Origin of the sequence: Actinocorallia longicatena (assembly GCF_039534125.1) — a bacterium.
Taxonomy (GTDB): domain Bacteria; phylum Actinomycetota; class Actinomycetes; order Streptosporangiales; family Streptosporangiaceae; genus Actinocorallia; species Actinocorallia longicatena.
Window position 1 is genome coordinate 114,811 of the sequence record NZ_BAAAUV010000010.1, and the last position, 115,343, is coordinate 230,153.

The window sequence follows — 115,343 nt, forward strand, 5'->3', positions numbered from 1 at the left end:
GGTCTCGGTGATGCCGAACATGTTCACCAGCAGCGGGCCGTCCGCGCCCGGTTCGGAGTACCAGCCCGACAGCCGGGTCGGGTCCAGGGCCTCACCGCCGAAGACGACCATGCGCAGGGAGGAGCCCGCCGCGCCCGCCGCGGACCGGTTCGCGGCCAGCTGGTAGAACGCCGAGGGCGTCTGGTTGAGGATGGTCACGCCGGAGGAGTCCAGCAGCGTCCACAGGTCGGCCGGGGAACGTACGACGTCCCAGGGGACGACCACGACCCGGCCGCCGGTCGTCAGCGCGCCCCAGATCTCCCACACCGAGAAGTCGAACGCGTGCGAGTGGCACCAGGCCCACGCGTCGCCAGGGCCGAACCCGGCCCATCCCTGGGCGCCGGCCAGCAGGGACGTCACGTTCCGGTGCGTCACGCCGACGCCCTTCGGGACTCCCGTCGACCCCGAGGTGTAGATGACATAGGCCAGGTCGTCGGGGTGGGGGCGCCGGATCACGGCGGCGGGCCCCCCGTCCGGATCGGTGACACCGTCCAGCAGGAGTGACGGGATGGCGAGGCCGGGAAGCGCAGCCGCCGTCGGGGAGTCGGTCACGATCAGCACCGGGCGTGCGTCGCCGAGGATGTACTCGATCCGCTTGCTCGGGTACTCGGGATCGATCGGCAGATAGGCGCCACCCGCCTTCAGCACGGCCAGCAGCAAAACCACCAGTTCCGCCGAACGGGGCAGCGCGACGGCCACCACCCGGTCGGGACCGGCACCGCGCTCCACCAGCCGGGCGGCCAGCGCGTTCGCCCGGTCGTCGAGCTCTCCGTAGGTCAGCGACTCCTCGCCCTCCACCAGCGCGATCGCGCCGGGGTCCCGGGACGCGGCGGTTTCGAACAGGTCCGGCACGGTCGCCGCAGCCACCTCGACCGCGGTGTCGTTCCACCGGGTCACGACCAGGTCCCGCTCATCCGCACCCAGCACGTCCAGCCCGTGGATCCGCCGGCCTGCGTCGGCCACGACCTGTTCGAGCACGCGGATGTAGCGCGCGGCCATGCGTTCGACGGTCTCACGGTCGAACAGGTCGAGGGCGTACTCGAAGGAGCCCCTGATCCCCTGCCCGTCCCGCTCCTCGGAGAGGGTCAGGGTGAGGTCGAACTTCACCGTCACGTTGGCCGGGAACTCCGGCGTCCACCGTAGGTCGGTGGAGTCCAGATCGGGCCAGAGGGTGCTCTGCCAGGCGAACATCACCTGGAAGAACGGGTGGTAGGCGGTCGACCGCTCCGGGTTCAGCAGTTCCACCAGCCGTTCGAAGGCCGCGTCCTGGTGGTCGAAGGCCGCCAGCGCCTTCTCCCTGGTCTGCCTCAGGACCTCCGCGAACGAGGGGTCGCCGGTCAGCCGGACCCGCAGCACCCAGGTGTTGACGAAGAAGCCGACCAGTTCCGTCAGCGCCTCGTCGGTGCGCCCCTCGATCGGCGAACCGATGGTCACGTCCTCGCCGCCGCCCTGCCGGCCGAGAAGGACCGCCAGCACCGCCTGGAGCACCATCGGCGCGGTCGCCCGCTCCTTCTGCGCCAGCCGGCGCACCCCGGCGGCCAGGTCCGCGTCGATCACGAACTCGACGGCGGCTCCGCGATGGCTCCGCGACGTCGGCCGCGGCCGGTCGGCGGGCAGGGGCAGCGGCTGCGGGACCCCGGCGAGCTCCGTACGCCAGTACTCCCACTGGGTGCTCAGCACGCTGCCGGGATCGGAGAGGTCGCCGAGCAGCTCACGCTGCCACATCGTGTAGTCCGCGTACTGCACCGGCAGCGGCTCCCAGCCGGGCTCCGCGCCCGCCTTCCGCGCGGCGTAGGCGAGCGACAGGTCCCGCACGAGCGGCGCCATCGACGCGCCGTCCCCTGCGATGTGATGCATCAGCAGCACGAGGACGCATTCGTCCGCCGCGCTCCGGACGATGCCCGCGCGCAGCGGGATCTCCGCCGCCAGGTCGAACCGATGGCTCACCAGCTCGATCACCGCGTCGGACACCATGTCCGGGTCGGCGTCGCGCTCCACGACGTCCAGCGTCAGTGCTCCGGCGGGCAGCACCCGCTGGAACGCCACACCGTCCTCGTCCTCCTCCACCACCGTCCGCAGGCTCTCGTGGCGCGCGGCCACGTCGCGGAGCGCGGCGGTCATCACCGCGGCGTCCACCGTGCCGCGCAGCCTGAAGACGACCGGGATGTTGTAGGTCAGCGACGGGCCCTCGAAACGGAACAGGAACCACAGCCGCCGCTGGGCATAGGACAGCGGCAACCGGCCCGGACGGACGGCGGGCCGCAGCCGCGGACGGCCCGGGGAGCCCGGGGAGCCCGGCCGCAGATGCGGAGCGAGCCGCGCGACGGTCGGTTCCTCGAACACCGTGCGGACCGGGAGGTCCGACCCGAGCGCCTCGCGGATCCGGCCCGCCAGCCGCATGGCCAGAAGCGAATGCCCGCCGAGCGCGAAGAAGTCCTCCTCCACCCCCACCCGTTCCACGCCGAGGACCTCCGCGAACACCTCGGCCAGCAGCTCCTCCTCCGCCGAGGCGGCGCTCCGGGACACCGTGCTCCGCGCCGCCGGCGGCGGAAGGGCGCGGCGGTCGAGCTTTCCGTTGGCCGTCAGCGGCAGTTCCTTCAGCACCGAGAACACCGAGGGGACCATGAACTCCGGCAGGCGGCCGACGGCGAGGCTCCGCAGCTCGGCCGCCAGGTCCGTCCCGGGAGGCGGCTCGCCGTCCAGCGCGACGTATCCGACGAGCTGCCTGTCAGCGCCGTCTCTGCCGTGCGCCACCACGACCGCCTGCGCGACCAGCGGATGCGAGGTCAGCAGGGCCTCGACCTCAGCCGGTTCGATCCGGAACCCCCGGACCTTCACCTGGTCGTCGGCCCGGCCCGCGAAGACCAGCTCTCCTCTGGCGTTCCACCGGACCAGGTCGCCGGTCCGGTACAGGCGCCCGCCCGAGCCGAACGGATCGGCCACGAAACGCGACGCCGACAGTCCCGGCCGTCCCAGATATCCGCGCGCCACGCCCAGACCGCCGAGGTACAGCTCTCCGATGACCCCTGCCGGAACCGGCACCAGCCCGGGACCCAGCACGTACGCGCGCATGTTGCTCATCGGCGTGCCGATCGGCACGGGGGCGGCGTCCTCGGGGAGGGCCGGCACCGGATGAGACGCGGCGAAGGTCGTCGTCTCGGTCGGCCCGTAGCCGTTGACGACCTGCACACCGGGGCAGTGCCGCTGCACGCGGCGGACCGCGGCTCCGACGAGCACGTCACCGCCCGCCCACACCTCGCGCAGCCCGGCGAAGCAGCCGGGGTCCTGCTCCGCCAGGACGGAGAACAGCCCGGCGGTCACCCAGACGGCCGTCAGATCGTGCGCGGCGATCAGCCTGCGCAGCAGCTCCGCGTCGAGCCGCTCGCCCTCCGGCGCGACCGCGACGCACCCGCCGGTCAGCAGCGGGACCCAGATCTCGAAGGTCGAGGCGTCGAAGGTCTGGGGCGACTGCGCCAGGGTCCGGTAGGTGCCGGTGAACCGGCGGTCCCCGGCGAGGCCGACCACATCGGCGTGGGTGACGAGCACGCCCTTCGGGACGCCGGTGGAGCCGGAGGTGTACATCACGTAGGCCAGCCCGCCGGGTGACGGCGCCGGGACCCGCCTCCGGCCGTCGGGCTCGCCGGTCTGCTCAACAGATTGCTCGGCGGTGCCGGGATCGATCACCGGGACGTCCGTGGGCGGCAGATGCGCGGCCCGTTCCGGCGTCGCCAGAATGACGGCCGGTGCCGCGTCGGACAGCATGAGCGCGATGCGTTCCGCGGGGTAGCCGGTGTCGATCGGGAGATACGCCGCACCGGCCTCGAGGATCGCCAGCATGGCGACCAGCAGGTCGATCGACCGCGGAACCGCCAGCGCCACCAGGTGCTCCGGCTCCACTCCCCGGGCGGTCAGGTGCCGCGCCAGATGCCGGGCCCGGGTCCGCAGTTCGGCGTAGGAGACCGTCTCGTCCCCGCTGACCAGGGCGGGAGCGTCGGGTGTGCGGTCGGCCTGCTCGCTGAGGGCCTCGGGCACCGTCAGCGCCGGTACGGGATGCGCGGTGTCGTTCGCTTCGTGCAGGAGCCGGCGCCGCTCGTCCTCGTCCAGCGTGTCGACGAGCCCGATCGGTGCGTACGGGTCGGCGATCAGCATCCGCCACAGGGCGATGAGCTGGTCGATGAACAGCCGTACCTCGTGCTCTCCGTAGTGCGCGCCGTTGGCGTCGAGGCAGATCCGCAGCCCGCCGGAGGGGTTCGCGTCATCCAGGACGGTGATCATCAACTCGTTCACCGTGCCGAAACGGATATCGTCGGCATAGGCGGGAACTCCGCCGAAATTCTGTGTCTCGGTCCACGGGATCATGTTCAGGACCGGCCCGAATGGGCCCTGCATAGAGCCGGAGAGCCCGGCCGCGCTTCGAATGTCGGAACCCTGGCACCGTGAATGCCGGGTGACTTCCCGCATCTCCGCGGACAGCGTCTCGATGACATCCGCGAATGTCGACAGCAGCGGAACCTTCAACCGCACCGGCACGGTGTTCGACATCAGGCCGGGCGAGAACCGGGCCGGGCCCACCCGGTTCGCGGTCGCCACCGAGAAGATGAATTCCGGTAAACCGCACATGCGGGAAAGGAAGACCGCGGCGGCGCCGGAGAGCATGCTCGGCATCGACGCGCCGATCGCCTCCGCGGCCGCCTCCCACTGGCCCAGCTCCGTGCGGCTCACCGTCACGGTCCTGCGCACCAGGCCCGGCGAGGGCGATCCGCCGTCGCCCGGCAGCCTGGCCGAGACGGGCGCGCCGTCCAGGTAGGTCCGCCAGAATTCGAGGTCGGTGGTGAACTCCTCGGACGCCAGATAACGGACGTCCTCGTCGTAGACCACCTCCGGGCCGCTCAGGGCGCTGTCGGGGACGGCCGTGCCGTGACGCAGCGCGGAGTACACCTCCGCGACCCGTTCGACCAGCATGAACACGCCGAAACCGTCGGTCACCAGATGATGCAGAACCAAGATCATGAAGTGGCGGTCGTCGGCGATTCTGATCAGGCCCGCCCGGAACAGCACCTCGCCGTCGAAGGCGAAGGGCCGCTGTGAGATCCGCTGCGCGAGCGCGCGAGCCGCCCCCTCGGGGTCGGGATCATCGCCGACGTCCTCGAAGAAGGGCTCCCAGGCCACCTGCTCGCGGACGGCCTGCCGCAACCCGTCCTCGGCCTCGTGAAAGCCGACTCGCAGCACTCCGGTCTCGCCCAGCACCCGCTGTAATGCGGCGCCCATCGCCGTGTCATCGACCGGACCGTGGATATCCGAGACAACCAGAGAATTGTTGGGAACGTCCGGCATCAGCTTCTGCGCGAGCCATAGTTCTTTCTGCGCCGTAGACACGCCGAACGACCGAGAAGCAATCACGTTATTCCTTCTCCCACAGCAAACGGCGATCACATACCTGCCTTGGGAGCCAGCCTACCCCGCACCACTAAGGCCAACAACAGGTCGGGTTCGGGGTAGCCAGCTGCGGAAATTCCGCACGCGACCGAGAAAGGAATCCCGCCGGGCCGGGCTATTTCAATCCGTCGAGCAGCTGCTGATGGAGATGGTCTGTCAGCGTAGCCGGGGTGGGATTGCTGTAGAACACACGGACCGGAACGTGCAGGCCCGTGGCCGTCATGAGCTGGTTGCGGATCTGCAGCGCGCTGAGCGAGTCGAGCCCGAGCTCGAAGAACGAGTCCTCCGCCTGGATCGCCTCGCGGTCGGCGTGGCCGAGCACGGCCGCCACCCGGTCGCGGATCACGTTGAGGACCAGCAGCCGCTGCTCCGGCCGATCGAGCCCGGTCAAGCGGTGCGCCAGCCCTGGCCCGCCGTCCCCCGCGCCGGTGGCGGTGCGGCGGATCGCGGGTACCAGTCCCGCCAGCAGCGGGGGAAGCTGTCCCGTGCCGGCCTTGGCGCGCAGCGCGGACCTGTCCCACTCCGCCGCGACGACGTGCGTGAAACCATGGCCGACGGCGGCGTCGAACAGCGCGCAGGCCTGGCCGGGCGCCATGCCCACCACGCCGTCGCGGCGCAGGCGCTCCCGCTCGGCGTCGGTGAGATGCGCGACCATGTCGCCGGACTGCGCCCACAGCCCCCACGACACTGACAGAGCGGGCGATCCGCCCGCCCTCCGGTGCGCGGCGAGGCCGTCCAGGAACGTGTTCGCCGCGGCGTAGTTCGCCTGGCCCGGACCACCGAGCGCGCCCGACGCCGAGGAGCACAGCACGAACATCGGCAGATCAAGATCGCGGGTGGCCTCGTGCAGGTACCAGGCCGCGTCGGCCTTGGCGGCCAGCACGGTGTCGAGCCGTTGCGGTGTCAGCGACTCCACCACGCCGTCGTCGAGCACACCGGCCGCGTGGATCACTCCCGTGAGCGGCAGGTCATCGGGCATCTCGGCCACCAGGGCGGTCACCGCCTCCCGGTCCGAGACGTCGCAGGCCACCACGTCGACCAGGGCGTTCAGGTCCGCCAGCTCCTCTTTGATCCGTTCGGCTCCCGGCGCGTCCGGTCCTCGCCTGCTCGCCAGGACCACCCGGGCCGCCTTGTGCTCGGTCACGAGATGGCGGGCCAGCACCGCCCCCACGCCGCCGGTGCCCCCGGTGATCAGGACCGTGCCGCCCGACAGCGGCGTCGTCTTCTCCGGCCCGTCCGGCGAGGGCGGGACGGCCCGGGACAGCCGCGCGGCGTACAGGACACCGGCGCGGCTCACCAGCTGCGGTTCCCGCGCGGCCAGGGCGGCCGCCAGCAGCGGCTCCAGCCCGGATGCCCCGGTTTCAATGTCGATGTCGGTGTCGGTGTCGATGAGGACGATCCGGCCGGGGTGCTCCGACTGCGCCGACCGCACGAGGCCCCAGACCGCCGATCCGGCGAGATCACCGACCTCACCGTCCGGCGACGCCATCGCACCGCGGGTCACGATGGCCAGCACCGTCTTGGGAAACCGCTCGTCGGCCAGCCATTCCTGCACCACCCGCAGGGCCCGATGGGTCGCCTCGTGCGTCCCCCCGACCACGTCGCCTTCGACGGGCCGGGCGGAGAAGACCACCGCGTCCAGGGATCCGGCGGCTTCGTCGCGCTCCGTCCAGCGCCGCCACTCCACCTTCTCCGCGCCCGGTCCCGAGGTCACCGGCGACCATGTCACCTCGTAGAGGCCTTCGGGTGTTCCGGCTGCTCCGGCCGCGGTGAGCTGCCGCATGGAGATCCGCCGTGTCATCAGGGACCGCACCGACAGCACGAGCCGCCCGGTCTCGTCGGCGACCTGTACCGAGACGGTCTCCGGCTCGGCCGTCGGCGCTATCCGGGCACGCAGCACCGGGGCTCCAGCCCCGTGCGACCGCACACCTTCCCAGGAGAACGGCAGCCGGACCTCGGCCGGGTCGCTCGAGAGCAACCCCGCGTGCAGGACGGCGTCCAGCAGCGCCGGGTGAAGGACGAAGCCGGTCTCCCGCTCGACGCCCGCCGGTGCCCGCACCTCGGCGAAGATCTCCTTGCCGCGCCGCCACAGGGCCTTCAGCCCCTGGAAGGCCGGGCCGTATCCGTATCCGCGCGACGCCAGCTCCGCATAGGCGCCGTCGAGGTCGACGGCCCGCGCCCCGGCCGGCGGCCACCGGGTCAGGCCCAGGGCCGCGACGGTGGCGTGCTCGGAGGTCAGCAGGCCTTGCGCGTTCAGCGTCCAGGCCTCGCCCGCGCCGCCGAGCCGTGAATGGACGGTCACCGTACGGCCGTCCGCGAAGTCCTCACCGACCGTCACGCGGAGATCCACCGAGCCATGCGGCGGGACGACCAGCGGTGCCTGGAGCGCCAGTTCCTTCACCACCGGACAGCCGGCCCGGCCACCGGCGTGGACGGCGAGCTCCACGAGGGCGGCACCGGGCAGCAGCACCTGCCCGAACACGGCATGGTCGGCGAGCCAGGGAAGGGTGTGCGCGGACAGCCGTCCGGTCAGCAGTACTCCGCCGGAGTCGGGGAGCTCCACGATCGCGCCGAGCAGGGGGTGCCGTGCGGCCTCCAGTCCGAGCGCGGCCGCACCGCCGGGCGCCGCCGATCCCTTCAGCCAGTACCGCTCGTGCTGGAAGGCGTAGGCGGGCAGTTCCACGGTCCGGCCGCCTGCCGAGGCGAACATCCCCTTCCAGTCGACGGGCACGCCAGCCGCCCAGGCCTGGGCGGCGGAGGTGAGGATCTGCTCCTGTCCTCCGCGGTCCCTGCGCAGGGTGCCGATGGTGGTGACCTCTCCGCCCAGATCGTCGACGGTGTCCGCCACCGCGGCCGCCAGGACGGGGTGCGGGCTGGACTCGATGAACGTCCGGAATCCCTGGTCGTGCAGGGCGCGAACGGACTCCTCGAAGCGCACGGTCCGGCGCAGATTCTCGTACCAGTAGCCGGCGGTCAGCTCCCGGGTGTCCAGCCAGTCGCCGGTCACCGTGGAGAAGAACGGTATGGTGCCCGCTCGCGGTTCCACCGGCGCGAGCCGCTCGGCCAGCAGCTCGCGGACCTGCTCGATGTGGGCCGAGTGGCTGGCGAAGCGGGACTCGATCATCGACGTGCGGACACCGCTCCCGGCGAGATCGGCGAGGAGGGCGTCGAGCTCGTCCCCCACCCCGGCGACCACGGTGGACAGGGGACCGTTGATGCCGGCGATGGACAGACCCGGATACTTGCCGGCGATCCTGCCGCGTAGGTCCTGGGCGGAGAGCCCGGCCCATGCGGTGCCGCCGCTTCCGGTGAGTTCGGACAGGGCCAGGCTGCGCAGGGCGGTGACCCTCATCGCGTCCCGCAGTGACAGTCCGCCGGCGACGTGGGCCGCCGCGATCTCGCCCTGCGAGTGGCCGATCACCGCGCGCGGGGTCACGCCCATCGATCGCCAGAGGGCGGCGAGCGATACCATGACCGAGAAGAGCACGGGCTGGAGCACGTCCACGCGTGCCGCGGAGGGGGCGTCCGGCCGTCCGGCGAGGACGTCGGGCAGGGACCAGTCCACGAACTCCGTGAGGGCTTCGGCGCAGGCGCGCATGGAGCCGGCGAACACCGGTGAGGAGTCCATCAGGTCGCGGCCCATGCCGATCCATTGCGATCCCTGGCCGGGAAACACCAGGGCGAGCTTCGCGGTGGTGGCGGTCCCGGTGGCCGCTCCGGGCGGCAGCCCGCCGGTGGCGAGGGTCCGCAGGTCGGCCACCATCGCGTCGTGGTCGGTTCCGGTGACCGCGGCGCGCAGCCGGAACGCGGCGCGGGTGCCGAGCGTGCGGGCGACGTCGATCGGGCGCGTCCCCGGGTGCCGTTCGAGATGGCCTGCCAGCCGGTCCGCCTGGGCGGCGAGCGCGTTCCGGGTCTTGGCGGCGAGCGTCCAGGTGACCGGCAGGGGGCCGTCGGGGACGGTGAAAGGAGCCGGGCGGTCCTCGTCGGGCAGTTCGAGGATGACGTGGGCGTTGGTGCCGCTGACGCCGAAGGAGGAGACGGCCGCCCTGCGCGGACGGCCCGTCTCCGGCCAGGACCGCTCCTCGGTCAGCAACCGCACAGAACCCGAAGACCAATCCACCTTCTCGGTGGGCGCATCCACGTGCAACGTCCTCGGCATGACCCCGTGACGCATCGCCTGAATCATCTTGATCACACCACCCACACCCGCAGCCGCCTGCGTATGACCGATGTTCGACTTCAACGAGCCGAGCCACAACGGCTCGCCTTCACGGCCGTTCCCATAGGTCGCGAGTAATGCCTGAACCTCGATCGGGTCCCCCAGGACCGTCCCGGTCCCATGGCCCTCGACCACGTCCACATCTCCAGGATTCAGTTCCGCATTCGCCAGCGCTTCCTGAATCACCCGTATCTGCGAGGGGCCGTTCGGAGCCGTCAGGCCGTTCGACGCGCCGTCCTGGTTCACCGCCGACCCCCGCACCACACCCCACACCCGACGACCCCCCGAACGAGCAGCCGACACCCGCTCCAACACCACAACACCCACACCCTCACCCCACACCGTCCCCCCAGCACCCTCACCAAACGACCTGCACACACCATCCACAGCCAACCCCCGCTGACGCGAAAACTCCACAAACGAACCCGGAGACGACATCACCGTCACACCCGCCACCACCGCCACATCACACTCACCCGAACGCAACGACTGCACCGCCCAATGCAACGCCACCAACGACGACGAACACGCCGTATCCACCGACACCGCAGGACCCTCCAAACCCAACACATACGCCACCCGACCCGACACCACCGAACCCAACACACCCGTCATGTGGCCCTCCAGATCACCTCCCCCCACGGCCTCTACGCCCTTGGCCCGAGCGGCCAGCCCGTAGTCCTGGCCGAAGACACCGGCGAACACACCGGTCCGCGAACCCCGCAGACCCAGCGGATCGATTCCGGCGTCCTCCAACGCCTCCCACACCACCTCCAAGAGCAAACGCTGCTGAGGATCCATCGCCACAGCCTCACGCGGCGAAATCCCGAAGAAAGCGGCATCAAAACCCGCCACATCATCAAGAAACCCACCCACCCGGACGTACGATTTCCCCGCCGCATCCGGATCAGGATCGAACAACCCCTCCACATCCCAGCCACGATCTGCCGGGAACCCCGACACCCCCACACCACCCGACGCCACCAAATCCCACAGCTCACCAGGAGAACCCACCCCGCCCGGGAACCGGCAGCCCATGCCGACCACGGCCACCGGTTCCGAGAGCCGTGCCGTCAGGGCGGCGTTCTGCCGGCGCAGGCGCGTGTTCTCGCTGACGGAACGGCGTAGCGCGCCGACGATCTCCTCCCTGGACGCGCTCACGACGAGCTCCCCTCCGTCCTGCGGCGGAGCCTCGGCCGGGTGGACTTCTTCATGCCCTGGAGCCGGGGTTCCAGATCGGCGACCGTCGGCGATTCGAAGATCGTCCGCACGGGTACCTCGATCCCCAGCACCTGTCCGATGCGTCCCACCAGCCAGCTCGCGCGCAGCGAGTGGCCGCCGAGGGCGAAGAAGTCATCGTCGATGCCGACCCGGTCCAGGTTGAGCACCTCGCGGAACAGCCCGGTCAGCAGCTCCTCGGCGGGAGTGCGCGGCTCCCGATGGCGGCGCGGCCCGAGGACCGGTTCGGGCAGTCCGTCACGGTCCAGCCGCCCCTCCGGGGTCTCCGGGAGTCGCTCCAGGAGCGTCACCGTGGCGGGCACCATGTGCTCTGGGAGGCGCTCCGCGAGGTAGGAGCGCATCTGGGCGGCCGTGATCGTCGTGTCGTCTTGCTGGACCACGTACGCGAACAGCCGCGTCTCCTCCTCAGCGTTCCGGGCGGTCACCGCGGCCCCCGCGATGCCGGGGTGCCCGCGCAGCACCGACTCGATCTCGCCGATGTCGACGTGGTAGCCGCGCACCGTCACCCGCGGGTGGGCCGGGCCGGAGTACTCCAGCCGCCCGGAGGCGCTCCACCGCGCCAGGTCGCCGGTCCGGCGCAGGCGACCGCCGGGTGTGCGGCCGACCGGATCCGCGACGAGCCGCGCCGCCGTGACGCCCGGAGGCTCCGCGTCCAAAGGCGCGTCGTCGGCGAGGTACAGCTCACCCACCACCCCGACGGGCACCGGCCGCAGCCCGGCGCCCAGGACGTAAGCCCGTGCCTGCGCCGGAACCCGTGCGGGGCCTTCGTACTCCGCGTCCCGCCCGTCGTTGAACCTTTCCACCACCAGTTCCCGTTCGGCCTGGTCGAGCAGCTCGACGGCGGCCAGCGGCATGTCCGGATCGCTGACGACGGCCTGGAGGATCCGGGCGAGCCGGGCCGCGTAACCGGTGACGGCGGCATCGTCGAACACATCGGTGCGGTACTTCAGGAACATGCGCAGCTCCGGATCCGCGGCGGCGATCACGGTGAGCGGGTAGTTGCTGCCGGCGATCGCCCGGAGCCCGGTCATCCGGATCTCGGCGACGCTTCCGGCGTCCATCAGCCCGGCCTGGTCGACGGGATAGGAGTCGAAGACGACCAGGGTGTCGAAGAGCGAACCCAGCCCGATCGCCCGGGCCGTCTCCGTCAGCCCGACGTGGTGGTGGTCCATCAGCGCGGCCTGTCGCGCCTGGAGATCGGTCAACAGGTCGCGGAGCGTCCGGCCCGGTGCGCACCGCACCCTCACCGGCAAGGTGTTGATGAACAGCCCGACCATGGCGTCGACGTCCTGGACGTCGGCCGGCCTGCCGGAGACCGTCGCCCCGAACACGACGTCTTCCCGTCCGGTCAGCCCGGCGAGGAGGATCGCCCATGAGCCGTACATGAGCGTGCTCATCGTGACGCCGAGTTCCGCGGCGCGCTGCGGCACCGCGCGGGCCTCTTCCTCGGTCAGGGGCACGTCAAGCTGCCCGATGCCCTGCACGCCGGTCTCGGAGATCAGTCGGCGGCCCGCCAGGGTGGTCACCTCGCCGACGCCGTCGAGCTCGCCGGTCCACGCGCGCAGCGACGCCGCCCGGTCCCGGTGCGACAGCCACTCCAGGAAGTCCCGGTAGCCGCGGAGCCTCGGCGGCGCCGCTTCGCCGCCCTCGGCGGAGTAGAAGCGCAGCAGATCCTGCATCAGGAGCGGCAGCGACCATCCGTCGAACAGGACGTGGTGCGCTGTCAGGATCAGCTCGAACCGGGCGTCGCCGAGCGACACCAGCATCAGGCGCACGAGCGGCGGGACGGCGACGTCGAAGGCGGCTTCGCGGTCGTCCGCGAGCAGCCGTGCGACCGCCGCCTCCTGGTCCGCCTCGGCAGACGCGGACAGGTCGACCACCCGCCAGGGCAGTTCGACGCGGTCCTGGACGAGCGCGAGCATGTCCCCCTTGGCGCCGGGGACGAACGCGCTCCGCAGGTTCGAGTGCCGGTCGAGCAGCGACTGCCCTGCGGCCCGCAGCCGTATCGCGTCGATCGGACCGCTGAGGTGGAACACGTACTGCATGTGGTAGGCGTCCAGGCCGGCACCGGCGAGGGCGGCGTGGAACAGCAGGCCGGACTGCATCTCGGTGAGCGGCCAGACGTCCACGAGACCGGGATACCTGGCCTCCAGGGCTTCCAGCTCCGGCTGCTCGATCGACACCATCGGCACGTCAGAGGGTGTCAAGCCGCCCGCACCGGGCTCCGCCACATGCCGTGCCAGACCGTTCAGCGCCCGGATCCACAGATCGGCCAGCTCGCTCACCGTCTCCCCGGCCAGGACGCCGGTGGGGAACGCGAACGTCGCGGTGAGCCGCGGCCCGTCGGGAGTGTCGACGACCAGCGCACCGATGTCGAGGGCGACGGTCACCGGCATGTCGGCGTCCAGGGCGGGGCTCACCTCCGGCATGTCGAACATCGGTGTCCAGCCGGCCCCGCGCAGGCTCTCCGGCAGGAGATCGCCGGAGAAGCGGCCCAGGTAGTTGAAGGCGATCTGCCCTGCCGGCAGCCGTGCCAGCTCCGGCCCGGTCTCCGGGTTCAGATACCGCAGCAGGCCGTAGCCGAGCCCCCTGCCGGGGACGGCGTGCAGCTGCTCCTTGATCGCCTTGATGACGCCGCCCGCGGCCGGTCCGCCGTCCATCGCCTCATCGAGATCCGCGTCGAGAGGGTCGAGCCGCACCGGGAACAGGGTCGCGAACCAGCCGACCGTCTGGGTGAGGTCCGCGCCGGGAATCGCTTCCTCTTCGCGTCCGTGGCCCTCCAGCCGGATCAGCACGGACGTCTCGGAGACGCCCGTGCCGCGCCGCCAGGACGCGACGGCCAGCGCGAGGCCCGCGAGCAGCCCGTCGTTCGCTCCCGCGTGGAACGCCGCGGGCAGGGTCGTGAGCACGGCCTCGGTCGCGGCCGGGGACAGCGTCACCCGCACGTGCTCGACGGAGGAGGTCACGTCGGCCGCCGGGTCGAGCGGGCGGGTTCCCAGCAGCGGATCGGGCCCGTCGGCGATCGCCCGCCACGTGGGCAGTTCGGCGACCCGGGAGGGCGAGGCCGCCTCGTCGGCCAGCGCGTGCGCCCACCGCCGCACCGAGGTGCCCACCGCAGGCAGGGTCTGCGCCCGTCCCAGGCGGACGCGGCTCCACGCGGTGGCGAGGTCGGGCAGGATGATCCGCCAGGAGACGCCGTCCATGACCAGATGGTGGGCGACCACCGCCAGCCGGCCGGGACGCCCGGGGCCGTGGTCGAACCAGACGAGCTGGAGCATCACCCCGGCGGCGGGATCCAGCCGGTCGGCGGCGGCGTCGAGTTCGGCGGCGATCAGCGGGCCGAGGTCTTCCGCCTCTCCGGTGAGCTCCACCCGGTGCAGCAGCGCGCCGGCCGCCACCGCGTCGGGCGCGGCCGCCTCGAGCCCCGTTCCGCGCTCGTCGGTCACGAGCCGGGAGCGCAGCACGTCGTGCCGGTTCAGGACCGCTCCGACGGTGGCGAGCAGGCCGATCCGGTCGATGCCGAACGGCAGCTCCAGCACCATGGTCTGGGTGTATCTGGAGATGGGGCCGCCGCCGTCGACCAGGAACCGTCCGATGGGCAGGAGCGGCATCCAGCCGCGTCCGCCGCCTTCCAGCTCCTCGAGCACGGGGCGCTGTTCCTCGCGGCCGGCGATCTCCGCCAGGTCCGCGACGGTCCGGTGCCGGAACACGTCCTGCGGAGAGAGGACCAGGCCGAGGGTCCGGGCGCGGGCCACGACCTGGATGGACCGGATGCTGTCTCCGCCGATCTCGAAGAAGTCGTCGTCGACCCCGACGCGCTCGGCCCCGAGCACCTCGGCGAAGACGGCGGCCAGCAGCGCCTGACCGCTGTCGGCCGGTGCGCGGAACCGCCGGCTCTCGAACACCGGTGCGGGAAGGGCGTCGCGGTCGAGTTTCCCGTTCGGCGTCAGCGGCAGCCGGTCGAGGACCACGAACGCCGCGGGCACCATGTACGAGGGCAGCCTGGTGGCCGTGAACTGCCGCATGACGCGCGGATCGATCGTGGTCGCGGCGAAGTCGATGTCGGTCCCGCCGTCCCCGGTGGCCCGCGTCCGCGGGGAATCGGCGGATCCGGAGGGCGGGGCCTGGGCGGGCACGATGTACCCGATGAGCTGCTTGCCGGCCTCGGTGTCACGTGCGACGACCACCGCTTGGATCACCGACGGATGCGCCAGCAGCACCGTCTCGACCTCGACGGGCTCGATGCGGACGCCGCGCACCTTGACCTGCGTGTCGGCCCGTCCGACGAACTCCAGGTCGCCGGAGTCGCGCCAGCGGACGAGGTCTCCGGTGCGGTAGAGCCTGCCGCCGGGTTCGTCGGCGAACGGGTCGGCGACGAAGGCGGCGGCGGTCGGCCCCGGCATCCCGAAGTAACCCCGGCCGACCGCGTCGCCTGCGACGTACAGCTCGCCCACCACTCCCTGGGGCACCGGGCGCAGTCCGGACCCGAGCACGTAGGCCCGGACGGTGCCCAGCGGCATGCCGAGCGGAATCGATCCGGGGCCCGAGTCCTCCCGTCCGGTGATCGTGTGCGAGGAGACGTAGAACGTCTCCGACTGCCCGTAGGAGTTGACGACCCGGGTGTCGGGCCACATGCGGCGCACCCGGTCCGCCAGCGCAGTGGACAACGCCTCACCGGCGAAGACGATCGTCTCCACCCGGACCCGGTCGGTGAGCTGGTCGGCCATCTCGGAGAAGACCGAGGGCACGCTGAAGACCACACCGCCCGAGTAGGACTCCCGCTCGGCGAGCACCAGGACGTCGCGCACGATCTCGACGCAACCGCCGCTCGACAGCGTGGCGAACAGCTCGAACGCCGAGACGTCGAAGGACACCGAGGTCGCCGCCAGCACCCGGGTGCCCGCCGTGATCCCCACCCGCGCGGCCAGCTGGCCGACGACCGCGACCACGTTGCCGTGGGTGATCCCCACACCCTTGGGCACACCGGTCGACCCCGAGGTGTAGATCACATACGCCAGGTTCCCCGGGGCGACGACCGGCAGGACGGACGGCGAAGGCGCATCGGCGGACTCCGTGTCGTCGATCCGCAGCCGCGGAACGTCCGAGGAGGGCAGGATCTTCTCGGTCTCCTCCGCGACCAGCAGCAGGCGGGGCCGCGCGTCGGCGAGCACCAGGTCCAGCCGCCTGCTCGGATGCCGGGGGTCGATGGGAAGGTGCACCCCGCCCGCCTTCAGCACCGCGAGCACGCCGACCACCAGCTCGATCGAGCGGGGCAGGGCGACGGCCACCACCACCTCGGGGCCGACCCCCGCCCTCAGCAGCCGGGCCGTCAGCCGGTCCACCCGCGCGCTCAGCTCTCCGTAGGTCAGTTCGCGGCCTTCGTGCAGCACGGCCGCGGCTCCCGGCGCCGCCGACACCTGGGCGTCGAACAGCTCCATCACCGTCGCCGCGCCGTCCGGGGCGTCGGCGAGCGGCACGTCGTTGTACTCCCGCATCACCTGGTCTCGCTCACCGGGGAGCAGGACGTCGACCGCTCCGGCGGTCAGGTCCGGATTCCGCACCACCTGCTCGAGCACCCGGACGAACCGGGCGGCGATCGACACCGCGGTGTCGCGGTCGAACAGGTCGGTCGCGAACTCCAGGTGCCCGGCGAGGGCCCGCTCGCCTGAAGGCGTCTCCACCTCGTTCATCGTCATCATCAGGTCGAACTTGGCCGTCCCGGTGACGGCGATCTCCGTTCCCCAGGTCATGCCGGGGAGCTCCGGGTCGGACCAGCCGATGTTCTGCAGGACGAACATCACCTGGAACAACGGGTGGTAAGCCGTCGAACGGTCGGGGTTCAGCAGTTCGACGAGCCGGTCGAACGGGGCGTCCTGATTCTCGTACGCAGCCAGGGCCTTGTCTCGCACGCGACGCAGCACCTCGCCGAACGCGGGATTGCCGGACAGGTCCACCCGCAGCACCCAGGTGTTGACGAAGAATCCGACCAGTTCGGCCAGCCCGTCGTGGTTGCGTCCCTCGATCGGCGATCCGATCACCACGTCGTCGCCGGCGCCGAGCCGGGACAGGACGATCGCGAACGCCGCCTGCAAAACCATCGACGGTGTGGTCGCCCGCTCCCTGGCCAGCCGTTCCAGCGCGGCCAGCACAGCGGGTTCGAGCTGGAAGTCGACCATGTCGCCCTGGTGACCGGCCTGCGGCGGCCGCGGCCGGTCCAACGGCAGGGTCAGCGGCTGGACGAGATCCGCCAGCTCGGTGCTCCAGTAGTCCAGTTGCCGCGCGAGCAGGCCGGCGGGATCGGACTCCTCACCCAGCGTGCTCTGCTGCCACAGCGTGTAGTCGGCGTACTGCACCGGCAGGGGCGCCCACTGCGGCTCCCGGCCGGCCCGCCGTGCCCGGTAGGCGACCGCCACGTCGTGCGCGAACGGCACGAGGGAGGCGCCGTCACCGGCGATGTGGTGCATGACCATCGCGAGCAGGTAGGTGCCGGGAGCGTCGGTGAGGTGGAACAGGCTCGCGCGCAGCGGGATCTCGGCGGTCAGATCGAAGTGGTGGCGCACCACCCGCTGGGCGGCTTCGGCCGCGTCCGCCGAGGCGACCTCGCTCACCGGCAGGGGGACCCGCACCTCCCCGGCCGGGAGGATCCGCTGGAAAGCCACGCCGTTCTCGTCCTCGGCGAAGATCGTGCGCAGGCTCTCCTGCCGGGCGACGACATCGGAGATCGCTGCGTTCAGCGCGCCGACGTCCAGGTCACCCGACATCCGGACGACCAGCGGGATGTTGTAGGTCGCCGAGGCTCCCTCGTAGCGGTGGAAGAACCACAACCGGCGCTGGGCATAGGAGAGCGGCACTCGGTCCGGACGCTCCACGGCGATCAGGGGCGGCTGGGCGACGGCGTCGGAGAGGTGGTCCACCAGTTCGGCGACCGTCGGCGACTCGAAGATCGCACGGAGGGGCAGGTCGGCGTCGAGGACGGCCCGGACCCGTCCGGCCAGTTTCGTCGCGCGCAGCGAGTCCCCGCCGAGCGCGAAGAAGTCGTCATCGATGCCGACCTGGTCCACCCGGAGCACCTCGGCCATGATCCCGGCGAGGATCTCCTCACGCCTGGTGCGCGGAGCCCGATAGGGCGTCCCCGCGGACTCGGGCGGGGGGAGGGCCTTCCGGTCGAGCTTGCCGTTCGGGGCCAGCGGCAGCCGGTCCAGGACGACGAATGCGGCGGGCACCATGAAGTCCGGCAACCGGGAGGCCGCGAAGCGCCGCAGCTCGTGCGGTTCGAGCGGGGTGACGGCGCCGTCACCATTCCGGGCGAGCACGAGGTAGGCGACGAGCTGCCCACCCGCGGCGGTGCCGCGGGACAGCACCACGGCCTGTGCCACCGCGGGATGCGCCGACAGCGCGCCCTCGATCTCGGCGGGTTCGATGCGGACGCCGCGCACCTTCATCTGGGTGTCGGCACGGCCCACGAACTCGAGGTCGCCGAAACTCTCGGGGAGTTCCTCGAGCACATCACAGGCGACGTCCTCGCGGAGCCGCCAGCGGACGAGGTCTCCGGTGCGATAAAGCCTGCCGCCGGGTTCGTCGGCGAACGGGTCGGCGACGAAGGAGGCGGCGGTGAGCCCCGGCAGGCCCAGATAGCCGCTGCCGATCCCCTCTCCGGCGACGTACAGCTCGCCGACCACGCCCACCGGCACCGGCCGCAGCCCGGGGCCCAGGACATGGGCGCGCACGCAGTCCAGCGGCTCGCCGATGGGTATCGCCCCGGACGCTCCCTCGGAGGCCGCTTCCACCGGGTAGGTCGAGACGTAGAAGGACTCGGACTGGCCGTAGGAGTTCAGGATTCGGGTGCCGGGCCACATCTTCCGGACCCGGTCCACCGTTCCGGCCGTCAGCGCCTCGCCCGCGAACACCACCGTGTCCACCTCGACCCGGTCCGCGAGCTGATCGGCCAGCTCCGCGAACACCGAGGGAACGGCGCAGATCATGCTCCCCGACCACCGCTCGCGCTCGGTCAGCTCCAGCAGGTCGCGCACGATCTCCACGCATCCGCCGCTGGTCAGGGTCGAGAACAGCTCGAAGACCGACACGTCGAAGGCCACCGATGTCGCGGCGAGCACCCTCGATCGCGCCGAGATCCCTGCCCGCCCGGCCAGCTCCCGCACGACCGCGGCGACGTTGCCGTGGGTGATGGCCACGCCCTTGGGAACGCCGGTGGACCCGGACGTGTAGATCACGTAGGCGTGGTTCCCCGGACGCACCCGCGGCCGGATGCCCTCCCGGTCGCCGGCGAGGGCGCCGTCGCCGACGCGCAGCCGGGGGACGCCGTCTGCAGGCAGCACGTCCTCGGTCTCCTCGTCGACGAGGATCAGCGCGGGGTTCGCGTCGGACAGGACGAGGTCCAGGCGCTGACCGGGATATCGCGGGTCGATCGGCAGATAGGCCCCGCCCGCCTTCCACACGGCCAGCAGGCCGACCACGAGCCGGGCCGAGCGCGGCAGCGCCACGCCCACCAGCACGTCCGGGCCCACTCCCGCGTCCATCAGCCGGCGGGCCAGTGCCTCCGCCCGTGCGTTCAGCTCGCGGTAGGTCAGCTCCTCCCCCGCGCACACCACCGCGACGGCCTCCGGCGTCGCCGCGGCCCGCCGTTCGAACAGCGGCACCACCAGGGCTCCGGCCGATGGCCCGCCCTCCACCCGGATCCGCGGGTCCTTCATGACCGCCCGCAGGCAGGCGGAGAACCCCTCGGCCAGCTCCGACTGCTCCGGGCACACCTGGTCGCCGATCACGCGAACGCGCCTGGAAGGCAGCCAGAGGCACAGGTCTCCGTCCGGGTCGAGGCCGAGCCTCCAGGAACCCCCGTGATGACCTCCGGGGGCCACGCCCCGCGAAGCGCGCAGGGCGGCGCTGACCGCCACGGCGAGTTCCGTGAAGCTCTCGCCGATCTCGACCCGCACGGGAACGACGGTTTCCGAGGCTCCTTCGGACAGCCCGAGCATGAATTCCGATCGCCCGAGTTCCCCGTGCAGAAAGGTCACTAAGGCGGCGATCAGGAATTCTTCTCGCGTCACCCCGATGGATTCGGCGACATTGAACGGACGCGGATCAACCACTGCTACCTCCGCCGAGACGGCGATTGAAGGTGCCGGACAACGCCTCGCGAGAACCCATTTCCAGATGGGCATATAACGACCCGTTCAGACTACCGAGGCCGTTCGGCGCCCACAATGCGGACCATCCGCACGCGACCGGCCATTGCGGGTTTCCCTTCTCATTCTCCGTCGACGAACTGGATCAGTTCGTCGACGTCCATCTCCTCGATGCTCGACTCGTCCGGCCCGCCGTCCCTGCCCGCCGTCCCTTCCGTATGGTCCGTCAGGAGATCGACGATGCCGAGCTGCCGCAGCCTGTCGTACGGCAGGTCGTCGAACGCCTTGCGGATCGCGCGCTCGCGATCGTCGGCCGCGGGCGCCGCGATCTCGCCGGTGAGCCGGGTGAGCAGGAAGCCGGTCAGTGCCCTGGGCGCCGGGTAGTCGAAGACGAGGGTCGCCGGAAGGCGCTGCCCGGTACGGGTGTTCAGCCGGTTGCGCAGCTCGACCGCGGCGAGCGAGTCGAAGCCGAGGTCGCTGAAGGACTGCTCGGGGCGGATGTCGTCGGGATTCGCGTGGCCGAGGACCGACGCGACCTCGGTGCGGACCAGCTCGAGCAGCAGCCTGCTCTGTTCGGCGGCGGGCCGCCCGGCCAGCAGGTCGCGCACCCGCTCCGCCCCGCCCGGACTTTTCTTGCCCGCGACGGGTCGCGCGGGCCGGACCAGCGCGCGGAACAGTGCCGGCGGTTCGGGTTGCGCGCGCAGCGCTGCGGGGTCGATCGGGACCGCCACCACCGAGGGCCGGTCTCCCGCCCTGGCGAGGTCGAACAGCCGCAGTCCGAGCTCCGTGGAGAGGGGCGGCAGCCCGGCCCGCCGCATCCGCGCCCGCTCGGCCGCGTTGAGGCGCCCGGCCATGCCGTCCTCCTGTTCCCACAGGCCCCAGGCGATCGAGGTCGCGGGCAGGCCGCGCGCGTGCCGGTACTCGGCGAGCGCGTCCAGGAAGGCGTTGGCGGCGGCGTAGTTGCCCTGGCCCGCGCCGCCGAGGACGGAGGCCGCCGATGAGAAGAGGACGAACTGCGACAGGGCCAGGTCCCGGGTCGCTTCATGCAGGTTCCACGCGCCGTCGACCTTGGGGCGCAGGACGGCGGTGAGCCGGTCGCGGTCGAGTGACTGGATCACCCCGTCGTCGAGGGTTCCCGCCGCGTGGACGACCGCGTCCAGCCGGTGGCCTCCCGCCCGCAGTTCCGCCAGTGCCCGGGCGAGGTCGTCCCGGTCCGCGACATCGCACGGCATGACCGTGACCCTCGCCGATCCCGCCAGTTCCGCGACCAGGTCCTCCGTCTCCTGGGTCATCGTGGTCCGGCGGGCCAGCAGCACGAGGTGTTCCGCCGCGTGCTCGCGCACCAGGTGGCGGGCGATGCCGCGGCCCAGGGCTCCGGTTCCGCCGGTGATCAGCACGGTTCCGCCGGTGCCGGGGTCCGTCGCGGCTTCCGCCCGGCGGGCCTCGACGGGGACGAGGCGCGGAACACGGAGGTCGCCGCCGCGGATGAGGAGCCGCGGTTCGCCGGCCGTCTCCGCCAGGGTGATGGCCCGTGCCACCAGGGCCGTCGAGGCGGTGTCGTCAACGTCGATCAGCACGAACCGGCCCGGGTGCTCCGACTGCGCCGAGCGGGTCAGTCCCCAGGACGGCGCGCCTGCGAGCCGTTCGCCGTCGTCGGCCGCAGCCTGGCTGACCAGCACCAAACGCGCGTCCTCGAGCCGGGGCTCCTCCAGCCACCGCTGGAGCAGCGCCAGCATCCGTCCCGTCCTGGAGTGCACGGACGCGACGAGGTCTTCGTCCGGCGACGCGGCGGTGTCGGTGCCGGGCGGCCGGGTGACGACGTTGTCGGGAATCCAGCCGTCGTCCAGCTCTGCGGCGAGGCTCTCCCAGGTGGGGCAGATCCTCAGCTCACCGGCGGGCAGCCGGCCGAGCAGGCCGTCCCGGTCCGTGCCGAGCACGGCGATCCTCTTCGCTGCCCCCGCCCCGTTGAGGACGGCCGAAGCGGCGCCGTTCCCGGATTCGGTGATCCATTCGACGCGGGTCAGGACGTCCGCCGCCGAGTCGTCGTCGCCCTCGCGGATCTGCTGTTCGTTCACGGGGCGGGTCACGACCGAGGCGACCGTGAGCACCGGCCGTCCGGATCCGTCGGCCGCGGTGAGGGACGCCCGTCCGCCGCCGACGTCGAGACGGACGCGGAGTTCGGCCGCGTCGGTGGCGTGCAGCCTGACTCCGGCGTAGGAGAACGGCAGCTCGGACCCTTCTCGCAGGAGCCAGAGCGGATGCAGAGCGGCGTCGAACAGCGCGGGGTGCAGGCCGAACCTCTCCGTGCCCTGTTCGCTCTCCCGATCCAGATGGACCTCGCCGAAGATCTCGTCTCCGCGACGCCACACCGCTCGCAGCCCGCGGAATCCGGGGCCGTAGTCGAGTCCGGCAGCGGCCATCCGGTCGTACAGTTCCTCGGGTTCCACCGCCACCGCGTTCTTCGGCGGCCAGGCGTTCCAGTCGTAGGCCGGTTCGTCGTCCGGGGGCCGGTGCGGTGCCAGAGTGCCGGTGGCGTGGAGCTTCCAGGCCGCGTCGAGGGGCGCGTCCTCGGCTCGGGAATGGATGCGGATCGGGCGGTGGCCCTGGTCGTCGGCGACTCCCACCGAGGCGCGGATCTGGGCCGCGCCATGGTGAGGCAGCGGCAGCGGTGCGTGCAGCACGAGCTCGTCCAGGAGTTCGCATTCGGCCCAGTCGCCGGCGCAGAGCGCGAGTTCGGCGAAGGCGGTGCTCGGCACCAGGACCCGTCCGAAGACCGTGTGATCGGCCAGCCATGGCTGGGCCCTCAGGGAAAGGCGTCCGGTCAGCACGAGGCCATCGGTGCCGGGGAGTGCCACGACCGCGCCGAACAGCGGATGCGCGGCGCTGCGCTGTCCTGCGCCGGACACGTCCGCGCCGCCGGGATCGTTCTCGAGCCAGAAGCGCCGGTGCTGGAAGGCGTAGGTCGGCAGGTCCGCCCACCTTCCGCCAGCGGTGGCGGCACGCCAGTTCACGGGGGTGCCCGCCGCGAACAGTCCGGCGAGGGCGGTGAGCACGGAGGCGGTCTCGGAGCGGTTCCTGTGCAGGCCGGCCGTGGAGATCACTGTTTCCGGGACCGTCGTCGCGTGGTCGAGGCACTGGTCGATCAGGTTCGTCAGGCCTCCGTCGGGGCCGAGGACCACGAACCGGCGGGCTCCGGCCTCGGCCGCGGAGCGGATCCCGTCGGCGAAGCGCACCGCTTCTCGTGCGTGACGCACCCAGTATCCCGGCGTGCCGAATCCGCCGTCGGCCAGGCGGCCCGTCACGTTCGACAGCACGGGGATCCTCGTTGTGCCGACGGTGGCCTCGCTCGCGGCCTGCTCGAACGCGTCGAGCATGGGTTCCGTGAGGGAGGAGTGGAAGGCGTGCGACACCGCCAGGCGCTCGGTCCTGAATCCGGCCTCGACCGCGCGTTCAGCGACCCGCTCGACTTCCCTCTCACTGCCCGAGACGACCACCGAGACCGGGCCGTTCACCGCGGCGATGTCCACACCTGCCGACAGCAAGGGCGTCACCTCGGCCTCGGATGCCCGAACCGCCACCATCGCCCCGCCCTCGGGCAGGGCCTGCATCAACCCGGCCCTGACCATCACCAGACGCGCCGCGTCCCCCAACGACAGGACCCCTGCGACATGCGCGGCGGCGATCTCTCCCACCGAATGGCCGAGGACGAGGTCCGGGTGCACTCCCCAGGCCCGTACGAGCCGGAACAGCGCCACTTCGATCGCGAAGAGCAGGGGCTGCGCGAACTCGGTACGACGCGACGTCTCCTCGTCGCCTTCCCACAGCACTTTCCTCAGGTCCTGATGGGATCGGTCCGGAGGGGCTGACCGGTCGAGCGCTGCCAGCACCTCGTCGAGGGCTTCCGCGAACTCCGGGAAGGCCGCGTAGAGTTCTCGGCCCATGCCCGGCCACTGCGCGCCCTGGCCGGGGAACACGAAGACCGTCTTCTCCTCCGGCGCGCCTTTCCCGGTGGGGGTGTTCGCTGGGGGGACGTGTCCCGAGACGAGGTTCGCCGATGAGGCGTCCGCTCCGGCGGCGAGTGCCGTGGTTCCCGTGAGCATCTCCTGGCGGTCCCTGCCGATCACGACGGCCCTGTGCTCCAGCACCGGCCTGGACGCCAGGGTGAACCCGACATCCTCGACCGCCAGACCGGGATCACGGCCGACGCGCGCCGCGAGACGCTCGGCCTGCGCCCGCAACGCTTCCGGTGTCCTCGCCGACAGCACCCACACCGCGGTGCCATCGACGACCGGAGGGAGGTCCTCGGCTCCGGTGTCCTCTGGCGCCTGTTCGAGGATGACGTGGGCGTTGGTGCCGGAGATACCGAAGGAGGAGACGGCCGCTCTGCGCGGACGGCCCGTCTCCGGCCAGGACCGCTCCTCGGTCAGCAACCGCACAGAACCCGAAGACCAATCCACCTTCGACGTCGGCGCGTCCACGTGCAACGTCCTCGGCATGACCCCGTGACGCATCGCCTGAATCATCTTGATCACACCACCCACACCCGCGGCGGCCTGCGTATGACCGATGTTCGACTTCAACGAGCCGAGCCACAACGGCTCGCCCCGCCGGTCCGCACCGTATGTGCCCAGCAGTGCCTGGACCTCGATCGGGTCGCCCAGCACCGTCCCGGTCCCATGGCCTTCCACGACATCTACGTCATCCGCGCTCAGGCCACCGGCCGTCAGAGCAGCCTGGATCACCCGCATTTGCGAGGGGCCGTTCGGAGCCGTCAGGCCGTTCGACGCGCCGTCCTGATTCACCGCCGAACCCCGCACCACCCCCAACACCCGACGACCCGCCCCCCTGGCCGCCGACACCCGCTCCAACACCACGACACCCACACCCTCACCCCACACCGTCCCCCCAGCACCCTCACCAAACGACCTGCACACACCATCCACCGCCAACCCCCGCTGACGCGAAAACTCCACAAACGAACCCGGAGACGACATCACCGTCACACCCGCCACCACCGCCACATCACACTCACCCGAACGCAACGACTGCACCGCCCAATGCAACGCCACCAACGACGACGAACACGCCGTATCCACCGACACCGCAGGACCCTCCAAACCCAACACATACGCCACCCGACCCGACACCACCGAACCCAACACACCCGTCAAATAGCCCTCGACGGCCTCGTCACCCTTCGCACGGGCGGCCAATCCGTAGTCCTGGCCGAACACTCCCGCGAACACACCCGTCCGCGATCCCTGCAGACTCAACGGATCGATTCCCGCGTCCTCCAACGCCTCCCACACCACCTCCAGCAACAAACGCTGCTGAGGATCCATCGCCACAGCCTCACGCGGCGAAATCCCAAAAAACGCGGCATCAAAACCCGCCACATCATCAAGAAACCCACCCACCCGGACGTACGACTTCCCCGCCGCATCCGGATCAGGATCGAACAACCCCTCCACATCCCAGCCACGATCTGCCGGGAACCCCGACACCCCCACACCACCCGACGCCACCAAATCCCACAGCTCACCAGGAGAACCCACCCCGCCCGGGAACCGGCAGCCCATCCCCACCACGCCGATCAGAGCGTCGTCCACCGGGGCGCCGGACTTCGTCACCGGAGCCTCACCAGCAGGCTCCGCGGGCTCGGGGAAGAGCAGCCCGTACACATACCCGGCCAACCGCATCGACGTCGGATAATCGAACACCAACGTCGCAGACAGCCTCAACCCCGTCACCAACGCCAACCGATTACGCACCTGCACCGCACCCAACGAATCCAAACCAAGATCATCAAACTTGACACCGGCCCCCACCCCCACACCACCCACATGACCCAGCACCCCCGCGACCTGACGAACCACGAGATCCAGAACATCCCGTCGCCGGTCCGCCTCATCCAAGCCGGCCAGGCGGCGGCGCAGATCATCGGTGGAGTCGCGGGGAGGGGTGAGCCGCGCGGCGGGCACGAGTCCGGCCAGCAGCGGCGGCAGCACGCCTTCCGCGGCCCTGGCCCGCAACGCGGAGGTGTCGAAACGCGCGGCGACGAGCTGGCCGTTCGCGTGCCCGATCGCGGTGTCGAAGAGTGCCAGCCCCTGCTCGACCGGGAGGGCCCGGAGCCCTTCCCTGCCCAGGCGCGCGATGTCGGTCTCGCTCAGCCGCTCGGCCATACCACCCGATCCGGTCCATGCCCCCCAGGCCACGGACACTCCGGCCAGCCCGGCCGCTCTCCGGTGCGCCGCGAGACCGTCGAGGAACGCGTTCGCGGCGGCATAGTTCGCCTGGCCAGGGCCGCCGACCGTCCCGGCGATCGAGGAGAACAGGACGAACATGCTCAGTTCCAGATCCCGTGTCGCCTCGTGCAGGAACCACGCCGCGTCCGCCTTGGCCGCCAGGACTCGATCCAGCCGGGCAGGTGACAGCACCTCCACGACGCCGTCGTCCAGGACACCCGCCGCATGGACCACGCCCACCAGGGGGCCCCGGTCCGAGAGCCCGGAGATCAGTTCCCGCACCGCATCGCGGTCCGAGACATCGCATGACACGAGCTCCACCTCGACGCCGTCCGTGCTCAGCTCTCGCTGGAGTTCCACCGCGCCCGGCGCCTCCGCGCCTCTGCGGCTCACCAGCACCAGCCGTCCGACCCCGTGTCCGGCCACCAGATGACGGGCCACCTCCGCGCCCAGGCCGCCTGTCCCGCCCGTCACCACGACCGTCCCGCCGACGAGCCCCCCGTCGAGGAGGTCGGCGGACGGCGCGGGGCCGGCCGCTCTCACGAGCCGGGCCCCGTACGCCACTCCGGACCGCACCACGACCTGCGGCTCGCCCGCGGCGACCGCGGGACCCACCAGCGTCGCCAGCGCCGCGGCATCGGTGTCGGTGTCGGTGTCGATCAGGACGAAGCGGCCCGGATGCTCCGCCTGCGCTGACCGCACCAGTCCCCACACCGCGGATCCGGCCAGATCCGCGATGTCCTCGTCAGGCAGCGCGACGGCGCCACGGGTGACGATCGCGAGCACGGCCGACGCGTAGCGCTCATCCCTCAGGCACTCCTGGACCATCGCCAGGGCACGGCCGGTCGCGGCACGCACCCCTTCCGGCACCTCTGCGGGGCACGGCTCGAGCTCGGCGACCATCACCGTCGGTTCCGCGCCATCGGCCGTGATCTCGGGCCACCGCCGCCACACCGCCGGGCCCGTCCCGCTGTCCGAGGCCGGGAGCGGCGACCACTTGATCTCGTGGAGTCCGTGGCCTGAGGCCGCGCCGAGCCGGAGCGGCGAGACCGGCCGTGTGACGAACGACCGCACCGACAGCACGGTGCGTCCAGTGGCGTCGGTCACCCGCACCGAGACCGCGTCCGGTCTCCCGGCCGGAGCGATCCTCGCCCTCAGCACCGGCCCCGCCGCCGCGTGCTGCCGGATCCCCTCCCAGGCGAACGGCAGCGCCACGCCCTGGCCGTCGCCGAGGGGACCCTGTCCGCCCGGAATGAGCAGCGCCGCGTGCATGACCGCGTCGAGCAGGGCCGGGTGAACCCCGAACCCCGCGGGTTCCACGCCGTCGGGCGCCGCCGAGATCTCGGCGAACACCTCTTCGTCCCGGCGCCACAGCGCCCGCACGCCCTGGAAGGCGGGGCCGTATCCGTACCCCCGGTCCGCGAGCTCCGCATAGCCGTCGCCGATCTCGACGGCCTCCGCTCCGGCCGGCGGCCACCGCGTCGCCTCGGCCTCGGTATCCGATCCGTCCTCTTCGTCGGTGCTCAGGACGCCCTGAGCGTGGAGCACCCACTCCGTCCGCTCGTCGCCGGCCGGCCGGGCGTGGATCGACACCGCACGCGCACCCGGCTCCGGGTTCTCCCGGTCCGTGGCCGCCACGGCCACCGAAACGTCCACCGCTCCGCCCGCCGGGATGATCAGGGGCGCCTCGAACGTCAGCTCCCGGACACCGCTGCGGCCCACCTGCGCGCCCGCGCGCACCGCGAGCTCGACGAACACCGTCCCGGGGACGGTCACCCGCCCGAAGATCGTGTGATCGGCCAGCCAGGGCTGGGCCCTCTCCGACAGGCGGCCCGTCAGCACCACCTGGTCGGATCCGGGCACGGCGACGACGGCGCCGAGCAGCGGATGCCCGGCAGGTTCGAGTCCCGCGCCGCTCACGTCCGCGAGCTCCGGCCGCGGCTCCGGCCAGTACCGCTCATGCTGGAACGCGTAGGTCGGCAGATCCGCCCACCGGCCTCCGATGGGCGCGAGTGCTTCCTGCCAGTCGACCGGCGTGCCCGCCACGAACTGCTCCGCCAGTGTCTCCCACACGGACGCGTTCTCGGAGAGGTTCCTGCGCAGCCCGGCCGCGACGAACGGCCCAGTGCCGGGGCCGCCGTCCTCGAGGCACTGGGTGATGAAGTTCGTGATGCCGCCGTCGGGGCCGATCACCACGAACCGGTGTGCCCCCTCCGATGCCAGGAGGCCGATGCCGTCGGCGAAGCGCACCGCCTCTCGTGCGTGACGTACCCAGTACTCCGGGGCCGCAGGGCTCTCTTCGGTGACTCCGCCGTCGAGGTTCGAGACCATCGCCGTCTGCGGTTCCGCGAACGACAGGCGTGCCACCTCGTCGGCGAACGCGTCGAGCATGGGTTCCATGAGGGAGGAGTGGAAGGCGTGCGACACCGCCAGGCGCTCGGTCCTGAACCCTGCCTCCGTCGCACGTTCAACGACCTGTACCACCTCCTCCTCACCGCCCGAGAGGACCACCGAGACCGGGCCGTTCACCGCGGCGATGTCCACACCTGCCGACAGCAACGGCACCACCTCGGCCTCCGGCGCCCGAACCGCCACCATCGCCCCACCCGTCGGCAGCGCCTGCATCAACCCGGCCCTGACCATCACCAGACGCGCCGCATCTCCCAACGACAGGACCCCCGCCACATGCGCGGCGGCGATCTCCCCCACCGAATGCCCCAGGACGACATCCGGGTGCACCCCCCAGGCCCGCACCAGCCGGGACAGGGCCACCTCGACCGCGAACAGCAGCGGCTGCGCGAACTCGGTACGACGCAACGTCTCCTCGTCGCTCTCCCACAGCACGGCATGCCAGTACGGAACCGCCGAACCGGCGTCCGCGGGCAGCTTCTGATGGGTGCCGAGCGCTTCGAGCACTTCGTCGAGTTCTCGTGCGAAGACAGGGAACGTCTCATACAGTTCGCGGCCCATCCCGGGCCACTGGGCGCCCTGGCCGGGGAACACGAAGACCGTCTTCTCCCTCTCGGACCGGCCGCGTCCTTGGGCTACCGGTCCTGAGATGACGCCGGGTACGGGTCTGCCCTCGGCCAGCGCGGTGGTTCCCGTGAGCATCTCCTGGCGGTCCCTGCCGATCACGACGGCCCTGTGCTCCAGCACCGGCCTGGACGCCAGGGTGAACCCGACATCCTCGACCGCCAGACCGGGATCACGGCCGACACGCGCCGCAAGACGCTCGGCCTGCGCCCGCAACGCTTCCGGTGTCCTCGCCGACAGCACCCACACCGCGGTGCCATCGACGACCGGAGGAGGATCTTCGGCCCCGGTGTCCTCTGGCGCCTGCTCGAGGATGACATGGGCGTTGGTCCCGGAGATGCCGAAGGAGGAGACGGCCGCTCTGCGCGGACGGCCCGTCTCCGGCCAGGACCGCTCCTCGGTCAGCAACCGGACAGAGCCCGAAGACCAATCCACCTTCGACGTCGGCTCGTCCACGTGCAATGTCCTCGGCATGACCCCGTGACGCATCGCCTGAATCATCTTGATCACACCACCGACACCCGCGGCGGCCTGGGTGTGACCGATGTTCGACTTCAGCGAGCCGAGCCACAACGGCTCGCCCCGCCGGTCCGCACCATAGGAGCCCAGCAGCGCCTGAACCTCGATCGGGTCACCCAGCACCGTGCCCGTGCCATGGCCTTCCACCGCGTCCACGTCGTTCGGATTCAGCCCCGCGTTCGCCAACGCGGCCCTGATCACCCGCACCTGAGAAGGACCATTCGGCGCCGTCAGACCATTCGACGCACCATCCTGATTCACCGCCGAACCCCGCACCACCCCCAACACCCGACGACCCTCCGAACGAGCAGCCGACACACGTTCCAACACCACAACACCCACGCCCTCACCCCACACCGTCCCCCCAGCACCATCACCAAACGACCTGCACACACCATCCACAGCCAAGCCCCGCTGACGCGAAAACTCCACGAACGAACCAGCGGACGACATCACCGTCACACCACCTACCACCGCCAGATCGCATTCGCCCGAACGCAACGACTGCACCGCCCAATGCAACGCCACCAACGACGACGAACACGCCGTATCCACCGACACCGCAGGACCCTCCAAACCCAACACATACGCCACCCGACCCGACACCACCGAACCCAACACACCCGTCAAATAGCCTTCGACACCCAGCCCACGCCCATCCGCCTGATCACCTCCGGCGCGCGCCGCGAGCCCGTAGTCCTGGCCGAAGACCCCCGCGAACACACCCGTCCGCGAACCCCGCAGACCCAGCGGATCGATCCCCGCGTCCTCCAACGCCTCCCACACCACCTCCAACAACAAACGCTGCTGAGGATCCATCGCCACAGCCTCACGCGGCGAAATCCCAAAAAACGCAGCATCAAAACCCGCCACATCATCAAGGAACCCACCCGAACGCACATACGACTTCCCCACCGCATCCGGATCGGGATCGAACAGCCCCTCCACGTCCCAGCCACGATCCAAAGGAAACCCCGACACCCCCACACCACCCGACGCCACCAAATCCCACAGCTCACCGGGAGAACCCACCCCGCCCGGAAACCGGCAGCCCATCCCCACCACACCGATCGGCTCGCCGCCCGCGGCCGCACCCACGGCAGGCAGCGCCTCGGCATCGGATCCGCCGGGCTCGGGCAGAAGCAGTCCGCGCACGAACTCCGCGAGCCGGACCGGTACCGGATAGTCGAAGATCATCGTCACGGGCAGGCGCAGGCCCGTCACCGCCGTCAGCCGGTTGCGCATCTGAACCGCGCCCAGCGAATCCAGCCCGAGGCGTTCGAACGGTTCGCCGGGGTCGACGTCGGGGCCGCTCGCCCGTCCCAGCACCTCCGCCACCGCCTCGCCGATGAGTTCCATCAGCGCCCGATCCTGAGCCGGCCGATCGAGCGTCCGCAGGCGCGCGGCGAGGACCGCGGCGAGGGACTCGTCGGACTCCGTCCACTCCCCGCCCTCCTCGACGAGCTCGCGCACCAGCGGTGCGAAGTCGGCGGGCAGGCGTTCGGCCGACAGCCGTGCCGCCAGGACGGTCGCCTCTGCCATCGCTGTCGCCGCGTCGAAGAGCGAACGGCCTTCCCTGTCGGTCAGCGGCACGACCACCTGCTGTTCCGCCGCGCTCCCGCGCGGGCTCCAGCCCACGAACCGGGAACGGCCTCCCGCGCGACGCCGGTTCGCGGCGACGGCGCTGACGAAGGCGGCCGCCGCGGCCCGTATCGGGACCCCCAAAGCCAGGACATGCGCGGGATCGGCCACGAACACCTGCTCGGGTCCCTGAGGGTGCGCGCACGCGGCGTCGACGGCGGCCGCGGTCCGCATCGTGGCCAGGGGCTCGGCTTCTTCCCCGATGACCACTGCGCCGGGCGCCGATTCGCTCAGCGCGGCGCCGAGACCGGCCGCCGGAGTCCCCGCCAGCGAGATGATCCTCTCCGTCCGGTGGGCGCGCTCGAGATGCTCCCCTATCGGTTCGGCCGACGCTCCCACCAGGGCGACCATCGAACCGAGGCCGGCCGCCGGCATGGCCTGCCCGGCCGGGATCCGGCTCAGCCGGGGGGCCAGGATCTCCCCGCGCCGTACGGCCAGCCATGGCGCGCCGGCCACCGCCGCCGTGGGCAGGGCCTCCCCGGACTCCGGGTGCGTGTCGAGATCGATCAGGATCAGCCGTCCCGGATGGTCCATCTGCAGGGACCGCACCGCCCCGGCGAACGCGGCGTGAGCCGGGTCCTGCTCGCCGCCGGCCGTCGTGGCGGCCCTGGTCACCACCGTCAGCACCGCGTCGCGTGTGGTCAGCCGCTCCTCCAGCCGGGCCACCAGGCCGAGGACCGCGGCATGGACGGCGTCGGCGGACCGGTCCTCGGGGTCGGGGCAGAAAAGGAACTCCGGCTCGACGGCTCCGGCGATCTCCTCCCCGGCATCTCCGCCGCGCCGGGTGACCCATTCGAGGGCGAAGAGCGTGTCGTGCTGGGTGACGGTGGTGGCACGCCAGCGCATCGGCTGGTCGAGCAGACTTCGGCGGGAGATCTTTCCCGAGGTGGTGCGCGGGATTTGCGTGACCTCGAAGAAGTCGCGCGGCACCTTGCCGCCCGGCAGCCGCCTGCGGCACTCCGCGATGATCGGATCGAGGTCCGCTCCCGGCGGCTCCAGGACCGTCAGCGCGATCGGAACCTCGCCCAGGGTCTGATGCGGCACGCCGGTCACGGCGACGTCCCTGACACCCGGCAGCCCGAGCAGCACCTCCTCGATCTCGGTCGGATGGAGGTTGGCGCCGCCGCGAATGATGACGTCGTTGACCCGCCCGGTGATCCGCAGGTGGCCGAACTCGTCCCGGACGCCGATGTCGCCGGTGTGGTACCAGCCGTCGCGCAGCACCTTCGCGGTCGCGCGGGCGTCGTTGTGGTAGCCCGACATGAGGCCCGCGCCGTGCACCCGGATCTCGCCCTCGGTTCCGGCGGGTGCCTCCACTCCGCTGACCGGGTCGACGATCCGCAGGCTCAGCCCCGGCACCGGCAGACCGCACGAGCCCGCCGGAGTTCCGCCGCCGGGCCAGGCCATCGTCATCAGCCCGCTGGTCTCCGTCGCACCGTAACCGTCGAGGAGCGGGACGCCGAAGGCCGTCTCCACCGAACGGCGCAGCGCCTGCGTGGTCACCGAGCCGACCGTGACGCAGCACCGCAAGGAGCCGGTCCGCGGTTCCGCCTGCCCCGCCGCCTGGACGAGGTAGTGGTACATCGTGGGAACGCCGATGAGCAGGGTGATCGGCTCGCGCCGCAAGCAGTCCATCAGCGGCCCCGCCGAGTACCCGTCGACCAGGGAGACGCTCGCCCCTGCGGCGGTCGCCCCGAGCACGCCCAGGCTGTGCCCGAAGGAGTGCGACAGCGGCAGCGGCCACAGCACGTGGTCGCGTTCGGTCAGTCCCATGATCGGGGCATAGCAGGAAGCGGTGATCCACAGTGAGGCGCGCAGGGTGGAGCGCACGCCCTTCGGGTCACCCGTCGTGCCCGAGGTGTAGAGGATCCACGCGACGTCGTCCAGGCCGAGTTCCTCAGGCGGCGGCCCGTCCGGTTCGGTGGTCGCCAGGGCCTCGAACCCGAAGGTGCGGGCCGATCGATCGGCGGCCGCCGGGTCGTCCGCGACGACCAGACGGAGCCCCGCGAACTCCGCCACCACGGCGCGCATCTTCTCCAGATGTGCCGCGTCGGTGATCAGCACGCAGGCTTGGCTGTGCCCGAGGATGTAGCGCAGTTCGTCCTCGGTCGAGCGTGCGTTGACCGGGACCGCGACCCCGCCCGCCCGAACGGCGCCGAGATAGCTCTCGACCATCTCCACCCGGTTGCCGAGCATGATCGCGACTCGTCCGCCGCGTTGCAGGTCGAGGGCGTGGAGATGGCCGGCCAGCCGCCGGGTCCGCAGCTCCAGATCCTGGTAGTCGACGCTTCGGCGTCCGTCGGAGTAGGCCATCCGGCCGGGTTGCCGTGACGCGTGCCCGGCCAGGATGTCCGACAGGGGCCTGATCAGATCCGGACGCAACATGCCGGGGTCTCCCCTTACTCGACCGTGTACCCCTGCTGCGCCCGCACGGAGGCGATCGCTTCGATTTCGACCAGCAGGTCGGAGCGGCAGATATCGACGTTGAGGTAGGCGATGCTCGTTTCCCGGTCGTCGAAGTAGCGGGCGCACCTGCTCGCGACGAGAGGGATGTCGGTCGATCGGCGTACATACACCTTGACCGCGTCGAAACGCAGATCATCGCGCTTGATCCGCACGTCGTGCCGCTCGAGGTTGGCGGCGCTTATCAGCTGGTCGATATTGCTCAGCGCCACGTAGCACTGGGCTTCGACGTCGCCCACGTGCTGGGTCTCGTGACCGATGATGCTCGCCGTTCCCGAGATGAACAGCCGCTGCGATTCCCCGTTGCCGCCGGCCTGCGCGAGATAGGTCGCTCTGGCGAAGGAAGGTGCTTTCGGGCCGTAGCGCACGGGATAGCGGTAGGCGGGGACCTGATGCGGATTCTCGATGTGGGTGGCGCTGCCCATCCTGCCGCTGAGCAGGTAGAAGCTCAGCCCGTCACCGAGGGATCCCGCCCCCGTCGCGGCCGGCATGTCCTTTCCGTGAAAGGCGAAGGCTTCGGCTCTGCCGACGCAGAAGTCCCGGTAGGTCTCCATTCCGGACTCGTTCGGATCATTGATGGATCCGAGGTAGTTCCACATCCGGAAGAGGTCGGGAAAGCCGAGCTGGTCGGTCAGCTCGAAAATGTGCGAGTACGCCCTCTCGGCATCACGTGCATAGCCGCCTGAGGCCGGGATGTAGCCCGCGCAGAATAAACGTTCGTCGTCATGGGCGTACACCAGTTCCTCGTACCGGCCCGTGGTGACGGCCTGTGCCGCCGACCATGTCTCGGTGAATTCGTGCTGGCGGCCGTGCGTCATGTGGATGGGAAGCTCCACCGCTCCCCCGGCCAGCGTGGGACCGGCTCCGTACGTGCCGAAGCGAACATTGGCGAGTACGCCGGCGCCGGCCGCGTCGCGCCCTTCCAGCAAGCTCGCGACCGTGGTATCGGTCATCCTGTCGCTGATGTGAAACACCTCACCCGGAGTTCCTAGAACCTGGCTGTGCAGCACAGACAGATATACCTAAAGTCGGCTTCGGGGAGCCTAGCCCGGCGACTCATCGCTATCAATCAGACGTGCGACCGGCACCATGGTCGTCTGCGGATATTCCGCACCCGACCGCGGCCGCGACGCCTCTCTCCTCCGCCGCTTCCGACACGTCACGGGAAGTTCCCCGGATAGCGGGAAGGCTGCATCGATATATTCGCCGTCCAGCCATATGCTCGAAGAACCGGCCCCCGTAGCCCAATGGCAGAGGCAAGCCCTTTAAAAGGCCATCGTTGTCGGTTCAACTCCGACCGGGGGTACAGATTCGTTCGCGATGTCGTACTAAACCGCCGTTTCACTTGCCCGGTCGCCAGCCAGGCCGGGCAGATGCGTTCACTCTCGCTCCGCTATGGGCCACGCCCGGCGCAGGCAGGCGATGGCGCATTCACCTGGCGCCCATAAATCGCTACCATCTGCAACTGCATGGCCTCCGGTCAGGGATGCACGGCTTCCCGAGGGAGGGACACACAGAACTTCCGTACTGGCCGTACGGTCAATGCCGCCGCCGCGCCCCTACAGATGTCAGCGCCAGTTTACAAGGGCCCCGGAACGACTAATCGCGCTTCCGCGGAGATCCCGATTTCCGCCTAACGGGGCTACTCGAGGAGAGGCCATAGAGGCCGCCTTTGTCCCAGGTTGGCCAAGACCGCGCTATGGACGCGGCCTTGCCCGGCTACGCATTATGGGCGCCATGAAATCACCCGCCGCTGGGGTTCTCCACGGCCACAGCCTTTTAGTGCGAAGCGTCCGGCGGCCCGGCCGGATGCAAGCGCCGAACGGGGGGATGGGGCCGCCCGTGCCGACTTCACCGCGCACGGTATGTCCTCGGTTGACCAGATGATGTCCGTTTCGATCGCGCGAATCCGTCCGGCTGTCGTTCGGCCGGCGCGGAACGGCCGGAACGGTCCCGCACGTCCCGCCGCCCGACGCCTCCTCGACCCGAGGCGCCGGACGGCCGCACCGCCGTGCCCCGGGGGTTTCTGCGCACACTCCATGTCAGGCAAGGCTTCCGACAAGAACGAGGGAAAAGGGAGGTCACATGGATGAGGTGACCGAACCTCAGGACGACCACGAGGTTCACGAGGTTCCGATCGCGACGCTTCTGCCCGCCTATTCTCCGCGATCGGCGACCGACAAAGGGCACGTCCGGACCCTGGCCGAGGCCGAAGGCTCGCTTCCACCGATCATCGTCGACCGCGCCACGCTCCGGGTGGTGGACGGCATGCACCGGCTCCAGGCCGCCCTGTCCCGAGGCGCCGAGACCATTTCCGTGAGGTACTTCGACGGGGACGAGCCCGCGGCGTTCGTTCTCGCCGTCCGCCTCAACAGCGAGCACGGGCTTCCGCTGACGCTGGCCGAACGCAAGGACGCGGCCCTGCGCATCATGAACTACCACCCCGAGTGGTCGGACCGGGCGATCGCCGCCATCGCCGGGCTCTCGGACAAGACCGTCGGGGCGATCCGGCGCCGGGCCGGTTCGAGCATCGCCCAGCTCGACGTCCGGATAGGCCGCGACAACGAGTCCCATCCGCTGAACCCCAAGGAGGGGCGGCTTCGCGCGAGCGAACTGTTCGCCGAGAATCCGACCGCTTCCACCCGCGAGGTCGCGAGGCTGTCCGGCATCTCGGCGACCACCGCCAAGGACGTCCGCAACCGCCTGCTGCACGGCGAGGACCCGGTGCCCCCGCGGCAGCGGATCACCAAGCCGATCCCCGCCGAGGCGGCGCCGATCAAGGTGAAACAGCCGATCCAAAGTCTGCACTCCCACGACCGCAGGCGCGCGATCGACCGTCTCAAGGCCGATCCGTCCCTGCGGTTCTCCGAATCCGGGCGCATGCTCCTGCGGTGGCTGGACGTCATGGCCAACCAGAAGGACCAGTGGGACACGATCGCCAACAACCTCCCCGGGCACTGCGCGCAGATCGTCGCGGAGCTCGCCCGGCAGTGCTCCGACGACTGGCAGCACTTCGCCGCCACGGTCGAGCACCGCATCGACGCCGTCTCTTAGAGGAGTGAAGATGAGCACCAATCCTTTCGACGACGAGAACGGGCGCTTCCACGTGCTGGTCAACGAGGAGGAGCAGTACTCCCTCTGGCCGGCGTTCGCCGAGGTGCCCCATGGCTGGCGCATCGTGTTCGGCGAGGACGGCCGGGCCGAGTGCCTCGCGTACGTCGAGCAGCACTGGACGGACATGCGCCCGAAGAGCCTGCGCGCCGCCATGGCGGCCGATGGGCAGGGCGGGTGAACCCATGACGGATCCCACCGAGGTCGATGTCGTCGTCATCGGCGGCGGGCCGGCCGGCTCCACGCTGGCCACGCTCGTCGCGATGCAGGGGCACCGGGTCCTCGTCCTGGAGAAGGAGCGTTTTCCGCGCTACCAGATCGGAGAATCGCTGCTGCCCTCGACGATCCACGGCGTGTGCAGGCTCACCGGGGTGGCCGACGAACTGGCCGCCGCGGGATTCCCCAAGAAGCGCGGCGGAACGTTCCGGTGGGGGGCGACGCCCGAGCCCTGGACCTTCGCCTTCTCCCACTCGCGTCAGATGGCGGAGCCGGTGTCGTTCGCCTATCAGGTGGAGCGATCGAAGTTCGACGAGATCCTGCTCCGCAACGCCGGCCGGAACGGCGCGCAGGTGCGGGAGGAATGCGCCGTCATCGATGTCGTCGAGGACGGCGAGGGCAGGGTGGCCGGTGTGCGCTACACCGACGCCGAGAACCGAGAGCAGGAGGTACGGGCCGCCTTCGTCGTCGACGCCTCCGGCAACAAGAGCCGCGTCCATCAACGCGTCGGGGGCAAGCGCTGGTACTCGGACTTCTTCCGCAGCATCGCCCTCTTCGGCTACTTCGAAGGCGGTAAGCGGATGCCCGCCCCGAACACCGGCAACATCCTCTGCGTCGCCTTCACCAGCGGCTGGTTCTGGTACATCCCGCTGAGCGACACGCTGACCAGCGTCGGCGCGGTCGTCCGGCGGGAGATGGCTGCGAAGATACAGGGCGATCCCGAGCAGGCCATGGCGGCCCTCATCGAGGAATGTCCGATGATCTCGGAGTACCTGGCCCCCGCGACGCGGGTCACGACCGGACAGTACGGACGGCTGCGCGTCCGCAAGGACTACTCCTACCTGCAGACCAAGTTCTGGCGACCGGGTCTCGTCCTCGTCGGTGACGCCGCCTGCTTCATCGACCCGGTGTTCTCCTCGGGAGTTCATCTCGCCACCTACAGCGCCCTCCTCGCCGCCCGCTCGATCAACAGCATCCTGGGCGGGATCGTCGGCGAGGAGCAGGCTCTGGCGGAGTTCGAGGCGCGGTACCGGCGGGAATACGGGTTGTTCTACGAATTCCTCACCTCGTTCTACGACATGCACCGCGACGACAAGTCCTATTTCTGGCAGGCGAAGAAGGTCACCGGCAACAGCGGGCCCGAGCTGGAGGCCTTCGTCGAGCTGATCGGCGGCGTCTCCTCCGGCGAGGCCGCGCTGCTCGACGCGGACACCGTGGCCAAGCGCCTGCGCACCAACACCGAGGAGCTCACCGCCGCGGTCGACGCGGTCGTCACCGGCGGTGACGAGACCATGGAACCCCTGATGAAGCCCGGTTTCGTACGGGACGCCCTGGCCGAGGGCATGGTCCTGGAGATGCGCGCCATGCTGGGAGACGTCGGCGCTCCCGACCGCCCCCGGGTCGCCGGAGGACTGGTCGCCTCCCCTGACGGCATGTTCTGGATCCCCTCCCCCCAGGAGTGACCCGCGAAGAAGAAGGACCGGACCCGGTGATCGGGTCCGGTCCTTCTTCTTCGCGGTCCGCGGCTATCCGGCGGTCTTCTTGTTGAACAGGGATCGCGACCAGAGGTAGCCCACCAGGGCGATGCCCACGAGCCAGAGGATGGAGATCCATCCGTGGTCGCCGACCGAGGTGTCCATCAGCAGCCCGCGCAGCGTGTCCTCGATGTGGGTCATCGGCTGGTTCGCCGTGAACACCTGCAGCCAGCCCGGCATCGTGCTGGTCGGAACGAAGGCGCCGCTCAGGAAGGGCAGCAGCGAGAGCAGCGACGCCATGCTGGCCGCACCGGACGCGTTCCCGGCCGACAGCCCGATCCCGGCCGCCAGCCAGGCGACCGCGTAGAGCATCAGGAGGACGAGGCCGACCGCGGCGAGCCAGCGCACGGCGTCGGTGGTGGGCCGGAAGCCGATGGCCAGCGCGATCACCACCACCAGGACGATTCCGACGAAGGTCCGCAGCGTGCTGCCGATGACATGCCCGGACAGCACGGAAGCCCTGCTGATGGCCATGGTGCGGAACCGGTCGATGATGCCTTCGCTCATGTCGGCGTTGACCGCGACGGCGATGGCGCTGGCCGAATAGCCGGCACCCATGAGAATGATGCCGGGGACGACGTAGTCGATGTACTTCACTCCGCCGGTGTCCAGAGCGCCGCCGAAACCGTAGTTGAACAGCAGCAGCACGATCAGCGGCAGCAGGATCGTCATGATGAGGGTCGAGGGGTTCCGCGTGGTGTGCTTCAGGACCCTGCCGACCATGGTCTGCAGGTCATCGAGCGCGTAGGTGATGGCACTCATGGCACGTCATTTCCTCGCTGTCGCGTTCTCTGAGATCACTTCGCTCTGCCGGGCGCCCTTGTGACCCGTGAGGGCGAAGAAGACGTCATCGAGGTCGGGGGTGTGGATGGCCAGCTTCTCCACCGTGACGGGCATTCCGCTGAGGCGGTCGAGCAGGGTCCGCAGAAGATCGACGCTGCCGTCGCTGGGCACCTGCAGGGTCAGCTTCTCGGGGTCGGACGTGCTGTCGTCCACGGCTTCCGCCGCGGCCTCGAGCTGGTGCTGGTCGGCGAACTGGAGGCTGATGTGGCCGCCGGGGATGCGGCTCTTGAGCTCGTCGGGTGTTCCCTCCGCGACCAGCTTGCCCTGGTCGAGCAGCGCGATCCGGTCGGCGAGGTGGTCGGCCTCCTCCAGTTGCTGGGTGGTCAGGAAGATCGTCACCCCGTCCGAGGCCAGCTCGCGGATGAGCTCCCACATGGTGCGCCTGCTGCGCGGGTCCAGCCCCGTCGTGGGCTCGTCGAGGAAGATGATCTCCGGCCGTCCGGCCAGGCTCATCGCCAGGTCCAGCCGGCGCTTCATCCCGCCCGAATACGTCATCGTGTACTTGTCGGCGGCGTCCGCCAGGTCGAACCGGTCGAGCAGTTCGCCGGCGCGGGTGCGGGCGTCCTGGCGGGAGAGGCGGTTGAGCCTTCCCATCAGCAGCAGGTTCTCCCGGCCGGTCAGCATCTTGTCGACGGCCGAGAACTGGCCTGTCACCGCGATGGCGGAGCGGACGCCGTCCGCCTCGGCCTTCAGGTCGTGGCCCGCGATGGTGGCCTCACCGTCGTCCGCGGGGATGAGCGTCGAAAGGATCCGGACGGTCGTCGTCTTTCCCGAACCGTTCGGGCCGAGCAGAGAGAAGATCGTGCCGGCTCGGATGTCCAGGTCTATGCCGTCGAGGACCACGTGGTCGCCGAACGACTTGCGCAGCCCGTTCACCACGATCGCCGGCTCCGGTGAGGTGATGGTCACTGTCTCCTCGTTTCCTGGTCTGAGAAAACACGGCCTTGCGAGGGGGTGCCGGCCCGTCAGGTGGAGCCGGCGCCTCCCGGGTCGGACAGCCGTCCTTCGGCGCGCAGCTTGTCGCGGTGGACCCGCCACTCGTCGCGCAGTTCGGGCAGCCGTTCCGACAGGAAGTCCGCCAGGGCCGCCAGCTCTTCCAGGACGGCCCGGCGGATCGATGAGTCGTCGGGCAGCAGCGCCAGACCTTCCCGCATCAAGGCCGCTTGCTCTCGGTGGATCGTGGCGTCGAAGCCCTTGGGCTCGATGCGGGCGGGATCGATGCTGAAATGATCGACGCGCTCGCCCGCCGCCCGGGTGCGGCGGACGAGCTGGTAGGTCTCGAGCAGCTTCACGGCACCGGTGATGGCGCTGCGGCTCGCCAGGAGCACCTCGCTCAGGCCTGCGATCGTCTGCTGCGGCGGATCGCACACGATGAGGTAACCGAGGAGCCTGCCCGCCATGGGCGGGAAGCCGTACTGGCGGGCGTAGAAGCGGCCCGCGTGGTCGGCGAAGATCAGTTCGGCATCTGTTGACACATGACAGAGACTACAGCTCTGACAGAGATGACACAATTTTCTGTCATCAGTGTGAAGTGACCGGGCCGGGGGGCCGGTTCCGGTTCTCAGTCGAGGCCGAGTTCTCCCATCCTGCTCCAGCCGGTGGTGCCGGGGATGGTGGTGCTGACGATCTCGGGGGCTCGCTGGACGAGCGGGCGCATCGTCTCCATGGCCTCGGCGAAGTGGGCGGAGCCGACGTGGGCGGCGGCCGCGTCGTCCTGGAACGCCTCGACGAGGACGTAGGTGTCCGGGTCGTCGAGGGACCGGGACCACTCGAACCACAGGTTGCCGGGTTCGGCGCGGGTGGCCTGGGTGAAGGCCTCCACCCGGGACGGCCACTCCTCCGCGTGCTCCGGCTTCACGGCGAACTTCACGACGATGAAAATCATGCGCCTCAGCCTACGGCTTGGGAGGTCAGGTGGCCGTCGGCCAGGGTCAGGTGACGGGTGAGTCCGATGGCGTCGAGGAAGCGCTCGTCGTGGCTGATGACGATGAAGGCGCCTTCGTAGGCGTTCAGGGCGGACTCGAGCTGGGCGGTGCTCACGAGGTCGAGGTTGTTGGTGGGCTCGTCGAGCAGGAGGAACTGGGGTGCGGGCGTGGTGAACAGGACGCACGCCAGGGTGGCCCGCAGCAGCTCGCCGCCGGAAAGGGCGCTGACCGGGAGGTGGGCTCTGTCGCCGCGGAACAGGAAGCGGGCCAGGAGGTTCATCCGGTCGGCGGGAAGCATCTCTGGGGTGGTGGCGGCCAGGTTCTCCGCGACCGTCAGGGACGGGTCGAGCAGGTCGAGGCGCTGGGAGAGGTAGGCGGTCTTCGCGTTGGGCCGGGACGCGCCGCCGTCTCCGATGACCAGGCGCAGGAGCGTGGTCTTGCCCGTGCCGTTGGCTCCGGTCAGGGCGATGCGCTCGGGGCCGCGCACGGTCAGGCTCACGCCCTCGCCGGCGAACACCGGCCGTCCGTCGTGGTGGGCCTGGAGGCCTTCGGCGTGGAAGACGGTGCGGCCCGCGGGGACCTGGGTGCCGGGCAGCTCCAACGTGATCGCCTGGTCGTCGCGCAGGGCGCGGGAGGCCTCGTCCAGGCGCGTTCTGGCGTCGCCCAGCCGGGTGGCGTGGACGTCGCCCGCCCGTCCGGCGGATTCCTGGGCGTTCCGCTTCATCGTCCCGGCGAAGATCTTGGGAAGCCCGGCGTTCTTGAGGTTGCGGGAGGCGTTGGAGGCGCGGCGGTCGGCCCTTTCCCGTGCCTGCTGCAGCTCCCGCTTCTCCCGTTTGACGTCCTGTTCGGCGGCGCGGATGTTCTTCTCGGCGCTCTCGCGGGCGGCCTCGACCGTCTCCTCGTAATGGGTGTAGTCGCCGCCGTAGGTGCGGAGTCCGCCGTGGTCCAGCTCGGCGATCCGGTCCATCCGGTCCAGGAGCGCGCGGTCGTGGCTGACCAGCAGGAGGCAGCCGTTCCAGGCGTCCAGGGCGGTGTGCAGCCTGCGGCGGGCCTCCCCGTCCAGGTTGTTGGTGGGCTCGTCGAGCAGGAGGACGTCGGGCCGCTTCAGGAGCCGGCCCGCCAGCCCGAGGGAGACGATCTGGCCGCCGCTCAGGGTGTCCAGGCGGCGGTCGAAGGCGAGGTCGCCCAGACCGAGGCGGTCGAGCTGGGCGCGGGTGCGTTCCTCGATGTCCCAGTCGTCGCCGATCGTGGTGAAGTGCTCCTCGCTCGGGTCGCCCGACTCGATGGCGTCCAGGGCGCGGATCACGGGGGCGATCTCCAGCACCTCCGCGACGGTCGGCTCACCGGCGAGCGGCAGCGTCTGGGGCAGGTAGCCCAGGACGCCCTCGACCGTGGCTTTCCCGCCGGAGGGCGTGTACTCGCCCGCGATCAGTTTCAGCAGCGTGCTCTTGCCCGCGCCGTTGGGGGCGACCAGGCCCGTGCGGCCCGCGCCGACGGTGAAGGAGAGCTCCTGGAAGACGGGCGTGCCGTCGGGCCAGGAGAAGGAGAGGTTCGAAGCGGTGATGAAGGACATGACGGGTCCTCGGAAGTGACGCGGGCGCGCGACGGCGGCCCTGCGGTGAACAGGTGAGAGGGGACGTCGGAACGGCCGCGGCGGCAGCGCTCCCGCGCGCCTGCCTGCGGCAGATCAGCTCCGGCTTATACCGGAGACGTCCTCACCGACCATGTCCGTACTCCCTGTCGAGATCACTACCCGCCATTGTATTCGCAGGCGGGCCCGGCCGGGACCGGGGCCCGGGCATCAGGCCCCGCTCCTCAGCCGGCGGAGCTGGGCGCCGAGGCGGGCGGGGTCGGCGCCCTCCGGGAGGAGGTTCCTGAGCTGGTCGGGGTCGGAGCGCAGATCGTAGTACTCGCGGAAGACGACCGCGCCGGTGCCCTCGGTGGGACGCCCCTCGGCGTCGAGGTAGGTGTCCAGGTACTCGGTGTACTGCCGGTCGCGGGAGAGCAGCGAGGTCCAGGTCGGCGGCTGGTGGGCGATCTTCTCGCGGCCGTTCCACCACTCGATCACCAGTTCAGGACGGTCCCAGGTGCTCAGCAGAGAGCGGCCGTCGCAGGGCAGCGGCTCTGCGCCCGCCGCCTCCAGCAGGGTGGGGGCGAGGTCGATGTTGGCCGCCATCCTGCCGTCGGCGCGGCCGCCGCCCAGCCCACCGCGCGGCCACGCCAGCCACAGCGGCACCCGGACGGCCGGAGCATAGGGGACGCTCTTGCGCAGCCAGCCGTGCTGGGACCAGCTGTAGCCGTTGTCGCTGATCACGGCGATCACGGTGTTCTCCAGCTGGCCCGAGGCGCGCAGTCCGGCGACGAGCGCGGCGAACAGGTCGTCGACCGACCGCAGGGCGCGCAGCTGCTTCGCGCGCAGCTCGCGGCCGTCGGTGACGGTGGCTTCGGAGTCGCGGATGTAGGGCGGTTTGTCGGAGCGGTCGGGCTCGGCCGCGTCCGGGCCCGGCGTCCACGGCGGCACCTCCAGATCGGCGTACTTCGGTTCGGGGTGGTAGGGCGCGTGCGGGGCGTAGGGCGCGACGTACAGGAACCACGGCCGGGGGTCGGGCTCGCCCAGGAAGGAGAGCGCCTCGTCGCGGACCACGCTCGTGGTGTACTGGGAGCGCTTGTACCGTCCCCCGTTGACGCTCCACAGGGCGTCCTCGTAGCGCGGCCTGGCCATCATCGCGTAGTGCTCGAAGAACGGCGGGGCGTCCTCGGCCCGCCAGCCGTTGAGGTACTTGCCGACCATGCCGGTGCGGTAGCCGGTCTCGCGCAGCCGGTGCTGGAGGGTGCGCGTGGCGTCCAGGCGGCGGGGGTGCCGATTGTCCCTGACCCCGTGGTGGTGGGCGCGGCGGCCGGTCATGATCGAGGATCGGGCCGGAGCGCACAGCGGTGTGGTGGTGTGCGCGAAGGTGAAGGTGACGCCCTGCTCCGCCATGTGGCGATGGAGCCTGGGCAGCCCCCAGCCGGTGTCCATGGGCTGGTCGTCGGTGACGAGCACGAGCAGGTTCGGCCTCGCCTGCCTGCGCCTTCTCGCCGGTGGCGGCGCGGCGGGCGACGCCGCCGCCGCGGGCAGCGCGCCCAGCGCGGTGAGCGCGGTTCCGGTGAGAACGGTGCGGCGGCTGATCACTCGGGGGCGCTCCTTCGGGCCGGGGGGACGACCTTCCGATCATCACCCTGTGCGATCACCAGTATTCACCAAGTCACGTCCGAGTGCGTACGCGGCGGCCAGGTCGCCGCCGCGATAGGAGACGGTGGCCAGGTCGGCGAGGTGGTGGTCGGCGTTGACCGCCACGGTCCAGGGCAGATGCCGGAAGAGCGGAGCATCCGACATGGAGTCACCGTAAGCGACGACACGATCGAGCGGAAGGCCGTGGCGGGCCCGCAGCTCCTCGGTGACCGCGACCTTGGAGTCGGGGGTGAGGATGCCGTCCGGATCGAGGGGACCGGCGAACGGCGGGGCGGGGAAGCGGGAGGCGACGACCTCGTCGAGACCGAGGTCGAGCAGGTGCCGGGCGAAGAAGTCCGGCGACATGGTGATGACCGCGCTGTGCTCGCCGCGTTCGCGGATGTCGGCACAGACCTCGGCGATCCCGGTCAGCCAGGGCGCCCCGTGGAAGGCCTCGGCGACCAGCTCGGGGGTCAGGTCGTGCCAGAGCGCGTGGACGGCGGCGGCGAAGCCCCTGGTGTCGAGGCGGCCCGCGGAGAACTCGGCCTCCAGCGCGGCGAGCTCGGTGCCGGTTCCGTGCCGTGCGGCGAGCTGGAGGTTGGCGGTGCTGCCGGCCAGGAGAGTGCCGTCCATGTCGAACACGTGCAAGATCACCTGTTCATTGTGACGGACACCGCAACCGTTTTCTCGGCCAATGAGACATCGATCAATGACACATAGGTCACTGACCCGTTATCGTGCGACATGTTTCGAGGTGTTGTGCCGGGAATGTGAGGACGCATGGTGGGCCTGATCGCAGAAGAAGTGACCAAACCGGCCGGAGGCGCGGCTCTGGACCAGGTGTTCATCGCCAGCGGAGCGGCCCTCGTGCTGACCCTGGTGCTGCTCGTCCTCGGCTGGGGGCAGCGCAGCGGGAGGCTGCCGCTCCTCGGCCGGGCCGCCGAGACCGCCCGCAGGATCGGGGGCGACTCGCTGCCGGGTTGGGCCGCCCTGCCCTCCGCGACCGCCCTGGTCTCGCTCGTCACCGCCTTGCTCGGGATGTACTGGGACATCTCCCTGCACATCACCCATGGCCGCGACGAGGGCCCGCTGGCCAACATCGCCCACTATCCGATCCTCATCGGGCTGTTCGGCATCTTCGCCGCCGGGATGATCGGGCTGGTCCTCCCGGTCAAGGAGAAGCCGGGACCGGCACCCATCAAGATCACCCGCACCTGGTACGCGCCCGCCGGAGCGATCCTTGTCACCGGAGCGGGCTTCTACGCGCTGCTCGGCTTCCCCCTCGACGACGTCTGGCACCGCATCTTCGGGCAGGACGTGACCCTCTGGGGGCCGACCCACCTGATGCTCATCGGCGGCGCGGGCCTCTCCCTGGTCGGCCTGATGGTCCTCGAGCGCGAGGGACGGGCCGCCGCCGGGGGCGCCGAGGCGAGCAGGGTCGTGGCGTTCGTGCGCCGCGGCGCGGTCTGCGGCGGGCTCCTGATCGGGCTGTCGGTGTTCCAGGCCGAGTTCGACTTCGGCGTGCCGCAGTTCCGGCTGGTCAACCAGCCCTTCATGATCGCCCTCGCCGCCGGCTGCGCCCTGGTCGCGGCCCGGCTCTGGGTCGGCCGGGGCGGTGCGGTGTTCGCGGCACTGTTCTACTTCCTGATCCGCGGCGGTGTCTCCATCGCGGTCGGCCCCGTCATCGGCGAGCTGACCCCCTCGGTCCCGATGTACCTGGCCGAGGCGCTGTGCGTCGAGGTCGTCGCGCTGCTGCTCATCCACCGTCCGCTCGTGTTCGGGCTGGCCTCGGGCGCGACCATCGGCACCGCCGGATTCGCCGCCGAGTACGCCTGGACCCAGGTCGCCTTCCCCCTCCCCTGGGATCAGGACATCATCATCGAGGGCGTCGCCATGGCCCTCGCGGGCGGCCTCACCGGCGGCGTGCTCGGCGCGATGCTCGCCCTCGGCATCGAGGGACGGATGCCGAAGCCGACCGTCGCCCGGCCGCTGTTCGCCGCCTCCCTGCTGGTCATCGCCGGGGCCGTCGCGAACGGCCTGGTGTTCAGTGTGCCGAAGGACATGTCGGCGACCTTCGCCGTCTCCCCCGACGGCAACGCCACCATCGAGCTGAGCCGCCCCGTCTCCAGCGCCGCGTGGGTGGACGTCACGGGCTGGCAGGGCGGCGGGCTGCACATCGACCGGCTCGAGAAGACCGGCCCCGCGACCTACCGGACGACCGAGCCGATGCCGCTCACGGGAGACTGGAAGACGCTGCTGCGCGTCCATGACGGGCGCACCCTCACGGCCGTCCCGATCTATCTGCCGAAGGACGCGGCGATCGGCGCCGAGGAACTGGCCGCCACCCCGAGCTTCACCCGCCCCTTCCAGGGCGAGAAGCAGATCCTCCAGCGCGAGCTCAAGGAAGACGTTCCCGGCTGGGTCTGGGCGGCCGCCTCCCTCATCGTGCTGGCCTGCACGCTCATCCTGATCCTCGCCCTGGCATGGGGCGTCGGCAGGACCTCCCGGGCCGTCGCCGAGCGGCCCGAGGCGGTACGGTCTCGCGTATGACCCCCGTCCTGGCCCACCATGCCGCCATCGAGGCCATCGCGCTGTTCATCCCGGCCCTGGCCATCATCGGCGTCATCGCGGGGGCGGTCATCCTCGACCGCCGCCGCGCGGCCGACGACGAGGAGGAGGGGGCCGAGCCGGAGACCGGCCAGGCCGCCGACCGGCAGCAGGGCTAGCTAGCGGCCCACCGCGCTGCGGAGGGCCGCCTCGATGACCTCGAGGCCCGCGATCGCGTCGTTCAGGGGGACGGGCGGCGGCGCTCCGGTCTCGAGTGAGGCGGCGACCGCGGCGTAGAAGTCCTGGTAGGCGCCGGGGTCGGTCCGCACGGGACGGGCCCGGCCCGGGACGCCGAGGAAACCGTAGGTCTCCGGCGGCATCTGGCCCCAGCCGGGCTCGGCGGGCGTGCGGCCGGCCCGCAGGGCGTCCTCCTGGCCGTCCATCCCGTGGATCACATAGGACGCCCTGTCCCCCAGGATCCGGAACCGGGGGCCGAGGTCGGCGGCCGTCGCGGACGCCCACAGGTGCGACCGGGTGCCGCCCTCGTGGGTCAGGCCGAGGAACACGTCGTCGGGGACCTTGGCCCCCGCACGCCGGGTGTCGACCTCGGCGTAGACGTGGGTCGGCGGCCCGAACAGGCAGATCGCCTGGTCGATGAGGTGGGTGCCCAGGTCGTAGATGATGCTGCCCGACGGGTCGTCCTCCTTCCACGACTCCTTGACCTCCGGCCGCCACCGCTCGAAGCGCGACTCGAAGCGCAGCACCTCTCCGAGGGAGCCGTCACCGGCCAGGCGCCTGACCGTGCGGAAGTCGCCGTCCCAGCGGCGGTTGAGGTAGGGGAAGACCGGCGGGCCGATCTGGCCGAGCTCCCGGGCGTCGGCGGAGTTCGTCGCGATCGGCTTGTCGATCACCACGGGCAGGCCCGCCTCGAGCGCCTTGCGCGCCAGCGGCACATGGGTGGAGTTGGGCGTGGCGATGACCACCAGGTCACAGCCCTGGGGTTCCCGGAAGACGATCTCGGCGTCGGGTATCACGGCCACGCCCGGGTACCGGCTCCGGACGGCCTCCTGCCGTTCCGGATTGCCCGTCACCACCCCGACCAGGACCATCCCCGGCACAGAAGTGATCAATGGAGCGTGGAAAGCCGATCCCCCGAGCCCGTATCCGACGAGCACCACACGTACGGTCATACACTGATCATGGCAAACGTTAACGCGGCCCAGGTCTACCGGGTACCGGGGAATCATCCGTGGCGCTCCCGAAGACGGCCGGATCGACGCGCTCGCCCCGAACTTCCCTCTAGGGCAGGCGCAGTTCCGCGAAGACCGCGCGGTGGTCGCTGCGCGGCAGGTCGTGGACGGAGTAGCCGAGGATCGCCACGCGGCGGTCGGCGTACACGTGGTCGATGACGATTCCGGGGAGCCTGTGACCCGTCGCCGGCCAGGTCGCGGCCAGCCCCTCGCCCCTGGCCCGTCCCGCGTCGCGGTAGCCCGTGGCCAGCAGCGAGCGCATGGAGACATGGTCGAGGGTGGCGTTGAAGTCGCCCGCCATGACGCGCACCTGGCCGCCGGGCGTGGCCCCGGGCAGGTCACGCTGGCTGTCGGCCCAGCACTCGGCCAGCCACGGGCCCAGCGGGGCGCAGGTGTGGACCGCCACGAACTCGAACGGCGCGGCCCCCGGCATCTGGACGTCGACCCGGATCGAGCCCCCGGGCGACTCCTTCATCGCTCCCAGGGGGAACCGCGAGTACAGCACCGTGTCGCGCGTGCCCTCGAGCCGGTACGGCAGCAGCCTGTCGAGCCCCGCCGCACCCGTTTCCGCGATCTTGTGCTGCGGCAGCTCCTGCACCGACAGCAGGTCGACGCGTAGCTCGGCCGCCAGCTTGACCAGGTCGGCCGCGGGGGTCCTGCCCTTCAGCAGGTTCGCCCCCATCACCCGGATGACCGGCCCGCCGGCCTCCGGATTGCCGTCGGCGAGGGCCCTCGGCATGACCAGCGCCACCAGGACCGCCGCGACGACCAGCGCGGCGAGCGCCGGCGCCCAGCGGCGCGCGGCCAGCGCCAGCACCGGCACGACCAGGGCGGCGGCGGCCACGTAGGGCGTGAACGACACGAGCTGGATCCACCGGAACCCCGGCGACCAGCCCGAAGCCCGCACGGCCGCCCACACCGCGAACGGCACGACCAGCAGCCACAGCAAGGCCGACCCCCAACGCCCCACGCCGATCTCCCCCGCTCGCCCTTCACTCATCCTTCCATGGCAGGAAACGTCATAACCGTGTCATTGCGGACAAGCGCCCCTCCGGAGCAGGCTTCAGGGGTGAGCCACCGTGTCGTCTTCCTCGTCTATCCCGGCGTGCAGAGCCTCGACCTGACCGGGCCGCTGGAGGTCTTCGCCCAGCGGCCCGGCGACTACCGCACCGAGATCGTCAGCCTTGACGGGACGCCCGTCCGCACCACCAGCGGCCTGGTCCTCCAGCCGGACGGTCCCGCCGCCGCCGCGACAGGCCCGATCGGCACCCTGGTGATCGTGGGCGGGCTGGGCGCGGTCGAGGCGTTCCAGGACACCGCCGTGCTCGCCTGGATCAGGGACGCCGCCGCACGGTCGGAACGCGTCTCCTCGGTGTGCAGCGGCGCGTTCCTGCTGGCGGCCGCGGGGATCCTCGACGGCCGCACGGCCACCTCGCACTGGCGCGCCTGCCCCCACCTGGCCCGCATGTTCCCCGCGACGGTCTTCGAGCCCGACCGCATCTTCGTCAGGGACGGCGAGGTCTGGACGTCCGCGGGAGTCACCAGCGGCATCGACATGTCCCTCGCCATGGTTGAAAACGATCATGGTCCCGCCGCGGCGCTCGCGATCGCCCGTGAACTCGTGGTGTTCGTCCAGCGGCCGGGAGGCCAGGCCCAGTTCAGCGCCCAGCTTCGGGCGTCACGGCCGGGGCACGCCGCCCTCGCCGATCTCCAGCACTGGATCCCCGACCACCTGGACACCGATCTCAGCGTCGCCGCCCTCGCGGGCCGGGCCTCGATGAGCCCCCGTCACTTCGCCCGGCTGTTCGCCCGCCAGGTGGGCCGCACCCCGGCCGCCTATGTCGAGTCCGTCCGGGTGGAGACCGCCCGCCGGCTGCTCGAGACCACCGCCCTGCCCGTCGACGCCATCGCCCGCACCTGCGGGTTCGGCACGTCCGAAACGATGCACCGCAGCTTCAAGCGGCTCGTCTCGGTCACTCCCGGCGCCTACCGCCGCCACTTCGCCCATCGCCCGCACTCCACAGAAGGCTGACCATGCGCATCGTCTTCCCGCTCTATCCCGGCTTCACCTCCCTCGACGTCATCGGCCCCTACGAGGTCCTCTCCCGCCTGCCCGAGGCCGAGGCCGTCTTCGCCGCCGTCAGGCCGGGCCCCGTCACCGGCGAGGGCGGCGTCACAGTGACCGCCACCCATGCCCTCGCCGACCTGACCGAGGCGGACATCATCGTGGTCCCGGGCGGCCCCGGCACCCGCGAGGCCGTCTCGGACGCGGCCTATGTCGCCTGGCTGAAGGCGATCGACGCCACCACCACCTGGACGACCTCGGTCTGCGGCGGCTCCCTCCTCCTGGGCGCCGCCGGCCTGCTCACCGGCCTGGAGGCCACCTCGCACTGGACCGCGGCCGACCTCCTGCCGGTCTTCGGCGCGACCTTCACCCTCCAGCGCGTCGTCTTCCAGGGAAAGGTCGTCACCGCGGCGGGAGTCTCCTCCGGCATCGACATGGCGCTCGCCCTGTTCGCCCGCATCGAGGGCGACGACGCCGCGCAGACCGTCCAGCTCCACATCGAGTACGACCCGCAGCCGCCCTTCGACCACGGCTCCCCCGCCAAGGCGACCCCCGACCAGATCCAGCGGGTCCGGAAGCTGGTCATGGGCTGACGCCTTTACAAAGTAAGTCAACCCGTGGGCGGCGGGGAAGCGAAGTCCGCGAAGGCCGGGGCTCCCGGCTCCAGCGGGAGCCGGGCCGCGGTGGCCGTGAAGCTGATCGCGTGGTACCAGCCGCACAACAGGAGCAGGTCGAGGATCTGCTCCGCGCCGAAGGCCGCGGCGAGCGGGGCCCAGAGTTCGTCGGCGATGTCGCCGCGGGCGTGCAGGCCGTCCGCGACCCGGATGAGCAGCGCCTCATCAGGGGACGTCCAGCACGGATCGGCGGCATCGCCGTGGGTGAGCGAGGCGATCTGCTCCGGGGTGAGCTTCACCCGCCCGGCGAACATCGCGACATGGACGCCCCACTCGTACTCGCAGCGGCACAGAGCACAGGTACGGGTGATCACGATCTCGCGCTGCCTCATGCTCAGGCTCAGCTCGCGGCCCAGCTCGTAACGGCCCCAGCCGTGCATCGCCGCGGCCATGGGCAGGTTGCGGGCGAACAGGCGGAACAGGCCGATCGGCGGCTGCCCGGGAGGCATCATGCCGGTCAGCAGCGCGTCGGCCTCGGGGCTGTAGGGCGGTTCCAGGGGAGCAATGCGAGCCATCAGACCCTCCTTGTTTCGAAAATAGAAACATCATGGGCGATGGTAGTGTTTTGAAAAACGAAACACAAGGAGGCGGGACGATGGGAACACCGCTTCCCGGGCGTCCGGTCCGGGGCTCCAGCAGCGGCCGTCCGCTGATGGCGGCGATGGACCTGCTCAGCCGCCGCTGGGCGCTGCGCCTGTGCTGGGAGCTGCGCGACGGCCCGGTCGGCGCCCGGGCACTACTCGCCCGCTGCGAGGGCCTGTCCTCCAGCGTCCTCTACCAGCGCCTCGCCGACCTGACCACCGCCGGCCTGGTCACGTCCGGCCCTCCCGGCTATACCCTCACCGACCTCGGCACCTCCCTCGGCCCAGCTTTGAGCGCCCTCGATGACTGGGCGGTGACCTGGGCCGGCTCCCTCCGGAGCGACGACGAACCGGAGGAACACGGTCCAGCGCCTCTCATCGATCCGTCCCAGCGGTTATCTCCCGGGAAGAACCGTTCTCGACGATGATGGAGCGGTGCTCGCGGAGATCGAAGCCGTCTTCACCGACCGGGAAGAGGCCCTGGAGGCGTTCGACGCCTTTCTCCGCGACGCCTCGCGCGTCCTGCTCTTCTGGGGAGTCGCCGGGCAGGGGAAGTCGGCGCTGCTCCGTGAGCTCTCCGGACGGACCGCGGAACCGGGGCTGGTCGACCTGGAGACCCTCGTCGACTACGAGAGCAGCGACGGCCTCGACCTCGCCGAGGTCCTCATCGACCGGCTCGCGGCCTTTCTCCTCGGCCGGTCGGGAAGGCGTTCCGCGTTCCTGAGGCAACGCTACCGGCGGGACAAGAACCTGGCGCGGGCCCGTTTCACGGCGGTCGCGCCGGTGCACGTCCAGCTGACGGCGGTGGAGTCCGGCACGATCGAACGCAACGAGATCAACGTGGACACCGGCGCTCACCTCCGGTACGGACGAGCTGAGTTCCGCGACGCTCTCATCCGGGCCCTGTGCCGGATCGCCGGGGGAAGAACGGCACTCGAGGGCGTCCTGATGATCGATACCCTGGAGCGGCTGACGTTCCTCGACGGCATCGCCGGAGAGGGCGAGACACCCACGCGGATCAGGCACTGGTTCGTCCAGGAGCTGCTGCCCGCACTCTGCGTCGCAGCCCCGTCGGTGAAGATCGTCCTTGCGGGCAGGGAACGGCTGGAGATCCCCGAAGGGCTGTGCCGCCGGCAGGTGGAACTGACCGAATGGACTCCCGCCGACAGCGCCACCTACCTCACCAGGGTCGGCGTGACGGACGCTCCCACCGTCAAGGGCATCCAGGCGGCATGCGGCGGACTACCCCTGTGGACGAGCCTCGCCGCGGACGCCTGTCGGCTCGGCGAGGGCGGCGACGCCTCCTGGTCCATTCGCGCCGCGGAGGGCAGGGTCGTACACGAATGGCTGCCGCGTGAGTTCCTGCGAAGGCTTCCGCACGCGCAAAGGGAGATCGTGACAGCTGCGACGGTACCTCGCGTCATCACCAAGGAGGTCGTCGGGGTCCTGCTACCGCCCGGGGACCGTGAGCCCGACTGGTACACCAAGCTCTGCGGCCTCTCCTTCGTCCGCCTGGTGACCGACCCGACCGGACGCTCGGAGATCCGCATGCACGACCTGATCCGGTCCGCACTGCTGGCCTATCTCGAAGCCCAGGAACCGGCTCTGCTTGCCGGGCTGCACGCCCGGGCGGCCGCCTACCACGCGGCCGGCGGCACCGTTCTCGACAGCGCCTACCACCGTTTCGCCAGCGGAGACTTCTCCCTGGAGGAACAGTGGAGGCGGGCCCTCGATGACGCGCTGCAACGTCATGACCTGGGCCAAGCCCTGCAGTACACGAGCATCATCCTAGCTCCCGAGCTCCGTACCGGCCTCGCCGAGCGGAGGGCCGGGCTCCTGAACCACGCACGGGTGAGCGCCGCGCAGATCGCCCTTCATCAGGGTGATCCCGTCAAGGCCGAGGAACTGCTCCTCCTCGTCCTGGAAACGTCCGCCGACGACTCTCTGAGGCTTCAGGCCCTCGATTCGCTCGGCGACATCCTGCTGCGCCAGGGCGACGCAGCGGGCGCGGAACAGCGTTACCGTGAGGCTTTGAACCTGGCCCGCAGGATCGATCACGACCTCGGCATCGTCACCGCTCTGAGCTCTCTCGGCGACGTCCAGCTGCGACGCGGGGCGCTGCCCTCCGCACGCGAGCTGTACGCGGAGGCCATGGAACACGTCCTGCGCAAGCGGCTGCGGAAGCGTGAAGGGCTCGCGCGGCGCTCGATGGGCAGGATCCTCCTCGCCGAAGGAGACCGTGTGAGTGCCCGCGAGCACTTCCTCAGCGCCCTTGCGATCTTCCGTGACGATCGCCATGCCCTGAACGAGGGCCGGACGCTCGTCATCCTCGGGAGGATGGACAGCACCGACGGAGACCTCACCGCGGCCCGCGAGCGCTTCACCCGGGCCCTCGTCTGTGCCCGCGAGGCCAAGTCCGGCCTGCACGAGGCGAATGCTCTGCTGGCCAGTGCCGAGGTCGAGCTGAAATACGGGGGCCTCGAGATCGCCGAATCCGCGGTCCGGAAAGCCCTCGAGCTGTTCGTCCAGGTCGGTTCCCAGCTCGGCGCGGCTCGTTCGACGCGCTGCCTCGGCGACATCTCCCTGGCTCGACAAGACGCCACGGAAGCGGCGCGCCGCTATCGCGAAGCGCTCGCGGCCTTCGAGCGGATCAGCGTGGCGACCGGCGCCGCCGCGGCCTCAGCCGGCCTGGCCTTCGCGCTGAGGCGGCTGGGCGAACCCGCGGCCGAGGCGTCCCACGAGGACGCCCGGCGCCGTTTCGCGGCGATGGGCAGGACGGAGGCGAAGTCCTACGCGCGGCTGGAGCGCCTGTGGGGGTGAGGCCGCGGACTCACCCGGTGGCATCGATGTTCCCTCCCTCTATGGCCCCGCCGTTCTCCGCCGCCCTCTCGACGTTCGAGCCCGCCGCCTCGACCCGGGTGCCCGAGATGCGCCCGCCACCACGCACGGCATCACTGACGGACGCTCCGCCCGACGCCTGGATCGAGTTGCCGCTGATGACGCCTCCGTCCGCGATCTGACGCACCGTCGTGGACGGACTCGGCGAACGCTGACCGAACCAGGCCAGCGCGGTCGTCGCGGCGACCAGGACGCCGAGCACTCCGCCGAGCCACCAGTTCCATCCGCTCGTCACGATGTTGGTGATGATCCCGACGGCCGCGGTCAGGACGACACCGGCCGCGGCCGTCAGACCGGCGCGGTTCACGAGATCTCCCGGGGCGCCAGCGGAAGGTCGGACGCTTCCGGTCGAACGGCGTGCCGCACCCGATCGAGCACGACGATCTCCACTCCTTCGGGGGCCGGCGGCAGGGACTCCGTTCCGGCCCGGCCGGAACGCTCAGCGCATGCCCTCCTGACGCGGTCGAAATAGCCGCGTTCGATCCGGGCGGAGCCGGCGACGATGCCCGCTCGCGCCCGCGCGGCCTGTTCCTTCCGCCCGACGTAGGTCCAGACCTTGTCCTCCGGACCGACATCTTCGACATCTTCGCTGATATCGATCCTGTCGTAGTTGCGCTCTCTCGCGTCCATCCGCCGTAGCGTGGCCGGATCCACACGAAGCAGCATTCCGTCGAGCCGCGATCCGGGAGACGGGGAGGCGTCGAGGAAGAGCACCTGGACGCGTGGCCTGACGTGCTCTGCTTCCGGACTCAGGTAGGTGACCTTCCTGGCCGGGTCGGTGTTGTCGGTGCAGACCTCCCAGGTACGGCGCCAGCCGCGCAGCCACCCGGGGGCGAAGTCGGTGCCGGGACGCGGCGTGCGACCCAGCAGGCCCTCCATGACGTCCACCGCCATGAGCGAGCCGTAGGCGAAGACCCATGTCTCTGGCACGCCCCGAGCCTAACCTCCTCGCGCCCTTCGGCGCGGATCTCGCCGGCCGCTCCGAGAGACAGGTGATCGGTTCCCATGAGCCCCAGGTCGTTCGTCCCGCTTCTCGAGGAGGCGGCGGGGCGGGTGGAGGTGAAGGTCGAATGGCTCTCCGACCACTGGATCGGCTGCCTCACACGCGCCGGGTCGGTGCAGTACGTGCACGGAACCCAGTTCCCGCTCAACCTCGCCTCCGCCGCCTTCGCCGCCCACGACAAGGTCTCGACCTCCACGATCCTGTCCGACGGCGGCATTCCGGCGGTGGCGCATCTCCTGGTGCGGTTCCGCTCCCGGAGGGTCGTCGAGCACGTGATCGATCCGCTGCTCCCCGGCCTGAGGTTCCCCGTGGTGGTCAAGCCCCTGTCCGCGTCTGGAGGAAGCGACGTCGTCCTCGCCCGTTCCGTGACCGAACTGCGCGAGGCGCTCGTAAGCCTCGCGCCGCGCCATGCGGCCTTGGCCGTGTCCCCGTTCGAGCGCATCGACGCGGAGTACCGGGTCGTGGTCCTCGACCGGGCTCCGCTGCTGTGCTTCCGGAAGGATCCCGCACCCGGTGAATGGCGCCACAACCTGGGGCGCGGAGCAAGGCCGACTCTGGTGGAGGACGATCTTCTGCGGGCCCGGCTGGAGGAGCTCGCGGTGGGCGCGCTGGACCGGATCGGCGGACGCTTCATGGCCGTCGACATCGTCCGGGTGCCGGAGGGACTGAAGGTGCTCGAGATCAACAGCGGTGTGGCGCTCGGCCGGTTCTCCCGGCAGGGGCCCGAGTATCGCGAACTCGGGCTGGGCGTCTATGAGCGGGCGGTGAGGGTGATGTTCGGGCGAGGGGTCAGGCCGGTTCGTTGAGGACGACGGCGTACATGGCTTTGACGATCTTCTCCTGTTCGGTGCCGACCGATCCGTAGTGGTCGAGGCCGGGGGTGGCGTTGACCTCGAGGATCGCGTAGTCGCCGTCGGGGCTGGACAGGTCGGCGCAGGCGAGGTCGACGCCGGAGAAGTCGAGCCCGAGGCTCGCGGAGACGTCCAGGGCGAGGTCGGTCCAGCGCCGGCTGACCTCGGCGGTCACATCGAGGGCGCTGCCTCCGGCGGAGAGGTTGGAGATGTCGTGCAGGACGACGTGTTCTCCCGCCGCGGGGACCGAACGGAGGGTCCGGCCGGACCGCGCCAGCCTGCGCCCGATGCGGACGTCCGCCAGGTCGATGCGCGTGTCGCGCCCGATGTCCTCGAAGTGGCGTTGCAGCCGGACGAGCAGCTCGCCTATCGATGCCGATCCGTCTCCGACCACGGCGAGCGGATACCGCGAGTAGGCGGAGATCAGCTTTCCGCGCAGAACGACGAGCCGGTGGTCGGGCAGGCCGACGGCCTCCTCGACGACCGCGACCCTGACCCGCTGCTCGGCGTAGCGCGCCATCACCTCGTCGACCTCGCCGGGGCCGTCGCAGCGGAAGACGCCCAGGCCCTTCGACCCGTCGACCGGTTTGACGTACACCGGGAAGCCGATCTCCCCGGCGTACGCGGCCGCCCCCGCCGTCGTTCGGGGGCCGGAGAACCCTCGCGTCCCCAGCCCCGGCATGATCTGCTCGGCCCACCAGGGCAGCAGGAAGGTCTGGCCCCGCGGGCACCGGTAGCCGGAACCGCGGAGGAAGAACTTCGTGTGCGCCTTGTCCTTGACCACCTCGCACGCGGCGCCCGAGTTGAGGCCGACGTCGTTGCCGCGCGTCAGCCGGACCGCGCCGTTGGTGTACCGGACGCGCGTGACGTACCCGTACTCGGGTTCGACCTCGATGCCCGCCACGTTCGGGAGCATCCCCTCCTCCCGCAGCTCCAGCAGCTTCCTCGTGACGTACGGATAGTGCCTTTTGATCACTTCGCGTCTCCAGCCGGGTGTCCGCGCGGCGGCTCGGGTCACCTCGACCCGTCGTCCAGCGTGACCATCCGCGCGCCGTCTGTCAGCGGAACCCGGAAGCCGGTGGCCGTGGTTCTTCCGGCGCTGAGGGGGAAAGGGGACGATCATGGCGGAGGAGCGGAGCGAGAGTACGGTCACGGTGCTGGTGGCGCTGGGGGCCAATCTGGGGATCGCGGTGGCCAAGACCGCCGCCGCCGTGATCACCGGGTCTTCGGCGATGGCCTCCGAGGCCGCCCACTCCTATACCGACACGGGGAACGAGGTGCTGCTGCTGTTCGGGTTGCGGCGGAGCGCCCGGCCCGCGGACCGGCGGCATCCGTTCGGGTACGGGAAGGAGCGGTACTTCTGGTCGCTGCTGGTGGCCGTCGCGATCTTCGGGATGGGGGCGCTGTTCGCCTTCCTCCAGGGGTTCGGGACGCTGTTCGGCGGGGGCGAGAGCGAGTCCGACCCACTGGTCGGCTACGTCGTCCTCGCGGTGGCGTTCGTGCTGGAGGGGGTGAGCTTCCTCCAGGGGACGCGGACCGTCCTGCGGGCCGCGGCGGAGGAGGACCTGCCGCTGGCCGCCTACCTGAGGCGCACCGACGAGCCCACCTCGGTGTCGGTCGTGATGGAGGACGCCGCGGCGCTGATCGGGCTGATCTTCGCCTTTCTCGGGCTGTTCCTGCACCAGATCACCGGGAACGCGTTCTGGGACGGGCTCGCCTCGCTGTTCATCGGGGCGGTCCTGACGGTCGTCGCGTTCCTGCTCGGCCGGATCAACAAGGATCTGCTCATCGGCAACCAGGCCGATCCCCGGCTGGTCAGCGGCATCCGGAAGATCTTCGCCGCGGCGCCCGAGATCGACTGGGTGGTCGACATCGTGACGATGACCGTCGGGGCCGACCAGGTCCTGGCGTGCGCGCGTCTCGACTTCAAGGACGGCCTGACCTCCAGCGAGGTCGAGCGGGTGTGCGTCCGGCTCGACCATGACGTCCGGGGGGCCTATCCCGAGATCGGCGAGGTCTTCATCGAGCCGGTCCCCCGCGACGATCCCGAGCTGCGGGCGAGGGTCGTCGCGCGGTACGGGGAATCCGGCCCCCTGACGAAGTGAGTTCTAGCGTGGCCGGAGGCCCGCGGCGCGGTAGACGTCGTCGATGAGGCTCATCGTAACGATGGCGTCGGCGGGCGGGGTGAGGTTGGCCTTCGTGTCTCCCCCGGCCGCGGCGGCGAAGGCCCGCAGCTGGTGGACGTAGGTGGCCTCGCCGGGCACCCGCTCGGCCCAGCGCTCGCGGTCCACCCGGGCCGACAGCCGGTGGAACAGATGGGGCATCGCGTAGTTGACGACCTTCAGCTCACCGCGCGAGCCGACCACCTTGACGTTGACGCCGAGCACGTTCCACGACCACATCGAGGTGGTGATCCGGCCCGTCGCCCCGGTCGGGAAGGCGAACTCCGCCCGCATCGCCCGGTCGACGCCCGCCGAACGGAGCTTGGCCTCGGCCGCGACGACCTTGGGCAGCCCCGGCCCGAGCAGCCGCAGGCAGTGGATCGCGTAGCAGCCCGCGTCCATGGTCGCCCCGCCGGCCAGCGACAGGTCGTAGCGGATGTCGCCGAACCTCGGCAGCGGGAAGCACAGGCTGGTCTCGACGCTCTCGACGTTCCCGAGGTCGCCGACGACCTCGAGCATCTTCTCGGCGAGCGGGTGGTAACGGTAGTGGAAGGCCTCCATCACCGTGACGCCGCTCGCCTCGGCCGCGTCGGTGACCTGCGCGGCCTCGGCGGCGTTCGCGGTGAAGGGCTTCTCGCACAGGACGTGCCTTCCGGCCTCGATCGCCTTCAGGGTCCATTCGGCGTGCAGCGCGTTCGGCAGGGCGATGTAGACGGCGTCGACCTCGTGCAGCAGCTGCTCGTAACTCCCGTACGCCTTCGGGATCCCGTGTTTCGCCGCGAACGCCTCCGCCCTGGTCAGATCTCGGGCGGCGACGGCCGCGACCTCGACCCCTTCGACGGATCCGGCGGGCTTGACGATGGCTGCGGGGGCGATGCGGGCGGCTCCCAGGACTCCGATGCGCATCCCCCCACCCTATTCGGACGATCTGCGCATCATGAGCGTCGAAGCGGCCGTGGCGGCCGTCGCGGCGGCGATGAACAGCCATCCGTGGTCGGCCGCCGTGAGCGCCTCCCCCGCCGTCGCCGGGCGTCCGAGCACCGCGACCAGGGCCGCGACACCGATCACCGAGCCGATCTGGCGGGCCATGGTCACCACGGCGGAACCGGTCGAGAAGGACTGCGGCGGCAGCACCGAGACGGCGGCGCTGACCAGGGTGGGAAGGGTCAAGCCCACCCCGATGCCGGTGAGCAGCATGCCGGGGAGCATTCCCGTCGGGTAGTCGGGCTCGAGGCCGATCCGCGCGGCCCACCAAAGGTTGCCGGCGGCGAAGAACGCGGCCCCGGCGATCGCCACCGGAGCGGGCCCCCACCGCCGGACGAGCGGAGCGGCGCCGATCGCGAGGGCGGGCACCATCAGCGGGCCCGGAGCGACGGCGAGCCCCGTCCGCAGGGCGGACCAGGCCCAGGCCGTCTGCGCCCACAGCACGATGCCCAGCAGCATCGCCGCGAACGCCACCGAGAAGAGCAGGTTCGCCGCCGTCGCGGCCCCGAACCCGGACGTGCGCAGCAGCCCGAGCGGCACGATCGGGCTCTCCCTGCGGGCGTCCCAGGCGAAGAAGACGGCCAGCAGCACCGCCGAGGCCGCCAGGCTCCCCGGCACTCCGGCGGAGGACCAGCCCCAGTCCTCCGCCTTCACCAGGCCGAGGGCCAGGAGCGCGATCGCCGCGGTCAGCAGCGCGGCGCCCGGCAGGTCGGGCCGTGAGCCGGTGGCGTGGCCTGGCGTCGCGGGCAGGACCCTCCGCCCGGCGAGCAGCGCCGCGACCCCGATCGGGACGTTGACCAGGAACACCCAGCGCCAGTCGAGCGCGGTCAGCAGGCCGCCCGCGACCGGGCCGAGCGCGGCGGCGACCCCGCCCGCGGCCGTCCAAGCCCGGATCATGGTGACGCGCCTGTCGGCCGGGGCCGCGGCCAGCAGCAGCCCGAGCGAGGCGGGCATCAGCAGCGCGGCTCCGGCCGCCTGAAGCACCCGCGCCGCCACCAGCGCCCACACCGAGGGGGCGAGCGCGCACAGCACCGAGGCGGCCGTGAAGACCGCGACCCCCGCCAGGTAGGCGCGGCGCGGGCTGGTCCGGTCGGCGAACCCGCCCGCGGGGACGAGCAGCGCGGCGAACACCACCGCGTAGGCGTTGAGGATCCAGGACAGCGACGCCAGTGACGAACCGGCGAAATGGTCGCCGACCACGGGAAGCGCCACGTTCACGATGAACAGGTCGAGATTCGACATCGCCACGCCCGCGATGACCACGGCGAACACCGGGCCCAGTCGGGGCGGGGCGGCGGGGGGTGCTGAGACGGCCACGTTCATCCCTTCAGTTGGATTATCCAACTCACTGAGCGGCACCGTAGCCCGAGTAAGTTGGAAAAGGCAACCCACAGGCTTATGCTGGGCCCATGACCGGCCGTCCCTGCTCGATCGCCGCCGCCCTCCAGATCATCGGCGAGCGGTGGGCGCTGCTGGCGATCCGCGAGATCACCTTCGGCAACCACAGGTTCGACGAGATCGCCAGGAACACGGGGGCCTCGCGCGACATCCTCACCGCCCGGCTGCGCGCCCTCGAGACGGCGGGCGTCCTGGAACGCCGCGTCTACCAGGAGCGGCCCGTCCGGCACGAATACCACCTGACCGAGGCGGGCCGGGACCTCCGCCAGGTGCTCGGCGCGCTGCGCTCCTGGGGCGACCGCTGGCTGGTGGACGAGCCGCCGGTCGTCGTCGAGCACTCCTGCGGCCATGAGCTGGACGTCCTGCGCTCCTGCCGCCACTGCGGCGACGAGGTCCGTCCGGCCGATGTCCGCCTGGACGTCCGCGCACCCGGCTGGACCCTCAGCGGGCCGGCCGAGACGCCCTGAGCTCGCCCGGGCCACCCGGACGCCGTCGGCCGAGGTTCCCCAAGCCAGAGTGAACGGTGGCCGGTTCCGCCGCGTACCGGGGGCGGACGCATGGAGATCTGCAGATCGAGGAGGTCCGGCGGGTGGGTTCTGGCCATCGGTTCGTCGGGGCGGTCGCCGCCTGCACACTGACGGTCCTGATGCCGGCGGGACCGGCACGGGGACACGGAGCACGGGCACACGGAGCACTGGAGAATCCGCCCAGCCGCGCGGTCGTCTGCGGACCCGAAGGAGGAGCGGCACGGTCGGCGGTGTGCCGCGCGGCCGCCGCGGCCGGAGAACCGGGCGCACCCGCCCGCTTCGACGAGCTCAGGGTCCCGAACGTCAACGGCAGGGACCGCGCCCTGATCCCCGACGGGAAACTGTGCGGCGCGGGCCTCACCTCGTTCGCGGGCCTGGACCTGCCCCGCGCGGACTGGCCCGCGACCCGCCTGCGCAGCGGGGCGCGGATCGCCTTCCGCTACCGCGTCACGATCCCTCACCGGGGCACCTTCCGCCTGTACCTCACCAGGCCCGGCTACGACCCGGCCCGGCGCCTCACCTGGTCAGCCCTGGAGTCCCGGCCGTTCCTGACGGTCACCGACCCGGCCCCGTCCAAGGGCTTCTACCCGCTCGACGGCCGCCTTCCCGCCGGCCGGACGGGGCGCGCCCTGATCTACGCGATCTGGCAGACCTCCGACACCCCCGACACCTACTACTCCTGCTCGGACGTCGATTTCGGCACCCCGCCCCAGGCGAAGGCACCTCCGCAGACCCCCAGAAGGAGGACCAGGGCCACCGCCGGCGCGAAGACCCCGAGCCGGCCCCCGGCCCAGGCGACGGACGCCGAACCCGTGGCCGGAACCTCCACGGCCCCGAACTCGCCCAGCCCCTACATCAGGGCGCTGGGCGGAGCCGCCGCGGCGTTCGGAACCCTCACCGTGATCGTCTACGCGCTCCGCCGCTTCCGGCCGCCGACCCGATAGCAGAACCGGTCCACGACGTCCATGTCACCTGTCAGTCCTCCTGCTCCCATTTCCGGGTGCGGGCGTCCCAGCGGTAGCTTCCCTCCGCCGGGTGGGCCGACAGGAGGTCGGCGAGCCCGCGCCGGGAATCGTCCGGGAGGTCCTCCGGAAGACGGAGCATGATCTCGGCCTCCTCGACGAAGAGCAGCATGACCGGGGAGTCGCCGGGCCGCTCGGCCCGTCTCCTGAGCGCGCCCAGCGCCTTCCACGTGTCCTTTCCCGCCTCGGAGACCATCGCCGTCATGAAGGCGATGGTCGGAGCGGTCACCAGAAGCGTCCAGGGGCTGAGGTCTCCTCGCTTCCGGTCGGACCTGATCTCGGCGACGACGTCCGCCTCGGCGAGAATGGCGGCGAAGGCGTCCAGCGCGTCCGTGTCGCTGCCGCTGTAGTCGACGGTGATGGATTCGAGGGCGGTGGATTCGGTCACGGGAGGTGGTCCTCTCTTCCCATGTAGATGAACGCCGCCCAGTCGGCCGGATGCCGGAAGGGACGGATGTTCCCGGCATCGTGGCCGGGGTGGCGCAGATGCAGGGTGAACCTGCCGGCGGCGTAGATCTCCAGTTGCTCGACGGTCACGTTGCGGAGCCATCGCTGAGCCTGGCCCAGCGCCTTTCCCGGCGGAACCCCGCGGCGCTGCCAGAGGTCGTAGAAACGGACCATCAACGCGGTGGCCGCGTCGTCGCGCACCTTCCACAGGGAACCGATCACCGCACCGGCGCCGGCTTCGATGAGCATTCCGGGAAAGCCGAGCGACTCATCGAGCAGATCGTCGTGCGGGACTCCGCTCTCACACGCGGAGAGCACCACCAGCCGCAGCCCTGACAGATCCTTCGTCACGATGTCCCGCAGCTCCAGCCGCCCGTGGCTGAGGTTCAGATGGCCGTCGAGGGGATCGTCGCGACCGGCTTCGGCATGGCAGGCGAAATGGCACAGATCGTGGCCGGTGAGGAGATCGAGAACGTCGCCGGGCCGCGGCGACCTGAAGACGGAGGCTCCGGAGAGGTACCGGCCGATGGCCCTGACCTCCGCTTCCGCGGTGCGGAGCCCGCCGCTCTCCGGCGGGCCGGAGTCGGCGATGAGCGCGGACGATCCGATGAAGGCGCGGGGACGGCCTTCGCTGCCGGTCAGGACCCGGGCATTCGGGGCGTAGGAGACCTGCGCCGGGATGTTCTCCGGGTCGAGCAGGTGGAGGGGGAAGAGACCGAGGCCGCCCAGCGGGATGAGCGTGACCTTTCCGTGCTCGCCGAGCTCGGCGTGCAGCTCGGTCAGCATGTCTCCCATCAGGCCGAGGGCGCGGCGGAGCCGGGAGTCGCCGGGCGCGCCCCCGATCTCGCGGCTCCTGCGGAAGACGGCGACGGCCTTGTCCACATCGGCCGAGGTGAGCTCGGGGAGCCGGACGAGCCGCGGGGCGTCGCCGTCCGGCTCGACGACCAGCGCCAGCCCTCCCCGCTCGGCCGCCGTGACGTAGACCACCGGATGCGGCAGTCCCGTGACGAGCTCCGGATAACCCGGCGGCAGGAGGAACCCTTCGAGCCCGGGAACGCCGCGGATCCGGTCCACGAGCGCCAGCCAGCGACGTTGGGCGGAGAACAGCCTCCTGCGGACCGGGACGCTCTGAGCGCCCTTCGGCCGGAAGACGGGCTCGGCCGCGAGCTCGGCGGCCAGTTCACCGGCCGCCTCAGCGAGATCGGGATGGTCACGTGCCCGCAGAAGATCCGGCAGCCGCCGGCGTTCGACGGCGTCGGTCAGGGTGATCGCCCGGCCGGTCTCCAGCGCGACCACGGCATCGGCGAGACGGCCCGAGTCCGCCAGCCAGTACGCCGCCTCCGCGGCCGCCCTCCGGACCCGGCGCAGCGGAAAGGCACGCTGGTCTCTGGTGAGTCCCGTCGTGGAGACCATGCGGGCCTGGCGGAGCGCCCGCGTGTACCCCTCGGCGGCCTGGTCGGCGAGGTCGTGAGCGGCCGCCGCGTCCGCCCATTCGAGGGCGTACCGCACTTCCGCTCCGCCGGACGCGGTCTCCGCCGCTCGCCGGTACAGGTCCAGCACCGTGGTCACCAGGGAGTCCGCCCCGGTGACGGTGGAGCGGAGAGCGGTCACCGTGGCGAGGGTGTTCAGCAGCGCGCCGCGGAACGCCGGATCCCTGGTGCGACGCAGCGAACGGCGGATCCGCCGCTCCACCGACCTCAGCTCGTCCGGATCGGCGCGTCCCGTCTCGGACGCCTCCCAGCACACCACGGCGACGAGCATCGGCAGCGTCGCGGCCATGAGCTCGGCGGCGTGGCGGGGCAGCGCGTCGATCGCCGCCCGCAGATCCTCCTTGGCCGCCGTGACGACCGCTCCCCGGTCCTGTCCGTCCGCCAGATCCAGCTGGACTCCCAGGCTGCGGACACTGGCCAGATCGATCGCGAACTCGGCGCGGCGCGTCGCCGGAGCGAGGTCCCGCGCCCTCCGGCAGTCCGCGACGGCCTGTTCCCACGCCCGCACCGCCTCCTGGCGACTCGCACGCCCGACCTCCACCTGGTCGAGCACCTGCCAGAGGTGGGCGTGGGTGCGGCTGCTCCTCGCCCCGGCGAGGGCGAACCCGAACTGCGGCACCTCGGGGTGCGCGTTCCCCAGTTCCTCGAGCCGCCGCAGGGCCGCGTCGAGGACATCGAGGTCGCCGTCCACCCGCTCCAGCCGGTCCGCGGCCTCGGCGATCTTCACCGCCGCCACGGCCGACGGGGCCGCGCCCGGATGCTCCTCGATCAGCCCGGTCAGCAGGTCCAGCGCCTCGTAGAGGAGGCCGCGAGGCTCATCCGCTCCGACGCTCTGCATCGTGAGGGCGTCGGCGAGGTTCAACCGCAGCCAGGGCCGGGTCTTCGGGTTCGTGGTCCGGCCGAGGAGGTGACGGCACCGGCCCGCGACCCGCCGGGCATGGCCGGGGGTGCGCGGCGACACCGATCCGAAGCCCAGCCTCTGGGCCTCCTCGCCGCGCAGCGAGAGCGCGGTGAAGACCGTGGTCGCGCCGCCGACGACCAAAATCGACGCGATCGTCGCCCCGCCGCCCGAACCCGACGCGCGCGACACCTCCACGACCGCGGGCGCGAAGGCGGTGAGGCGTCCGGCGCCGGTCAGGAGGTACTCGCCCGGTCGGAGAGCGAACCCGCGATTCAGGACCAGCACATGACGGAGGGCGACGAGGCCGAGCACCACGGCGCTGAACGCCGTCCAGCCGGCGATGCGGTCTCCCGGCACATGTCCGACCACCTGCGCGGCGACCAGGCCGCCCACCTGCGCCAGCACTCCGAGAGCGGCCGCGGCGCCCCTGCGTGCAGAGGCCGACCCGCGGAAGCCTTGGACCACCGGGCCCAGGAACGTCGTCACCTCAGCCGGGGACGACGCTGACCACGACCCGGGCCGGGCGGAACACCCAGCTGCCGTGGGCGAAGCCACGACCGCGGACCAGGGTGATCGTGTGGTGCGGGAGCTCTTCGCTGGGTTCCGCGGCGACCATCTCATGGCAGCCGGGGTGGAAGAGGATGTCCGTGGGCACCTGCTGGACTCCGTGGCCGAGGAGGGTCTCCAGCAGCTCGTCGCGGACCGAGGTGGCGAACTCGGCGTCCGGTCCCTCGTAGCCGTCGATCCGGTCGATGAGCAGGGCGAGCTGGTGCACGACCGGCTGAAGGTACTCCCGGAACGGTCCCTGGTCGGCGAGCTTGTCCTGGAGCTGGTCGATCAGCCGCTTCTTGTCCCGGTCCTCGAGCAGCCTGCGGCGGAAGAGGTCCTTCAGCTCGATGAGCTCCTGGTGGACGTCGGACAGGGCGATCTCGGGGGGTCCCTCGGTCATCAGCCGACCTCGACTCTGCGCATGGCGACCCGCATCTCCTCGACCTTGTGCTCGCCCAGGTTGGACGGCCGGTCGAGTTCCACCTCGCCGAGGTGCTTGCCGTTGGTCTCGTCGAAGATCTCCAGATGGACCAGCCCGTCGATGTCGAAGGACATGATGTGCCGCAGCGGCGCGCGGTCCGGCAGGCCCGCCGGCAACGGCAGCTCTCTTTCGAGGAGTTTGGTCACGAACTCGGGATCCTCGTCGTTGCCCTCGGTGATGTCGACGAGCAGCCGCCGCTGGTTCGGCACGACCGTGTAGAAGGTCTCCTCGACCCGCGCGGGGATCTTGGTGTTGGGCGGGATCATGATCGCGTTGTACATACGGTTGGTGGCGTTGTCGAGCGCCGAGGTGCCGAGGCCCTGCGAGGTGACGTCCTTGATCGACACCACCTTGTCCAGCTCCGGCAGCTTCCCGGTCATGGTCGAGACCTCCTGGTCGGCCAGGATGGCCGCGCCGAGCGCCACCGCCTCGTCCGGATTGATCCCGATCTCGGGTGCCCTTCCGGACATCCGCTCGATCAGCTCACGGACCATCGGCATCCGGGTCGAGCCGCCGACCAGCAGAATGCGGTCGATCTGCGCCCAGGTCATACCGGCGTCGTCGAGCACGGCGTCGGTGATCAGCTCGGTCCGTCCCAGAAGCGGCCGGGTGATCGACTCGAAGTCGGCGCGGGTCACCTCGATGGACATCGCCCGGCCGCCACCGACCCCCACCGGGATCTTGGTCTGGCCGAGAGTCGACAGCTTGCGCTTGGCCAGCTCGCACTTCTCGCGGAGCGGGGCCAGCAGAGCGGGGTCCTCGGAGATGTCCGGGCCTCCCGCCTCCGCGACGAGCCTGACCACGTGTTCGCACAGCGCGTTGTCGAAGTCGTAGCCGCCGAGGTTGCGATCGCCGTCGGTCCCGACGACCTGGAAGTCCGTGTCGGCCACCCGCAGGATCGTGACGTCGAACGTCCCGCCGCCGAGATCGAACACCAGGTACGTCCCGTTCTCCCCGTGCTCGACCCCGTAGGCGATGGCCGCCGCGGTCGGCTCGTTGATCAGGCGGACCACATTGAGGCCGGCGATCCTGGCCGCGTCCTTGGTCGCCTGCCGCTGGGGGTCTCCGAAGTACGCCGGGACGGTGATCACTACGTCCGTGACGGTCTCGCCGAGTTCGAGTCCCGCGTCACCGGCCACCTTGCGCAGGATCATCGCCGAGAGCTGCTCCGGCGTGTGCTGAACACCACGTGAGTCGAAGAACCGCCAGCTCGGGTCGCCCATGCCTCGCTTGGCGAACTGCGCGCAGTCGTCAGGGGCCTCGGCGGCCGAGTTCTTGGCGTCGGTGCCGACCAGCACCTCGGTCTCGTCCTGGAGCAGCACCACCGAGGGGGTCAGCGTGTGGCCTTCGGCATTCGGGAGGATCACCGGCCGGCCGGCGCGGACAAAAGCCGCCACCGAGTACGTGGTGCCGAGATCAATACCGATGGTGGGTGCCATCGTTCCGCCTTTCTCTGCGTTTTCTCGCCATATCGTGGACGGACCATCACCAACCGGGCGGACCGGTGTAGGTCACCTGACTATGGGAGGCCTGGGCATTGACCTTCCATTGCGGGACGAACGCGAACTTGTAGAGCGCGAAGGAGCATCCCGCAGAGACAAGGCCGAAGAACAGGAAAGCCCCGACCGAACCGGCCGCCAGCCCGCTCAGTGCTATGAGACCGCCGAAGAACGCGCCGCCGATCAGGAACAGCGACAGGCAGCCGCCCGACAGAACGCGCTGCCACATGAACTGGTACCGCCCGCAGCTTTCGACGTAGGCGAGCGCCCGGCCGAGCCCGGACCGAACCTCGGGGTCCATCGCGACCTGGAGCCCGCGATGCAGCAGGGACTGCATCTGCGTGATCTCGACGGGGCTCGTGATGACGTACGACTGGCCGTTCTGGACCCTCGGCACCCTTTCGGCGACCTCCGCCAGCGCCATCCCCAGGTAGTCGCCGGCGAGCGCCCTGTCGTTGGCCTCCGCGAACACGGCCTCCAGGACGTGCAGGGCCCGGTTGGCGTCTCCGGCTCGCAGCAGCGCCGAACCCAGGCCGATCTTCGGCATGTCCTCATGCGGCGTGAGCTGGATCGCCTGCTCGTAGCACTGCACCGCGCCCCCGAAGTTGCCCAGTTCCTCGAAGATGGTGGCCAGGGTGAACAGGTTGTCGGCGTTGCCGGGTTCCAGGGCGACCGCCCGCTGGGCCTCGACCACGGCGTCCCCGAAGTTGCCGAGCCCGGCGTTGGCACGGGCCAGGATGGCCCACACCTCGGCGGAATCACCGTGGTACTGCCTGGCCTCACGCGCGGCGTAACCGGCCGTGTAATAGTCGTTGATCGCGAGGGCGCGCTTGGCCTGGTCCAGCCAGTCGCCCATTCCGGACGTCGGATCGACCGGCTGCCGGGTCGGCGGCGCCGTCGCGAGCCGCCGATCGTAATCGGCCCGGCGAGCGTCATCGAGAAGGATCTCCCGGGCGTCGCTGAGCTGCTTGACCTTGCGCTCGGCCTCCTGCTTCTTACTCAGATCGAGCAACCTGGTCCGCTTCATCCAGGTGAGCAGTTCTTCCTTGATCCGCTTCTCGATCTCCTGCCGGGACGCATTACGGTCGACCTTCAGGAGCGCATAATAATCGTCCATTCAGTCACCGAGCCCATCCCGCTCAAAAGCGCGGACCTCCATATTCGAACCCCCTTGGGCGCCTCAACCTTCCGCGAACCAGGACATCGCTCCGACGCGGCTCCTGGCCATCCCGGAATTCCGGGTATGACTGCGTGAGCGCACCATACACAAAATATCGGGCTAAGAAAACATTTCAGCCGACACGCCATACCCAATATCACATTGGCGCTCCGGAATCCGGTTAATTCGACTCCCGTGGCCGCGAATGGCCCATGAGACGGCCGTACCGGTCCGTGCCGGGGGGTGCTGTAGATGCGAGGTCCGGCGGATCACTAGAATTCGATTCTAGGAATCTGGCACCCATGAAGAGGCTTCGATGACGACTGCGTCTCCCCTGTCCGTCAAATCACCCGATCGACCGTTCCTCAGCGAGGCGCAGGTCGCCGTGCGCGCCCGGCTCGCCGACGAGGTGCGCGCCCTCATCGAGGCCGCCGTGCTGACCGATGTGGCCGAAGCCGAGATCGAGGAGGTGGCCGACCAGGTCCGCGCGATGAAGGACCGCCTCGCCGCCCGGCGCTTCGCCGCCGCTCCGATGGGCGACGCCCCGGACAGTGGCCTGGACACGCAGGGGATGGAGCGCCAGCTCGGCAATCCCGTGGTCGGGGCGATCAACCCCGTGGCCCCGCCGATCCTGTTCGAGGTGCTGCCGGACCGCACCCTCCGTTCGACCTTCACCCTCGGCGACTCCTACGAGGGCCCGCCCGGCTTCGTCCACGGCGGGATCAGCGCCGCGATCTTCGATCAGCTCCTCGGCATGGCCTCCGCCGCGTCGGGGACCCCCGGCTTCACCGCGGGCCTGGAACTGCGCTACCGCATGCCGACCCCGCTCCGGACCCCCCTCACCCTCGAGGCCGGCTTCACCCGGCGCGAAGGCAGGAAGAGCTGGGCCGACGGCCGCATCACCACCCCCGACGGCACGGTCACGATCGAGGCGACCGCCCTGTTCATCACGCCCCAGTACATGATGCCGCCCGAAGAGGACCGGGAAGAGGCCCCCACCGAGGGCTGACCCCGAAGGCCACCGAGGTTGTCGGGATGCTGGTGGTGGAAGAGCAGGACATCTTGCCCGGGCTCGCACAATGATCAACTTGAGAGACGGGAAAGGGTAACCGTACGCGGTCGGCGGTCACGCCGTTCGGGATCGTCGGCGACCGTGTCAGGTGCCTCATGTCTGCCCCCTGGACCGGATGTTTACTGATGTGCATCTGGACCAGATTTCGTTCTCGTGGGCCGGGGAGGGACGTGTGGCGCACAACGTCGCCTGCGCCCGGGCTCAAGGTCCCGGGTGCGCGTGCGAGTGCGGCGGTGCGAGACACGGATGCCAAGGGGGATTCGAGCTCGCCGGCAGGTCCAGCGGGGAGGTTCTGACCTATGTGGCGGAGCGGGACGAGGACTGGCGGCGGCCGCCCGCGGGGATGAACGAGAGACAGGCCGCGATCGGCTGTGCGAGAGCGTCCGTCGTCCAATGGCTCCATCACGATCGGGTCCTGCTCAGACAGGCCAGGACGGCCGATCGGCGCGCGTTCGAGGATGAGGCCGAACTGCCCGACCTCGGGCTCGTACTCCGAGGGCTCGAAAGGGAACTCGGGCCGCAGGGGATGCGGGAGTTCCAGGCCTGGGCCGGGGCTTCACATTTCTGGTGCGAGCTGCTGGCCCAGTTCGCCTTCGCGCTGGGCCGATACGAGCAGTTCAGGAACATCGTCGCTTCCACCGTGGAGAGAGCCCTCCTGACGCGCGACAGCCCGCCCATGCCCGAGGGCCTGGACCACGGCGAACTGATGGGAATCGCCTCCCACGCCACCTGGCGGTATCTCCTGGAAGGTCTGATCGCCGCTTCGGGGGGATTCGATCCTCAGGCGCTGATCTGGCCCGTCCGTGTGATCACCGTCCTCATGTGCCCGGACGCCTCACGCCACCCGGCGGTTCGTGAGCATTGCCTGGCACCGATCGTCCGGGAGAGCCGGACCCGGGTCCGGGAAGAGATCCGCGACCGCCTGAGCAGTTCCTTTCCCGAAGACCCCTGGTTCACGTGAAGGGCGCCGTCAGGGGTGGGCGGTGGAGAGGGAGAGGGCAGTGGTGGTGTCGAGGTCGGCGGTGACGGTGGCGAGTTTGGCGCGGATGGCGGTGACGGCGTCGGCGCCGAGGGCCAGCCTGAGGGGGACCTTCGGGAGGGAGAGGGCCGTCAGGACCGCTTCGGCGGCGCGGTCGGGGTCTCCCGGCTGGGCGCCGTCGGAGGCGGGGAGGTCCGTGCGGAGGGGGCCGACGCTGCCGGCGTAGGCGGGGAGGGCCGCCGTCTGGCGCAGCGCGCCGCCGGCGAAGGAGGTGCGGAACGCTCCCGGCTCGACGATCAGAACGTCGATGCCGAAGGGGGCCACCTCGGCGGCGAGGGCCTCGCTGGCCTGCTCCAGCGCCCCCTTCGCGGCACAGTAAGCGCCGACTCCGGCGAAGGCCAGCATTCCGCCCATGCTGCTCACCTGGACGATCGCACCGGACCGCCGCTCCCGCATCTGGGGCAGCACCAGCCGGGTCAGCCGGACGGGGCCGAAGAACATGACGTCCATGGTGTCGCGGAGCTCCTCCTCCGTGGTCTCCTCGACGGCGCCGACGATCCCGAATCCCGCGTTGTTGACCAGGACGTCGATCCGTCCGGCGGCCTTCACCGCCCGTTCGCAGGCGGCCGGATCCCGGACGTCCAGCTCGATGACCGTCACGCGGTCCGGATGCTCTGCCACCAGTTCCCTCATGCCATCCGGGCGGCGGACGGCGGCGACGACCTCGTCGCCCGCCGCGAGGGCGGCCCGGGTGAACGTGGCGCCGAAGCCGCTGTTCGCCCCGGTGATCAGCCAGCGTCGCGGTGCGGTGCTCATGAAGGGTCCTTCCGGCCGTGCGCCCGGCATCGGTACCGTGGCGCTGACCGCAATGTTTCCGCCCGGCGCCCGGCCGGGGTATGGCACGAAGGTGGAAGGTCCTTGGCAGCCGACGCGTTCGCCGGGCGGGTGCGCCCGCCCCGTCCCCTGCCGGAGGGTGAGCCGCTGTCCCCCGAGGACTACCGGCGGCTGTTCGGCGTGATCGAGTCCGTCGACCGGGCGATCGACCTGCCGATGTTCAGGGAGTGCCTGCTGCGGGCGTTGCAGTCCTGGTTCGGTTACACCGGGGTCGCCGTCCTGCACGGCGACACGCTCGCCGACGCCGTCGCGGGCGGCTGCGGCGTCCAGGGCGGATACTCCGCGGAGTTCCTCGAGGAGTACGAGGCCGCGGGCTGGGCCGCCGCCGACCCGTTCCGCACCGAGCGCGGCCAGGAGGCGCTGCTGGCCGCGGGCGTGGTGACCATGACCGACCTAGAGCCGTCCCAGGACTATCTGGACCGGTTCCTGCGGCCGCACGGCATCACCGACAAGGCCGCCCTGGTCATCGACGCCGGCCCCGCGGGCGTCCTCTACGTCGGCATCGCCGTGCGGGACATGCCGCGTGTGCCCGAACGCGACCTGGCCGCCCTCCGCGCCCTGCGGCGGCACCTGACCCCGCTGGTCGCCGACCAGCTCGAACGCCATCGCGAGCGCACGGCGGCCCGCTCCTCCTGGCGGCTCACCCCCCGCGAATGGGAGGTCGCCGACCTCGCCGCGCAGGGCCTGACCAACCGCCAGATCGCCGACCGTCTCTTCATCGGCGTCGACACCGTCAAGAAACACCTCACCCGCGCCCTGGCCGAGACCGGAGCCCCCACCCGCACCCGCCTCGCCCTGCTCTGGCAGCCCCGCTGAAAACCCGGTGGGCCGGACGATTCACCCTGGCTAGGGTGGCCGTCATGGAACCGCGCAGTGTCGAAGACGTCCGTCGGCTCGAGGCCCAGGGTGCCGCGATGAAGTTCGTGTACTTCTGGGGGCATGAGCCTGTGGCCGGGGGTCAGCATGTGCTCAGCCAGTGGTTCCAGCGCGACTTCGAGGAGGAGGGCGTCACGTACCGGAGCGCCGAGCACTACATGATGGCGGGCAAGGCTCGGCTGTTCGGCGACGCCGCCACCGAGGAACTGGTCCTGGCCGCCGGGCATCCGCAGGACGCCAAGAAGCTCGGTCGCGGGGTCCGGCCCTTCGACGGGGCGGTCTGGGACGCCGAGCGCTTCGAGATCGTCGTGCGGGGCAACGTCGCGAAGTTCGGGAGCGATCCCGGGCTGCGCTCCTATCTGCTCGGGACCGGGGAACGCGTCCTCGTCGAGGCCAGCCCGGTCGACCGCATCTGGGGCATCGGGCTGGCCGCCCGCGACGAGCGGGCCGCGCGCCCGTCGCGGTGGGACGGCCTCAACCTTCTCGGGTTCGCCCTGATGGAGGCCCGCGCGAGGATCAGGGTCGCGGGCTGAGTCAGCGGGCCGCGTCGTGCGCCGCGCGTGCGGTCTCGATCTCGGCCATGTGCTCCTCGGCCCACTCCTTGAGGTGGGCCAGCACCTCCAGGAGGGAGCGGCCGAGCGGCGTCAGCTCGTAGTCGACGCGGACCGGCACCGACGGGGTGACCGTCCTGGTGAGGAGGCCGTCGCGCTCGAGGCCGCGCACGGTCTGGGTGAGCATCTTCTGGCTCACCCCGGCGATCTGCGCGGCCAGCTCGCTGTAGCGCAGTGGTCCGCGCAGGCCCAGGGCGACGATGACGAGACTGGCCCACTTGTCACCGAGGGTCTCGATCAGCCGTCGGCTGGGGCAGCCCTGCTGGAAGGCGTCATAGCGGCCGGGCGGCCGGCCCTCCCCGCTCAACGGTGCTTCGACGGATCCGGTCGTCCCCATGGCTCACCTTCAGGTACTTACCGCACTTACAGGTGCCTTCTTCCCAAGGGAGAGTAGGTCGCCGAGAGTGGGAGGGCAACCCTCTCCACCGAAGGAGCCTTTCGATGTACGCCCTCATCTCCCGTTCCGGCGATCCGACTCCGCGCGTCGAGCGGATCGACCCGCCGCTCCTCTCACCGGGCGAGGTCCGGGTCACGGTCGCCGCGGCCGGATTCACCCTCTACGACGCGGTGGCGGCCGCCGACCACGGCCTGCTCGGCCTCCCCGACGTCGTCGGGCTGGGCTTCGACTTCGCCGGCACCGTCATCGAGACGGGCGATGACGTGAAGGAATTCGCGGCGGGCGACCGGGTCGCGGGCCTGCACGGCGGCGTGACCTCGAAATCGAGGGCCCACGCCAGCGAGGTCGTCGTGCCGGTCGACGCGCTCGCCGCCGTCCCCGAGGGACTCGCCCTGGAGGGGGCCGCGGCCGTGACCCTCAGCGCGCTCGCGGCACGCCAGGCGCTCGACCTGCTCGGCGACGAGCGCGGCAGCCTGCTCGTCACCGGGGGCGCGGGCGGCGTCGGCGGCTGGGCGGTCTCCCTCGGCACCCGCGACGGCTGGACCGTGGACGCCCTCGTCAGGCCCGGCACCGAGCACCTCGCCCTGGCGGCGGGCGCCGTGGCGACGCCCGCGGACCCTCCCCCGGGCTCCTACGACGCGGTCATCGACGCCGCCGACCTTCAGGGGACCGCCCTCGCCGCGGTCCGCGACGGCGGCCGCTACATCGGCTTCAAGCCGGGCCGCCCGCTCGAGACCGAACGGGGGATCATCGCCACCGCCGTCCTGACCAAGCCCGACGGTCAATCGCTCGCCGGGCTCCTCGCTCTGGCCGCCGACGGCCTGGCGCCCGTCCGGATCGCCGCCACCAGGCCCCTGTCCGAAGCCGCCGGCCTCTACACGGCCGCACTGGCCGCCCCGGGCTCCGACGGCCGCTGGCTGCTCCTCCCCTAGCCACGCGCCTCGTCGGCGCCGACGAGGCGTCAGGGGGTGAAGACCCGGGGCTTGACCGGGGACACCCGGCGCTTGACGGTGCGCAGGACGATCCACTTGCGGTGGGCGGCGTAGGCGATGTGCAGGTCAGGACGGCCGTCGCCGGTGATGTCGGTCAGGCGGAGCTGTTCGCCGAAGCCGGGCCGGAGCGGTTTCGGATGCGGCAGGCCCCGGGTGGAGGCGGAGAAGGTCTGGAAGCTCCTGAGGTTCAGGCCCTTCTTGCTCCCGTACAGGACGAAGACCCTGGTGCGGTCGCCGACGGCCAGATCGGAGCGCCCGTCGCCGTTGACGTCGCCCACGGCGAGGGAGAAGCCGAACCAGTTCGCCTTCTGTGCGCCGGTGAGGGTCGACTCGGAGAACCGCTGGACACGGGTGAAGGGGGTGGCGGGGCCGCCGAAGGCGACGACCAGTTCGGGGTCGTCGGTGCCCGCGTCGGTGAGGTACTCCACGACCAGGTCGTCGTAGCCGTCTCCGTCGAAGTCGCCCGCGGCGGAGTTGTGCCGGATCGACAGGTCGCGCGGCGCGGGGCCGGTGATCTCCCTGACGGGGCCGATGCCCTTGGGCGTCCCGAGGGAGATCATCCATCTCTGGTCGTCGGAGACGATGAGGTCGCCGTACCCGTCGCCGTTGAAGTCGCCGGTGCTGAAGCCCTCCGGCTCGGGGTAGGCGGCCGGGAACCGCTGCGCACGGATCTTGGCCTTGCGGCCGCTGAACGAGAACGTCACCGCGCTCGTCTTGTCGGTCACCGCCAGGTCGGTCCTGCGGTCGCCGTTGAAGTCGCCGGTCCGCAGCGGGGTCTTCGTGCCGTTGCCGTCGAAGAACGGCAGCAGGGCGCTCTTGCCGGTCAGGCCCTTCGCGCCCCCGTACAGGACGAACGGCCGGTAGGCACCGCCCGCCTCGCCGAAGGCCCAGGCGAGGTCGGCGTAGCCGTCGCGGTCGAAGTCGGCCGAGACCGGCTGGCCCCAGGGCATCAGGTCGTTGCGGAAGATCTTCTTCAGGATCGGGGACGTCCGGACGAGCGTGGTCCTCTTCTTCGTCCGGGTGTACTCGACGCGCAGCCGGACGGCGTCGCGGCCCTCCTTCGTGAAGCCGGTGACCACGACATCACGGCGCCCGTCCCCGTCGAGGTCCCAGGCCTTGGCCGGAGCCTTGCGCGCCGACGAGGCCTGTGCGGGGAGCGCGGGGACGAGCGTCACCGTGAGAACGGTCGCGGCCAGAATCCTGATCATGAAATCTCCCATCGATCTTGATCCCCGTGAGACGCACGGATCAGGAGAAAAGTTCGGACCGCCGGTCAGGAGAAGGTGGCGAGGACGCCGTAGTGGTCGGAGGGCCAGACGCCGCCGGACGGGGTGGTGAAGGCCAGCTCGGTCCGGGCCGGGGTGAGTGCGGAGGTGAAGACGTAGTCGATGCGGACCGACGGCTCTCCCGAGGCGCGGGCGAAGGCGTTGGTCTCGCAGTAGGTGTGGCCCGGGGTGCCGTCGCCCGAGGACGGCCAGGCGTCGGTGAGGCCGTGGGAGAGGACGGAGGCGATCTCGGGGCTTCCCGGGGGCGCGTTGAAGTCGCCGACCAGGACCGCGGGGCCTCCTGAGGTGCGTTCGGCGACGGTCTCGGCCACGAACTCGGCCTGGCGTGCTCGCAGGGTTGCCTCGCCCGGGGAGTAGTGGAGGTGGGTCACGAAGAACGGCAGCGGGCCGTCCGGGGTGGCGATCGAGGCGTGGAGCAGGACTCGGGGTTCGGCGCCCGGGTCGTTCGGGAGGGGGATCGTCTCGGCGTCCGTGATCGGATGGCGGCTCAGCAGGGCGTTGCCGTAGTCGGCGCCGTCGAGGCGGAGCGCGGGGGCGAAGACGCCGTGAAGGCCGTCGGCCAGGGTCTCGGCCTGGGTGACGCCGTTCTCCCGCCAGACCTCCTGGAGCCCGATGACGTCCGGGGCGAGCCGGGCGAGTTCCGCCCGGATCAGGCCGGTCCTGGCTTCGTACGGGCCCCGGCGGCCCCAGATGTTCAACGTCAGCACGCGCACGAGATCGGGAGTCTATCGGGCGATATTCGTTCGACGGGCCGGACGCCGGTCGGTAGAACTGGTCCCATGCTGCTCAAGTATCCGCGGACGCGGCATCTGCGGGGGTCGCGGCTCCAGCCGGGAGACGAGGATCTCGCGGCCGCGCCGTTCCGGGAGATCGCGGGGCGGTTCCTCGTGGTCGAGGAGAAGCTCGACGGCGCCAACTGCGGCATCAGCTTCGGCCCGGACGGGGAACTGCTGCTCCAGTCGCGGGGGCACTACCTGACGGGTGGCCCGCGGGAGCGGCAGTTCGCGCCGCTGAAAGCGTGGGCGTCGGCCGTCCGGCACCGGCTGTGGCCTGTGCTCGGGGAGCGTCACGTGATGTACGGGGAGTGGCTGTACGCCCGGCACACCGTCCGGTACGACGCCCTTCCCCACTACTTCTGCGAGTTCGACGTGTACGACCGGGAGGAGGGGGTCTTCCTGTCCACGGCGGCGCGGCGGGAGCTGCTGGACGGGCTGCCCGTCACGCCGGTGCCCGTTCTGCACGAGGGGCCCCTGCCCTCCCTGGACGCTCTGACGGCCCTCCTCGGCAGGTCCCTGTATTCGTCCGAACCGGCGGAGGGGCTGTACGTCAAGGTCGAGGACGGACGGGAGACCGTCGGACGGTTCAAGTGGGTGCGCTCCAGCTTCCTCACCGAGATCCTCGACTCCGGCTCGCACTGGGCCGACCGGCCGATCGAACCGAACGGCCTCGCCGACCCGGCGGTGATGTATGAAGATCTTTAGTGGGCTGTGTCCCGCCCCGCCGCACTGGGACGTCCCCTGGCCCGAGATCCGCGAGGCCTTCGGCTGGGTCCGCGCCCTCACCGGCGTCGAGCAGGACCCCGTCCACCACGCCGAGGGCGACGCCGAGATCCACACCCGGATGGCGTGCGAGGCCCTGGCCGCGTTGCCGGAGTGGCGCGCCAGGCCCGAGGACGAGCGGGTCCGGCTGTTCGCCACGGTGCTCATGCACGACGTCGCCAAGCCGTACTGCACCCAGCACATCGACGGCCGGATCACCGCGCACGGCCACTCCCGCAGGGGCGACCTCATGGTCCGCCGGATCCTGTGGGAGCTGGAGGCGCCGCCGGAGTGGCGGGAACACGTGGCGGCGCTGGTCCGCCACCACCAGGTGCCGTTCTGGGCGCTGGAGCGTCCCGACCTCCAGCGGATCGCGTTCCGGGTGTCGCTGCTCGCCCGCAACGACGATCTGGTGATCCTCGCCAAGGCCGACATCCTCGGCCGGATCTGCGGCGACCTGCCCGAGGTGCTGGAGAACATCGCCCTGTACGAGGAGTACTGCGCCGAGCAGCGCTGCCTGGACGGGCCGCGCCCGTTCCCCTCCGACCACGCCAGGTTCTGGTACTTCCGCACGCCCGGCCGCGACCCCGACTACGACGCCTACGACGACACCCGGCTGACGGCGACCGTCATGTCCGGGCTGCCGGGCTCCGGCAAGGACACCTGGATCTCCGCCAACCGGCCGGGGCTCCCCGTGGTGAGCCTCGACCGGATCCGCGCACAGCTGGGCGTCAGGCCGTCCGGGGACCAGCGGGCGGTGGCCGCGGCGGCCTACTCCGAGGCCCGCGAGCATCTGCGCGCCGGCCGGTCGTTCGTCTGGAACGCCACCAACACCTCCCGCCAGCTGCGCGAGCACTGCACCGCGCTGGTCGCCGGCTACCGGGGCAGGGTCGACATCGTCGCTCTGGAGGCCCCGCCCCGGTTGCTGCGCGCGAGCAACCGGGGCAGGCCCTCACCGGTCCCGGACGCGGTGATCGAACGGCTCGCCGCCAGATGGGAGCTGCCCGATCCGACCGAGGGTCACACCGTCACCTGGCTGTCGCGGGGGGCAGCTCGATCCGGCGGGTGATGCCGATCGCCTCGAGGAAAGGCTCGTCGTGGCCCGCCACGACCAGGGCGCCCTCGAAGGCGTTGATCGCCGATTCCAGCTGACGCAACGAGCCCAGGTCCAGGTTGTTGGTGGGCTCGTCGAGCAGCAGGAGCTGCGGTGCCGGATCGGCCGACAGCAGCGTGGCCAGCACCGCCCGGAAACGCTCGCCGCCCGAGAGGGTGGCGACGATCCGGTCGGCCCGGTCTCCCCGGAAGTGGAAACGGGCCAGCCGGGCGCGCAGGGCGTTGATCCGGCCCAGCGGCGCGACGGCCCGCAGGTTGTCCAGGACGCTCAGCTCCTCGTCGAGGATGTCGAGGCGCTGGGGAAGGAAGCCGACCGGGACGAGCGCCGCGGGCACCATCCTCCTCAGCAGGGTGGACTTGCCCGAGCCGTTCGGTCCCGTGAGCGCGACGCGTTCGGGCCCGCGCAACTCGAGCCCGGCCAGTTCGAGGACGGTCTTCCCGGCCGGGACCCGGGTCTCGGGCAGGTCCACCCGGATGAGCGCGTCGGCGCGGATCTCCTCCTCCGCCTCCCTCAGCCGGTCGTGCGCGCCCTCGAGCCTTCCGGTGTGCAGGTTGCGGTACTTGCCGGCCGAGACCTGCGCCTCCCTCCTGCGCGCGTTCATGATCACCTTCGGCTCGCGCTTGGTGTCGAACTTCTTCTGGCCGAAGCGGAGCCTGCGGTCGAGCTTGGTCCGGGCCTCGGTGAGCTCGCGGGTCTGGCGGCGGACGTCCTGCTCGGCGTGGCGCACCAGCCGCCGGGCCGTCTCCTGCCCGGCGGCGACGATCTCCTCATACGCCGTGAAGTCGCCGCCGTACAGGGTGATCGCACCGTCCCTGAGCTCGGCGATCTGGTCGACGAGACCGAGGAGCTCCCGGTCGTGGCTGACCGCGACGAGAACGCCCTCCCAGCCCTCGACGACCTCGTACAGGCACTGCCGGGCGGCCCGGTCGAGGTTGTTGGTGGGCTCGTCGAGCAGCAGGATGTCCGGATCGCCGAGCAGGACCCCGGCGAGGGCGGTCAGCACCGCCTCGCCTCCCGACATGGCCGTGACGGGCCGGTCGAACTCGAGCCGTTCCAGGCCGAGACGGTCGAGGTGGGCGCGGGCGCGCGCCTCGAGGTCCCACCCGGTGCCGATGGCAGCGAGATGGGCGTCGGTGACGTCACCCGCCTCGACGGCCGCCAGCGCGCGCCTGGTCCCGGCGATACCGAGAAGATCTTCGACCTTCCCGCCGGGCAGCCGCTGCGGCAGGTAGCCGATGGCACCGGACGCCGTCACGCTCCCCGAAGCCGGTTCGAGATCACCGGCGAGAACGCGCAGCAGAGTGGATTTACCGGACCCGTTGAGGCCGATCAGGCCCGTGCGGCCACAGCCGAGGACGAGGTCGAGCCCGTCGAACACGGGTGTGCCGTCGGGCCACGCATGGCCGAGGCCGGTGGAAATGAGAGTCGTCGAATACGCCAAAGGACACCTCCGGAGGATGGTCGTGGATTCACGGACGCACCTCAGATGTCCAACGGACTGCTCCTCACGATGACGGCTCCTGCACAGAACACGTTACGCGGGGCGTCAACGCCTTTTCAGGCCCTAAGGTGCCGGTTCGACCGTCCAGGCGCCGTCGGCCCAGGTCAGGGTGATCGGCGCGGTGGCCGCGCCCTCGCGTCCCAGCAGGACGCTCGCGGTGTCGCCCGTCACGGTGGCCTCGCCGAGGGTGATGATCGCGGCGCCGGTCGTCTTGGCGGCGTCCTTGGAGCCGCTGGTCGTCTGCGTCCTGGCGCTCGCGAAGTGGATCCTGCGGCCGGGCAGGGCGGCCTTGAGGGCCGACCGGAACTCCTTGTCGAGCCCGGGTGTGGTGGCGTCGACGAGGAAGAGGTCGCCGGAGGTCGTGGCGAGCGCCGCGGCGTAGACGGCGACCCGGGGATCGGCGGGCATGGCCAGGGTGCCGTCACCGGACAGCGTGGGAGCGGCGCCGGGGACGCGCTTCGCCGGGGCGTCCGCCAGGTTCTTCTCCTGCTCGGCGCTCGCCGCGGCGGGTGCCGCGGCCGACTTGTCCGCCGATGATCCCGATCCGGCGAGCTGCGGCAGGACGAGCCCGGCCGCGACCAGCACCGCCGCCGCGCCGCCCAGGGTCGTCAGCCGCCGCCGGGTGCGGACCCTGCGACCCGTGCGGACCACGGTGTCGGCCAGGTTCCCCGCGGGCTCCGGCGCGTCCCCCGCCAGCAGGCTCAGCAGCTCCTTGTCATCCATGTGCGTCCCCCTCTACGGGAACACCGTAAGCCTCCCTGAGCTTCTCCAGTCCCCGCATCGTCTGGCTGCGGACCGTCACGGCCGAACAGCCGAGCAGCTCGGCGACCTCCGCGACCTCGAGCCCGACCCAGTGCCGCAGCACCACGGCGGCCCGCTGGCGGGCCGGGAGGGAGGCGAGCGCGGCGCGGAGCCGGACGTTCCCGTCGATGCCCGCGTAGGGGTCGGCGCCGTCACGGGTCTCGGGCAGGACGTCGACCGCCGTCTCGTGCCGGTAGTGGGCGCGGCGGCGCTCGTCGGCCGCGACCGTCACCAGCACTCTCCGCACGTAGGCCTCCGGGTTCGTCTCGATCTTCCGCCAGCGGAGGTAGGCCTTGACCAGTGCGTTCTGCACCAGATCCTCCGCTCCCGCCCGGTCCGCGGTGAGCAGATAGGCGAGCCGGAGCAGCCCGGCGGAGCGTTCGGCGACGAACCGCCTGAACGCCTCCTCCTCGGCCATCAGCGCCTCCTGACATATCGGACGGATGCGTCACGCTAGCGCGTTGCACGCCTTCCCGACGACTTCGGGACGCGGGTCCGGATCAGGCCGGTGCCGGAACCTGCCAGACGGTCGTCCGCTTGACCCTGGAGTCCTCGATGGCCTGGCTGACGGGCACGTCGTAGCGGGCCAGGGCGTGGAACGCCGCCCGCGGGAGGTATTGGCGTCCGGGGTCGCCGACCAGCACCTGGGCGCCGAGGCGGGCCATCCTGCGCAGGAAGGGCTCCGTCCGCCGGGCCATCAGCCGGTCGTAGAAGACGTCCCCGGCCAGGACCAGGTCGAAGGCGAGGTCGTCGCGGTCGAGCAGGTCCTCGCAGAGCGCGGTGACCGTCACGCCGTTGGCGTCGGCGTTGGCCCCGACCGCGGCCGAGGCGTAGGGGTCGACCTCCGAGGCGACGACCTCGGTGGCGCCGGCCATCGCCGCGGCGATCGCCACGACCCCCGAGCCGCTGGCGAGGTCGAGCACCCTGCGCCCGCGGGCCAGCTCGGGCCTGTCGAGCACATGCCGGGCCAGCGCGATCCCGCCGGTCCAGGCGAACGCCCAGAACGGCAGTCCGGTGTCCTCGGTGCGCTCCCACAGCCCATAAGGGTCATCCGCCTGATGAAGCCTCATCTCAGGCAAGTAGGGAACCGCGGTCAGTCGGGTATTGGTGCGGACGAATTCAAGCTCTTCGGACGCACACAGCGGGGGGTCTGGCTGCACCTTGACGACCTTAACCCGCCGAGCCTGACCGCGCCATTTCCGGCGGTCATTTCCCTTATGTAAAGAAAGCTTCCCTATCTCGAATTGAACGCGAATAACTCTCATTTCGCAGAGGGGTCGGCGATCTCCCGCAGCCTGGCCAGAGCCTCGCGGAGCTGGGCCATCCGGCGTCCGCCCAGGTGAGCGGCCCACTCGGCCTCGACCTCCGCCACCGCGGCGTCCGCGACCGGCCTGATCGAGCAGGCGTGATCGGTCAGGCAGACCAGCCGCGCCCTGGCGTCGTTCGGGTCCGGCCTGCGCTCGACGTAACCCGCCGCTTCGAGCTGGTCCACGAGGTAACCCGCGGTCTGCTTGGTCACCTGGGCGCTCTCGGCGAGCTCACCCAGCCGTGAACCCTCCTCGTTCACGCGCTGGAGGAGCTTGGCCTGGGCCATGGTGATGTCGTCGCGCCCCGCCGCCACAACGGCGTCGAACGCCCGGTTCTCCATGGCCCGGTAAGCGATGAACAACAGAACGCCCAAAGAGGGTTCGCCGGCCACGGCACTCCTTGACGATGGTCAGATGTTCTGACTATTTTTGAGAGACAGGTAGTCAGAACATCGTACCGAATCAGCGGGGGTGCGCCATGGACGAGGCGGCGATGTGGCAGGTCATCGACGAGGAGCGGGCCGGTCTCGCCGACCTTCTCGACCGGCTGACGCCCGGCCAGTGGGCCACTCCCTCCCTCTGCGCCGGATGGACCGTCCGCGAGGTCGGCGCCCATCTGAGCCTGGGACCCCGCATGGGCCTGCGACGCGTCCTCGTCGAGGCGGTCAAGGCCCGCGGCGGCTTCGACCGCATGGTCGACCGGACCGCGCGCCGCGAGGCGCTGCGCCCTGCGGGCGAACTCGTCGCCGAACTGCGCGCGGCGTCCGGATCGCGGCATCTGGCCCCCGGGCAGAAGCTCGCCGACTGCCTCATGGACGTCCTGGTCCACGGCCAGGACATCGCGATCCCCCTCGGCATCGACCGGCCCCAGCCCACCGCGGCGGCCCGCGCCGCCGCCGAGCACACCTGGAACCGCGGCTTCCCCTTCCACGCCCAGCGGCGGCTGCGCGGCTACCGCCTGATCGCGACCGACACCGACTGGACCGCGGGAACGGGCCGGGAACTCCGCGGTCCCATCACGGCCCTGCTCCTCCTGGTGTCAGGCCGCGACGCCGCGCTCCCCCACCTCACGGGGCCGGGCGCCGACGCCCTCCGCGAGGCCCGAAGCCGCCGCTCCGTGACACCCTGACCGGCCCGCCCCCGCGCGCCGGGCGACGTGCCGAGCGCCTACGATCAGGGCGTGAACGATCATCTTCATCCGCTCGACGACCCGATCCGTTCCTCGCTGTCCGGGCGGCACGGCCATCTCGCCGAGTGGCGCGGCCGGGTCGCCCGCTACGTCCCGGACGTCGCCCCGTTCCTGACGCTCCCGGCCCGGCCGGAGCCCGCCGACTGGGCCGACGCCGCCGAGTTCACCGGCCCCGGTGGCACGGTCCCGCTCGTCGGCTCGGACACCACGCCGCCGGACGGCTGGGCGATCGTGGCGCGGTTCGAGGGCGTCCAGATGACCGGCGAGGACGTCGAGGGCCGCCCCGAACCGGAAGCGGTCGTGCTGACCGAGGCGGACGTGCCGGAGATGCTCGCGCTGGTCGAACTGACCCAGCCGGGACCGTTCCTGCCCCGGACCATCGCGATGGGCACCTACCTGGGGATCCGCCGCGAGGGCCGTCTGGTGGCCATGGCGGGAGAGCGCCTGCGCCCGCCCGGCTGGACGGAGATCAGCGCCGTGTGCACCGATCCCGGCCTGCGCGGGCAGGGCCTGGCGGGCCGCCTGGTCAGGGCGGTGGCGGCCGGGATCACCGAGCGCGGCGACCGGCCGTTCCTGCACGCCGTCGCGACCAACGCCAACGCCATCAGCCTCTACGAGACGCTGGGGTTCCGGCTGCGCAGGACCATGTCCTTCGAGCTGGCCCAGGTCCCGGGGACGGTCCCGGCCTGACCGTCCCCGCTCCGGCCGTCAGACCGCGACGGCCGGAGCGGCGGGGCTCCAGCCCAGCGCGGGCGCGACGAGATGGCGGACGTCGTGCAGGATCTGCGTGTAGTCCCGCCGGTCGAACTCGTAGGGCAGTTCGAGGCGCAGTTCCGTGACGGCCGCCACCGCCGCGTCGGCATGGAGCCGTTCGGCGATCTCCGCGGCGGTGCCGACGAGGTCGGGGGCGAACAGGATGGATCGTTCCCCCATCCGCTGCGGTCTGAGCGTGCGCTCGTGCCGCGACGCCGCGTACTCCCTGTAGCGGGCGCGGGCGGCCCGGTCGGCGCCGTCCAGCGGAACGACCACCCGGCCGAGGGCGACCCTGGCGGGATGCCCGGGAGAGGCCAGCGCCCGGTACTCGGTGATCTGCTGGAGCTGGGCGGTGACGAAGTCGTCGGTCTCCTCCCCCTGCACGATGTTGCCGGTGAGGAGGTTGAGGCCCTCGCCGGCGGCCCAGCGCACCGAGCGGAGGCTGCCGCCGCCGTACCAGAGCCGTCCTGGCAGGCCCGGGCTGTGCGGCTGGAGGCGCGGCCGCTGGACGTTGCCCGGGGAGTGGATGACCGTGTCGGGCCCGCCGAGGTAGCCGCCGCGCAGATGCTCCGCCAGCCGCGCGATCCTGCCGTAGGACAGGTCGTAGTCCCGCCAGTCGCCGTCGTGGACGAGATCGCCGAGCAGGTCGGCGTGGGGCATTCCGGTGCTGAAACCGGCCTGGAGGCGGCCCCGGGACAGCACGTCGACCGTCGCGAGGTCCTCGGCCAGGCGGAAGGGGTTCTCGTAGCCGATCGGGATGACCGCGGTGCCGAGATCGATGCGCGAGGTCCGCTGCCCGGCGGCGGCCAGGAAGACCGCCGCCGAGGAGACCCCGTGCTCCAGATGCCGCTGCCGGATCCACGCGCCGTCGAAGCCCTCGGATTCGCCGAACTCGAACAGCCTGAGCGTGTCCTCGAGACCGGTGTGGGGATCGTCGTCCGGGTAGTTGCCGGGCGTCAGGAAGGAGAGGGTGCGGATCATCGTCAGCCGCGCTCGTGGGGGATCTTCTCCCCCGCCTCGACCACGACCGGCAGCCGGTTCTCGGCGGGCGGCAACGGGCAGGTGGCGAAGTCGGTGTAGGCGCACGGCAGGTTCGCGGCGCGGTTGAAGTCGACCACGACCTCGCCGCCGGGGCCGGGGGCGTCGATCTGCAGCGCCCGGTTGGCCGCGTAGGTGGTGACGCCGGAGGTCTCGTCGGTGAACAGCACCGACAGGGTTCCGGGGGCGTGGCCGTTGAAGGCCGTCAGGCTGAGGCGGCGGCCGTCCAGCTCGAACTCGATCCGGCCCGGGGCGTCGTAGACGTGCTGGAGACCCTCGACCGCGGCGCCGACGGTGGTCGGTCGCGGTTCGGGGAAGGCGATGTAGCGCCCGGGTACGGCCCAGCGGGCGTCGGGCTCGTAGGCGGGGGTGCCGCGGAATCCGGTGCGCAGCGGGTGGCCGGGGTGGCGGGGCCGGACGATGTCGTTGCCACCGCGCTTGGCGACCTCGATCACCGCGTCGCCCCAGACCGCCAGGACGCCGCCCCGCTCGGGGATCGGCCCGAACCGGTGCTCGCCGTGGATCGCGGCGCCGTCCACGACCAGTTCCTCGCCCTCGGCCAGGACGACGGCGACACCGTCGGGGCCGGTGGTCCAGGTGCCGGGGGCGTCGGGGAAGCGCCGAGGTTCCTCCGACAGCCAGTGCAGCCCGGTGACGGCGAGGAAGCCGTGCGGGTCGGCCAGGCGCTCCTCGTGCTCGCGGTGCCAGGTCCGCCAGTCACTGGCGAACCGGTCGACGTCCTGCTCGGTGAGCTGAGCCGTCATGTTCTGCCTCCGTTCAATACCCACTAAGTAAGTCGATAATATCTGAAATACCGTCGATCTCGCCTGAAGCAGCTCCACGAAAACGCCGCCCCGGCCGGACGACCGCCGAGGGGCGCGACAAGGGGCAATCTCTACAACTAGAGTAGGGATTACAGGAAATAAGGTGAGGGAGAGACGATGAGTGTCACCGACGAGCTTCTGGCCAACGCCGAGCGCTACGCGGAGAGCTTCGACAAGGGCGATCTGCCGCTGCCGCCGGCCAAGCGGGTCGCCGTCGTGGCCTGCATGGACGCCCGGCTCAACCCCTACGGCGTCCTCGGCCTGTCCGAGGGCGACGCCCACGTCATCCGCAACGCCGGAGGCGTGATCACCGCGGGCGAGCGCCGCAGCCTCGCCATCAGCCAGCGGCTCCTGGGCACCCTCGAGATCATCCTCATCCACCACACCGACTGCGGGATGCTGACCTTCACCGACGACGCCTTCAAGGGGGCCGTCCAGGAGGAGACCGGCATCAAGCCCGACTGGTCCGCCGAGGCGTTCTCCGACCTCGACGAGGACGTCCGCCAGTCGATTGCCCGCATCAAGGCCGACCCCTTCATCCCGCACACCGACCAGATCCGCGGCTTCGTCTACGAGGTCGAGACCGGCCGGCTCCGTGAGGTGAAGTAGCCCGGGAACGGGTGCACGCGCCCGCCGCCGGAGACCACACGGCGGCGGGCGCGTGAACCGGGCGAGGCGGCCTGTGCGTAGGAGCGGGTGTCAACGCCCGCTACGCACAGGAGGTACTCGATGGAGCTGCTCAGGGCTCAGGCGCACAGTCCCTCGTACTTCGAGCTGGTGCGCGCCGGGGGTGAGAATCCCGCTCCGGTGGACTTCTGCATCCCGTGCAATCCCTACTTTCCGACCCGGGGGATGATGGAGGAGCTGGGACGGAACCTCGAGGCGACGCTCAAGTTCTATCCGAGCGACGCCAAGACGATCACCGCCGAGCTCTGCTCGACCCTGGGACTGCACCCCCAGACGGTGGCCATGGGCAACGGGTCGACCGAGCTGATCACCTGGCTGGACCATCTGCTGGTCACCGAGTCGCTGGCGATCCCGATCCCGACCTTCGGGCGGTGGACCGACCAGCCGCTGGAGACCGGCAAGCGCGTCGACATGTACCGGCTGGCCGAGAGCCGGAACTTCGCCCTCGACGTCGACGACTACGTGCGGTTCATCCGGCAGCGCGGCTCCCGGGTGGCGGTCGTGTGCAACCCGAACAACCCCGACGGCGGGTACCTGCCGCGCCATGAGGTCGTCCGGCTGATGGACCTGCTGGCCGACCTCGATCTGGTCATCATCGACGAGTCGTTCGGCGACTTCGTGGACGCCGAGCCCTACGCCGGGGTCGCCGCGGAGGCCTCGATCAGATCGAACGTCGTGGTCCTGCGGAGCCTGGGCAAGAACTTCGGGCTCCACGGCATCCGGTTCGGCTATCTGGTCGCCAATCCGGCGCTCGCGGGACGCGTCCGGGACGCGCTGCCCAAGTGGAACCTGAACGCGTTCGCCGAGGTCGTCGTCTTCATGATGCGCAAGTACATGGCCGAGTACCACGACAGCCTGCACCGGCTCGCCGACGATCGGCGGCTGATGTTCCAGCAGCTCAGCCAGCTCCCCGGCCTGTCGGTCTTCGCCTCGCAGGGCAACTTCCTGCTGGTGAAGCTGCCGACCGGCCACGACGGCGTCCAGCTGCGCGACCACATGTTCAAGCAGGGCGTCTTCGTCCGCGAGTGCGGCAACAAGCTGGGGATGACCAGCCAGTTCGTCCGCCTGGTGGTCCGTCCCCAGCCCGACGTCACCCGCCTGCTCACCGGCTTCTTCACCTATCTCGACCCTCAGCGTTCCTTCGAGTCCCTGCCCACCGCCAATCTCCACCACCGGCACGCCACCCACCTCCACCAACCCCACCTGGGCGGGCTGCCCCCGCTCATGAGCCTGCCGCCCTCTGCCTGAACCCGGCCGTTCCACCAATGCCAGGGGATATCGTCCGCCTCATGGACGCGACGATGCCGCTGTACGCTCTGCCGGAGCGGGCCGGGCCGCGGCTCACCGTCGAGCCGCGGCTCGCGAGCTGGGACTCGGCCGCCCATCCGAGCCAGGTGCGCCTGGAGGAGTTCCTCGGCGAGGCCGTCAAGGCGTGCGGTCCCGGGATCGCCCGGCTGCCGGATCCGCTCGCCCTCCGGCTGGACATCGGCCTCCCCGAGACCACCCCGCTGCTCGACCAGCACGACCTGGACAACTACCTGTTCCCGCTCGTGACCCGGCTGACCAGGACCAGCGGCCGGGGCTTCGTGTCGGTGTGGGGCGTCAAACGGCACGGTTCCGGCTCCCACCTGACCGTCGCACCGGCGCTTCCCGCCCCGGACGGCGCCTGGCCGCACACCTTCGACGTCCGCACCACCGCCTCCTCCGGCACGACCGCCTTCAAGGAACAGATCCACCACGCGCTCGCCGAGGCTCATGTTCTTCCCGACGGGCCGCTCGACCTGCACATCGGCTTCGTCGTCGGTCCTGGCCGTCAGTGGCCGAACCTGTGGAAGCCGGCCATCGACGCCTTCGGCCGCCTCCTTGGAAGCACCTCACCCGGCCGCCCCTGGCATCCCCGCGACGGACGCATCGTCCGCCTCGGGCTCAGCACGCGCACCGATGAGAGCCTGCGCAACGACGTGCTGATGCGCGTCGGCTGCGCGGCGTACGAGCACTTCTGAGAAGTTCATCCTCCGTTCACGAACCGAACGCGAGCTTCGACCGTCTCCCCTGCCACCACGTCGAGGGAGCCCGTCATGAGGCATGTTCGCGCAGGAATGGCCGCCGTGCTGGCGGCCGGTACGGTCACCGCGACGGGCGGTGCGGCAGAGGCGAAGCCGCGTCCGGCCGTCGCGTGGGACTTCGACGGCGACGGGATCAGGGATCTGGTCGCCGGGATCCCGACCTTCCGCTTCCCCGACGACACGAACTCCGCCGGCCGGGGCGCGATCGCGGTGCTCAAGGGGGGCCGGGGCGGGCTCTCCTCACCGAGGATCATCACCGGGCCCGCCTCCGTGAACACCGGCGGCCTGTGGCAGGGCTTCGGCCGTGTCCTCGCCTCGGGCGACTTCGACGCCGACGGCCGCGCCGACCTGGCCGTCGGCGGCATCGACGACAAGGCGGGCCGTGGTTCGGTCTACCTCTTCCGGGGCACCGCGACCGGCCTCGGCGCCCAGCCGGTCGTCCTGCACGGGCCTCGCAAGGCCGCCTGGAGCAAGTTCGGCTTCGCGATCGCCGCCGGCGACTTCGACCACGACGGCTACGCCGACCTGTACTCCGCCGAGGTCTTCGGCGGACGTTCCTGGGTCTACCGCGGCGGCAGGGGCTTCTGGAAGAGCCGCAAGCGCTCCGCCCTGCCCAGGGGCGACGCCAAGGCCTACGTCAACTCGGCCGCCGCCGGTGACTTCAACGGCGACGGCCGCGACGACCTCGTCCTGAACTGGTACCGCCGCAAGGACATGCAGACCAGGTCGCCCGGCCGGATCAGCGTCCTCCCCGGCTCGTCCAAGGGCCTGCGCAGGCCCGTGACCGTCGCGACGAAGCAGGCCACGGGGCTGCTGGCGGTCGGCGATCTGAGCGGCGACCGGCGCGCCGAGATCGCGCTGGCCACCGAGAACAACACCAGGATCGTCATCTGGCGGGGTACCCGGAAGGGATTCGCGAAGGCTGCCCGGCCGGTGGCCCGCTCCGTCCGTCCCGGCACGGCGGGGGCGCTGTCGATCGGCGGCGGCCTCCTGGCCGTGGGCCGTCCGGATGCCGAGCGCATCGACGTTCTCGCCCTGACCGGGACCACGCTGACCCTCCGCGGCACCCATCACCCGCTGGGCATCGTCCCGGGCCACGGCTACGGCACGTCGGTGGTCCTGCGCGACTTCACCGGGGACCGCGGGCCCGAGGTCGCCGGCGGCATCCCCCTGCACGGATACGCCTACTCCCCCGGCGGCCAGGTCGTCGCCGTCCACCGAGCCCTCGACATCTCCCCCGTCTCCGGTGCGCTGCCGCAGCAGCAGTTCCCCCTTCCCGACCTGACCGGAGGCTCCCTCAGCCAGATCGTCCTCGGCTGAAAACCCCACCGCTCACGTGCGGAGATTGACGTTCTCCTAAGGAAGAATGCTATTCTTTCGCGCATCGGTTGGAGGGGTGGACGGACATGGGATTCGCCGACGAGCTGTTCGATCTGAGCGGCCGGGTCGTACTGATCACCGGAGGCAGCCGCGGGCTGGGCCGGGAGATGGCGTTCGCCGCCGCGCGCTGCGGGGCGCATGTCGTCGTCGCCAGCCGCGACCTGGACGCCTGCGCCGCCGCGGCCCGTGAGATCACGGAGGCCACCGGCGTCGCCGCGATGGCCCATCGGGTCCACGTCGGCCGCTGGGACGAGCTTCCCGGGCTCGTCGACGCGGTCTACGACCGGTTCGGCCGGTTGGACGCGCTGGTCAACAACGCGGGCATCTCCCCGGAGTACGACTCGCTCGACGCGGTCACCGAGAAGCTGTTCGACGTCGTGGTCAACCTGAACCTGAAGGGGCCGTTCCGGTTGTCGGTGCTGGCCGGGGAACGGATGGCCGCGGCGGGCGGGGGTGCGATCGTCAACGTCAGTTCGACCGGCTCGATCCGTCCCGGGCCCGCGATCGTCCCCTACGCCGCCGCCAAGGCCGGACTCAACGCCCTCACCGAGGGGCTGGCCCTGGCTCTGGGCCCCAAGGTCAGGGTCAACACCCTGATGGCCGGGCCGTTCCACACCGCGGCGACCCGGCACTGGGATCCCGAACGCCTCTCCGAAGGCGTCCGCGGCCACGCCCTGCGCCGGATCGGCACACCGGACGAGCTGACCGGCGCGCTCCTCTACCTGATCTCCGACGCCTCCACCTACACCAGTGGCTCCACGCTGCGGGTGGACGGAGGAATCCCCTGAACGGAAACCATCTGGAGGGTTCATGACCGGACAACGCCGAGGCAGGGCGATGGCGATGACCGACCCCGAGCGGGACGCCTTCCTGCGGTCCCAGCCGATCTGCAGGGTCGCGACCGTCGGGCCGACCGGCAGCCCGCACGCCAGCGCCCTGTGGTTCGTGTGGGACGGGACGGCCCTGTGGCTGAACTCCCTCGTCCGCAGCAGGCGATGGTCGGACCTGGACCGCGACCCCCGCGTCAGCGTGATCGTCGACGACGGCGGCACCGACTTCCTGGCGCTGCGCGGAGTCGAGCTCCAGGGCGGCGCGCAGATCATCGGGGAGACGCCGCGCACCGGCGAGCCCGTCGAGCAGCTCGTCGCCCCCGAACGGCTCTTCGCCGACAAGTACGCCGGTGGCGGCGACTTCCGCTACGACGGCAGGCACGCCTGGCTCCGCCTGGTGCCGGAGAAGACCGTCAGCTGGGACTTCGGCAAGCTCAGGCCGGTGGCCGCGTCATGAGACCCGAGGACCAGTTCCACATCGGCTTCGTCGTCGATGACGCCGACGGGGCGAAAGAGGAGTTCGCGACCCTGTTCGGTTACACGTGGGGTCCCGAGATCGGCGGCCCCCTCCAGGTGCGGCTCCCCGGCGGCGACGTCGATCTCGAGCTCAGATGCTCCTACTCGCTGAGCGTGCCGCGGCTGGAGGTCGTCCGGAGCGTTCCGGGTACCCTCTGGGAGGCCGCGTACGGCATCCACCACGTCGGTTACTGGTCCGACGACGTGGCCGCCGACGTCGCCGAGCTCACCGGGCACGGATTCGTGACCGAGGCGACCCGTCCGGCACCGGGCGGCGGGCTGCACTTCGCCTTCCTCCGCAGCGCCGCGACCGGCTTCCGCGTCGAACTGGTCACCCGGCTCGCCCAGCCGGGACTCGAGCGGGTCTGGAACGCGGGAGAGGGGACCGGCCGATGACGACCGTGGGCATAGCGACCGGGGCGGGGCGCGGCATGGGTTTGGAGTGCGCCAAACGGCTGACCGGGCTGGTGGACGTCCTGCTGCTCGTCGACCGGGACGCCGGCGCCGTCAACACCGTGGCCGAGGACCTGACCGAGTGGTCGGGCGCGGTGGTCGAGCCGTTCGTCCTCGATGTCACCGACGACGAGGGCCTCGCCCGCCTGGCCGCGCGGACCGCCGAACTCGGCACGCTCCGGGCCGTCGCCCACGCCGCCGGGATCTCCCCCACGATGGCCGACTGGCGGCGGATCATCACGGTCGACCTCGTCGCGACCGCACGGCTGGCCGAGACCCTCAGGCCGCTGTCCACCGCCGGCACCGCGACGGTCTGCTTCGCCTCGATGGCGCCGCTGATCGCCGGCCTCGCCGACCCGGCCGTGGACGAGATCCTGGACGACCCGCTCGCCGACGGCTTCCTCGACGCCCTCCACCGGGTCCTGGGCCCGTCCCTCGAACAGCCGGGGCTCGCCTACGCCTGGGCCAAACGCGGCGTCCACCGCTTCGTCCGGCGGGAATCGGTACGGCTCGGTCCGCTCGGCGCCCGCATCTGCTCGATCTCGCCGGGCATCATCGACACACCGCAGGGCCGTCAGGAGGCGGCCGGCAACCCCCGGATGCGGGAGATGGTGCGGATGACCCCGCTCGGCCGCCAGGGCACGGCCGAGGAGGTCGCCGCCGTCGCCGGCTTCGCCCTCTCGGACGAGGCCGGTTTCCTCAACGGCATCGACCTCCTGGTCGACGGCGGCCTGTGCGCCGCCGCCGCGCAGCGGCCCGGCTGAGCCGTCGCGCAGGACGTTCGTCAGTGTTCGTCGGGCCCGTTGGAGCGGTGGATCAGCGGCTCGACGAACCAGAGCCAGGTGGCCAGCAGGACGCTGCCGATCGCGGTGATGACGGGCAGGAGACCGTCGAAGAGGTAGTCCACGACCAGCCAGGTGGCGGAGGTCATGGAGACCGCCAGGGCGAAGGCACCGATCAGCCCGTAGAGGTTGGCCCTCTTGACCAGGGACTCCTTCAGTCCCTGGCGGAAGAGGATGCGGTGCTGGGCCACGGGGGCGATGAAGAACATCGAGGCGATCGCCGCGGACACCAGTGCGACGTAGTACATGTTCCGGTCGCTGTCGGGGACCCTGGCGAACCCCGGCGAGAACGGCACGGTCAGCAGGAAGGCGAACAGGACCTGCACGCCGGTGACCGCGACGCGGATCCCCTGCAGGAACTCCACGAAGTTACGGTCGGCCCGTTCGGCCGGACTCTCCTTGTCGGCGGGTGCGGGGTGGGAATCGGTCGACAAGGGGTCGCTCCTCGAGTGATGCGAGCTTGCGGGGCCCATCCCGAATGCCCAGATATTGGCGGATTATTCATCTACATGTCCCCGCGGACGGGCTTGACTTCAAGCAATGTTCAAGTCTCAGACTGACACCATGATCTTCACCGCTGGAGAGCGCGCCTACCTCGCCGACCATGGGCTCGGCCGTCTCGCGACCCTGGCCCCCGATGGGTCTCCCCACCTTCAACCCGTCGCGGTCTGGTTCGACCCCGCGACCGAGACCGTGCGGATCGGCGGCCCGGAGCTGACCAGGAGCCGCAAGTACAGGAACGTGCTGGCCGACCCCCGGGTCTCCCTCGTCATCGACGACCAGTCCCCGACGCCCAACGCGCTCGGCCAGACGGGCCGCGGAATCGAGCTGCGCGGCATCGCCGAGATCGTTCTCCTGGACCCGCCGCTGCACCCGGCCTTCGACCGGGAGACCCTGCACCTTCGTCCGCGCCGCGTCATCGCCTGGAACCTCGAACCGATCACCGGCCCTTCCTCCGGCACCGGCTCCCACCTGTCGGGCTACCACTCCCGCGACGTCTGACCACCGTCGGAGAGCATGGCGCCCTCACCCCAGGGCCCTGGCCGGCATCGTGCGGCCGTGGAACGGCAGTCCCGCCGCGGAAGGATCCGAACGGGACGTCCGCAGCCGGGATCGTGACCGCCGGGGCGGCAGTTGGAGGTGGCCGGTCCGGTGACCTTGTTGCGCAGGATCCGGTCGCCGCCCCGGCGGTCCAGGCGCAGGGAGTAGGTGATGGTGACGCTCTCACGGGGCGGCACGGTTCCGGACCAGGTCAGGGTGGGCTTCCGGTAGCCGACGGTGCCGGAGGAGGCGTGGAGGTCGCCGCGGTAGCGGCCGTCGTCGAGGACTCCGGTCAGGTCGTCGGTGACCTTGGCGCTGGATCGGGTGGGACCGGGGTTGGTGATCTTCAGGGTGTAACGCGCGCTTCCGCCGAAGCGGGGGTGGGCGGGCGTCAGGCCTTTGGCGATCTTCAACGGGGCGTCGGCCTGGATGGTCTCGACGGGCAGGCCCCGTCCGTGCCCCACGGGTACCTGGCCGCCGGTGAGCTGGTCGTGGGTGACGACGGCGTCGTAGGAGTAGCAGCCGGCCTCGCGGAGCCGGGTCGGCGGGGTGGTGATCGTGGTGCCGGTGGTGAGGGTGGCGGTGGGGAACCGCGCCGCGACCGGCAGCCCGGTGGCCGTCCAGTCGACATCGGCGCAGCGGCCGTCGCCGTCGGGTGCGACGGGCCCGTACAGCGTCGAGACGATCCTCATGGTGCGGCCGGGGATCAGGCCCTTCACCGTCACGCTGTCGGTGACGGCCTCTCCGGCGGTGACCACCCGGCGAGAAGCCCTGGTGGTGACGGTGAAGGGCGGCGGAACGGGCTGGGGCACCACCCGGAGCGTCTCGGCGGCGGTTCCCGGCGGAATCGTGACGGGGTCCGCGGAGGGGACGGCGAGGACGGTGCCGTAGGAGTAGCAGCCGATCCGGTCGAGGAGCACGGGCTCGGTGGTGACATCGCTGTCGCCCGATACCCCGACGGGATCGAACGCACGGGTGACGGGCAGCGCCGGCACATCAGCCCAGTCCGCTCCGGCGCAGCCTGCGCCGCCCGGTGCCACGGGACCGTACAGGGTGCTCGTGAGCGTCCCGGGGCCGGTCAGCCCCGCGATGCGGACCGTGTCGGACGTGGTGTGCCCGGCCTCGATCAGGGGTGCGGCCACCTGGCTGGTCATGCGGGGCGGGTCGAGCGGGTCGATCGACACCCGCTTGGCTGCCTTGCCGGTCAGGGTGATCGGCTCGGTGAGCGCCATCGACTGCACGCGCGCCGCCGGGTCGCCGACCATGAGGGTGCCGAGACCGGCGACGACCGGGCCGCTCACCTGGAGGGAGACCTGCCGCGCGGTGGCCGACCGCAGCCAGACCTGGCCGCCCGCGGGCAGGGCCGAGCCACTGGCGAACGGGACGGTGCCCGCGGCGTCGGTGAAGGCGTCCGCCCCCTCGACGGTCAGGGTCACCGGCCCGGAGGCGTTTCCGCCGATCGTGTACGGGCCGACGAGGTCGCCCGTCCGCCCGCCGTTGGGACCGGTGATCTCCGGGGTCGGGTCGGCGGGCGCCGGGAGCGGCCCTGCGGCCAGGACCTGGTCGACGATGGACTTGACCGCGGCGTACAGGGCGGGGGTCTGGTAGTCCGGCGGCATCACGATGCCGTCGGTGAAGTAGTGGACGGCCATCGCGACCGTCCCCGACCGCTGGGCGTTGATCAACTTGGCGGTCGTGCCGGGGACCTCGGGAGCCGGCTGCGCGGGCCAGTAGTCCCGCAGGATGCGCTGCACGTATCCGGCGTTGCGGACCGTGCCGTCCCCGGGCTCGGGATCGTAGCCGGTCCCTGAGAGCTGGCCCGCCGCCCACTGCAGGCAGTATCCCGACCCGATGACCACCGCCGACGGATCGGTCCTCGGGTTCTTGTCGTAGAAGTTGTAGCGGCAGGAGTTCGTTCCGCTCGTCATCGTGTATCCGCCGGTGTCGTAGCCGAACGACGGGTAGCCCGAGAGCACGTCGTACCCGTCCGGCACCACGTTCGGCTTCGGCTGGCCCGCCCGCACACCGACCTCGATGCACCCGTTCGTCCCGTACTGGAACGCCGCGAACGGAGCACTGGGCTCCGCCGCCGCGGGAAGCGCCACCGACCCCGGCAGCAGGATCAGGACCGCCGAACCGGCGACGGCCGCCAGCCGTCCCCGCCCGCGAAGGAGTTCTCTGCCCACCGACCTCATGATCAACAGATCGTAAGGCAAGGTCACCCCCGGTGAAGGCGGCGAACCGCTGTGCGTGTCGTCCGGGCCGGTTGAGACACCTCGAGCGTCCACCCCCTTCATTTACGCCTTGAAGAAAGTATCGCGACCGAAATAAGGTTGCGTAATGCATCACATCGGGCGGGCTCGGCTGGCAGTGGCGGCGATCTTCACGGTTCACGGGGCGGCGGCGGGGACCTTCGCCACCCGCATTCCATGGATCAAGGACCATGTCCATGCCAGCGCGGGCGGGCTCGGGCTGGCCCTGCTCGCCCCGGCGATGGGATCGATCCTGGCGATGCCCATGGTCGGACGGCTGATCCACCGGATCGGCGGCCGGACCGCCACCCGGGTGTTCGCCGCCCTGTTCTGCCTCGTACTCGCGCTGGTCCCGTTCGCTCCGAACCTGCTGACCCTCTGGTTCTGCCTGCTGCTGTTCGGCGCGACGGCCGGAAGCTGCGACGTCGCCATGAACGCCCAGGGCGTCGAGGTCGAGCAGGCGCTCGGCCGTTCGATCATGTCGGGCCTGCACGGCATGTGGAGCGTGGGCGGGCTCCTCGGCGCCGCCGCGGGCACCCTCGCGGCCCACGCGGACCTCGACGCCCGGATCCATCTGCCGATCGCCGCAGCGGTGCTGGTCGCCGCCGGATACGTGATCGGGTTCTGGCTGCCGGAGTCGCGGGCGGCCGAGGACGTGGAGGAGCCGCCGCACTTCGCGCTGCCCGGCAAGGCCGTGCTGGGCATCGGCTTCGTCAGCTTCTGCGCGGTCTTCGCCGAGGGTGCCGCGGCCGACTGGTGCGCGGTCTACCTGAAGGACGTCGCGCACGCGGGTGCGGGCGTGTCCGCCTCGGCCTACACTGCGTTCGCCCTGATGATGGCCGCCAGCAGGCTGGCCGGCGACGCCGTCGTCTCCAGGCTCGGCGCGGTCAGGACGGTCCGCATCGGCGGCTTCCTCTCCATCGTCGGCGGCGTCCTGGTCGTCCTCGCCCGCACACCGTTGCCGGCGATCATCGGTTTCGGCCTCATCGGCCTGGGCATCGCCGTGGTCGTCCCCCTGGCCTTCGCCGCCGCGGGCAAGGCGGCGGCCAACGCGGGCCAGGGCGTCGCGGGAGTCGCGACCATCACCTACTCCTGCCTCCTCGTCGCCCCCGCGATCATCGGCGGCCTCGCCTCCATCACCTCCCTCTCCCTCTCCTTCGTGATCGTCACCGTCATGACCGTCCTCATGACCGCCACCGCGGGCAAGCTCCGCGTGGCCGACGCCAAGCCGATCCCCGCCTGAAACAGGTACCTGACGGTCCGGCATGACTCAGAGGAAGCGGAGGGCGCGGGTGCCGGTGCTGCGGACGGCGCTCACAGCGATCTTCGGGACGGCGCTGGGGGCCATGCGGAAGGTGACCTTGACCGCGACGCCCTTGGCGGCGTCGCTGTAGCGGTTCTCGGCGATCACTTCGCCGATCCTGCGGGCGGCCACGGTCCTGGCGTCGGAGGGGAGCGGCTCCACCGGCCGGCCGCCGAGGAGGCCGTCGACCGCGCGGCCCCAGGCGAGACGGACCGAGTCTCTGGCGGTGTCCTTCATCCGTTCGCGCAGGACCGCGCGGGCCGTGTCCTCGACCATGGCCCCCAGGGCCGTGCCGAGGTCGGTCTTCGCGGCGCGGGCGGCCAGGGTGAGGACGCCTCTGCCCGCGGCGTCGGGGAGCCCGCTCCGCTGGACCAGCCCGGCGATCCCGGACGTCATCGCGCCTGCCCGGCGGACCGGGGGGCTTGCGGCCAGGCCGAAGCGGGAGAGCCGGGCGGCGGAGGCTGCGGCCATGTCGCGGGCGGCCTGCCGGGCGGCCCGCTCGCCGATCTCGACGGCCAGCTCGGGGCCGACCTCGAGCACCACGTCCATCACGACGTCGGCGACCACGTCGACGACCGAGTCGAGGGCGACGTTGGTGGCCGCCTGGGCCAGCGAGGTCCGCACCGCGCGCTCGGTCAGCCCCACCCAGGTGGAGGTCGTCGCGCGGGCCAGCGGGTTGCGCATGGCGAAACGGCGTGCGGCCCGTGACAGCGGATGGCCTGCGGCCTGACCCGCGACGTCCCAGACCGTGGTGGTGACGCCGAGCGCGGTCGAGGTGACCACGTTGGCCTCGGCGGCGGCCACGATGTCGGCGACCGCCCGCTCGGCCAGCGAGGTCGCGACCCGCTGGGCGGCGTACTGCGCGGCCTGTTCCACCTGGCCCTTCACCACGGGCAGCTCCAGGGCCCATTCCAGGCCCGCCCTCGCGACCTCGACCACCGAGTCCCTGGCCAGGCCCCGGACCGGTTCGGCGATGGCCAGACCGAGGTCGACCATTTCGGCCACCTCGTCACGTACCCCGGACGTGTCCACCACCTCACGGTAGCCACTGAGCGGGCCATGGTCATAGAGTCCAGGACGAGGGAACGGAATAGTCCTGTAGCGGGATTATCTATCTGCGGACCTTTTGATAGCCTCTGGGCATGACGAGTGTCCAGTCGCCGGTGACCGATCTGACCTTCCTGCTCGGCCACGCCGCCCATGTGCTCAACACCGAGCTCACCGCGGCGATGGAATCCCTCGGCGTCATGCCGCGCGGGTTCTGCGTCCTGTCCACCGCGATGGACTCCGAACTCACCCAGATCCAGCTCGCCGAACGCTGCGACCTCGACAAGACGACCATGGTCGTCACCCTGGACGACCTGGAGCGCCAGGGTCTCGCCGAGCGCCACCCCTCGCCCACCGACCGCCGGGCCAGGATCGTCAAGATCACCGACGCGGGCCGCGACAAGGTCGAGCAGGGCAAGCAGATCGTCGCAGGCATCCACGAGGACGTCCTCGGCACCCTCCCGGCCGGAGAGCGCGAGGCGTTCCTCTCGGCGCTGCACCGGCTCTCGGAGAACCGCCTGGCCACCACCGCCGCCTGCGACCGGACGGTACGCCGCCGCAACGCGAAGTAGACCCACAGTTCATCTAGAAGTAGATCGTCCAGATCTAGACAATCTGGTATGGTCCTTCTCATGACGGATCCCTTCAAGCACGCCCCCCAGGCTTCCGCTCCGGAGACCTCGGACCGGAATCGCTGGCTGGCCCTGCTCGTCCTGTGCACGGGCATGCTGATGATCGTGCTCGACGCGACCATCGTGAACGTGGCACTTCCCGCCATCCAGACCGACCTCGACTTCAGCCAGGCCGGCCTCGCCTGGGTCGTCAACGCCTACCTGATCGCCTTCGGCGGACTGCTCCTGCTGGCCGGACGCATGGGCGACCTCGTCGGCGGCAAGCGCGTCTTCCTGACGGGCCTGACGGTCTTCACGATCGCCTCCCTCCTCTGCGGGCTCGCCACGGAGCAGTGGATGCTGATCGGCGCGCGGTTCCTGCAGGGTGCGGGCGGCGCGCTGACCTCGGCGGTCAGCCTAGGAATGATCTTCACGATGTTCACCGAGCCGGGCGAGCGCGCCCGCGCCCTGGGCATCTTCAGCTTCGTCGCCTCGGGCGGCGCCTCCATCGGCGTCTTCGCCGGCGGGGTGCTCACCGAGACCCTGAGCTGGCACTGGATCTTCTTCGTGAACATCCCGATCGGGATCGCGATCGTGATCCCGGCGCTGCGGGTGCTCAATCCCTCGCGGGGGCTGGGGTTGCGCACCGGTGCCGACATCCCGGGCGCGATCCTGGTCACGGCCGCACTGATGCTGGGCGTCTACACGATCGTCAAGGCCGCCGACAACGGCTGGGGCTCCACCCGCACGCTGAGCCTCGGCGCACTGTCGATCATCCTGCTCGGCCTGTTCATCACCCGCCAGGCGATGGCCCGCACCCCGCTCCTCCCCCTGCGGCTGTTCCGCTCCAGGGTCCTGTCCGCCGCGAACCTGACGATGTTCTTCATGGTGGCACCGATGTTCGGGTTCCAGTTCTTCGTGGCCCTGTACCTGCAGAACGTTCTGGGGTTCAGCGAGTTCGAGACCGGGGCGGGCTTCCTTCCGATCACCGTCATGATCGGTGCCTTCTCGCTGTCGTTCGCCGGGAGGCTGGCGGCCAGGTTCGGCGCCTACCCGGTGATCGTCGCCGGTCTGGTCATGGTCGTGGTCGGCAACCTGCTGTTCGTGCGCATCCCGGTCGGCGGCTCGTTCGTCGTCGACGTCCTGCCCTCAATGATCATCATGGGCGCGGGGCTCGGCGTGGTCTTCCCCAACATCGCCGGCCTGGCCATGGCCAGCGCGCGTCCAGAGGACTCCGGAGCGGCCTCGGGCCTGCTCAACACCGTCCAGCAGGTCGGCGGAGCACTCGGCCTCGCCTCACTCGCCTCCCTGGCCGCCACCCACACCACCGACCTCACCGAAAAGGGCCGCGGTACCGGTGAAGCCCTCGTCGGCGGTTTCCACCTCGCCTTCGCGATCTCCACAGGCCTCGCCGCGACGGGCCTGCTCGTCGCCCTGCTGGCCCTGCGCGGCACCAGCACCACCGAGCCCGCGACCGAAGAGCAGAAAGTCCTGGTCCACTAGGGCTTGTGTGTAGTTCAGACTCAGCCTGACGCACTCAGTTCCGCATGGTCTCCCGCGACCAGATCCCCAGCTTCTCCGCGACCGCGCCCATAGCAGCAGACTCGGTCTCGTAGTTCGAACGGACCTCGGCGACCATGCGGACCGCTCGCTGCCGCAACTCGGATGGCCGGGGCGCTTCAGTCGAGATCGTCTGCAGGGCACCGTGGTCAAGGGCTGGAATCCGCACCACGGCTGGCAAGCGCTTGGACCACGCATCCTCACGAGGCTTCGGCTCAGGTGCTGCGGCCGCCGTTGACGCCGATGATCTGGCCGGTGATGTAGCCGGCGTCCTCGGACGCAAGGAAGGAGCAGGTGGCGGCAATGTCCTCGGGGCGCCCGGCTCTGCGGACCGGGGTTTCCTGGATGTGGTCGCCGATCGTTCTGCCGAGCAGCCCGCGGGACTCCGAACGGCGCAGCATGGGAGTGTCGATGAAACCTGGTGGGACGGCGTTCACCGTGATCCCGGCGGGTCCGTATTCAAGGGCGAGGGATTTCGTGAGGCCGTTGACCGCGGATTTGGCCGCCACGTAGTGGCTCATGTAGGGCTGGCCGGAGTGGGTGCTGGAGGAGGAGATATTGATGATCCGGCCCCACCCCTCGCCGATCATGTCGGGAAGGACCGCCTGGACGCAGTGGAAGACACTGTTGAGGTTGACATCGATCACCCTGTTCCAGGTGTCGAAGGAGAGGTTGGTGAAGCGTTTGTAGCCTTCCTGGCCCGCGGAGTTCACCAGGATCGTCACGGGGCCGAAGGCCCAGCGGACCTCGGTGAGGGCATGGTCGACCTGGTCGCGGTCGGTGACGTCCACGGTGTAGCCGTCCGGGAAACCTGAGGGGTCGAGGTCGAAGACGGCGACGCGATGCCCGTCGACGGCGAGACGGTCGGCGATGGCGAGGCCGATTCCCGAGCCGCCGCCGGTGACGACGGCGGTGCGTTTGTGGCCGGTCATACCCGTGCCTCGAAGGCGGCGACGTGGTCGCCGGCGGACTTGTGGAGGTGGCGGATGAGGATTTCCTGGTCGTTCAGCGGGAAGCGGGTGACGGCGCGGGTCTCGAGCATCTTCTGGGTGGCTTCCAGGGTGTTGCAGTCCTGGAGCCCGAACTCCTTGAAGGTCACCGCGGCGAGCTCCTGACGGATCCGGTCACGGGCGCTTCTGGCCGGTGCGAAGTAGAGGGTGCCCTCGAAGATGTGCTGGTCGTAGGCCGTCGGCCAGTAGTGATAGGTGAGGTACCAGCCGGGGGCCCAGACCACGAGCATGAAGTTGGGGAAGAAGACGTAGGAATCCAGACCCCAGGAACGGTGGCGGGCGGGGTTGAGTCCGGGCGGCAGCGGGTCGAGGCCGGGGATGTCAGGACGGTCCCAAGGACCGAAGTTCCCGCTGCGCAGGGCGCGTTCGATCGGCTTGACCATCGAGAGGTCCTTGGGCGGGGCCATTCCGCCCCAGGCGGACTGCATGGAGTGCGGGCCGTCGAGGTCGTAGTGGAGCGACTCGTACCCGAAGCCCTGCAACTTTTTCGACTCTCCGCCCACGTACTGCTTCGCGTGCAGGATCGGCGCGTGGTAGAACTCGGCGAACGCGTCGATGTACAGCTTCCAGTTGCTGCCGACCTCGGCCCGGTACTGGTACACCTCGGTCAGCCGGTCGAACGGGTAGCCCTCCAGGCCGTGGGCGAACCGGCCGAGGTAGTCGCGCAACGGCGTCGGATCGTCGTCGCTGAAATTGACGAAGACGAACCCCTCCCAGGTCTCGCACCGCACGTCGGTGACCGGACGCCTGATGCCGCGGCTGCCGCCGGTGAAGGCCCGGATGTCTCCGTGGGCGTCCCGGTAGACGGTCACCTCGGCGCCCACGGCGTGGATGTGCTTGGCCAGACGGCCTTCCCCGGCGGTGAGCTGCTCGACGCGTCCGATGTTCAGCCAGGTCCGCCGGAAGATCGCTTCGCGTTCCCGCTCGTAGTGCTCCGGTGAGATGGAGTCCTCGAAGCTGACCGGATCCGTGCCGAGCTCGGGGAAGTGCTCGGTCCAGCTTCCCTCAGGAGGCTTCGGGAAGTGCGCCATCGTGTTTCCTCCACGCCGTCTCGGTTCCGTGCCCGGCGCCTTAAACGTACGGCTGCGTCTGATTTTCTGTCAATGGCTCATGCGTATTAGTGAGGGTCTTTGACGCGAAAGCCGACGTCTTCGTATGGTTACCTTGTGACTAGTGAACAGCGTTCCCGAGCGGGACGGCCGACGTCGGCTGAGGCGACGAAGATCGCTGAGCGGATCCGTCAGGCGGCCGTCGACACGTTCCTGGCGTGCGGATATGACGGGACGTCGATGGAGGCGGTCGCGCAGGCGGCGGGCGTCACCAAGAGCACGCTGTACGGCCGCTTCCCCGACAAGAGGACCCTGTTCCTCGCGGTGAGCGCGTGGGCGCTGACCAGGCAGGTCCGCGATGTGCGGGCGTTGGGCCCGTTGCCCGACGAACCCGCCGACGCCCTCCTCATCGTCGCCCGAGGGATTCTTGCCCGCTCGGTCGATCCCGACATCGTCCGGATCAACAGGATGGCGATCGCCGAGTCGGAACGCTTCCCCGAGTTCGCGGCGAGCACGCGCACGCTGGCCTGGTCGCCGCACCTCCAGACGATCGTCGACCTCCTGCGCCGGTACGAACAGGAAGCAACGATGGCCGTCCCGGATGTCGAGCTCACCGCTGAGCATTTCTTCGCCATGGTCGGCGCTCTCCCCGCCTGGCTGGCCGCCTATGGAATCCGCCGGACACCGGAGGAGGAAGAGCGGCACCTCCGGCACGCCGTCGCGCTGTTCCTCGACGGCGTGCTGGCAAGGACCGCTCGACCTGCTCAACCGGACAGCCGCTCAGCGGTGTAGGTGAAGTCGGCGAGGACGGCGTTCGCGCCCAGAGCCTCGACGCCGATCGTGCGGCCGGTGAAACCGCCGGCGACCTCAGTGGACAGGTAACGGCCGTCGACGGAGGCGATCGGATGGAAGGCTCCGTCGAGGAGGTGGCCGAGTTCGATCCGGTCGGGGCCTTCGCGGCTCATGAGGTCGTCGGTGGTCGGGACGGCTCGGATCCCCAGCGGATGGTCGGCGCCCACGGCCGTGACGGCTGCGAGGGTCTGGTCGAGCGGGCCGATGACCATGCGCGCTGACAGGACGTCGCCGCGTCGTTCGACGGCGGCCCAGTGGGCATCGTCGATACGGACGATGAGGGCCGCGTCGCCTTCCGGCACGGTCGCAGAGGCCTGCCAGCCGGTGTCGCGCGCCCGTACGGCCAGCAGGCGTTCGGCCGCGCGGGATTCCGGCGTTCGTCCGGCGAGCAGGACGGCACCTCCCTCAGGCGCGGGCTGGACGAATGTGCGGGGATCGGCGCCGGGTGAGATCCAGCGGGGGTGCAGGCGGCCGGTGGAGAAGTCGTCGGTGAAGGAGGTGTCCGCCGCCGGGACGGTGAAGGCGTCCTCCACGACCACCGGCCAGCAGTCCTGCCAGTCGATGCCGGTCAGGAACGTCTCGCGGCCGTTGACGTGCCAGTGCGGGTGCGTGCCGTGCGGACGGACGCCGAGGTGGACCATGGCCCAGCGGCCGTCGGCGAGCTCGACCATGTCGGCGTGGCCGGTGTTCTGCACCGGATGGTCGGTGCTGCGGTGGGACAGGATCGGATTGCCGGGATGTGCCTCGAACGGGCCGGTCGCGGAGCGGGAACGGGCGATGGAGACGCTGTGGCCGGGGCCGGTGCCTCCCTCGGCGATGAGGAGATACCACCAGCCGTCACGGGAGAAGACGTGCGGGCCTTCGGGGTGGGCGAGCCCGGTGCCGTTCCACATCTTCCGGGGAGCTGACAGCAGCCGTCCGCTGTAGGGGTCGATCTCGGCTTGCATGATGCCCAGCATCGACCATGTCAGGTGGCAGGTGCCGTCCTCGTCCCAGGTCAGATCGGGGTCGATGCCGATGGCGCCCTCGGTGTAGACCGGGTCGCTCCAGTCGCCGGCCGGGTCGTCGGCCCGCACGATGAGATGGCCTTTGCGGATGTCGTTGAAGTTGGAGGTGATCAGCCAGAAGTGTCCGTCGTGGTGGCGCAAGGTCGGAGCGAAGATCCCCGAGCTGGCCTGGGCCTGCCCTGGTGCGACGTTCAGCTGGGCCGGCCGGTCGAGGATGTTGCCGATCTGCTCCCACTCCGTCAGGTTCCGGCTGTGGAAGATCGGCACGCCGGGGAAGTACTCGAAGCTGGAGGTGGCGAGGTAGTAGTCGTCACCGACCCGGCAGATCGACGGATCGGGGAAGAACCCGGGGATGATCGGATCGTAGTTCATGCGTTTCCTTTCCGAGCCGCTCCGCCGTTCTTCAACGCGTGGAGCGCATGCATGATCGAACCGTCCGCGAACCGCTCCTTCAGGTCCACATACAGGCCGTACAGGGCGTCGTAGGTGCGAGCACGGTCCGGGTCGGGGGTGTAGACGGCGGTGGTCCGGCCGCCCATGGCCGAGGCGGCCGTGGTGATGTCCGGGTGGGCGCTGGCGGCGACGGCGGCGTGGATGGCCGAGCCCAGGGCGGGTCCCTGAGCGGAGTCGATCACCGACAGGGGGCGGTCGAGGATGTCGGCGTAGGTCTGCATGAGGAAGGTGTTCTTGGCCAGGCCTCCCGCGACGACGAACTCCTCCACCGGAACGCCCGCCTTCTCGAAGGTCTCCACGATGAGACGGGCTCCGAAGGCGGTGGCCTCGATGAGGGCCCGGTAGACGTCTTCTGGGCGGGTGGCGAGGGTCTGCCCGACGATGAGGCCGGACAGGTCGTGGTCGACGAGGGGCGACCGGTTGCCGTTGTGCCAGTCGAGGGCGACGAGGCCGTGTGCCCCGACCCGCTGGACCTCGGCGAGCGCGGTGAGGTGCTCGTGCATGGTCAGGCCCGCCTGCACCGCCGCGTTCTCATAGGCGGCGGGGACGGAGTTCTCGATGAACCAGGCGAAGATGTCGCCGACACCCGACTGGCCCGCCTCATAACCCCACAGGCCGGGCACGATGCCGTCCTTGACGGCCCCGCACATGCCCGGAACCTCGGAGAATCGGTCCGAGGGCATGATGTGGCAGGTCGAGGTGCCCATAATGGCGACCATCTGGCCGGGCCGGACGGCGTCGGCTGCAACGGCGGTGACGTGGGCGTCGACGTTGCCGACCGCGACCGCGATCCCTTCGGGCAGGCCGGTCCACCGGGAAGCCGATGCGCAGAGGCCTCCGGCGCGGCCGCCCAGCGGCGCGAGGTCGTGGCCGAGCTTGTCGGTGAAGTGGACGAAGCCCGGATTGAGGGTCGTCAGGAACTGCTCGGACGGGTAGGCGCCGTCCTGATGGATCGCCTTGTATCCCGCGGTGCAGACGTTGCGGGTCTCGACTCCGGTGAGCTGCCACACGATCCAGTCGGCGGCTTCGATCCACCGCTGGGCCCGCCGGTAGATCTCCGGATCTTCCTCCAGGAGCTGCAGGCCCTTGGCGAAGGCCCACTCAGCGGAGATCTTGCCTCCATACCTCGGCAGCCAGGGCTCGCACCCCTCGGCGGCCAGGGAGTTGATCCGGTCGGCCTGAGCTTGGGCGGCGTGGTGTTTCCACAGTTTGGGCCACGCGTGAGGCCGACGGGGAAACAGGTCGGACAGCGGTGTTCCCTCGGCGGTGGTGGGGAGGATCGTGCAGGCGGTGAAGTCCGTTCCGATCCCGATCACCTGGGAGGGATCGACGCCGGAGTCCGCCAGCGCCTGCGGCACAGCGATCTTGAGGACGTCGATCCAGTCCGAGGGGGCTTGAAGCGCCCAGTCGGGAGCGAGCGGGGTGCCGTCCGGCAGGGCATGGTCGATGACGCCGTGAGCGTAGGCGTGGACGGCGGCGCCGAGCTCGGCGCCGTCGCTCACCCGCACGACGACGGCCCGGCCGGACAGCGTCCCGAAGTCGACTCCGACGGTGTAGCGGTGGTCTTCGGTCATGGACATCCCCTTTACAAGCCCTGGGCGAGGCGGTGGTAGGCCTGGTTCCAGCGGAGCTCCTGCGTGAACCGCCGGGTCGTGGTCGCGGCGTCGATGACGAGCAGTTCGACGCCGACCATCTCGGCGAGGTCGTGGAGCGTGTCGGTGTCCAGGGCGCGGGTCAGCACGGTGTGGTGGGGACCGCCGGCGGTCAGCCACGCCTCGGCGGAGGTGCCGAGGTCGGGCCGCGGCCGCCATACGGCACGGGCGACCGGGAGCCTCGGCAGCGGTTCGAGGGGCGGGACGACGTCGACCTCGTTGGCGACCAGCCGGAACCGCTCCCCCATGTCGACGAGACCGATGACGACGGCTTCCCCGGGGTCGGCGTCGAAGACGAGCCGTACGGGGTCTTCTCTGCCGCCGATGCCGAGGGGATGGATCTCCAGGGTCGGCTTGCCCGCGGCGATGGTGGGGCAGACCTCCAGCATGTGGGCGCCGAGAATGACCTGCTGGCCGGGGGTGAGGTGGTAGGTGTAGTCCTCCATGAAGGACGTGCCGCCCGGCAGCCCGACGGCGGCGCTCTTGAGGGTGCGCAGCAGCGCCGAGGTCTTCCAGTCACCCTCGCCGCCGAAGCCGTAGCCGTCGGCCATCATCCGCTGGACCGCCAGGCCGGGCAGCTGACGCAGGCCGCCGAGGTCTTCGAAGTTCGTGGTGAACGCACCGAATCCGCCCTCGGCGAGGAAGGCCCGCAGGCCGAGCTCGATCCGGGCCCCGTAGCGGAGCGAGTCATGGCGTGTCCCGCCCGCGCGCAGCTCGGGGGCGACCTCGTAGAGGTCCTCATACTCCGCCACAAGCGCCGTGACATCGCTGTCGCCGACCTGCTCGACGACGTCGACGAGGTCGTTCACTCCGTAGGTGTTGACCGAGACGCCGAACCGGAGCTGGGCTTCGACCTTGTCGCCCTCGGTGACGGCGACGTCCCGCATGTTGTCGCCGAACCGGGCCAGCTTCAGGGTCCGCAGTTCGGCGCGGCCGATCGCGGCTCTGGCCCAGCCGGCGACGCGGGAGATGACCGACGGATCGGAGACATGCCCGGCGACGGTCTTGCGCGGTACGCCGAGGCGCGCCTGGATGTACCCGAACTCGCGGTCGCCGTGCGCGGCCTGGTTGAGGTTCATGAAGTCCATGTCGATGGAGGCCCACGGCAGGTCGACGTTCGCCTGCGTGTGCAGGTGCAGCAGCGGCTTGTCGAGGGCGTCCAGCCCGGCGATCCACATCTTCGCCGGGGAGAAGGTGTGCATCCAGGCGATCAGGCCGACGCACGCGTCGTCGGCGTTGGCCTCCAGGCACACCTTGCGGATCGCGGCGGCGTCGGTCAGCACCGGCAGCCAGCGCAGCCGCACCGGCAGGCCGCCGGCGAGGCGGTCGGCGATGGAGCGGGACTGGTCGGCGACCTGCTTCAAAGTGTCGGGCCCGTACAGTCCCTGGCTTCCCGTGACGAACCAGATCTCGCACTGATCCCGCGTCATCGTGTTCTCCTGCGGTGTGGTGTCGGTCATTGGCCGTAGGCGTTCTGGTAGCGGTCGTACAGGTGGTCGACGTCGCCGGCCGCCAGTGGCAGCGGCTCGCCGAGCTGGCGGGACAGATGGACGGTGCGGGCGACGTCCTCGCACATCACCGCGGCCTTGACCGCGGCGCGCGGGGAACCGCCGATGGTGAACACGCCGTGGTTGCGCATCAGGATGGCCGGGCTGCGGTGGCCCTCGAGAGTCTCGACGATGCCCTTGCCGATGTCCTCGCCGCCGATCATGGCGAACGGACCGACCGGGATCTCGCCGCCGAACTCGTCCGCCATGGCGGTGAGCACGCACGGGATCGCCTCGTTCCGGGCCGCCCACGCGGTGGCGTAGGTGGAATGGGTGTGGACCACTCCCCCGATGTCCGGCCGGTGCCGGTAGACGTAGGCGTGGGCGAACACGTCGCTGGACGGTTTGAGCGCAGAGTCCTCGACCGGACGTCCGTCCATGTCGCACAGCACCATGGACTCGGGGGTCAGCCGCTCGTAGGGGACGCCGCTCGGCTTGATCAGGAAGCGGTCATCTGCCACCCGTGCCGAGACGTTGCCGGCGGTCCAGGCCACCAGGGCGGTCTCGACGAGTGTCTGGTGCAGGGCGGTCAGCTCCGCGCGGAGCTCGGCCTCGTTCATAGCGTTGTTCCTCATGGTCAGGGGTGGCCGTGGCGGGCGACGTGGCCCAGCCAGAACAGGCTCGGCTTGGGTGTGCGTGCGAAGGTCTCGCGGTCGACGGCGATCAGGCCGAAGGTCGGCTTCCAGTGGCCCCATTCGAAGTTGTCCAGGGCCGACCAGTGCAGGTAGCCGCGGACGTCGACGCCGTCGTCCATGGCGGCGAACAGGCCGCGCAGGGCCTTGGAGGTGTAGTCGACGCGGCGGGAGTCGTCGGCGATCGCGATGCCGTTCTCCGTGACCAGCACGGGCACGCCGGTCACCTTCGCGGCGTGCCGGACGGCGATGCCGAGGGCGTCGGGCCGGTAGGCGTTGCCGGTCAGGGTGTTGGTCGGCGACGGCGGATGCGGGACGACGCCGTTCGCGTCGACCTGTTGGCTGGAGTAGGCCTGGACGCCGATGAAGTCATCGCCGCGGGCCGCCTCCAGATAGAGGTCCTCGCGGACGTGGCGGACCTCGAGGAGCCTGTCCTCGTTGCCGGGGGTGGCGGTGAGCGCCTGGCAGGCCACCGTCCACCCGACCGCCGCGGAGGTCTCCTTCTTCAAGATCTCGCGGGCCGCGTGATGGACGCCGATGAGGAGACGGCCGATCTCGGGGTCGGGATCGGGCAGAACGGGGAAGCCGTCCTGCCCCTCGACGGTCGGTGTGACCGCGGTGGGCTCGCCCCGCCGGGCGGCTCGGCTCAGGCCCACCATCAGGGCGAGCATGTTGGGTTCGTTCAGAGTGCAGATCCAGTCGACCCCGTCGAGGATCGTGGCGGCCTTGCGGACGTAGGCCTCGAAACGCGCGACGGCCGTGACGCCCGTCCAGCCGCCCTCTTCGACGAACCAGCGGGGGTTGGTGAAGTGGTGCAGGGTGACGATCGGAGTGAGGCCGAAGTCGATCGCGGTGTCGATCATGCGCCGGTAGTGGGCGAGTTCGGCATTGGAGAAGCGTCCGGGGCTGGGTTCGATCCGGGCCCATTCGAGGCCGAAGCGGTAGGCGTTGAGTCCCGCCTTGGCGAGCAGCCGCATGTCCTCGGCGTACCGGTGATAGCTGTCGCAAGCGTCGCCGCTGAGCTCTCCGCCGGGGATCCGGAGTTCCCGCGCCCACCAGTCGCTGTTGACGTTGTTCCCCTCGACCTGGTGGGGGGCGGTGGCCGCCCCCCACAGGAACCCCGGTTCCGTCTTGGTCATGGCCATGGGCTGAATCCTTCGTGGGCGATGGTCCAGGTCCCGTCTTCGGGGAAGCCCGGGCATGCGTTGGAGCCGTCCCAGCCGCCGATCATGAGGGAGACGGCGGCGAGGAGCGCTCCGTTGGACGGGAGGTAGATCGGCAGGAAACTGCCGATCTGGGGGCTATGACCGGTAGCCAGGAACTGATTTTTCGGGGTCTCCATGAGCAGGGCATCGACCGCCGCGTCCGGACGCCCCAGGCGGGCGGCGGTCATGGCCATTACCGGGAAATCCCAGCCCCACGCGGTGTTCCAATCCCAGGAACCCTGGACGTCTTTGAAGGTGCTCGCCATGACCCGGGGGTCGATGAGCGGAGTGGCAGGCACCACTCCCAAGGCGCACAACAGGGAAGGATGATCGTCGCGCCGCAGGTAAGGTTCCGTGGCGATTGCGGAATAGACGCCATCAACCCGGTGCGGCAGGGCCAGGCCGTCCTGAACCCGTCGCAGGCCTTGATCGCGTTCGAGTCCGAGACGCTCTCGCCAGAGCTGCGCGACCTCCAGGCCCCACCACCAGTAGGCAAGCTCGAAGGTGGGGTCCTCCGTGCTGCCGGCGGTGTAGAACTCCTGCGCGGGCATGAGCGGAGCGGCCAAGTGGAAGCGGCCGTCGCGTTCCTCGGCGAAGGAGGCCATGAACCGTGCGGTCTGCGCGACGAGGTCAGCGAACCGCAGGAGGAGCTTCTCCCCGGCCGCGGCGTCGGCTCGCCGGTAGAGCAGCTCGAGGAGATAGAGCGGGTGGGGTTGCTGCCAGATGAGGAACGCGCCGATCTCGCTCGGGCTCTCCCTCCCGTCGGGGCCGACCTGCTTGGGCCAGCGGACGCCCTCATACCGTTGCCGACGTGCGGTGGCGCGCGCTTCCCCCATGATCGACAGGTACCAGTCCATCGACCGTTCGAGCAGCTCCGGACGCCCCCACGCGGCGAAGTGGGCCGCGTGCCACCAGTGCATCTCCAGATGGGACTTCCCATGCCAGGAATTGGTGACCAGGCCGGTCTCCTGCGGCGGCATGGTCCCCGAGCAGTTCACCGCCGTCAGGTACTGCGACAGGACGATGCGGCGCTCCAGTTCAGCGGCACGGGGATCGGTGCTGCCGGTGAAATCGACGGCCGCGCCGGAGCGCCAGAACGCCTCCCAGAAGCTCGCCGACGCAGCGCGTATCGTCTCGAACTCGGCTCGTGTCGGGAGGGCCGGGACATCCGGCCCGAACGCGATGACGACGTCGATCGAGCTCCCGTCTGACGACAAGGTGTAGGTGTGCTGGTCCTCGGCTTCCAAAGTGCCCGTCGACCAGGTCAGGTCCGCTGTGTAGGTGGTTTCGTCGAGGGTCCGGTGGAACCGGCAGGCGTTTCCGGCCGGGCCTTCCAGGGCGGTCCGGTGCCGGTCGGACGCCGTCCAGTCAGCGGTCTGATAAAACCCGTCGGAGGGGTAGGGGAATCGCAGACAGACGCTCGCGAGTCCGGCGGCCAGCAGTTCCGACTCGATTCTGAAGGCCACGCGTGACTGGTCCGGATCCGCGACGGTACTGATCCTCACCTCGTGGCCCGCGTAGGTGAACGCGCTGCTCAGCTCACCGGTCCACAGGTCAAGTCGCTGGCGGACGCCGCTCAGCGCCGCCGGGTCGGTTTCGGGGGCGGCACCAGGAGACGTCCGTAGAACGAGACCGATTCTGCCGAGGTCGAGGCGGTGGGGATTGACATGAAGCCAGGTCCCTGCCCGGAACTCCTCCGTGATCTCCCCACCGAAGACCGCCATCATGTCGAATTTGTCGGGGTAGGCGACGGGTCCGCGTGCGGACTGATGCACGGTCATCGCGTCGGCGAGACCCCACGCTTCGGAAGCGGGCATCGAGTGCCAACCCCAGGTCGTCAAGGTCGCGGTGTCCACGGCCAGTCGTCCGGAACGGTGGGCGCTGACCTGGTCGTGAAACCCGGGGAAGGTCTGCATGCCGGTGATGTCCGCGGTATAGGCGAAGTCGCCGTTGCCGACCGTCAGCGGAAGGGCCGGATCGGGTTCGGCCAGCTCGATGGTGTGCCGCCGGACGACGGCCTCTCTGTCGATCATCGGACGTCCGCCTCTTCGACGGTGATGACGGCGTCGGCGGGCTCGCAGCCCGGTGCGGTGGCGACCAGCCGGATCTTTCCCGGCCCCGTCGGGCGGACGACCGCCAGCACTCGCCCCTCATAGGTGCGGCGCTCGTCGGCGTCGAACCGCTCCTCGGTGGCCGGCGCGGCGCTCCCGAACCCCACGAGGAGGCCATCTCCCTGAATCTCCAAGCTGACGCTGCGGTCGGCCCCGGTATGGAGCGTTCCCGCCCGGTCGCGGAGGCTCACAGCCACGAAACCGAGACCGTCCATGCCGATCGTCGCCCGTTCGGCGTCCATCTGGAGTCGGAGGTCGTCATGGGCAGAGAGGAGAAAGTGCCGGCCGGTCTCGATCCCACTGGAGTAGGAGACCGCAACCAGCTCGCCCGGCCGGTAGACGGTCTCGAACTCGGTCCGGAAACGTTCGGCGGGGCCCGCCAGCCGCCGGCCGAGCGAGTCTCCGTCGATCAGGAGCTCCACTTCGTCGGCGGAGCTGTAGACCTCGACGGTGACGGGGGCGTTCTCGAAGCCCGGCCAGGTCCAGGTGGCGAGCGTGTCGGTCCACGCCCAGGGGCTTCCCGCCCAGGTCTTGCCGTGGTGCTCAGGGCGGCGGACGGCGATGTAGGGCTCCGTCCGCAGGCCGAACACGATCTCGCGGTAGTAGGAGACGGGGCGGCGGTGGCCGGTGATGTCGAGGTCACCGGTGTGCGCCAGCAGATAGGGGTAGGGGGCGGTGTGGACGGGGCGCGGGGTCTGCTCGGTGAGGTACTGCGGACGGCCGATCCCGACCTCGCCGAGATAGTCCCAGCCGGTCCAGGTGAAGTCGCCGATCACGTGGTCGTGGTCCTGGACGAGCCGCCAGTTGCCGTCGATCCGGGTGGGGAAGGTCTCGGTGCCGACGATGATCCGGTTGGGGAACAGGTCACGGTCCATGGCGTAGCGGACTTCGGCGTAGTTCATTCCGGCGACGTCCAGGAGGGCGAAGGACTCGGCGGTCTTGCCCGTCACGAACTCCGAGGCGTTCACGCGGTCCATGGCCGTGCCGGCGTCGGCCATCGCCTGGTTGATGCCCTGGGTCTCCTCGGCGCTGCCTTCGGCGGGCCGCATCATCGCGCGCAGGTCGTCCAGGACGGCGAGCATGCCGTTGATGCCGTTGGTGACGTACCGGGTGTCGTCGAGGGCGCGGACCTTCTCGGCGAGGCGGCGGCCCCAGGCGGCGCCCGCCGGCGTCCCCACTTCGGGGATCTCGTTGCCGATCGAGTAAATGATCACGCTGGGGTGGTTGAAGTCGTTGGCGACCATCGCCTCGATGTCGCGCTCCCACCATTCGGGGAAGGCGAGGCTGTAGTCGAAGTCGCTCTTGGCCGACGTCCACATGTCGAACGCCTCGTCGATCACCAGGACGCCGTGCCGGTCACAGGCGTCGAGCATGGCCCGGCTCATCGGCTGGTGGGACATGCGGATCGCGTTGAACCCGGCCTCCTTGAGCAGCCGCACCCGGCGCTCCTCGGCGTCGGGGTGGGTCGCCGCTCCGAGGATGCCGTTGTCGTGGTGGACGCAGGCGCCGCGGAGCTTCACGGTCTCGCCGTTGATCCGCAGCCCCCGGACGGGGTCGAGGGACAGTGACCGGACGCCGAAGACGGTGGTGACCGCGGCCTGCTCGTCGAGCTCGACGTCGGCGGTGTAGAGGGCCGGGCTGTCGGCGCTCCACAGGGACGGCTCAGAGATGTAGAGGCGCTGACGGCAGACGGCGGCCTCACCGGGCAGCACGGTGATCGTCGAATGGTCGGAGGCGACGACGGTTCCGGTGGCGTCGCGGAGCTGGGTGCGGACCGGGACGGTCCGGATCTCGATCGTGTCGTTCGCGATCGTCGTGGCCACCTCGACGGAGGCCAGATCGGTGTCGATGTCGGGTGTGGTGACGCGGACGCCGCCGGGGACGATCCGGACGAGCTCTCCGATCAGCATCCAGGTGTCGCGGTAGATTCCGGCGCCGGTGTACCAGCGGGAGTCCTGGTGGGCGCGGGCTTCGACGCGGATCTCGTTGTCCTGGCCGAAGCGCAGGAACCGGTCGGCGTCGATCAGGAAGGGCGAGTATCCGTAGGGTCGCTGCCCGGCGTAGTCGCCGTTGATGTAGACGACGGCGTCGCGGTAGACGCCCTCGAACTCGAAGGCGATCCGCTTCCCGCGGTGTTCCTCGGGGACGAAGAAGGTCTTGCGGTAGTCGAAGACGCCCCCGGGGAAGTAGGCGCCGGCGCCGCCCGCCATGGTCGTCTCGCCCTGGGGGGCGGCCCTGTCCTGTCCGATCATCGCGTCGTGCGGCAGGGTGACGTCCGCGTAGGGGACGGGTGTGCCGCCGAGTTCGGCGAACGGGTTCACCTTGGGCCGGGTCCGCCAGCCGTCGTTGAAGGAAACGCGGATCATCAGGACTCCTGGTGGGGGTGCGTGGGAAGCGTGAGGGTCGTCGTCCACCGGATGTCGTCGCTGCCGAACCCGGCCAGCACGGTGACGTCTCCCGCCTCCAGGCCGCGGCGGCCGTCGGGAAGCGTGTAGTGGAGGCGCTCCAGCGGCGCTTCCAAGGTGAGGGTGCGGGACTCGCCCGCGGTGAGCGGCACGCGCTCGAACTGGAGGAGCTGCCGGACCGGCCGGACGACGGTGGCGTGCTCGACGCGTGCGTAGACCTGGACGACGGTCTCGCCGTCCGCGGGGCCGGTGTTCCTCACCCTGATCCGGGTGAGTACCTTTCCGTCGTCGTACGCGGCGTCGCCGTCGAGGGCGAAGGAGGTGTAGGAAAGGCCGTGGCCGAAGGCGTACAGG

General features: G+C 70.7%; 84 protein-coding genes and 1 tRNA gene (2 of these 85 only partly in view). 36 read left to right on the forward strand and 49 right to left on the reverse strand.

The window, feature by feature from the left end; genetic code table 11:
• The 5 genes from ABD785_RS21535 to ABD785_RS21555 all read right to left on the reverse strand — a co-directional run.
• Positions 1-5,472, reverse strand: partial view of an amino acid adenylation domain-containing protein gene (locus tag ABD785_RS21535; protein WP_344831148.1) — the 5' portion only. It extends 3,873 nt beyond the left edge of the window; the window shows 5,472 of its 9,345 coding nt (coding positions 1-5,472); the start codon lies at positions 5,470-5,472; the stop codon falls past the left edge of the window.
• A gap of 118 nt (positions 5,473-5,590) precedes the next feature.
• The gene (locus ABD785_RS21540) at positions 5,591-10,855 is read right to left on the reverse strand and encodes a type I polyketide synthase (RefSeq protein WP_425547801.1); all 5,265 of its coding nucleotides are present in this window, start codon (positions 10,853-10,855) and stop codon (positions 5,591-5,593) included.
• Positions 10,852-19,884: an amino acid adenylation domain-containing protein gene (locus ABD785_RS21545; RefSeq protein ID WP_344831150.1), complete on the reverse strand. Its 9,033-nt coding sequence runs from the start codon at positions 19,882-19,884 to the stop codon at positions 10,852-10,854. The genes ABD785_RS21540 and ABD785_RS21545 overlap by 4 nt, the downstream gene beginning before the upstream one ends.
• Positions 19,885-20,198: 314 nt before the next feature.
• Positions 20,199-33,899 carry an SDR family NAD(P)-dependent oxidoreductase gene (locus tag ABD785_RS21550; protein ID WP_344831152.1) on the reverse strand — a complete coding sequence of 4,567 codons (13,701 nt, stop codon included), beginning with the start codon at positions 33,897-33,899 and terminating at the stop codon, positions 20,199-20,201.
• Positions 33,900-33,913: 14 nt separating this feature from the next.
• A complete protein-coding gene (locus tag ABD785_RS21555; protein WP_344831155.1) occupies positions 33,914-34,987 on the reverse strand; it encodes an FkbO/Hyg5 family chorismatase in 1,074 nt (357 codons plus the stop codon).
• A 223-nt stretch (positions 34,988-35,210) separates the two neighbouring features.
• Here ABD785_RS21555 and ABD785_RS21560 point away from each other — a divergent pair.
• The 4 genes from ABD785_RS21560 to ABD785_RS21575 all read left to right on the forward strand — a co-directional run bounded on the left by ABD785_RS21560 (position 35,211) and on the right by ABD785_RS21575 (position 38,767).
• A tRNA-Leu gene (locus tag ABD785_RS21560) sits at positions 35,211-35,283 on the forward strand.
• A gap of 779 nt (positions 35,284-36,062) precedes the next feature.
• The gene (locus ABD785_RS21565; RefSeq protein ID WP_344831158.1) at positions 36,063-37,031 is read left to right on the forward strand and encodes a ParB N-terminal domain-containing protein; all 969 of its coding nucleotides are present in this window, start codon (positions 36,063-36,065) and stop codon (positions 37,029-37,031) included.
• A 10-nt stretch (positions 37,032-37,041) separates the two neighbouring features.
• Positions 37,042-37,269 carry an MbtH family protein gene (locus ABD785_RS21570; protein ID WP_344831161.1) on the forward strand — a complete coding sequence of 76 codons (228 nt, stop codon included), beginning with the start codon at positions 37,042-37,044 and terminating at the stop codon, positions 37,267-37,269.
• A gap of 4 nt (positions 37,270-37,273) precedes the next feature.
• Complete coding sequence (locus ABD785_RS21575; RefSeq protein WP_344831163.1) at positions 37,274-38,767, forward strand: tryptophan 7-halogenase; 1,494 nt, start codon at positions 37,274-37,276, stop codon at positions 38,765-38,767.
• A gap of 63 nt (positions 38,768-38,830) precedes the next feature.
• On the opposite strand, the gene ABD785_RS21580 is transcribed toward ABD785_RS21575, so the two are convergent.
• The 7 genes from ABD785_RS21580 to ABD785_RS21610 all read right to left on the reverse strand — a co-directional run bounded on the left by ABD785_RS21580 (position 38,831) and on the right by ABD785_RS21610 (position 45,472).
• Positions 38,831-39,601 (reverse strand): ABC transporter permease, encoded by a 771-nt coding sequence (locus ABD785_RS21580; RefSeq protein ID WP_344831166.1) that lies wholly within the window; start codon positions 39,599-39,601, stop codon positions 38,831-38,833.
• A gap of 6 nt (positions 39,602-39,607) precedes the next feature.
• A complete protein-coding gene (locus ABD785_RS21585) occupies positions 39,608-40,591 on the reverse strand; it encodes an ABC transporter ATP-binding protein (RefSeq protein ID WP_344831168.1) in 984 nt (327 codons plus the stop codon).
• A gap of 56 nt (positions 40,592-40,647) precedes the next feature.
• Positions 40,648-41,157, reverse strand: a complete 510-nt coding sequence (locus ABD785_RS21590) for a GbsR/MarR family transcriptional regulator (protein ID WP_344831170.1) — start codon at positions 41,155-41,157, stop codon at positions 40,648-40,650.
• Positions 41,158-41,243: 86 nt separating this feature from the next.
• Positions 41,244-41,567 carry a putative quinol monooxygenase gene (locus ABD785_RS21595; protein WP_344831172.1) on the reverse strand — a complete coding sequence of 108 codons (324 nt, stop codon included), beginning with the start codon at positions 41,565-41,567 and terminating at the stop codon, positions 41,244-41,246.
• A 5-nt stretch (positions 41,568-41,572) separates the two neighbouring features.
• Positions 41,573-43,180, reverse strand: a complete 1,608-nt coding sequence (locus ABD785_RS21600) for an ABC-F family ATP-binding cassette domain-containing protein (protein WP_344831173.1) — start codon at positions 43,178-43,180, stop codon at positions 41,573-41,575.
• Positions 43,181-43,408: 228 nt separating this feature from the next.
• Entirely contained in the window at positions 43,409-44,779 is a 1,371-nt protein-coding gene (locus ABD785_RS21605) for a sulfatase family protein (protein WP_344831175.1), read from the reverse strand.
• 42 nt (positions 44,780-44,821) lie between these two features.
• Positions 44,822-45,472 carry an HAD family hydrolase gene (locus ABD785_RS21610; RefSeq protein WP_344831176.1) on the reverse strand — a complete coding sequence of 217 codons (651 nt, stop codon included), beginning with the start codon at positions 45,470-45,472 and terminating at the stop codon, positions 44,822-44,824.
• 126 nt (positions 45,473-45,598) lie between these two features.
• On the opposite strand from ABD785_RS21610, the gene ABD785_RS21615 reads away from it, so the two are divergent.
• Together ABD785_RS21615 and ABD785_RS21620 are read left to right on the forward strand one after the other, a co-directional pair.
• Positions 45,599-47,368, forward strand: a complete 1,770-nt coding sequence (locus ABD785_RS21615) for a hypothetical protein (RefSeq protein ID WP_344831178.1) — start codon at positions 45,599-45,601, stop codon at positions 47,366-47,368.
• The gene (locus ABD785_RS21620; RefSeq protein ID WP_344831181.1) at positions 47,365-47,544 is read left to right on the forward strand and encodes a hypothetical protein; all 180 of its coding nucleotides are present in this window, start codon (positions 47,365-47,367) and stop codon (positions 47,542-47,544) included. The genes ABD785_RS21615 and ABD785_RS21620 overlap by 4 nt, the downstream gene beginning before the upstream one ends.
• Here the strand turns inward: ABD785_RS21620 and ABD785_RS21625 are convergent, their stop codons facing one another.
• Together ABD785_RS21625 and ABD785_RS21630 are read right to left on the reverse strand one after the other, a co-directional pair.
• Complete coding sequence (locus ABD785_RS21625; RefSeq protein WP_344831183.1) at positions 47,545-48,555, reverse strand: Gfo/Idh/MocA family oxidoreductase; 1,011 nt, start codon at positions 48,553-48,555, stop codon at positions 47,545-47,547.
• Between the two features lie 109 nt (positions 48,556-48,664).
• On the reverse strand, positions 48,665-49,585 hold the full coding sequence (locus tag ABD785_RS21630) for an endonuclease/exonuclease/phosphatase family protein (protein ID WP_344831185.1): 921 nt from the start codon (positions 49,583-49,585) through the stop codon (positions 48,665-48,667).
• A 99-nt stretch (positions 49,586-49,684) separates the two neighbouring features.
• On the opposite strand from ABD785_RS21630, the gene ABD785_RS21635 reads away from it, so the two are divergent.
• Complete coding sequence (locus tag ABD785_RS21635; RefSeq protein ID WP_344831188.1) at positions 49,685-50,647, forward strand: GlxA family transcriptional regulator; 963 nt, start codon at positions 49,685-49,687, stop codon at positions 50,645-50,647.
• Between the two features lie 2 nt (positions 50,648-50,649).
• Positions 50,650-51,273 (forward strand): DJ-1/PfpI family protein, encoded by a 624-nt coding sequence (locus tag ABD785_RS21640; protein ID WP_344831190.1) that lies wholly within the window; start codon positions 50,650-50,652, stop codon positions 51,271-51,273.
• Positions 51,274-51,290: 17 nt separating this feature from the next.
• Here ABD785_RS21640 and ABD785_RS21645 read toward each other — a convergent pair whose 3' ends face one another.
• Positions 51,291-51,869, reverse strand: coding sequence for a carboxymuconolactone decarboxylase family protein (locus ABD785_RS21645; protein ID WP_344831191.1), 579 nt, complete (start codon positions 51,867-51,869; stop codon positions 51,291-51,293).
• A gap of 80 nt (positions 51,870-51,949) precedes the next feature.
• Here ABD785_RS21645 and ABD785_RS21650 point away from each other — a divergent pair, with 80 nt between their 5' ends.
• Together ABD785_RS21650 and ABD785_RS21655 are read left to right on the forward strand one after the other, a co-directional pair.
• Positions 51,950-52,363, forward strand: a complete 414-nt coding sequence (locus ABD785_RS21650) for a winged helix-turn-helix transcriptional regulator (protein WP_344831193.1) — start codon at positions 51,950-51,952, stop codon at positions 52,361-52,363.
• 7 nt (positions 52,364-52,370) lie between these two features.
• The gene (locus ABD785_RS21655) at positions 52,371-54,755 is read left to right on the forward strand and encodes a tetratricopeptide repeat protein (protein WP_344831195.1); all 2,385 of its coding nucleotides are present in this window, start codon (positions 52,371-52,373) and stop codon (positions 54,753-54,755) included.
• Positions 54,756-54,765: 10 nt separating this feature from the next.
• On the opposite strand, the gene ABD785_RS21660 is transcribed toward ABD785_RS21655, so the two are convergent.
• A complete protein-coding gene (locus ABD785_RS21660) occupies positions 54,766-55,140 on the reverse strand; it encodes a hypothetical protein (RefSeq protein ID WP_344831198.1) in 375 nt (124 codons plus the stop codon).
• Positions 55,137-55,763: a gamma-glutamylcyclotransferase family protein gene (locus ABD785_RS21665; protein WP_344831199.1), complete on the reverse strand. Its 627-nt coding sequence runs from the start codon at positions 55,761-55,763 to the stop codon at positions 55,137-55,139. The genes ABD785_RS21660 and ABD785_RS21665 overlap by 4 nt, the downstream gene beginning before the upstream one ends.
• 75 nt (positions 55,764-55,838) lie before the next feature.
• On the opposite strand from ABD785_RS21665, the gene ABD785_RS21670 reads away from it, so the two are divergent.
• Positions 55,839-56,642, forward strand: coding sequence for an ATP-grasp domain-containing protein (locus ABD785_RS21670; protein WP_344831201.1), 804 nt, complete (start codon positions 55,839-55,841; stop codon positions 56,640-56,642).
• Here the strand turns inward: ABD785_RS21670 and ABD785_RS21675 are convergent.
• Positions 56,626-57,663, reverse strand: a complete 1,038-nt coding sequence (locus ABD785_RS21675) for a hypothetical protein (RefSeq protein WP_344831204.1) — start codon at positions 57,661-57,663, stop codon at positions 56,626-56,628. The genes ABD785_RS21670 and ABD785_RS21675 overlap by 17 nt on opposite strands.
• 145 nt (positions 57,664-57,808) lie before the next feature.
• On the opposite strand from ABD785_RS21675, the gene ABD785_RS21680 reads away from it, so the two are divergent.
• A complete protein-coding gene (locus ABD785_RS21680; RefSeq protein ID WP_344831206.1) occupies positions 57,809-58,792 on the forward strand; it encodes a cation diffusion facilitator family transporter in 984 nt (327 codons plus the stop codon).
• Positions 58,793-58,795: 3 nt separating this feature from the next.
• On the opposite strand, the gene ABD785_RS21685 is transcribed toward ABD785_RS21680, so the two are convergent.
• Together ABD785_RS21685 and ABD785_RS21690 are read right to left on the reverse strand one after the other, a co-directional pair.
• Positions 58,796-59,755, reverse strand: coding sequence for a Gfo/Idh/MocA family protein (locus tag ABD785_RS21685; RefSeq protein ID WP_344831208.1), 960 nt, complete (start codon positions 59,753-59,755; stop codon positions 58,796-58,798).
• Between the two features lie 9 nt (positions 59,756-59,764).
• A complete protein-coding gene (locus ABD785_RS21690) occupies positions 59,765-61,150 on the reverse strand; it encodes an MFS transporter (RefSeq protein ID WP_344831209.1) in 1,386 nt (461 codons plus the stop codon).
• A gap of 92 nt (positions 61,151-61,242) precedes the next feature.
• On the opposite strand from ABD785_RS21690, the gene ABD785_RS21695 reads away from it, so the two are divergent.
• Together ABD785_RS21695 and ABD785_RS21700 are read left to right on the forward strand one after the other, a co-directional pair.
• The gene (locus tag ABD785_RS21695) at positions 61,243-61,698 is read left to right on the forward strand and encodes a winged helix-turn-helix transcriptional regulator (RefSeq protein WP_344831212.1); all 456 of its coding nucleotides are present in this window, start codon (positions 61,243-61,245) and stop codon (positions 61,696-61,698) included.
• A gap of 122 nt (positions 61,699-61,820) precedes the next feature.
• Complete coding sequence (locus ABD785_RS21700; RefSeq protein ID WP_344831215.1) at positions 61,821-62,702, forward strand: lytic polysaccharide monooxygenase auxiliary activity family 9 protein; 882 nt, start codon at positions 61,821-61,823, stop codon at positions 62,700-62,702.
• A gap of 31 nt (positions 62,703-62,733) precedes the next feature.
• Here the strand turns inward: ABD785_RS21700 and ABD785_RS21705 are convergent, their stop codons facing one another.
• From ABD785_RS21705 to ABD785_RS21725, 5 genes are all read right to left on the reverse strand, one after another.
• Positions 62,734-63,168, reverse strand: coding sequence for a hypothetical protein (locus ABD785_RS21705; RefSeq protein WP_344831217.1), 435 nt, complete (start codon positions 63,166-63,168; stop codon positions 62,734-62,736).
• Positions 63,165-66,023, reverse strand: coding sequence for a CHAT domain-containing protein (locus tag ABD785_RS21710; protein WP_344831220.1), 2,859 nt, complete (start codon positions 66,021-66,023; stop codon positions 63,165-63,167). Before ABD785_RS21710 ends, ABD785_RS21705 begins: the two co-directional genes overlap by 4 nt.
• A gap of 82 nt (positions 66,024-66,105) precedes the next feature.
• Positions 66,106-66,567, reverse strand: coding sequence for a nucleotide exchange factor GrpE (locus ABD785_RS21715; RefSeq protein ID WP_344831222.1), 462 nt, complete (start codon positions 66,565-66,567; stop codon positions 66,106-66,108).
• On the reverse strand, positions 66,567-68,087 hold the full coding sequence (locus ABD785_RS21720) for an Hsp70 family protein (protein WP_344831225.1): 1,521 nt from the start codon (positions 68,085-68,087) through the stop codon (positions 66,567-66,569). Before ABD785_RS21720 ends, ABD785_RS21715 begins: the two co-directional genes overlap by 1 nt.
• A 46-nt stretch (positions 68,088-68,133) precedes the next feature.
• Positions 68,134-69,264 (reverse strand): J domain-containing protein, encoded by a 1,131-nt coding sequence (locus tag ABD785_RS21725; RefSeq protein WP_344831227.1) that lies wholly within the window; start codon positions 69,262-69,264, stop codon positions 68,134-68,136.
• A gap of 358 nt (positions 69,265-69,622) precedes the next feature.
• On the opposite strand from ABD785_RS21725, the gene ABD785_RS21730 reads away from it, so the two are divergent.
• Complete coding sequence (locus tag ABD785_RS21730) at positions 69,623-70,315, forward strand: PaaI family thioesterase (RefSeq protein ID WP_344831229.1); 693 nt, start codon at positions 69,623-69,625, stop codon at positions 70,313-70,315.
• Between the two features lie 364 nt (positions 70,316-70,679).
• A complete protein-coding gene (locus ABD785_RS21735; protein WP_344831231.1) occupies positions 70,680-71,339 on the forward strand; it encodes a hypothetical protein in 660 nt (219 codons plus the stop codon).
• 9 nt (positions 71,340-71,348) lie between these two features.
• Here the strand turns inward: ABD785_RS21735 and ABD785_RS21740 are convergent, their stop codons facing one another.
• Entirely contained in the window at positions 71,349-72,173 is an 825-nt protein-coding gene (locus ABD785_RS21740) for an SDR family NAD(P)-dependent oxidoreductase (protein ID WP_344831233.1), read from the reverse strand.
• A 102-nt stretch (positions 72,174-72,275) separates the two neighbouring features.
• On the opposite strand from ABD785_RS21740, the gene ABD785_RS21745 reads away from it, so the two are divergent.
• Together ABD785_RS21745 and ybiA are read left to right on the forward strand one after the other, a co-directional pair.
• Entirely contained in the window at positions 72,276-73,067 is a 792-nt protein-coding gene (locus ABD785_RS21745; RefSeq protein ID WP_344831234.1) for a helix-turn-helix transcriptional regulator, read from the forward strand.
• Between the two features lie 44 nt (positions 73,068-73,111).
• The gene (ybiA, locus tag ABD785_RS21750) at positions 73,112-73,660 is read left to right on the forward strand and encodes a riboflavin biosynthesis intermediates N-glycosidase (protein WP_344831237.1); all 549 of its coding nucleotides are present in this window, start codon (positions 73,112-73,114) and stop codon (positions 73,658-73,660) included.
• A 1-nt stretch (position 73,661) separates the two neighbouring features.
• Here ybiA and ABD785_RS21755 read toward each other — a convergent pair whose 3' ends face one another.
• Positions 73,662-74,075, reverse strand: a complete 414-nt coding sequence (locus tag ABD785_RS21755; protein WP_344831238.1) for a winged helix-turn-helix transcriptional regulator — start codon at positions 74,073-74,075, stop codon at positions 73,662-73,664.
• A gap of 104 nt (positions 74,076-74,179) precedes the next feature.
• On the opposite strand from ABD785_RS21755, the gene ABD785_RS21760 reads away from it, so the two are divergent.
• Positions 74,180-75,067: an alcohol dehydrogenase catalytic domain-containing protein gene (locus tag ABD785_RS21760; RefSeq protein ID WP_344831241.1), complete on the forward strand. Its 888-nt coding sequence runs from the start codon at positions 74,180-74,182 to the stop codon at positions 75,065-75,067.
• A 29-nt stretch (positions 75,068-75,096) separates the two neighbouring features.
• On the opposite strand, the gene ABD785_RS21765 is transcribed toward ABD785_RS21760, so the two are convergent.
• Together ABD785_RS21765 and ABD785_RS21770 are read right to left on the reverse strand one after the other, a co-directional pair.
• Positions 75,097-76,335: a VCBS repeat-containing protein gene (locus tag ABD785_RS21765; RefSeq protein ID WP_344831244.1), complete on the reverse strand. Its 1,239-nt coding sequence runs from the start codon at positions 76,333-76,335 to the stop codon at positions 75,097-75,099.
• A gap of 65 nt (positions 76,336-76,400) precedes the next feature.
• Positions 76,401-77,126, reverse strand: a complete 726-nt coding sequence (locus ABD785_RS21770) for an endonuclease/exonuclease/phosphatase family protein (protein WP_344831247.1) — start codon at positions 77,124-77,126, stop codon at positions 76,401-76,403.
• A gap of 66 nt (positions 77,127-77,192) precedes the next feature.
• Between ABD785_RS21770 and ABD785_RS21775 the strand changes: the two genes are divergently transcribed.
• Positions 77,193-77,894: an RNA ligase family protein gene (locus ABD785_RS21775; RefSeq protein WP_344831250.1), complete on the forward strand. Its 702-nt coding sequence runs from the start codon at positions 77,193-77,195 to the stop codon at positions 77,892-77,894.
• The gene (locus tag ABD785_RS21780) at positions 77,881-79,020 is read left to right on the forward strand and encodes an AAA family ATPase (RefSeq protein ID WP_344831253.1); all 1,140 of its coding nucleotides are present in this window, start codon (positions 77,881-77,883) and stop codon (positions 79,018-79,020) included. Before ABD785_RS21775 ends, ABD785_RS21780 begins: the two co-directional genes overlap by 14 nt.
• On the opposite strand, the gene ABD785_RS21785 is transcribed toward ABD785_RS21780, so the two are convergent.
• The 5 genes from ABD785_RS21785 to ABD785_RS21805 form a co-directional block, all read right to left on the reverse strand.
• A complete protein-coding gene (locus ABD785_RS21785; protein WP_344831255.1) occupies positions 78,980-80,443 on the reverse strand; it encodes an ABC-F family ATP-binding cassette domain-containing protein in 1,464 nt (487 codons plus the stop codon). The genes ABD785_RS21780 and ABD785_RS21785 overlap by 41 nt on opposite strands.
• 186 nt (positions 80,444-80,629) lie before the next feature.
• A complete protein-coding gene (locus ABD785_RS21790) occupies positions 80,630-81,289 on the reverse strand; it encodes a hypothetical protein (RefSeq protein ID WP_344831256.1) in 660 nt (219 codons plus the stop codon).
• The gene (locus ABD785_RS21795) at positions 81,282-81,785 is read right to left on the reverse strand and encodes a SigE family RNA polymerase sigma factor (RefSeq protein WP_344831258.1); all 504 of its coding nucleotides are present in this window, start codon (positions 81,783-81,785) and stop codon (positions 81,282-81,284) included. Before ABD785_RS21795 ends, ABD785_RS21790 begins: the two co-directional genes overlap by 8 nt.
• 82 nt (positions 81,786-81,867) lie before the next feature.
• Complete coding sequence (locus ABD785_RS21800) at positions 81,868-82,437, reverse strand: class I SAM-dependent methyltransferase (RefSeq protein WP_344831260.1); 570 nt, start codon at positions 82,435-82,437, stop codon at positions 81,868-81,870.
• A gap of 191 nt (positions 82,438-82,628) precedes the next feature.
• Complete coding sequence (locus ABD785_RS21805) at positions 82,629-83,036, reverse strand: MarR family winged helix-turn-helix transcriptional regulator (RefSeq protein ID WP_344831262.1); 408 nt, start codon at positions 83,034-83,036, stop codon at positions 82,629-82,631.
• Between the two features lie 116 nt (positions 83,037-83,152).
• On the opposite strand from ABD785_RS21805, the gene ABD785_RS21810 reads away from it, so the two are divergent.
• Both ABD785_RS21810 and ABD785_RS21815 read left to right on the forward strand, forming a co-directional pair.
• The gene (locus ABD785_RS21810) at positions 83,153-83,803 is read left to right on the forward strand and encodes a maleylpyruvate isomerase family mycothiol-dependent enzyme (RefSeq protein WP_344831264.1); all 651 of its coding nucleotides are present in this window, start codon (positions 83,153-83,155) and stop codon (positions 83,801-83,803) included.
• A 51-nt stretch (positions 83,804-83,854) separates the two neighbouring features.
• On the forward strand, positions 83,855-84,553 hold the full coding sequence (locus tag ABD785_RS21815; RefSeq protein WP_344831267.1) for a GNAT family N-acetyltransferase: 699 nt from the start codon (positions 83,855-83,857) through the stop codon (positions 84,551-84,553).
• Positions 84,554-84,571: 18 nt separating this feature from the next.
• Here ABD785_RS21815 and ABD785_RS21820 read toward each other — a convergent pair whose 3' ends face one another.
• Positions 84,572-85,597 (reverse strand): LLM class flavin-dependent oxidoreductase, encoded by a 1,026-nt coding sequence (locus tag ABD785_RS21820; protein ID WP_344831268.1) that lies wholly within the window; start codon positions 85,595-85,597, stop codon positions 84,572-84,574.
• Between the two features lie 2 nt (positions 85,598-85,599).
• A complete protein-coding gene (locus tag ABD785_RS21825; RefSeq protein WP_344831270.1) occupies positions 85,600-86,418 on the reverse strand; it encodes a DUF1684 domain-containing protein in 819 nt (272 codons plus the stop codon).
• Positions 86,419-86,595: 177 nt separating this feature from the next.
• On the opposite strand from ABD785_RS21825, the gene ABD785_RS21830 reads away from it, so the two are divergent.
• From ABD785_RS21830 to ABD785_RS21865, 8 genes are all read left to right on the forward strand, one after another.
• Positions 86,596-87,087, forward strand: coding sequence for a beta-class carbonic anhydrase (locus ABD785_RS21830; RefSeq protein ID WP_344831272.1), 492 nt, complete (start codon positions 86,596-86,598; stop codon positions 87,085-87,087).
• Between the two features lie 120 nt (positions 87,088-87,207).
• Positions 87,208-88,413, forward strand: coding sequence for a pyridoxal phosphate-dependent aminotransferase (locus ABD785_RS21835; protein WP_344831274.1), 1,206 nt, complete (start codon positions 87,208-87,210; stop codon positions 88,411-88,413).
• Positions 88,414-88,454: 41 nt separating this feature from the next.
• Positions 88,455-89,168, forward strand: coding sequence for a hypothetical protein (locus ABD785_RS21840; protein ID WP_344831277.1), 714 nt, complete (start codon positions 88,455-88,457; stop codon positions 89,166-89,168).
• A 75-nt stretch (positions 89,169-89,243) separates the two neighbouring features.
• Complete coding sequence (locus ABD785_RS21845) at positions 89,244-90,551, forward strand: FG-GAP repeat domain-containing protein (protein ID WP_344831279.1); 1,308 nt, start codon at positions 89,244-89,246, stop codon at positions 90,549-90,551.
• Positions 90,552-90,637: 86 nt separating this feature from the next.
• Positions 90,638-91,399: an SDR family NAD(P)-dependent oxidoreductase gene (locus ABD785_RS21850; RefSeq protein ID WP_344831282.1), complete on the forward strand. Its 762-nt coding sequence runs from the start codon at positions 90,638-90,640 to the stop codon at positions 91,397-91,399.
• A gap of 22 nt (positions 91,400-91,421) precedes the next feature.
• Entirely contained in the window at positions 91,422-91,898 is a 477-nt protein-coding gene (locus ABD785_RS21855) for a pyridoxamine 5'-phosphate oxidase family protein (RefSeq protein WP_344831284.1), read from the forward strand.
• Entirely contained in the window at positions 91,895-92,353 is a 459-nt protein-coding gene (locus ABD785_RS21860; protein ID WP_344831287.1) for a VOC family protein, read from the forward strand. The genes ABD785_RS21855 and ABD785_RS21860 overlap by 4 nt, the downstream gene beginning before the upstream one ends.
• Complete coding sequence (locus ABD785_RS21865) at positions 92,350-93,174, forward strand: SDR family oxidoreductase (protein WP_344831289.1); 825 nt, start codon at positions 92,350-92,352, stop codon at positions 93,172-93,174. The genes ABD785_RS21860 and ABD785_RS21865 overlap by 4 nt, the downstream gene beginning before the upstream one ends.
• A 20-nt stretch (positions 93,175-93,194) precedes the next feature.
• Here the strand turns inward: ABD785_RS21865 and ABD785_RS21870 are convergent, their stop codons facing one another.
• Complete coding sequence (locus ABD785_RS21870; RefSeq protein ID WP_344831292.1) at positions 93,195-93,686, reverse strand: DUF6328 family protein; 492 nt, start codon at positions 93,684-93,686, stop codon at positions 93,195-93,197.
• Between the two features lie 130 nt (positions 93,687-93,816).
• Here ABD785_RS21870 and ABD785_RS21875 point away from each other — a divergent pair, with 130 nt between their 5' ends.
• On the forward strand, positions 93,817-94,254 hold the full coding sequence (locus tag ABD785_RS21875) for a PPOX class F420-dependent oxidoreductase (RefSeq protein WP_344831294.1): 438 nt from the start codon (positions 93,817-93,819) through the stop codon (positions 94,252-94,254).
• Here ABD785_RS21875 and ABD785_RS21880 read toward each other — a convergent pair.
• Positions 94,233-96,479 carry a DUF7927 domain-containing protein gene (locus ABD785_RS21880; RefSeq protein ID WP_344831296.1) on the reverse strand — a complete coding sequence of 749 codons (2,247 nt, stop codon included), beginning with the start codon at positions 96,477-96,479 and terminating at the stop codon, positions 94,233-94,235. The two genes, ABD785_RS21875 and ABD785_RS21880, sit on opposite strands and share 22 nt — an antisense overlap.
• Before the next feature lie 154 nt (positions 96,480-96,633).
• On the opposite strand from ABD785_RS21880, the gene ABD785_RS21885 reads away from it, so the two are divergent.
• Complete coding sequence (locus ABD785_RS21885) at positions 96,634-97,788, forward strand: MFS transporter (RefSeq protein ID WP_344831297.1); 1,155 nt, start codon at positions 96,634-96,636, stop codon at positions 97,786-97,788.
• A gap of 27 nt (positions 97,789-97,815) precedes the next feature.
• Here the strand turns inward: ABD785_RS21885 and ABD785_RS21890 are convergent, their stop codons facing one another.
• The gene (locus ABD785_RS21890; protein ID WP_344831299.1) at positions 97,816-98,844 is read right to left on the reverse strand and encodes a hypothetical protein; all 1,029 of its coding nucleotides are present in this window, start codon (positions 98,842-98,844) and stop codon (positions 97,816-97,818) included.
• A gap of 146 nt (positions 98,845-98,990) precedes the next feature.
• On the opposite strand from ABD785_RS21890, the gene ABD785_RS21895 reads away from it, so the two are divergent.
• The gene (locus tag ABD785_RS21895) at positions 98,991-99,467 is read left to right on the forward strand and encodes a MarR family winged helix-turn-helix transcriptional regulator (protein ID WP_344831302.1); all 477 of its coding nucleotides are present in this window, start codon (positions 98,991-98,993) and stop codon (positions 99,465-99,467) included.
• Between the two features lie 60 nt (positions 99,468-99,527).
• Positions 99,528-101,009, forward strand: a complete 1,482-nt coding sequence (locus ABD785_RS21900) for an MFS transporter (protein WP_344831304.1) — start codon at positions 99,528-99,530, stop codon at positions 101,007-101,009.
• Between the two features lie 272 nt (positions 101,010-101,281).
• Here ABD785_RS21900 and ABD785_RS21905 read toward each other — a convergent pair whose 3' ends face one another.
• Both ABD785_RS21905 and ABD785_RS21910 read right to left on the reverse strand, forming a co-directional pair.
• The gene (locus ABD785_RS21905; protein ID WP_344831306.1) at positions 101,282-101,998 is read right to left on the reverse strand and encodes an SDR family NAD(P)-dependent oxidoreductase; all 717 of its coding nucleotides are present in this window, start codon (positions 101,996-101,998) and stop codon (positions 101,282-101,284) included.
• The gene (locus ABD785_RS21910; RefSeq protein ID WP_344831308.1) at positions 101,995-103,107 is read right to left on the reverse strand and encodes an RHO alpha subunit C-terminal catalytic domain-containing protein; all 1,113 of its coding nucleotides are present in this window, start codon (positions 103,105-103,107) and stop codon (positions 101,995-101,997) included. The genes ABD785_RS21905 and ABD785_RS21910 overlap by 4 nt, the downstream gene beginning before the upstream one ends.
• 135 nt (positions 103,108-103,242) lie before the next feature.
• Here ABD785_RS21910 and ABD785_RS21915 point away from each other — a divergent pair, with 135 nt between their 5' ends.
• Positions 103,243-103,917 (forward strand): TetR/AcrR family transcriptional regulator, encoded by a 675-nt coding sequence (locus ABD785_RS21915; RefSeq protein ID WP_344831311.1) that lies wholly within the window; start codon positions 103,243-103,245, stop codon positions 103,915-103,917.
• Here the strand turns inward: ABD785_RS21915 and ABD785_RS21920 are convergent.
• The 8 genes in view from ABD785_RS21920 to ABD785_RS21955 are tightly spaced (at most 26 nt apart) and all read right to left on the reverse strand, a layout consistent with a single transcriptional unit that may run on beyond the window.
• Positions 103,890-105,356: a glycoside hydrolase family 43 protein gene (locus tag ABD785_RS21920; protein ID WP_344831313.1), complete on the reverse strand. Its 1,467-nt coding sequence runs from the start codon at positions 105,354-105,356 to the stop codon at positions 103,890-103,892. The genes ABD785_RS21915 and ABD785_RS21920 overlap by 28 nt on opposite strands.
• Positions 105,353-107,011, reverse strand: coding sequence for a ribulokinase (araB, locus tag ABD785_RS21925; protein WP_344831315.1), 1,659 nt, complete (start codon positions 107,009-107,011; stop codon positions 105,353-105,355). The genes ABD785_RS21920 and araB overlap by 4 nt, the downstream gene beginning before the upstream one ends.
• 11 nt (positions 107,012-107,022) lie before the next feature.
• Positions 107,023-108,519 (reverse strand): L-arabinose isomerase, encoded by a 1,497-nt coding sequence (gene araA / locus ABD785_RS21930; protein ID WP_344831317.1) that lies wholly within the window; start codon positions 108,517-108,519, stop codon positions 107,023-107,025.
• Positions 108,520-108,545: 26 nt separating this feature from the next.
• Positions 108,546-109,196 carry an L-ribulose-5-phosphate 4-epimerase gene (locus ABD785_RS21935; protein ID WP_344831319.1) on the reverse strand — a complete coding sequence of 217 codons (651 nt, stop codon included), beginning with the start codon at positions 109,194-109,196 and terminating at the stop codon, positions 108,546-108,548.
• 17 nt (positions 109,197-109,213) lie between these two features.
• Positions 109,214-110,407: a glycoside hydrolase family 1 protein gene (locus ABD785_RS21940; RefSeq protein ID WP_344831322.1), complete on the reverse strand. Its 1,194-nt coding sequence runs from the start codon at positions 110,405-110,407 to the stop codon at positions 109,214-109,216.
• Positions 110,404-112,506 carry a hypothetical protein gene (locus tag ABD785_RS21945; protein ID WP_344831324.1) on the reverse strand — a complete coding sequence of 701 codons (2,103 nt, stop codon included), beginning with the start codon at positions 112,504-112,506 and terminating at the stop codon, positions 110,404-110,406. The genes ABD785_RS21940 and ABD785_RS21945 overlap by 4 nt, the downstream gene beginning before the upstream one ends.
• Entirely contained in the window at positions 112,503-114,950 is a 2,448-nt protein-coding gene (locus ABD785_RS21950) for a glycoside hydrolase family 2 TIM barrel-domain containing protein (protein WP_344831326.1), read from the reverse strand. The genes ABD785_RS21945 and ABD785_RS21950 overlap by 4 nt, the downstream gene beginning before the upstream one ends.
• On the reverse strand, positions 114,950-115,343 hold the 3' portion of the coding sequence (locus tag ABD785_RS21955) for a glycoside hydrolase family 3 N-terminal domain-containing protein (RefSeq protein ID WP_344831329.1). The gene runs 1,964 nt beyond the window's last position; the window shows 394 of its 2,358 coding nt (coding positions 1,965-2,358); its start codon lies off the right edge, out of view; the stop codon is at positions 114,950-114,952. The genes ABD785_RS21950 and ABD785_RS21955 overlap by 1 nt, the downstream gene beginning before the upstream one ends.

What these genes read in the sequence shown, in the direction of transcription:
- ABD785_RS21550 (WP_344831152.1), bottom strand. Translation starts at nt 33,899, where the DNA reads ATGTTGCGTCCGGATCTGATCAGGCCCCTGTCGGACATCCTGGCCGGG.
- ABD785_RS21565 (WP_344831158.1), top strand. Translation starts at nt 36,063, where the DNA reads ATGGATGAGGTGACCGAACCTCAGGACGACCACGAGGTTCACGAGGTT.
- ABD785_RS21570 (WP_344831161.1), top strand. Translation starts at nt 37,042, where the DNA reads ATGAGCACCAATCCTTTCGACGACGAGAACGGGCGCTTCCACGTGCTG.
- ABD785_RS21575 (WP_344831163.1), top strand. Translation starts at nt 37,274, where the DNA reads ATGACGGATCCCACCGAGGTCGATGTCGTCGTCATCGGCGGCGGGCCG.
- ABD785_RS21580 (WP_344831166.1), bottom strand. Translation starts at nt 39,601, where the DNA reads ATGAGTGCCATCACCTACGCGCTCGATGACCTGCAGACCATGGTCGGC.
- ABD785_RS21595 (WP_344831172.1), bottom strand. Translation starts at nt 41,567, where the DNA reads ATGATTTTCATCGTCGTGAAGTTCGCCGTGAAGCCGGAGCACGCGGAG.
- ABD785_RS21600 (WP_344831173.1), bottom strand. Translation starts at nt 43,180, where the DNA reads ATGTCCTTCATCACCGCTTCGAACCTCTCCTTCTCCTGGCCCGACGGC.
- ABD785_RS21615 (WP_344831178.1), top strand. Translation starts at nt 45,599, where the DNA reads ATGGTGGGCCTGATCGCAGAAGAAGTGACCAAACCGGCCGGAGGCGCG.
- ABD785_RS21620 (WP_344831181.1), top strand. Translation starts at nt 47,365, where the DNA reads ATGACCCCCGTCCTGGCCCACCATGCCGCCATCGAGGCCATCGCGCTG.
- ABD785_RS21625 (WP_344831183.1), bottom strand. Translation starts at nt 48,555, where the DNA reads ATGACCGTACGTGTGGTGCTCGTCGGATACGGGCTCGGGGGATCGGCT.
- ABD785_RS21640 (WP_344831190.1), top strand. Translation starts at nt 50,650, where the DNA reads ATGCGCATCGTCTTCCCGCTCTATCCCGGCTTCACCTCCCTCGACGTC.
- ABD785_RS21645 (WP_344831191.1), bottom strand. Translation starts at nt 51,869, where the DNA reads ATGGCTCGCATTGCTCCCCTGGAACCGCCCTACAGCCCCGAGGCCGAC.
- ABD785_RS21650 (WP_344831193.1), top strand. Translation starts at nt 51,950, where the DNA reads ATGGGAACACCGCTTCCCGGGCGTCCGGTCCGGGGCTCCAGCAGCGGC.
- ABD785_RS21670 (WP_344831201.1), top strand. Translation starts at nt 55,839, where the DNA reads ATGAGCCCCAGGTCGTTCGTCCCGCTTCTCGAGGAGGCGGCGGGGCGG.
- ABD785_RS21680 (WP_344831206.1), top strand. Translation starts at nt 57,809, where the DNA reads ATGGCGGAGGAGCGGAGCGAGAGTACGGTCACGGTGCTGGTGGCGCTG.
- ABD785_RS21685 (WP_344831208.1), bottom strand. Translation starts at nt 59,755, where the DNA reads ATGCGCATCGGAGTCCTGGGAGCCGCCCGCATCGCCCCCGCAGCCATC.
- ABD785_RS21695 (WP_344831212.1), top strand. Translation starts at nt 61,243, where the DNA reads ATGACCGGCCGTCCCTGCTCGATCGCCGCCGCCCTCCAGATCATCGGC.
- ABD785_RS21715 (WP_344831222.1), bottom strand. Translation starts at nt 66,567, where the DNA reads ATGACCGAGGGACCCCCCGAGATCGCCCTGTCCGACGTCCACCAGGAG.
- ABD785_RS21720 (WP_344831225.1), bottom strand. Translation starts at nt 68,087, where the DNA reads ATGGCACCCACCATCGGTATTGATCTCGGCACCACGTACTCGGTGGCG.
- ABD785_RS21725 (WP_344831227.1), bottom strand. Translation starts at nt 69,264, where the DNA reads ATGGACGATTATTATGCGCTCCTGAAGGTCGACCGTAATGCGTCCCGG.
- ABD785_RS21730 (WP_344831229.1), top strand. Translation starts at nt 69,623, where the DNA reads ATGACGACTGCGTCTCCCCTGTCCGTCAAATCACCCGATCGACCGTTC.
- ABD785_RS21740 (WP_344831233.1), bottom strand. Translation starts at nt 72,173, where the DNA reads ATGAGCACCGCACCGCGACGCTGGCTGATCACCGGGGCGAACAGCGGC.
- ybiA (WP_344831237.1), top strand. Translation starts at nt 73,112, where the DNA reads ATGGAACCGCGCAGTGTCGAAGACGTCCGTCGGCTCGAGGCCCAGGGT.
- ABD785_RS21755 (WP_344831238.1), bottom strand. Translation starts at nt 74,075, where the DNA reads ATGGGGACGACCGGATCCGTCGAAGCACCGTTGAGCGGGGAGGGCCGG.
- ABD785_RS21760 (WP_344831241.1), top strand. Translation starts at nt 74,180, where the DNA reads ATGTACGCCCTCATCTCCCGTTCCGGCGATCCGACTCCGCGCGTCGAG.
- ABD785_RS21765 (WP_344831244.1), bottom strand. Translation starts at nt 76,335, where the DNA reads ATGATCAGGATTCTGGCCGCGACCGTTCTCACGGTGACGCTCGTCCCC.
- ABD785_RS21775 (WP_344831250.1), top strand. Translation starts at nt 77,193, where the DNA reads ATGCTGCTCAAGTATCCGCGGACGCGGCATCTGCGGGGGTCGCGGCTC.
- ABD785_RS21780 (WP_344831253.1), top strand. Translation starts at nt 77,881, where the DNA reads ATGAAGATCTTTAGTGGGCTGTGTCCCGCCCCGCCGCACTGGGACGTC.
- ABD785_RS21790 (WP_344831256.1), bottom strand. Translation starts at nt 81,289, where the DNA reads ATGGATGACAAGGAGCTGCTGAGCCTGCTGGCGGGGGACGCGCCGGAG.
- ABD785_RS21795 (WP_344831258.1), bottom strand. Translation starts at nt 81,785, where the DNA reads ATGGCCGAGGAGGAGGCGTTCAGGCGGTTCGTCGCCGAACGCTCCGCC.
- ABD785_RS21800 (WP_344831260.1), bottom strand. Translation starts at nt 82,437, where the DNA reads ATGAGGCTTCATCAGGCGGATGACCCTTATGGGCTGTGGGAGCGCACC.
- ABD785_RS21810 (WP_344831264.1), top strand. Translation starts at nt 83,153, where the DNA reads ATGGACGAGGCGGCGATGTGGCAGGTCATCGACGAGGAGCGGGCCGGT.
- ABD785_RS21820 (WP_344831268.1), bottom strand. Translation starts at nt 85,597, where the DNA reads ATGATCCGCACCCTCTCCTTCCTGACGCCCGGCAACTACCCGGACGAC.
- ABD785_RS21825 (WP_344831270.1), bottom strand. Translation starts at nt 86,418, where the DNA reads ATGACGGCTCAGCTCACCGAGCAGGACGTCGACCGGTTCGCCAGTGAC.
- ABD785_RS21830 (WP_344831272.1), top strand. Translation starts at nt 86,596, where the DNA reads ATGAGTGTCACCGACGAGCTTCTGGCCAACGCCGAGCGCTACGCGGAG.
- ABD785_RS21835 (WP_344831274.1), top strand. Translation starts at nt 87,208, where the DNA reads ATGGAGCTGCTCAGGGCTCAGGCGCACAGTCCCTCGTACTTCGAGCTG.
- ABD785_RS21840 (WP_344831277.1), top strand. Translation starts at nt 88,455, where the DNA reads ATGGACGCGACGATGCCGCTGTACGCTCTGCCGGAGCGGGCCGGGCCG.
- ABD785_RS21845 (WP_344831279.1), top strand. Translation starts at nt 89,244, where the DNA reads ATGAGGCATGTTCGCGCAGGAATGGCCGCCGTGCTGGCGGCCGGTACG.
- ABD785_RS21850 (WP_344831282.1), top strand. Translation starts at nt 90,638, where the DNA reads ATGGGATTCGCCGACGAGCTGTTCGATCTGAGCGGCCGGGTCGTACTG.
- ABD785_RS21855 (WP_344831284.1), top strand. Translation starts at nt 91,422, where the DNA reads ATGACCGGACAACGCCGAGGCAGGGCGATGGCGATGACCGACCCCGAG.
- ABD785_RS21860 (WP_344831287.1), top strand. Translation starts at nt 91,895, where the DNA reads ATGAGACCCGAGGACCAGTTCCACATCGGCTTCGTCGTCGATGACGCC.
- ABD785_RS21865 (WP_344831289.1), top strand. Translation starts at nt 92,350, where the DNA reads ATGACGACCGTGGGCATAGCGACCGGGGCGGGGCGCGGCATGGGTTTG.
- ABD785_RS21875 (WP_344831294.1), top strand. Translation starts at nt 93,817, where the DNA reads ATGATCTTCACCGCTGGAGAGCGCGCCTACCTCGCCGACCATGGGCTC.
- ABD785_RS21885 (WP_344831297.1), top strand. Translation starts at nt 96,634, where the DNA reads ATGCATCACATCGGGCGGGCTCGGCTGGCAGTGGCGGCGATCTTCACG.
- ABD785_RS21890 (WP_344831299.1), bottom strand. Translation starts at nt 98,844, where the DNA reads ATGGTCGACCTCGGTCTGGCCATCGCCGAACCGGTCCGGGGCCTGGCC.
- ABD785_RS21895 (WP_344831302.1), top strand. Translation starts at nt 98,991, where the DNA reads ATGACGAGTGTCCAGTCGCCGGTGACCGATCTGACCTTCCTGCTCGGC.
- ABD785_RS21900 (WP_344831304.1), top strand. Translation starts at nt 99,528, where the DNA reads ATGACGGATCCCTTCAAGCACGCCCCCCAGGCTTCCGCTCCGGAGACC.
- ABD785_RS21905 (WP_344831306.1), bottom strand. Translation starts at nt 101,998, where the DNA reads ATGACCGGCCACAAACGCACCGCCGTCGTCACCGGCGGCGGCTCGGGA.
- ABD785_RS21910 (WP_344831308.1), bottom strand. Translation starts at nt 103,107, where the DNA reads ATGGCGCACTTCCCGAAGCCTCCTGAGGGAAGCTGGACCGAGCACTTC.
- ABD785_RS21920 (WP_344831313.1), bottom strand. Translation starts at nt 105,356, where the DNA reads ATGAACTACGATCCGATCATCCCCGGGTTCTTCCCCGATCCGTCGATC.
- araB (WP_344831315.1), bottom strand. Translation starts at nt 107,011, where the DNA reads ATGACCGAAGACCACCGCTACACCGTCGGAGTCGACTTCGGGACGCTG.
- araA (WP_344831317.1), bottom strand. Translation starts at nt 108,519, where the DNA reads ATGACGCGGGATCAGTGCGAGATCTGGTTCGTCACGGGAAGCCAGGGA.
- ABD785_RS21935 (WP_344831319.1), bottom strand. Translation starts at nt 109,196, where the DNA reads ATGAACGAGGCCGAGCTCCGCGCGGAGCTGACCGCCCTGCACCAGACA.
- ABD785_RS21940 (WP_344831322.1), bottom strand. Translation starts at nt 110,407, where the DNA reads ATGACCAAGACGGAACCGGGGTTCCTGTGGGGGGCGGCCACCGCCCCC.
- ABD785_RS21945 (WP_344831324.1), bottom strand. Translation starts at nt 112,506, where the DNA reads ATGATCGACAGAGAGGCCGTCGTCCGGCGGCACACCATCGAGCTGGCC.
- ABD785_RS21950 (WP_344831326.1), bottom strand. Translation starts at nt 114,950, where the DNA reads ATGATCCGCGTTTCCTTCAACGACGGCTGGCGGACCCGGCCCAAGGTG.